This is a genomic window from Desulfoluna sp. HI9BLuna, assembly GCF_056829775.1.
The window spans coordinates 2,191,152-2,306,494 of the sequence record NZ_CP186555.1; the positions used below are offsets into that span (position 1 = coordinate 2,191,152).

The 115,343-nt window shown below is 60.0% G+C and carries 91 protein-coding genes (2 of these 91 cut by a window edge); 44 read left to right on the forward strand and 47 right to left on the reverse strand.

The annotated features are described in order from the left end of the window. On the forward strand, window positions 1-347 hold the 3' portion of the coding sequence (locus ACOYW0_RS08805) for an MBL fold metallo-hydrolase RNA specificity domain-containing protein (RefSeq protein ID WP_482418150.1). The gene continues 1,228 nt to the left of window position 1, outside the view; 347 of the gene's 1,575 nt are visible here — the last part of the coding sequence; its start codon lies off the left edge, out of view; it ends in the stop codon at window positions 345-347. A 473-nt stretch (window positions 348-820) separates the two neighbouring features. Here ACOYW0_RS08805 and ACOYW0_RS08810 read toward each other — a convergent pair whose 3' ends face one another. The 3 genes from ACOYW0_RS08810 to gcvT all read right to left on the reverse strand — a co-directional run bounded on the left by ACOYW0_RS08810 (window position 821) and on the right by gcvT (window position 8,783). Continuing rightward, complete coding sequence (locus tag ACOYW0_RS08810; protein ID WP_482418151.1) at window positions 821-4,438, reverse strand: proline dehydrogenase family protein; 3,618 nt, start codon at window positions 4,436-4,438, stop codon at window positions 821-823. A gap of 232 nt (window positions 4,439-4,670) precedes the next feature. Further along, entirely contained in the window at window positions 4,671-5,405 is a 735-nt protein-coding gene (locus tag ACOYW0_RS08815; RefSeq protein WP_482418152.1) for a FadR/GntR family transcriptional regulator, read from the reverse strand. Between the two features lie 729 nt (window positions 5,406-6,134). Beyond that, entirely contained in the window at window positions 6,135-8,783 is a 2,649-nt protein-coding gene (gene gcvT / locus ACOYW0_RS08820) for a glycine cleavage system aminomethyltransferase GcvT (RefSeq protein ID WP_482418153.1), read from the reverse strand. 552 nt (window positions 8,784-9,335) lie between these two features. Between gcvT and tpx the strand changes: the two genes are divergently transcribed. The 3 genes from tpx (at window position 9,336) to ACOYW0_RS08835 (ending at window position 11,759) form a co-directional block, all read left to right on the forward strand. Beyond that, window positions 9,336-9,836: a thiol peroxidase gene (tpx, locus tag ACOYW0_RS08825; protein ID WP_482418154.1), complete on the forward strand. Its 501-nt coding sequence runs from the start codon at window positions 9,336-9,338 to the stop codon at window positions 9,834-9,836. Window positions 9,837-9,899: 63 nt separating this feature from the next. Continuing rightward, window positions 9,900-10,691, forward strand: coding sequence for an exodeoxyribonuclease III (locus ACOYW0_RS08830; protein ID WP_482418155.1), 792 nt, complete (start codon window positions 9,900-9,902; stop codon window positions 10,689-10,691). Between the two features lie 153 nt (window positions 10,692-10,844). Next, complete coding sequence (locus ACOYW0_RS08835) at window positions 10,845-11,759, forward strand: HD-GYP domain-containing protein (RefSeq protein WP_180142526.1); 915 nt, start codon at window positions 10,845-10,847, stop codon at window positions 11,757-11,759. Between the two features lie 9 nt (window positions 11,760-11,768). On the opposite strand, the gene ACOYW0_RS08840 is transcribed toward ACOYW0_RS08835, so the two are convergent. Both ACOYW0_RS08840 and ACOYW0_RS08845 read right to left on the reverse strand, forming a co-directional pair. Beyond that, window positions 11,769-12,617: a mechanosensitive ion channel family protein gene (locus ACOYW0_RS08840; protein ID WP_482418156.1), complete on the reverse strand. Its 849-nt coding sequence runs from the start codon at window positions 12,615-12,617 to the stop codon at window positions 11,769-11,771. A gap of 283 nt (window positions 12,618-12,900) precedes the next feature. Next, the gene (locus ACOYW0_RS08845; protein WP_482418157.1) at window positions 12,901-13,914 is read right to left on the reverse strand and encodes a YhdH/YhfP family quinone oxidoreductase; all 1,014 of its coding nucleotides are present in this window, start codon (window positions 13,912-13,914) and stop codon (window positions 12,901-12,903) included. 490 nt (window positions 13,915-14,404) lie between these two features. Between ACOYW0_RS08845 and ACOYW0_RS08850 the strand changes: the two genes are divergently transcribed. The 3 genes from ACOYW0_RS08850 to ACOYW0_RS08860 all read left to right on the forward strand — a co-directional run bounded on the left by ACOYW0_RS08850 (window position 14,405) and on the right by ACOYW0_RS08860 (window position 17,899). Next, the gene (locus ACOYW0_RS08850; protein ID WP_482418158.1) at window positions 14,405-15,328 is read left to right on the forward strand and encodes an MBL fold metallo-hydrolase; all 924 of its coding nucleotides are present in this window, start codon (window positions 14,405-14,407) and stop codon (window positions 15,326-15,328) included. 39 nt (window positions 15,329-15,367) lie between these two features. Further along, window positions 15,368-15,973 carry a hypothetical protein gene (locus tag ACOYW0_RS08855; protein ID WP_482418159.1) on the forward strand — a complete coding sequence of 202 codons (606 nt, stop codon included), beginning with the start codon at window positions 15,368-15,370 and terminating at the stop codon, window positions 15,971-15,973. An 84-nt stretch (window positions 15,974-16,057) separates the two neighbouring features. Continuing rightward, window positions 16,058-17,899 (forward strand): methyl-accepting chemotaxis protein, encoded by a 1,842-nt coding sequence (locus ACOYW0_RS08860; protein WP_482418160.1) that lies wholly within the window; start codon window positions 16,058-16,060, stop codon window positions 17,897-17,899. A gap of 328 nt (window positions 17,900-18,227) precedes the next feature. On the opposite strand, the gene ACOYW0_RS08865 is transcribed toward ACOYW0_RS08860, so the two are convergent. From ACOYW0_RS08865 to ACOYW0_RS08895, 7 genes are all read right to left on the reverse strand, one after another. Continuing rightward, complete coding sequence (locus tag ACOYW0_RS08865) at window positions 18,228-19,085, reverse strand: YitT family protein (RefSeq protein WP_482418161.1); 858 nt, start codon at window positions 19,083-19,085, stop codon at window positions 18,228-18,230. Window positions 19,086-19,701: 616 nt separating this feature from the next. Then, entirely contained in the window at window positions 19,702-21,090 is a 1,389-nt protein-coding gene (gene pntB / locus ACOYW0_RS08870; RefSeq protein WP_482418162.1) for a Re/Si-specific NAD(P)(+) transhydrogenase subunit beta, read from the reverse strand. Next, entirely contained in the window at window positions 21,083-22,657 is a 1,575-nt protein-coding gene (locus ACOYW0_RS08875) for a Re/Si-specific NAD(P)(+) transhydrogenase subunit alpha (RefSeq protein WP_482418163.1), read from the reverse strand. The genes pntB and ACOYW0_RS08875 overlap by 8 nt, the downstream gene beginning before the upstream one ends. 329 nt (window positions 22,658-22,986) lie before the next feature. Beyond that, window positions 22,987-24,027, reverse strand: coding sequence for an ABC transporter ATP-binding protein (locus ACOYW0_RS08880; protein ID WP_482418164.1), 1,041 nt, complete (start codon window positions 24,025-24,027; stop codon window positions 22,987-22,989). Continuing rightward, window positions 24,024-25,697 carry an ABC transporter permease gene (locus ACOYW0_RS08885; protein WP_482418165.1) on the reverse strand — a complete coding sequence of 558 codons (1,674 nt, stop codon included), beginning with the start codon at window positions 25,695-25,697 and terminating at the stop codon, window positions 24,024-24,026. Before ACOYW0_RS08885 ends, ACOYW0_RS08880 begins: the two co-directional genes overlap by 4 nt. A gap of 254 nt (window positions 25,698-25,951) precedes the next feature. After that, entirely contained in the window at window positions 25,952-26,953 is a 1,002-nt protein-coding gene (locus tag ACOYW0_RS08890) for a Fe(3+) ABC transporter substrate-binding protein (protein WP_482418166.1), read from the reverse strand. 337 nt (window positions 26,954-27,290) lie between these two features. Continuing rightward, window positions 27,291-28,289: an adenosine deaminase gene (locus ACOYW0_RS08895; RefSeq protein WP_482418167.1), complete on the reverse strand. Its 999-nt coding sequence runs from the start codon at window positions 28,287-28,289 to the stop codon at window positions 27,291-27,293. A 639-nt stretch (window positions 28,290-28,928) separates the two neighbouring features. On the opposite strand from ACOYW0_RS08895, the gene ACOYW0_RS08900 reads away from it, so the two are divergent. From ACOYW0_RS08900 to ACOYW0_RS08910, 3 genes are all read left to right on the forward strand, one after another. Continuing rightward, entirely contained in the window at window positions 28,929-29,588 is a 660-nt protein-coding gene (locus tag ACOYW0_RS08900) for a CsgG/HfaB family protein (protein WP_482418168.1), read from the forward strand. A 214-nt stretch (window positions 29,589-29,802) separates the two neighbouring features. Next, complete coding sequence (locus ACOYW0_RS08905) at window positions 29,803-30,306, forward strand: TIGR03546 family protein (RefSeq protein WP_482418169.1); 504 nt, start codon at window positions 29,803-29,805, stop codon at window positions 30,304-30,306. 17 nt (window positions 30,307-30,323) lie between these two features. Next, window positions 30,324-32,048 carry a TIGR03545 family protein gene (locus ACOYW0_RS08910; RefSeq protein ID WP_482418170.1) on the forward strand — a complete coding sequence of 575 codons (1,725 nt, stop codon included), beginning with the start codon at window positions 30,324-30,326 and terminating at the stop codon, window positions 32,046-32,048. Window positions 32,049-32,373: 325 nt separating this feature from the next. Here the strand turns inward: ACOYW0_RS08910 and ACOYW0_RS08915 are convergent, their stop codons facing one another. Continuing rightward, window positions 32,374-33,102 carry a sulfite exporter TauE/SafE family protein gene (locus ACOYW0_RS08915; RefSeq protein WP_482418171.1) on the reverse strand — a complete coding sequence of 243 codons (729 nt, stop codon included), beginning with the start codon at window positions 33,100-33,102 and terminating at the stop codon, window positions 32,374-32,376. 393 nt (window positions 33,103-33,495) lie between these two features. Here ACOYW0_RS08915 and ACOYW0_RS08920 point away from each other — a divergent pair, with 393 nt between their 5' ends. The 3 genes from ACOYW0_RS08920 (at window position 33,496) to ACOYW0_RS08930 (ending at window position 36,170) form a co-directional block, all read left to right on the forward strand. Then, window positions 33,496-34,617, forward strand: coding sequence for a DUF362 domain-containing protein (locus tag ACOYW0_RS08920; protein WP_482418172.1), 1,122 nt, complete (start codon window positions 33,496-33,498; stop codon window positions 34,615-34,617). A gap of 345 nt (window positions 34,618-34,962) precedes the next feature. After that, window positions 34,963-35,277, forward strand: coding sequence for a hypothetical protein (locus ACOYW0_RS08925; protein WP_482418173.1), 315 nt, complete (start codon window positions 34,963-34,965; stop codon window positions 35,275-35,277). Then, window positions 35,274-36,170: a hypothetical protein gene (locus ACOYW0_RS08930; protein ID WP_482418174.1), complete on the forward strand. Its 897-nt coding sequence runs from the start codon at window positions 35,274-35,276 to the stop codon at window positions 36,168-36,170. The genes ACOYW0_RS08925 and ACOYW0_RS08930 overlap by 4 nt, the downstream gene beginning before the upstream one ends. 35 nt (window positions 36,171-36,205) lie before the next feature. On the opposite strand, the gene ACOYW0_RS08935 is transcribed toward ACOYW0_RS08930, so the two are convergent. The 3 genes from ACOYW0_RS08935 to ACOYW0_RS08945 all read right to left on the reverse strand — a co-directional run bounded on the left by ACOYW0_RS08935 (window position 36,206) and on the right by ACOYW0_RS08945 (window position 38,413). After that, window positions 36,206-36,784, reverse strand: coding sequence for a gamma carbonic anhydrase family protein (locus ACOYW0_RS08935; protein ID WP_482418175.1), 579 nt, complete (start codon window positions 36,782-36,784; stop codon window positions 36,206-36,208). A gap of 184 nt (window positions 36,785-36,968) precedes the next feature. Continuing rightward, window positions 36,969-37,796 (reverse strand): class I SAM-dependent methyltransferase, encoded by an 828-nt coding sequence (locus tag ACOYW0_RS08940; RefSeq protein ID WP_482418176.1) that lies wholly within the window; start codon window positions 37,794-37,796, stop codon window positions 36,969-36,971. A gap of 68 nt (window positions 37,797-37,864) precedes the next feature. Then, window positions 37,865-38,413, reverse strand: a complete 549-nt coding sequence (locus ACOYW0_RS08945; protein ID WP_482418177.1) for a flavodoxin family protein — start codon at window positions 38,411-38,413, stop codon at window positions 37,865-37,867. A 542-nt stretch (window positions 38,414-38,955) separates the two neighbouring features. On the opposite strand from ACOYW0_RS08945, the gene ACOYW0_RS08950 reads away from it, so the two are divergent. Beyond that, the gene (locus tag ACOYW0_RS08950) at window positions 38,956-40,356 is read left to right on the forward strand and encodes a sigma-54 interaction domain-containing protein (protein ID WP_482418178.1); all 1,401 of its coding nucleotides are present in this window, start codon (window positions 38,956-38,958) and stop codon (window positions 40,354-40,356) included. A gap of 102 nt (window positions 40,357-40,458) precedes the next feature. Here ACOYW0_RS08950 and ACOYW0_RS08955 read toward each other — a convergent pair whose 3' ends face one another. Then, window positions 40,459-41,331, reverse strand: coding sequence for a transposase (locus ACOYW0_RS08955; protein WP_482418179.1), 873 nt, complete (start codon window positions 41,329-41,331; stop codon window positions 40,459-40,461). A 293-nt stretch (window positions 41,332-41,624) separates the two neighbouring features. Here ACOYW0_RS08955 and ACOYW0_RS08960 point away from each other — a divergent pair, with 293 nt between their 5' ends. Then, the gene (locus ACOYW0_RS08960) at window positions 41,625-43,469 is read left to right on the forward strand and encodes an AMP-dependent synthetase/ligase (protein WP_482418180.1); all 1,845 of its coding nucleotides are present in this window, start codon (window positions 41,625-41,627) and stop codon (window positions 43,467-43,469) included. Between the two features lie 460 nt (window positions 43,470-43,929). Here ACOYW0_RS08960 and ACOYW0_RS08965 read toward each other — a convergent pair whose 3' ends face one another. From ACOYW0_RS08965 to ACOYW0_RS08975, 3 genes are all read right to left on the reverse strand, one after another. Next, window positions 43,930-44,601, reverse strand: a complete 672-nt coding sequence (locus ACOYW0_RS08965; RefSeq protein ID WP_482418181.1) for an NAD(P)/FAD-dependent oxidoreductase — start codon at window positions 44,599-44,601, stop codon at window positions 43,930-43,932. A gap of 433 nt (window positions 44,602-45,034) precedes the next feature. Beyond that, complete coding sequence (locus ACOYW0_RS08970; protein WP_482418182.1) at window positions 45,035-45,208, reverse strand: hypothetical protein; 174 nt, start codon at window positions 45,206-45,208, stop codon at window positions 45,035-45,037. A gap of 266 nt (window positions 45,209-45,474) precedes the next feature. Beyond that, window positions 45,475-46,674, reverse strand: a complete 1,200-nt coding sequence (locus ACOYW0_RS08975; RefSeq protein WP_482418183.1) for a multidrug effflux MFS transporter — start codon at window positions 46,672-46,674, stop codon at window positions 45,475-45,477. A gap of 819 nt (window positions 46,675-47,493) precedes the next feature. Here ACOYW0_RS08975 and ACOYW0_RS08980 point away from each other — a divergent pair. The 3 genes from ACOYW0_RS08980 to amrA all read left to right on the forward strand — a co-directional run bounded on the left by ACOYW0_RS08980 (window position 47,494) and on the right by amrA (window position 50,619). Next, the gene (locus tag ACOYW0_RS08980; protein ID WP_482418184.1) at window positions 47,494-49,488 is read left to right on the forward strand and encodes a peptidase U32 family protein; all 1,995 of its coding nucleotides are present in this window, start codon (window positions 47,494-47,496) and stop codon (window positions 49,486-49,488) included. Between the two features lie 287 nt (window positions 49,489-49,775). Next, on the forward strand, window positions 49,776-49,976 hold the full coding sequence (locus tag ACOYW0_RS08985; RefSeq protein ID WP_180142473.1) for a DUF6485 family protein: 201 nt from the start codon (window positions 49,776-49,778) through the stop codon (window positions 49,974-49,976). Between the two features lie 58 nt (window positions 49,977-50,034). Beyond that, a complete protein-coding gene (gene amrA, locus ACOYW0_RS08990; RefSeq protein ID WP_482418185.1) occupies window positions 50,035-50,619 on the forward strand; it encodes an AmmeMemoRadiSam system protein A in 585 nt (194 codons plus the stop codon). Here the strand turns inward: amrA and ACOYW0_RS08995 are convergent. Further along, complete coding sequence (locus tag ACOYW0_RS08995; protein WP_482418186.1) at window positions 50,588-51,490, reverse strand: alpha/beta fold hydrolase; 903 nt, start codon at window positions 51,488-51,490, stop codon at window positions 50,588-50,590. The two genes, amrA and ACOYW0_RS08995, sit on opposite strands and share 32 nt — an antisense overlap. A 98-nt stretch (window positions 51,491-51,588) precedes the next feature. Between ACOYW0_RS08995 and ACOYW0_RS09000 the strand changes: the two genes are divergently transcribed. From ACOYW0_RS09000 to ACOYW0_RS09015, 4 genes are all read left to right on the forward strand, one after another. Next, window positions 51,589-52,485 carry a glycyl-radical enzyme activating protein gene (locus ACOYW0_RS09000; RefSeq protein WP_482418187.1) on the forward strand — a complete coding sequence of 299 codons (897 nt, stop codon included), beginning with the start codon at window positions 51,589-51,591 and terminating at the stop codon, window positions 52,483-52,485. A gap of 441 nt (window positions 52,486-52,926) precedes the next feature. Further along, window positions 52,927-55,287 (forward strand): trans-4-hydroxy-L-proline dehydratase, encoded by a 2,361-nt coding sequence (hypD, locus tag ACOYW0_RS09005; protein ID WP_482418188.1) that lies wholly within the window; start codon window positions 52,927-52,929, stop codon window positions 55,285-55,287. Between the two features lie 477 nt (window positions 55,288-55,764). Further along, window positions 55,765-59,424, forward strand: coding sequence for a PAS domain-containing hybrid sensor histidine kinase/response regulator (locus ACOYW0_RS09010; protein WP_482418189.1), 3,660 nt, complete (start codon window positions 55,765-55,767; stop codon window positions 59,422-59,424). After that, a complete protein-coding gene (locus tag ACOYW0_RS09015; RefSeq protein ID WP_482418190.1) occupies window positions 59,399-60,301 on the forward strand; it encodes a diguanylate cyclase in 903 nt (300 codons plus the stop codon). The genes ACOYW0_RS09010 and ACOYW0_RS09015 overlap by 26 nt, the downstream gene beginning before the upstream one ends. Window positions 60,302-60,310: 9 nt before the next feature. Here ACOYW0_RS09015 and ACOYW0_RS09020 read toward each other — a convergent pair whose 3' ends face one another. The 7 genes from ACOYW0_RS09020 to ACOYW0_RS09050 form a co-directional block, all read right to left on the reverse strand. Next, window positions 60,311-61,675, reverse strand: coding sequence for a sigma-54-dependent transcriptional regulator (locus ACOYW0_RS09020; RefSeq protein WP_482418191.1), 1,365 nt, complete (start codon window positions 61,673-61,675; stop codon window positions 60,311-60,313). Between the two features lie 87 nt (window positions 61,676-61,762). Next, window positions 61,763-62,857 carry a sensor histidine kinase gene (locus tag ACOYW0_RS09025; protein ID WP_482418192.1) on the reverse strand — a complete coding sequence of 365 codons (1,095 nt, stop codon included), beginning with the start codon at window positions 62,855-62,857 and terminating at the stop codon, window positions 61,763-61,765. 18 nt (window positions 62,858-62,875) lie between these two features. After that, complete coding sequence (locus tag ACOYW0_RS09030; RefSeq protein ID WP_482418193.1) at window positions 62,876-63,334, reverse strand: MOSC domain-containing protein; 459 nt, start codon at window positions 63,332-63,334, stop codon at window positions 62,876-62,878. 32 nt (window positions 63,335-63,366) lie between these two features. Further along, window positions 63,367-63,984 (reverse strand): methionine biosynthesis protein MetW, encoded by a 618-nt coding sequence (gene metW / locus ACOYW0_RS09035; protein WP_482418194.1) that lies wholly within the window; start codon window positions 63,982-63,984, stop codon window positions 63,367-63,369. After that, a complete protein-coding gene (metX, locus tag ACOYW0_RS09040) occupies window positions 63,977-65,086 on the reverse strand; it encodes a homoserine O-acetyltransferase MetX (protein ID WP_482418195.1) in 1,110 nt (369 codons plus the stop codon). The genes metW and metX overlap by 8 nt, the downstream gene beginning before the upstream one ends. Window positions 65,087-65,650: 564 nt before the next feature. Further along, window positions 65,651-66,910 carry an O-acetylhomoserine aminocarboxypropyltransferase/cysteine synthase family protein gene (locus ACOYW0_RS09045; protein ID WP_482418196.1) on the reverse strand — a complete coding sequence of 420 codons (1,260 nt, stop codon included), beginning with the start codon at window positions 66,908-66,910 and terminating at the stop codon, window positions 65,651-65,653. Continuing rightward, the gene (locus tag ACOYW0_RS09050) at window positions 66,864-67,298 is read right to left on the reverse strand and encodes a helix-turn-helix domain-containing protein (RefSeq protein ID WP_482418197.1); all 435 of its coding nucleotides are present in this window, start codon (window positions 67,296-67,298) and stop codon (window positions 66,864-66,866) included. Before ACOYW0_RS09050 ends, ACOYW0_RS09045 begins: the two co-directional genes overlap by 47 nt. Window positions 67,299-67,442: 144 nt before the next feature. Here ACOYW0_RS09050 and epsC point away from each other — a divergent pair, with 144 nt between their 5' ends. Then, window positions 67,443-68,417 (forward strand): serine O-acetyltransferase EpsC, encoded by a 975-nt coding sequence (gene epsC, locus ACOYW0_RS09055; protein ID WP_482418198.1) that lies wholly within the window; start codon window positions 67,443-67,445, stop codon window positions 68,415-68,417. Window positions 68,418-68,561: 144 nt separating this feature from the next. Beyond that, the gene (cysK, locus tag ACOYW0_RS09060) at window positions 68,562-69,488 is read left to right on the forward strand and encodes a cysteine synthase A (protein ID WP_482418199.1); all 927 of its coding nucleotides are present in this window, start codon (window positions 68,562-68,564) and stop codon (window positions 69,486-69,488) included. Between the two features lie 53 nt (window positions 69,489-69,541). Here the strand turns inward: cysK and ACOYW0_RS09065 are convergent, their stop codons facing one another. The 4 genes from ACOYW0_RS09065 to ACOYW0_RS09080 all read right to left on the reverse strand — a co-directional run bounded on the left by ACOYW0_RS09065 (window position 69,542) and on the right by ACOYW0_RS09080 (window position 77,906). After that, complete coding sequence (locus ACOYW0_RS09065) at window positions 69,542-70,630, reverse strand: HD domain-containing phosphohydrolase (RefSeq protein WP_482418200.1); 1,089 nt, start codon at window positions 70,628-70,630, stop codon at window positions 69,542-69,544. Continuing rightward, window positions 70,627-74,103, reverse strand: a complete 3,477-nt coding sequence (locus tag ACOYW0_RS09070) for a response regulator (RefSeq protein ID WP_482418201.1) — start codon at window positions 74,101-74,103, stop codon at window positions 70,627-70,629. Before ACOYW0_RS09070 ends, ACOYW0_RS09065 begins: the two co-directional genes overlap by 4 nt. 344 nt (window positions 74,104-74,447) lie before the next feature. Further along, on the reverse strand, window positions 74,448-77,312 hold the full coding sequence (locus tag ACOYW0_RS09075; RefSeq protein ID WP_482418202.1) for a DEAD/DEAH box helicase: 2,865 nt from the start codon (window positions 77,310-77,312) through the stop codon (window positions 74,448-74,450). After that, a complete protein-coding gene (locus tag ACOYW0_RS09080) occupies window positions 77,313-77,906 on the reverse strand; it encodes an IMPACT family protein (RefSeq protein WP_482418203.1) in 594 nt (197 codons plus the stop codon). Between the two features lie 451 nt (window positions 77,907-78,357). On the opposite strand from ACOYW0_RS09080, the gene ACOYW0_RS09085 reads away from it, so the two are divergent. Next, a complete protein-coding gene (locus ACOYW0_RS09085; protein WP_482418204.1) occupies window positions 78,358-78,945 on the forward strand; it encodes an alpha/beta fold hydrolase in 588 nt (195 codons plus the stop codon). 300 nt (window positions 78,946-79,245) lie between these two features. Here the strand turns inward: ACOYW0_RS09085 and ACOYW0_RS09090 are convergent, their stop codons facing one another. The 4 genes from ACOYW0_RS09090 to ACOYW0_RS09105 form a co-directional block, all read right to left on the reverse strand. After that, a complete protein-coding gene (locus ACOYW0_RS09090; protein WP_482418205.1) occupies window positions 79,246-79,989 on the reverse strand; it encodes a tRNA threonylcarbamoyladenosine dehydratase in 744 nt (247 codons plus the stop codon). A gap of 410 nt (window positions 79,990-80,399) precedes the next feature. Further along, window positions 80,400-81,173: a TatD family hydrolase gene (locus ACOYW0_RS09095; RefSeq protein ID WP_482418206.1), complete on the reverse strand. Its 774-nt coding sequence runs from the start codon at window positions 81,171-81,173 to the stop codon at window positions 80,400-80,402. Between the two features lie 465 nt (window positions 81,174-81,638). After that, window positions 81,639-83,801 carry a ferrous iron transport protein B gene (feoB, locus tag ACOYW0_RS09100; RefSeq protein ID WP_482418207.1) on the reverse strand — a complete coding sequence of 721 codons (2,163 nt, stop codon included), beginning with the start codon at window positions 83,799-83,801 and terminating at the stop codon, window positions 81,639-81,641. 96 nt (window positions 83,802-83,897) lie between these two features. Beyond that, entirely contained in the window at window positions 83,898-84,140 is a 243-nt protein-coding gene (locus tag ACOYW0_RS09105; protein ID WP_180142426.1) for a FeoA family protein, read from the reverse strand. A gap of 534 nt (window positions 84,141-84,674) precedes the next feature. On the opposite strand from ACOYW0_RS09105, the gene ACOYW0_RS09110 reads away from it, so the two are divergent. Beyond that, entirely contained in the window at window positions 84,675-84,842 is a 168-nt protein-coding gene (locus tag ACOYW0_RS09110) for a FeoB-associated Cys-rich membrane protein (RefSeq protein ID WP_180142424.1), read from the forward strand. 157 nt (window positions 84,843-84,999) lie between these two features. Here the strand turns inward: ACOYW0_RS09110 and ACOYW0_RS09115 are convergent, their stop codons facing one another. After that, a complete protein-coding gene (locus tag ACOYW0_RS09115) occupies window positions 85,000-86,937 on the reverse strand; it encodes an aldehyde ferredoxin oxidoreductase family protein (RefSeq protein WP_482418208.1) in 1,938 nt (645 codons plus the stop codon). Between the two features lie 720 nt (window positions 86,938-87,657). Here ACOYW0_RS09115 and ACOYW0_RS09120 point away from each other — a divergent pair. The 4 genes from ACOYW0_RS09120 (at window position 87,658) to ACOYW0_RS09135 (ending at window position 90,944) form a co-directional block, all read left to right on the forward strand. Further along, a complete protein-coding gene (locus ACOYW0_RS09120; RefSeq protein WP_482418209.1) occupies window positions 87,658-88,311 on the forward strand; it encodes a class II aldolase/adducin family protein in 654 nt (217 codons plus the stop codon). A gap of 165 nt (window positions 88,312-88,476) precedes the next feature. Then, window positions 88,477-89,682: a tRNA 2-selenouridine(34) synthase MnmH gene (gene mnmH, locus ACOYW0_RS09125; protein ID WP_482418210.1), complete on the forward strand. Its 1,206-nt coding sequence runs from the start codon at window positions 88,477-88,479 to the stop codon at window positions 89,680-89,682. 201 nt (window positions 89,683-89,883) lie between these two features. Further along, a complete protein-coding gene (gene arfB, locus ACOYW0_RS09130; RefSeq protein ID WP_482418826.1) occupies window positions 89,884-90,294 on the forward strand; it encodes an alternative ribosome rescue aminoacyl-tRNA hydrolase ArfB in 411 nt (136 codons plus the stop codon). Between the two features lie 32 nt (window positions 90,295-90,326). After that, entirely contained in the window at window positions 90,327-90,944 is a 618-nt protein-coding gene (locus ACOYW0_RS09135; protein WP_482418211.1) for a trimeric intracellular cation channel family protein, read from the forward strand. A 10-nt stretch (window positions 90,945-90,954) separates the two neighbouring features. On the opposite strand, the gene ACOYW0_RS09140 is transcribed toward ACOYW0_RS09135, so the two are convergent. Beyond that, window positions 90,955-91,218 (reverse strand): 4Fe-4S dicluster domain-containing protein, encoded by a 264-nt coding sequence (locus tag ACOYW0_RS09140; protein WP_482418212.1) that lies wholly within the window; start codon window positions 91,216-91,218, stop codon window positions 90,955-90,957. Between the two features lie 621 nt (window positions 91,219-91,839). Between ACOYW0_RS09140 and ACOYW0_RS09145 the strand changes: the two genes are divergently transcribed. The 5 genes from ACOYW0_RS09145 (at window position 91,840) to ACOYW0_RS09165 (ending at window position 96,648) form a co-directional block, all read left to right on the forward strand. Further along, a complete protein-coding gene (locus tag ACOYW0_RS09145) occupies window positions 91,840-92,955 on the forward strand; it encodes a branched-chain amino acid ABC transporter substrate-binding protein (protein ID WP_482418213.1) in 1,116 nt (371 codons plus the stop codon). A gap of 181 nt (window positions 92,956-93,136) precedes the next feature. Next, window positions 93,137-94,042 carry a branched-chain amino acid ABC transporter permease gene (locus tag ACOYW0_RS09150; RefSeq protein ID WP_180142405.1) on the forward strand — a complete coding sequence of 302 codons (906 nt, stop codon included), beginning with the start codon at window positions 93,137-93,139 and terminating at the stop codon, window positions 94,040-94,042. 91 nt (window positions 94,043-94,133) lie between these two features. Beyond that, window positions 94,134-95,156, forward strand: a complete 1,023-nt coding sequence (locus ACOYW0_RS09155) for a branched-chain amino acid ABC transporter permease (RefSeq protein ID WP_180142402.1) — start codon at window positions 94,134-94,136, stop codon at window positions 95,154-95,156. Then, the gene (locus tag ACOYW0_RS09160; RefSeq protein WP_482418214.1) at window positions 95,153-95,941 is read left to right on the forward strand and encodes an ABC transporter ATP-binding protein; all 789 of its coding nucleotides are present in this window, start codon (window positions 95,153-95,155) and stop codon (window positions 95,939-95,941) included. Before ACOYW0_RS09155 ends, ACOYW0_RS09160 begins: the two co-directional genes overlap by 4 nt. Continuing rightward, on the forward strand, window positions 95,932-96,648 hold the full coding sequence (locus ACOYW0_RS09165) for an ABC transporter ATP-binding protein (protein ID WP_180142397.1): 717 nt from the start codon (window positions 95,932-95,934) through the stop codon (window positions 96,646-96,648). Before ACOYW0_RS09160 ends, ACOYW0_RS09165 begins: the two co-directional genes overlap by 10 nt. A gap of 422 nt (window positions 96,649-97,070) precedes the next feature. Here ACOYW0_RS09165 and ACOYW0_RS09170 read toward each other — a convergent pair whose 3' ends face one another. From ACOYW0_RS09170 to ACOYW0_RS09185, 4 genes are all read right to left on the reverse strand, one after another. Further along, window positions 97,071-97,595, reverse strand: a complete 525-nt coding sequence (locus ACOYW0_RS09170; RefSeq protein ID WP_482418215.1) for a permease — start codon at window positions 97,593-97,595, stop codon at window positions 97,071-97,073. Continuing rightward, the gene (locus tag ACOYW0_RS09175; RefSeq protein WP_482418216.1) at window positions 97,592-98,071 is read right to left on the reverse strand and encodes a hypothetical protein; all 480 of its coding nucleotides are present in this window, start codon (window positions 98,069-98,071) and stop codon (window positions 97,592-97,594) included. Before ACOYW0_RS09175 ends, ACOYW0_RS09170 begins: the two co-directional genes overlap by 4 nt. Before the next feature lie 59 nt (window positions 98,072-98,130). Further along, window positions 98,131-98,568, reverse strand: coding sequence for a MarR family winged helix-turn-helix transcriptional regulator (locus ACOYW0_RS09180; RefSeq protein WP_482418217.1), 438 nt, complete (start codon window positions 98,566-98,568; stop codon window positions 98,131-98,133). A gap of 772 nt (window positions 98,569-99,340) precedes the next feature. Then, complete coding sequence (locus ACOYW0_RS09185) at window positions 99,341-100,141, reverse strand: MerR family transcriptional regulator (protein WP_482418218.1); 801 nt, start codon at window positions 100,139-100,141, stop codon at window positions 99,341-99,343. Between the two features lie 244 nt (window positions 100,142-100,385). On the opposite strand from ACOYW0_RS09185, the gene ACOYW0_RS09190 reads away from it, so the two are divergent. Continuing rightward, entirely contained in the window at window positions 100,386-102,140 is a 1,755-nt protein-coding gene (locus tag ACOYW0_RS09190) for an ATP-binding protein (protein ID WP_482418219.1), read from the forward strand. A gap of 9 nt (window positions 102,141-102,149) precedes the next feature. Here ACOYW0_RS09190 and ACOYW0_RS09195 read toward each other — a convergent pair whose 3' ends face one another. Next, window positions 102,150-103,565, reverse strand: coding sequence for an ABC transporter substrate-binding protein (locus ACOYW0_RS09195; RefSeq protein WP_482418220.1), 1,416 nt, complete (start codon window positions 103,563-103,565; stop codon window positions 102,150-102,152). Between the two features lie 347 nt (window positions 103,566-103,912). Then, window positions 103,913-104,260: a RidA family protein gene (locus ACOYW0_RS09200; protein WP_482418221.1), complete on the reverse strand. Its 348-nt coding sequence runs from the start codon at window positions 104,258-104,260 to the stop codon at window positions 103,913-103,915. A 315-nt stretch (window positions 104,261-104,575) separates the two neighbouring features. Here ACOYW0_RS09200 and ACOYW0_RS09205 point away from each other — a divergent pair, with 315 nt between their 5' ends. The 4 genes from ACOYW0_RS09205 to ACOYW0_RS09220 all read left to right on the forward strand — a co-directional run bounded on the left by ACOYW0_RS09205 (window position 104,576) and on the right by ACOYW0_RS09220 (window position 106,926). Then, window positions 104,576-104,881, forward strand: a complete 306-nt coding sequence (locus ACOYW0_RS09205) for a hypothetical protein (RefSeq protein ID WP_180142373.1) — start codon at window positions 104,576-104,578, stop codon at window positions 104,879-104,881. A 55-nt stretch (window positions 104,882-104,936) separates the two neighbouring features. Continuing rightward, window positions 104,937-105,398 carry an SRPBCC family protein gene (locus ACOYW0_RS09210; protein ID WP_482418222.1) on the forward strand — a complete coding sequence of 154 codons (462 nt, stop codon included), beginning with the start codon at window positions 104,937-104,939 and terminating at the stop codon, window positions 105,396-105,398. Between the two features lie 312 nt (window positions 105,399-105,710). Next, window positions 105,711-106,250 (forward strand): outer membrane beta-barrel protein, encoded by a 540-nt coding sequence (locus ACOYW0_RS09215; RefSeq protein ID WP_482418223.1) that lies wholly within the window; start codon window positions 105,711-105,713, stop codon window positions 106,248-106,250. A gap of 370 nt (window positions 106,251-106,620) precedes the next feature. Then, window positions 106,621-106,926, forward strand: coding sequence for a 4a-hydroxytetrahydrobiopterin dehydratase (locus ACOYW0_RS09220; RefSeq protein ID WP_482418224.1), 306 nt, complete (start codon window positions 106,621-106,623; stop codon window positions 106,924-106,926). Window positions 106,927-106,929: 3 nt separating this feature from the next. Here the strand turns inward: ACOYW0_RS09220 and ACOYW0_RS09225 are convergent, their stop codons facing one another. After that, the gene (locus tag ACOYW0_RS09225) at window positions 106,930-109,875 is read right to left on the reverse strand and encodes a PAS domain S-box protein (protein ID WP_482418225.1); all 2,946 of its coding nucleotides are present in this window, start codon (window positions 109,873-109,875) and stop codon (window positions 106,930-106,932) included. Between the two features lie 290 nt (window positions 109,876-110,165). Further along, window positions 110,166-111,122, reverse strand: coding sequence for a YbgA family protein (locus ACOYW0_RS09230; RefSeq protein ID WP_482418226.1), 957 nt, complete (start codon window positions 111,120-111,122; stop codon window positions 110,166-110,168). A gap of 202 nt (window positions 111,123-111,324) precedes the next feature. On the opposite strand from ACOYW0_RS09230, the gene ACOYW0_RS09235 reads away from it, so the two are divergent. The 3 genes from ACOYW0_RS09235 (at window position 111,325) to ACOYW0_RS09245 (ending at window position 113,870) form a co-directional block, all read left to right on the forward strand. Next, window positions 111,325-112,350, forward strand: a complete 1,026-nt coding sequence (locus ACOYW0_RS09235) for an enoyl-CoA hydratase/isomerase family protein (RefSeq protein WP_482418227.1) — start codon at window positions 111,325-111,327, stop codon at window positions 112,348-112,350. A gap of 125 nt (window positions 112,351-112,475) precedes the next feature. Then, window positions 112,476-113,063, forward strand: a complete 588-nt coding sequence (locus ACOYW0_RS09240; protein WP_482418228.1) for an HD domain-containing protein — start codon at window positions 112,476-112,478, stop codon at window positions 113,061-113,063. 390 nt (window positions 113,064-113,453) lie between these two features. Continuing rightward, on the forward strand, window positions 113,454-113,870 hold the full coding sequence (locus tag ACOYW0_RS09245) for a hypothetical protein (protein WP_482418229.1): 417 nt from the start codon (window positions 113,454-113,456) through the stop codon (window positions 113,868-113,870). A gap of 6 nt (window positions 113,871-113,876) precedes the next feature. On the opposite strand, the gene ACOYW0_RS09250 is transcribed toward ACOYW0_RS09245, so the two are convergent. After that, complete coding sequence (locus ACOYW0_RS09250; protein ID WP_482418230.1) at window positions 113,877-114,815, reverse strand: D-2-hydroxyacid dehydrogenase; 939 nt, start codon at window positions 114,813-114,815, stop codon at window positions 113,877-113,879. A gap of 153 nt (window positions 114,816-114,968) precedes the next feature. Between ACOYW0_RS09250 and ACOYW0_RS09255 the strand changes: the two genes are divergently transcribed. After that, window positions 114,969-115,343, forward strand: partial view of a calcium/sodium antiporter gene (locus tag ACOYW0_RS09255; RefSeq protein WP_482418231.1) — the 5' end (the start) only. It continues 606 nt past the right edge of the window; the window shows 375 of its 981 coding nt (coding positions 1-375); its start codon is at window positions 114,969-114,971; its stop codon lies off the right edge, out of view.

Genomic DNA, 115,343 nt, shown 5'->3' on the forward strand with positions numbered 1-115,343 from the left:
ACACCATCGTCATCGTGGGGTACATGGCCCAGCACACCCTGGGACGCCGCATCATGGAACTGGGCTGGGACTACAAACAAAACGGCCGAAAAGGAAAGCCCCCCATGGTCAAAATCCTGGGCAAGGAGTACCCCCTCAAAGCCGACGTGGTGAAAATCGGCGGGTTCTCCGCCCACGCCGACCGCGAAGAGATGCACACCTTCCTCAAAAAATCGAACCTCCAGGTGAAAAACATCGCCGTGGTCCACGGGGAAGAAGAGCAATCCAAAGCCTTTGCCGCCTTCCTCAAAGAAAAAGGCCTCAACGCCTTTGTGCCCAAACGGGGACAGACCATCACCATGGAATAGCCTTCGGCGGCCAGGGGATACATCCCCTGGACCCCAGATTCGCAAATGCTCCGGGGCTTCGCACCTTCACATTTGCTGACGGGCTCCGCCCGTGCTGAGTTCATAGTCAAGAGGCAATACATCGCACCTGGGTATCTTTCGCTCCCAGGCTCTGCCTGGGGGTGTTTAAAGCAAGGCTCTGCCTTGCCGGTATATAAAATTCGATGACTGGCGCTTGGCGCAGGCTTTCTCGACATCAAATATAGAGGCAGAGCCTCCGAAGAGCATTCCCAGGCAGAGCCTGGGAACGAGCCCATACACACAACACAAAAGCCCCACCTGCATGCAGGCGGGGCTTTTGTATAGAACCGTTCATCACGGGCGCAGCCCGTCAGGGAATGTGATGAGCCTGAGGAACGAAGGCGAAAGAGCATTCCCGAACCTGGGGTCAAGGGGCTTTAGCCCCTTGCCGCCGGAGGCACATTTTTTCTCCGTTACAACAGCCCCCGCTCTCCGAGGTTGCCGTAGCGGTGGTAGTTGTCGCAGATGCTCTGTTCACGGACGTACTGGAGCAGTTCCAGGCGGCCTTCGGCCAGGACCTTGGTCCTGGCGATGTAGAAGCCGGTCTCAGCGGCTTTGGCCAGGAGGGCGTCGGGCACGCGGTCCGGGGCGGCAAAACGGATGCGGTCCGCGGTTTTGAGGTAAGCGACCAAAGCGGTTTCCCCCTCTTTGGCCACGGTGACCCCGGCAAGGAGTCGCTCTCCGTCTGCGCTCTGCACAAAGGCGAAAACCTCTTCGGGGACTTCGGGGGACAGGCTCAGGGTTACCTTATTCCGGGTGACAAGAGCTGCCGTGCACATGGCAAGGATGTCTGCAAAGGTATCGTCCCCGGTGGCACGCACCACCACGCGCCCCACGGGCAGGTAGCGCACGATGTTGTCCTGGCCCCGCAGGCGGAAGTGGTCGGTCTCTTTTTCAAACTCGGTCTCGTACCATCCCATGTAGCTGAAGGCCGAGCGGACGAACCGGGTGATCTCCGTGCCCATGGCGCCGAAGCCTCCCCAGGCGGCCTTGGACTCCAGGTCCTGACAGCAGCGGTAGAGCGCTGTCTCCTTCTGCACCGGGGGAAAGACCGGGGTCGGGGTCTCTTCCACGGCCATGAACTGGCTGACGTAGTTGGGACTGCCCGCCTTGATACCGGATCCGATGGCAGACTTGCCCATGCCGCCGAAGGGTTGGCGCAGGACGATGGCCCCGGTGGTGCCTCGGTTGATATAGAGGTTTCCGGCTTTGATGCTGTTTTTCCACAGGGCCTGTTCCCGATCGTCCAGGCTCTCGATGCCCGAGGTAAGGCCGTAGCCGGTCTGGTTCACCAGACTGATGGCGTGCTCCAGGTTGTCGGCCTTCATCACCCCCAGCACGGGGCCGAAGAACTCGGTCATGTGGGTGTAGCTGCCGGGCTTGACGTTGTACTTGATGCCCGGGCTCCAGAGGTAGGGGTTGTCTCCTATCTGGGCGGGTTTCAGGGCCCACTCTTCTCCGGGCTCCAGCTCGGTGAGGCCCCGCTTCAGGTCCCCTGAGGGCGGGTTCACCAGGGTTCCCATGCTGTTTTTGTACTCCCAGGCAGAGCCCACGTACCAGCTCTTGGCCGCGTCCACCAGCTGCTGGCGGAACTGGGCGTCTTCGTAAACGTCCTTTTCCAGGATCAGCAGGGAGGTGGCCGAGCACTTCTGGCCGGTGTTTCCGAAAGCCGAGTGGATGATGTTCTTGATGGCCTGGTCCCGGTCGGACATGGAGGTGACGATGGTGGCATTCTTGCCCCCGGTCTCGGCGGAGAGGGCCAGGGTGGGTTTTGCCTTTAAAAGGGCCAGCCCGGTGTCGGTGCCGCCGGTGAGGATTACGTAATCCACCCGATCGTCGGTGGCCAGTTTCTGGCCGGTGGTGGCCCCGGAGCAGGGCATGAACTGGAGAACCTTTTTGGAGACCCCGGCGCGCCAGAAGCAGTTGCAGAGGATCCAGGCAGGCAGCACCGCGTCTGACGCGGGCTTGAAGATCACGGTGTTGCCCGCGGCAAGGGAGGCGGAGATGCCGCCGCAGGGAATGGCGATGGGAAAGTTCCAGGGAGAGATCACAAGGCCTACGCCCTTGCCCGTTGCGGTGACGCCCTTAAGGCCGGCTAGCTTGCGGGCGCTCAAGGGGTAGAACTCCACAAAATCGATGGCCTCGGAGACCTCCACGTCGGCCTCGGTGAGGAGCTTACCCGTGGACGCGGCGGCCGCGCCCATGAGGTCTGCCCTTGCCTTGCGGATCTCCACGGCCACCCGGGAGAGGACCTCGTGACGGCCTTCCCAGCCCAGGGCTCGCCATCCGTCGGGATCGGCCAGGGCTGTTTCCAGGGCCTCTTCGGCGTCGGCGTCGTCTGCCATGGCGTAGCGGGCGCTGACGATATTCTCCTTTTTCTTTTCGCTGAACTGGCAGGGGTCGATGCCTTCCCGGATCTTTTTGCCTTCAAAGCGCTCGTCGCCTGCCACCACCACGGGAATGTCGTGGGGGGCTTTGTCCGCTGCGGGCATCCAGGCATCCCGGATCCCTTCGGCCCAGGCCCGGTTTCCGGAGAGGGCCCAGTCCGTGTCGGCCTCGTTAACAAAGCGCCCGGTGTAATGACTGCCGCCCTCAAAATCGTCCCAGGTTTCTATCTGGCGATCCTGGACGCGATTAGATATTTTGGGCGCTTTTTCCCGCAGCTCCAGGGAGGCCCTGAACCCCTTTTCAAGGAAGGTCCACTCTTTGGACCCCGGTTTCAGGTCGTTGGCGTACCGGAGAAAGTTCTCCGGGGCCGTGTTCTCGTCCAGGCGGCGAATCAGGTAGGCGATGGCGTTGATGAACTGCTCTTTTCCGGCCACCGGCGCGTAGAGGAGAACATCCCCGGTGGTCTCAAGAATTGCCCGGCGCACATGGTCGGCCATGCCTTCGAGCATCTCAAAGCCGAAGTACTCGGTGACCTTGTTCTCTTTGGCCATGGCATAGGCAAAGGCCAGCTCAAAGAGGTTGTGGGAGGCAATGCCCAGGCGCACGGCCTGGATGTTCTCGGGCTCCATGGCGTACTCGGCCATGCGCTTGTAGTTGGCGTCCACAAAGGGCTTGTTGTCGAAGGGGGCCAGGGGCCAGTTGTGCAGGGCCGACTCCACCTGCTCCATCTCCATGTTGGCGCCCTTGACGATACGCAGCTTAATGGGTGCCCCGCCGTCTGCAACGCGCTCTTTGGCCCACTCGGTGAGCCTGCGCTGCATGGCCCAGGAGTCCGGGAGATAGGCCTGAAGCACGATGCCCGCGGCGTGGCTTTTCAGCTCCTTCTGCTCCAGGGTCTCCATGAAGGCCCGGGCCGTAAGCTCCAAGTCCCTGTACTCCTCCATGTCCAGGTTCACGAACTTTTTCACCGTGGTGCCGTCTTTGCGGGTGTAGGTGTGGTTCTCGGCCGTGGTAAAAAGCACGGTGAGGCGTTTTTTCAACTCGGCCACGGTGTCGTCCATGGCCAGGGAAGAGATCTGGGAGTAGATGGTGGAGATCTTGACGGAGATGTACTCAATGTCCGGGCTGGAGAGGTCCCGCACATAGGCTTCAAGACGGTGCTCCGCCTCCTCTTCCCCCAGCACGGCCTCGCCGATGTGGTTAATGTTCATGCGGACCCCTTCTTCTTTGCGCTTGGCAAGGTGGGCCTTGAAGGGGCCCTCCTCGCCGGGGACCACGGCCCGGCTGCTCTGCTTTCGGATCTGCTCCACCATCTGGGGCACGGACACCCAGGGGATGTGACGCCCCACCCCCATGAAAAGCATCATCAGCGATTTTTCAAGGGGTCCCATGAACTTGGGAATCCCCTTCTCCTTCAGGAGGGTGTAGACCCGATCCGCCACCTTGGGAGTGAGGCTCGACCGAAAACTCTCGTCGATCATCCGCGTGAGGATCACCTTGTCCATGGGGTGAGTGAGAAGCCGACTCATCATCTTCTGAATCTTCTTCTCATCCGGGGTCAACAACTCGTTGGCGCGGGTCTGCCACTGCTCGGCCAGAGCCACCGCCTCCTGAACCAGTCTCGCTTCTGTCTGCTTTTCCATGAGCCTTCCTTCCTATGTCATATAAGTCACAATCTATCTTTTCTGGTTAACGTGCATAAAAACCAGGGGATAAATCCCCTGGACCCCAGGTTCGGGAATGCTCTTTCGCCTTCGTTCCTCAGGCTCATCACATTCCCTGACGGGCTTCGCCCGTGGTGAGTTCCGAGTGCAAGGGCAATCAGCTTTCGAGGTGTTTTCGCTACCGTGGCTTCGCAACCCTCGCCGTCGCGGGCTACGGAGCGACAGGCGAGGTAGGGGTATTCACGAACTTGGTCATATGGCGGTCGAATTTAACCACGTGGCTGCCCATGAGGGCGGCGGCGCGGACGCCGTTGCCGTCTTTGACGGCGTGAAAGAGATCGATGAGGTCCTGGTGGTTCTCGACCAGAATCTCTTTTTTCCGCGCCAGGTAGGCCTCGTAATACTCGTGGATATTTTCGTGGACGGCCTTCTGGACCAGGGAGAAGAGCCGGTTTCGGGCGATGCGGGCCAGCTCCTGGTGGAACCTGCCGTCGGCGGCGATGAAGGCGTCCCAGTCGTAGTGGTCTTCCAGGTGGACCCGGGTCTCTTCCAGGATTTCGGCAAGGGAGACCATGTCCTCGTCGGTGCGGCGCTGGGCGGCCAAAGAGGCGATGTCCGCCTCCACGGAGCTTCGAAACTCCTGCAGGTTTTCAAAGGGAATCTCTTTTCGCCGCACCATAAGAGAGAGGCTCTCCAGCATGGGCTCGGTGGAGGCCTGCTTGACGATGGCCCCGCCATGGACGCCCAGGCGAATCTCGATAAGCCCTTTCTGCTCCAGGACCCGAAGGGCTTCTCTTAAGGTGCCCCGGCTGATGTTGAAGGTCTCTTTGAGTTCCCGCTCGGAGGGCAGCTTCTCGCCGGGTTTGATGCGCCCGTCCAGGATGGCTTCCTGGATCTGGTCCACCACGTCTTGGAAAATGCGACTCTGTTTTGCTTTCTCAAACATATGTTTTTCACGGCTCCCTGGCCGGTAATGGTGCACGGGTCAACGGAACAACGCCCGAATTCTGGCCCTTTCCAGGGCGATGCCAGCCCTCAAAAGGGAAGAAAACAGGCGCAAAGATCTAATGGTTTAACCATTAGATACTTTACACACCCAGCCTTTGTCAAGGGAGACAACATTCTGAAAAAGTTCTTTATACACGGGCAAGCATCTGAGGAGCGGTGAACTGAACGTTTCGATTGCCTTCTTATGCGCAACATAGAAAAAAAGCGCATCCAGCAGGAGCGCCGGCAGTGCGGTTAGATCCACAATGGACAAGTAGCAACAACGTATCCTGTTCCGTCGAAGCTTGTGAACCAGCCCGCATAAACCATGGGCGTTTATGTCGGGCGAAGCCCGAGCCGAAGGCGCGTGCGCATTTGTCTGAGGAACGAAGGAAAATGTGCACGCGCAATCAGCTTTCGAGGTGGCTCCACCTCGCCGCCGGAGGCAGCCAAGTTAAAGATGCCTCCGGCGGCCCTGCCGGGCATAAACTTTGAAAAGTTTGACAAACAGGTTTTGCTCAATATTCACGAAAATCTTCGCGGAAGCTCTTCACCTGAGGAACGAAGGGGGAGGGCTTTCGCAACCTGGGGTCCAGGGGTGGCGAAGCCACTTAGGCCAAAAATCCCCTGGCCGCCGGAGGCACGCTTTTTGAGCCCACTTTAACCATAGAAGGCAGGTACAACTCCCTCATATCCACTGATGCAGCTGTTCCAAAAGGCCGTCGAGTTCTTCGTTCCTGAAGCAGTAGCGCATCTGGGTGAACCGGCCCCTGAAGGCCGCCACCTCGTCCCGAACGGATTTTCCGTTGATGAGGACATCTGCCATGAGCTCGGCCAGGGCGCCGAAATCCTCTTTTTCCATGCCGAAGCGGGTCATCTCCTGGACACCGGTGCGCAGGGCGCCGGAGGCGGTGAAGCCCTCCTCTTCGGGGATGGCCTGGTAGTTCACCAGGATGTTGTTCTCTTCCAGGTGCCGGGCGGCTTCCGGGCCTTTGGCGTAGCCCACCTTGATGATGACCTGGTGGGTCTCGGTGTAGCCCTCGGCCGGGTCACCTGCCACCTCCAGGCCGCAGTCGGCAAGGGCCTGGGCAAAATAGCGGGCGTTTTCCAGCACCTTCTTCTGGTAGGTCTGTTTAAAGGCGTTCATCTCCATGGCCGCGGCGCAGAGCCCCAAAAGGGTCCCTAAGTGATGGTTGCTCACACTGCCGGGAAAGGTGCGACGGGTGATGGCGTCCCACAGGGGAAGCCGGGGATCGTCGTCGGCCATGTCGGCGGTGATCACGCCCCGCTGGGGGCCGAAAAAGGTTTTGTGGGTGGAGCCGGTGACAAGGTCGGCCCCTTCGGCAAAGGGCTCCTGGAACCAGGGACCGGCAAGGCCCAGGACGTGGGCCATGTCGTACATGAGGACGGCATCGAGGCCCAGCTCGTCTACCATGGCGCGGATCTCCCGCACCGGCTCTTTGTGCAAGACCATGCTCTTGCCAAAGATGATCAACTCGGGCTTTTCTGCCTCCAGAAGCCACCTGCAGGCATCCACGTCTACTTTGAACGGGTTGTGGCCAAGAACGGGAAAGTTCACCACCGCGGGTTTTTCGGTGCGCGGGTCCCGGGCGATGAAGTCCCTTAAGGCGCCCATGGGCTGAGCGCTCAGGTGTCCCCCTTTCATGATGTGGTGGTTCATGACGCGACGCATGCGGCGCTGCTCGGTTTTGCGGTCGGCCCGGTTGAGATAATCCACCATGGCGCTGAAGACCGCGGTGTTGGCCATCTGACCGGAGATCACACGAGTTTCGGCCTGGGCGCACCCCAGGAAGGTCCGCATCTCCACTTCAAGCTGCGCCTCCACCCGGGCGATGAAGTCGGTGCCCTGATAATAAAAGACCTCGGCATCTTTTAAGGCCGCCACCTTTTTGTGCTCGGCATAGCGCCCAGCCGGATCCATGACCGAGAGGAGCTTGACCACCGGGGAAACCGACTGTTCGGAGGGGATCAGGTTGATGCAGGCACCTTGACGCCAGGCCGTGTTGTCTGCGGCCTCCTTTATCAAGGCCCGAACCTTGGGCATCACCTCGCCCACGGCGTCCTCATCGTCCTGGTGCGGGGCTGTGTCCGCCAGCACCGGCCGGGCGTACGGCGGGGCATCGCTCCGCATGTGGCAAGGCACGATGACGGCCTCGCTCATCTTTCCCCGGATCTCCACCTCCAGGGCCTGCCCTTCCCTTAAATCGCTGTCCACCATGGCGATGCAGATGGCCCGCCGCCCCTTCTCCCCGGTCAAATGCGTGCGGATGCCCTCCCCGTCCATCACCCAGTAGGGAACCATGGTCCCGCTGCTCACATAGCCCACCGGGGCACCGCGCCTGAAGACACGGCATCCCTGCCGGGCGATGCCTTTTCCCGTAAGAGCCAGGGGCTGTGCCATGCGGGGCAGATCCCCTTTGAGAGAATCATCACCGGCCACAAGGCGGGAAAACGCCCTGTGTTGCCGCGTCAGGGCCTCCCGCCCCACAAAATCGCCTTTCAGGGGGCTCAAGCTCACGGCAAACCGCGCAAGGGGGCATGCAAAAACGGGGATCTCTCCCCCGTCGGGGTCCTGCCCCAGCTCGTGGCCGTACAGGGGCAGGCCCGCTTCCAGGCGCAGGGTATCCCGTGCCCCCAGGCCGATGGGTTCGGCGCCTTCTGCCACGAGCATCTCCCAGAGCGCCTCGGCATGGACCGTGTCGCAGAAGAGCTCGAAGCACAGGGGTTCGCCTGTGTACCCGGTGCGGGCCAGTCGCACGGGCACGCCTTTAAGTTTCACCTCGGAGAGGGCATTGCGCCTGGGCTCGGGCAGGGCCCCCTCCTCCAGCAATCCGCCAAGGAGGGTTTTGGAGGCGGGGCCCTGGAGACTCAGCATGGCCTGATCAAAGGTGGCGTCATGCAGGGAGACATCCTGGAACGCCTCCAGGTGAGCCTGAAAATGGTGCCAGTCCCTGGTCCGGTTGGCGGCGTTGACCACCAGGAGAAAGCCCTCCTGTTGAAACCGATAGAGGTAGGCATCGTCCACGGCCCCTCCCCCTTCGGTGGGGATCATGGTGTACTGGGCCTCCCCCACAGCGAGGGCGGCGGCGTTGTTGGTGAGAACATGCTGAAGAAAGCCGAGGGCATCGTCTCCGGAGACGACAAAACGCCCCATGTGGGAGACGTCAAAGAGCCCGGCCTTTTTTCGGGTGGTGAGGTGCTCGGCCACGATGCCCGTTGGGTACTCCAGGGGCATCTCCCATCCCCCGAAGGGAACGAGTCGGGCTCCGGCCCGAAGGTGGCAGGTGAAAAACGGCGTGCGGTGAAGTTCCGTCATGGTCGTCTCCTCCTCTGGCCTGTGTCATTACCCGGGAATTTTCAGATGGGTACATCCGGTGCGGATGGGCCATTGTACCACCGAGGACCTTCAAAAGGAACCATTGGGATGTCACACCCAGGGTCAACGCATTTAAACATTCAGTTGCCTCCGGCGGGTCGCTTTTTGAAAAAAGAAGAGGGGCTATGCCTTGTAGGGACGCATCCTCAAAAAACAAAACCTGTTTGTCTAACTTTTCAAAAGTTTGACCCCCGGCAGGGCCGCCGGAGGCAAAAATCTAAATCCGTGAACCCTGTGTCACCCCCGCATCACCCACTGACGTGCAAGGGGAGACACCCGATGCACTTTCGTCTCACGGCGGCGGCCCATCCCCCCTTGCCCTGCCCGCCGAAGAGCTGGTATAATCCCACAAACCGTCAAAATACCTTCTTTTTTACATCTTCATGCGTGGGCCCTTCCGCCCCGGCACACATCTTGAATACCCATCTTCATCGACGCTGTTCATCAATGCATGGCGGCACCACAACGCCTTAACCTTCAAGGAGAGAACACATGGCAGTGATCATGATCGGCGGCACACCCGCCAACACCACAGGCAACCTCCCCGATGTCGGGTCCAAAGCCCCCGGGTTCACCCTGACCAAGACCGACCTGACGGATGTGAGCCTTCCTGACCTGGCGGGCAAACGCATCGTCTTGAATATCTTCCCCAGTATCGACACGCCGGTCTGCTCGGCGTCGGTGCGCCGGTTCAACCAGGAGGCCGCCTCCCTTGCCAACACCCAGGTCCTGAGCGTCTCCGCCGACCTGCCCTTTGCCCACAAGCGGTTCTGCGAAACCGAGGGCATCGACGGGGTTATCCCGGTGTCCGAGCTCCGCACCCGCGGGTTCGGGGATGCCTACGGCGTCCGCATTGCCGAAGGGCCCCTGCAGGGGCTCCTGGCCCGGGCCGTTGTGGTCCTTGACGAAGAGGGGACGGTCATCTATTCATCCTTTTCAAAGGACTTGAAGGAAGAGCCCCCCTACGAAGAAATCCTGGCCACCCTGGCCTGATGCGACGCGCCCCCTTATAAGGGGGCCACCGTTAACCGATGATTGCACAGAGAAAGGACAACGATGGAATCGGACAACGTGCGATTGGTATCATGGAATGTCAACGGCCTCCGGGCCGTCTGGAAGAAAGATTTTGAAGGGGCCGCAGAGCGGCTCGGGGCCGATGTGCTCATGGTCCAGGAGACCAAGCTCCAGGAGCCCCAGCTCACCCCGGAAATGACGGCCCTCAACGGGTCCAAGGCTCACTGGTCGTTTTCCACGGTCAAAAAAGGATACAGCGGGGTCGGGGCCTGGACAAAAAACGCCCCCGTGGCCGTGCGACACGGCATCGGGACCCCGGAGTTTGACGATGAAGGGCGAATCCTGGAGCTTGAGTACGAGAAGTTCACCCTCTTCAACGTCTATTTTCCCAACGGCCAGCAGAGCGATGAACGGCTGGACTACAAGCTCCGGTTCTACGATGCGTTCTTTGCCTACACCAACGCCCTCAGGGACAAAGGGCGCCCCGTCATCATCTGCGGGGACGTCAACACCGCCCACAACGAAATCGACTTGCGGCACCCCAAGGCCAACTCCAAGCGCTCGGGTTTCCTTCCCGTTGAGCGGGAGTGGCTGGACCGCATCCTCGCCATGGGCTACGTGGACACCTTCCGCCACCTCTACCCGGAGGAGGAGAAGTACTCCTGGTGGTCCTATCGATTCAACGCCCGCAAGAACAACGCGGGGTGGCGCATTGACTACTTTTACGTCAGCCGGGACATCGCAGAGAACGGCTGGATCAAAGACGCCTGGATCGACAACGATATCTTCGGCTCGGACCACTGTCCCATCGGTCTTGATCTTGTGATCCCTTGAAAAAAGGCCCCGGACCCTGATTTTTTTAGACGGGAACCGTAAAGATTCCTCCACATGCAGCCGATATCAACAATCAGAAATCGTGCGGCCCATTGGGGGAGGCCGCATGACGTTGTTTTGATGTCATTTTTCCAGAGTGTGATGTGTGGGGGTATGGGGGACTTCATTCAAGTCAAGGAGAGCCAGGTTCATTATTACCGTTCGGTTCCTCTCTATTGCAAGGCGGACAGCGGCGACTTCGTGTTGTACAAGCCCAAGGGCAAGCGCATCAACTTCACCGAAGACGCCCGGACCCGCCCTCCCCGGATCTATATCCACAAGCGTGACAGCCAGGCTGCCGTGGACGAGCTGCAGACCAGTTTCAACACCCACCTGCGGCAGAGCCTGACCCCCGGCGGGCTCACCAAGGTCAAGACCATCCTCTGCGACATTGTCTCCGAGGCAATGGCCAAGCCCTCGGAGAATTCCCTGTCCCAGCTCCCCGAAACCATCGACATTGTCTTTGACGGCTACGGAAACAACTCCCTGATCTTAAAACAGCTGGCCGAAAGCTCCACCGTGGATCGGTCCATCATGGACCACTCCATCAACACCATGGCCATCACCATGCTCTACTGCACCCACTGCAAGCTCTCCCCGGACGAGGCAAGGCAGCTGGCCCTGGCCGCCCTTCTCCACGACATCGGAAAAACCCGCCTGGACCCCAACATCGTCATCACCAACCGCAAGCTCACCACCAAAGAGTTTGATGAGTACAAGACCCACGCCGCCATCGGCCACGACATCATCAAGGAGACAGGCTCCTTTGATTTCTCCATCTCGCGGGCCATTCTGGAGCACCACGAGCGCCTGGACGGCAGCGGGTACCCCAGGGGCATCGCCCACATCGGCTTCGAAGCCCAGCTCATCGGGCTCATCGACAGCTACGAGAACCTCACCCACCGGGAAAAAACCTACCGCAAAATCAAAAGCCCCTTTGATACCCTGAACCTCATCAAACACGAGGTGGTCACCAAAGGAGCCTTTGATAAAACCCTTTTTAAAGACCTCTGCACCTGCCTGGCCTGATCCGGATTCTCAGCTTCCGGCGCTGCCCTGGGTCAGGCCGTTGAGCCCGTTTTCGGGAAGATTCAGGTGAAGATCACGCTGGGGAAAGGGAATGGAGATGCCCTTGGCGTCAAAGCTCTTCTTGATGGCCTCCTGAAGGGAAAACCAGGTGCTCCAGTAGTCGGCGGTCTTCACCCAGGGACGTACCACAAAGTTGACACTGCTCTCCCCCAGCTCACTCACCGCGATGGTGGGGGCGGGGCTCTCAAGGACCATGGGCTCATTTTTCAGGATATCCTCCAGGGTCTGTCTCACCTCATCCAGATTATCCCCGTACCCGACACCGGCCACCAGGTCCACCCGGCGAATATCCTCGGCCGTGTGGTTCACGATGATGCCGCCGGTCACCTGGGCGTTGGGGATGATGATCCGCTTGTTGTCCACGCTCTTGATGACGGTGCTGAACATGCCGATCTCCTTCACCGTGCCCTGGGTGCCACCTGCCTCCACAAAGTGCCCCACCTTAAACGGGGTAAAGACCACCAGAAGGACCCCGGAGGCGAAGTTGGCCAAAGAGCCCTGCAGGGCCAGGCCCACGGCAAGGCCTGCGGCACCGAGCACCGCGATGAACGAGGTGGTCTGCATCCCCAGCTTGCCCAGGGCCGCGATGATCACAAAGGCCATGAGGCCCACGTACACCACGCTGCAGACAAAGGAGATGAGGGTCGGTTCCACCTTCCCCTTGACCATGATATTTCGAAGCACGCGTCGAAGAATGCCTGCGGCAATGCGCCCCAGCACGAGAATCACCAGGGCCGCCACCACTTTCAAACCATAAAACGCCAGCCACTCCTGAAGCTTCATCACAATGGATTCCATTGGATCCTCCTTAGGTTGATGGGTCTTAAATGAGATGGCAATGACAAGACAAAAAGATGCGTCAGCGTGCCGGAAAGGATGTCACCGGGACGGAGCGGCACATGACGGGATACATGAAGGGACGATGTAACGGTTCAACATGCCTCCGGCAGGGTCGCCGGAGGCACACTGGTACGGAATGATTACTTCAGGCCTGTTTATCAAACTTTTTAAACGTTTGGCCCCCGGCAGGGCCGCCGGAGGCTTTTTTGATCTGAATGGTTACACCGGGGAAAGAATCACATCAGGGCATATGCACGATGCTGCGCCCGGTGCGGTCCCCCCTGAGCATGCGCTCGATCTGGTCATCGAGTTCCTCCAAGCCGTTGAAACTCTCCACCATGGCATCGAGGTTTTCAGGCTTCCAGGCATCGGCCAGCCGGGCCCAGACCGCCTGGCGCTCGTCCATGGGACAGGTTGCCGAGTCAATGCCGCACAAAGAGACCCCGCGCAGGATAAAGGGATAGATGGAGGAGGTGAGTTCATCGGAACGGACGTTCCCGCAGCAGGTCACCACCCCCCGATGCATGGTGTTCTTGATGGCCGTGGCAAGGACATCCCCGCCCACGGCGTCCACCACGCCGGCCCAGAGTTTTCCTCCTAAGGCCTTGCCGCTCGTGTCCACAGCCTCGGCAAGGGAGAGCACCCGGTCCACGCCGATGGAGGAGAGATAGGCCCCTTTGTCCTCCCTCCCGCTGACACCCGCCACCACAAAGCCGAGTTTCTTGAGGATCCCCACGGCCAGGCTCCCCACGCCCCCGGAGGCCCCGGTAACGAGAACCGTGCCCATCTCAGGGGTCACCCCATGATCGAGGAGGCGCTTGACGGAAAGCCCCGCTGTAAACCCGGCGGTGCCCAGCATCATGGACTCTTTTCGGGTCAACCCCGCAGGAAGCTTCACCACCCAGGATTCAGGTACGCGGATGTATTCGGAAAACCCTCCGGCCGTGTTCATGCCCAGGTCGTACCCGGTCACGATCACCTTGTCCCCTTTGTGGAACCCCTCGGTGGTGCATTCGGCGACAATCCCTGCGGCATCGATGCCCGGCGTATGGGGATAGCGCCGGGTCACCCCGGGATTCCCCATGGCCGACAGGCAATCCTTCCAGTTGAGGGACGAAAACCCCACCCGGATCAGCACGTCCCCGGGGGGCAGGTCTCCAACGGACAGGGTTTCGATGCGTCGTACAAAGGTCCCCTCCTCCTCGGAGACGACCATCGCATGATAGGTCACGTTCTCCCAACTCGCATGTTCCATGGCTCACCTCCGTTTTGTATCCTTATTCAGCGAGATGACACACATATTGTACGACGGAAACCCAAAAATGTCATTGTGGAATCCACCCCGCGTGAGGAACCCTGCCCTGTGAAAATGCAACCCGTGGCCTTGGCTAATATTGCTCCCCCACAAGGCACAAAACCCATTTCCTCTTTTCATCGTGCTCCCTTTCAGGCAACACCACCCCACCCAAAAAAACGATTTCACGCCCTCACGAAACCGCCCCGGTAACCTTTCAAGTTAACACCATATCTTCCCAGCACCCCATTTACATAAAGGCACGTTTTCCCCATGAGGGATCAATACCTCATATTTTCCTCTAAAGAAATCTTAGGTTCATCCGAACTAATTTCTATTCGACTCACACTTAGAATCAACCATGAACCCGGCCCTAACAACAGCACATAGAGCCCTGAAGCCAGTGACCTTCCAGGTAAACATGTGCAACACAGAGTCAAGGAGCAAAGACATGCGGAATAACCTCAGAAACACGATCATCGTTTCTATCCTGACAGTACTCCCCCTCCTGCTAACCTCGGTTACCGGAACCTTTGCCGCCCAGCCGTTGAAGCTCTCCGTCCTCTGCGACGACAAGGCGGCCGCCGACGGCTTTGCCACGGAACACGGCGTTTCCATCTCCATTGAGCTGCCCAACGGCCACCACTGGCTGCTGGACACCGGCACCACCAACATCTACCTTGAAAACGCCGAGCGCATGGGCATCAGCCTGGACGACCTCTCCGGCATCGCCATCAGCCACGGCCACGACGACCACACCGGCGGCCTCACCTTCTACCCCCGCCTCAAAGGGGCCCCCCCGGTCTACGGGCACCCCTACATCTGGCACAAGCAATACGGGGTCAAAAAAGGCGCACCGGTCCGCATCTGCGGAATGCCCTACCTGGCACGCAAATACACCCAGGCCACCTTCAAGCCGGTCAACAACGTCACCGAGCTGGACGAGGGCCTCTACTTTTTCACGGACGTCCCCAGAGAGGCGGGCAGCTACCAGCCCATCCAGGGTAAATTCTTCAACGAAGACGGCACCGGACCCTGCCCCATCATCGACGACGCCACCCTGGCCATCAAGACCCCCAAGGGCATCGTTGCCGTCTTCGGATGCGGCCATGCCGGCTACATCAACATCCTCAAGGCCATCAAGAAAAAATTCCCCAATGAGAAGATCCTCTCGGTGGTGGGGGGACTCCACCTGAAAAAGGCATCCCCTGACGTGCTGGAAAAAGCCGTGGCTTACACCGACGCCGTAAAAGCCAAAGGGTTTACTTTTTACGGAGGTCACTGCACCGGAGAAAACGCCATCGCCCATTTTCGCAAGGTCTATGGAGACAAAGTGGTCAAGCCCCTGGGCGCCGGCCGCGTGATCACCTATTGATAAAATGGAATAAAACCGATTAACGGAGAAGGACCCCCCATGAAAAAATGCATTGCAACCCTTGTCATCGCCCTGTTCCTGGGCCTTCCCGGCCTCTGCACCGCCAACCCCGCCGTTGAAGCGCTGCTGGCCAAAGTCGCCAAGGACATCGACGCCGCCCCCAAAGGCTCGGATGCCTTGAAAGCCTTTACCAAAACCACCCTGCTCCCCTTGTGCGTCACCAAAGAGCTCGTGGATGCGGCCAAGGCAAGCAACGCCAAGGGCGCCACCCTTGCCGAGATCCAGAAAATCGACGAAGAGTGGCAGGAAGCCGAAGAGGAGCTCCCCATCATGGAAGAGCTTCTGTCAAACGACTGCGGCAAGGCGCTCCAGGCCCTGGCCAACCGGACCCCGGCCATGGCCAAGGGGTTTGCCTTCGACAACCAGGGGGCCACCGTGGGCTCCCACAGAACCCCCAACGACTACTGGCAGGGGGATGAAGGCAAGTACAAGCGCACCGTCAAGGAGCAGAGCATCGAGGTCGGCCCCGTGAAGTTCGACAAGGCCGAGAACACGCAGCTCCAGCACGTGGCTCTTCCCCTCATCGACGAAGACGGCACCGTGGTGGGCGGGGTCCTCGTGGGTGTATTTCTCGACAAACTTTAATGCCCAAGGGCCGCCCGGATTGCTTCACAGCACCGGGCGGCCCGCAACCGATTGCACCGGGAGATTTTCCAGGAGAAAAATAACGTGAGCTTAAATCGAAAGTGCATCCTCATCATCGGCGTCCCCGTGTTTTCCCTGTTTCTGCTGATCGGCCTCGGCAGATGGGCCCTGGGGATCTTGTCGGATGACCTCAACGACATCGTAACCAACCAGTTTTCAGGGCTCATCGAGCAGCAGATCCTGCCCTTGATCACCGACGACATGCTGCCCCTTATCAACAGGGACATCCCGCAGCTCCAGGAACTCCAGGCAAGCATCAAGGCCATGATGAAAGCGGACCGGGACATCACCCAGGCCGCCATCGCGGAAAAGATGTCCCTGGTGGCCAGCGAGCCGTCGGAAATCAAGGCAGCCCAGGAGGCCAGCCGTCTCAGCATGGAAGAGACCGAAGCGAGCATGCAGAAGGCCTCGGCCAAATTCGACACCGAGGAAACCCAGGCCCTTTATTCCCGGTTTACGGAGCGCTTTGAGCACTGGCAGAAAAAAAGCCAGCGGGTGTTCGTCCTGGCCAACACCCCGGGGAAACTCCGTTTCGCAAGAAAAGCCAGCGACACCGGCTCCGCCTTCAAGGCCTTCACCGAGGTCCGGGGCATCATCGCCGAACTCCAGGCCATCCAGGAGGGCCGGATCCAGCAGGCCATCGCCGATATCGAAGGCAAAAAGGCCCACATCAACGATCAGGAGCACCTCATCGAGACCAACCGGCGCCAGGTGTTTGCCGCCGGGGCTGCCACCCGGAAAAACGCCTCCCGCATGACCCGCCTCTTTTTCGCCATCGGCCTGCTCTCCGCGGCCGTGGCCCTGGCCGTTGCCTGGTATGTGGCCCGCCTCATCACCCGCCCTGTGAACCGCGTGGTGGACGGCCTCAGAGACATCGCCGAAGGGGACGGGGACCTGACCACCCGCCTTGAGGTCACCAGCCGCGACGAGGTGGGGGAACTCTCCCGGTGGTTCAACACCTTCATCGGCCAGCTCCAGGAGATGATCCGCCAGATCAACGAAAACGCAGGTTCGTTGCTGTCCGCCTCCAGCGGGCTCTCCGACCTGTCCCATGACATGTCCACGGACACCGAGGCCATGTCCGGTAAATCCACCACCGTTGCCGGCGCCGCCGACGAGATGAGCAGCCACTTCACCACCATCGCCGCCACCATGGAGCAGACCGCGGCCAACATCGCCATGATCGCCGCAGCCACCGAAGAGATGACAGGCTCCCTGGGAGAGATCGCCCGCAACTCCGAAGAGGCCAGCCAGGCCACCGGCCTGGCCGTGGGCCAGGCCAACAGCGCCTCCACCCAGGTGGAAGAACTGGGAACCTCCGCCCAGGAGATCGGCAAGGTGGTGGAAACCATCACCGACATCTCCGAGCAGACCAAGCTCCTGGCCCTCAACGCCACCATCGAGGCAGCCCGGGCCGGGGACGCGGGCAAGGGGTTTGCCGTGGTGGCCTCGGAGATCAAGGAGCTTGCCGAGCTCACGGCACGGGCCACCCAGGAGATCCGGGAAAAGATCGAAACCAACCAGCGGTCGGCGGCAGGCACGGTGCGGGACATCAACGAAATCAACAAGTCCATCCACAACGTCAACGAAATGGTGGGGGCCATTGCCGCGGCCGTGGAAGAGCAGTCCGCCACCACCCGTGAGATCGCCGAAAACGTCAACCAGGCGGCCCAGGGGGTTGACGACGTCAACTCCAACATCGCCCAGAACGCCACCGTTGCCGGGGAAATCGCCACGGACATTTCCGAGGTCAACCAGCTCATCGGCGATGTGGCCACCCGCAGCGCCAGCGTCAACACCGGCACCGCCGACCAGGCCCGATCCGCCAAGGAGCTGAAATCCCTGGTGGGAAAATTCAAAGTGTGACGTAACTATTCAGATCAAAAAAGCCTCCGGCGGCCCTGCCGGGGGCCAAACTTTTAAAAAGTTTGATAAACAGGTCTCAAGTAATCATTTATAGGCTCCGCCGAAACAATTCCGACATTTTCGCACCCGTGTTTCGTTTTTTGCGGAGCTTTTTTTCAAAAAAAATGACCCGCCGGAGACAACTGAATAGTTACAGTGTAACAAACCAAAAAGGGCGGCGGGCCAAGGGCCCGCCGCCCATATACAAAACCCTCAAGGGCCGTCGCCGTTTTGCTGGCGGTGGCCCTTTCAGGTATCCCTGCTTGTGCCTTTCCCTCTCTCCCTGCCTTTAGTAGACCTTCCGCTTGGAAAAATTGGCACCGATGACGCTGAAGGTGTTCTCCACGATAAAGAGAGCCTCCTCGTCCTTGGTGAAAACGATCTCCTCCAGGCGCTTGAGCTGGATGTTGTTGATCACCGTCATGAGGATCTTCTTGTCGCGACCGGTGTAGGCGCCCTGGCCGTTTAAAAAGGTGGTGCTGATCTTGAGCTTGTCGATGATCTCCTTAGAGATGCACTCCGGCTTCTCGGTTACCACCAGGACCATCTTCCTCTGGTTGAACATGGACAGGGCATAGTCCATGCTCACGGAGGTGACGAACACCGAAATGATTGAGGCGATGACCAGGTCGGTGTTCATGGTGGCAAAGCTGAAGCTGTAGAGCACCACGTTGAAGATGATGTAAAACTTGCCGAGGCCCACGTTGAACTTCTGATAGAGGGTCACCGCGATGATATCCAGGCCGCCGTTGGACCCCAGGGACCGCAGCACGATGCCGGACCCGATCCCCACAAACACCCCGCAGGTCACCGCCGCATAAAGCTGGTTCACGATGCCCAGGTCCACCTGGATGAAGTTGTAGGTGACCGAGGAGACCACCATGGCCAGAAAGCTGTAGGCCAGAAACCGCCCGCTGATGCACATCCTGCCCACGATGAACATGGGGATGTTCAACAGGGCGAAGATGATCCCCGGGTTCATCCAGTCGGACAGGTAGTAAAGATAGAAGGCGAGGCCAAAAAGGCCGCCGGGCACGAAGCTGTGGGGGTCGGCGATACCTTTGAGCCCGATCACGTAGATCAGGGTTCCGAAAACAATGAGAAAACAGTTCCAGAAAACGGAGTAGGTGAAATCTTTCTTGAGCATGGCTGAACCTCCAGACGCACCGGATCCTGCAGGCCATGCAACGGAAGGCGCGAAACATATCGCGTCAACGCTGCCGGATCCCTAAAAATGGTGAGTCAATTTTCAAAAATCAGATCAACTTATCAAATGGATAATCGGGCGGTTCGAGCTGTGGGACCCACCCTGTCGGATAACGGCGTAACATGCACGGAATAGGCGCTCCGTACGGGCAAAAGGATATCAAGGAAAACACCGTAATCCAAAGGGATATGGACCACGGCACCCACACAACGTGTGGCGCTTTATGGCAGAGCGAAAAAGGCGTGTCAAGAAAATTTATCCCGTCTGTTTCACTTTTTTTTATTCCGAAATACCGGAATTGATTTTTACTGTATTTCTAAATCTTTGCACGCGATGCCGAACGGCATATTTCTTGTTTTGTTCAGGAGAAACAGTCAAAAATGCCAACCACCCCAAAAACAGGTGGAGATTGTGTCGCGTTAAAAAGCGTGGACCAGGGCTCTCCAGCCAGTGAACCGGCCACATAAAAAAAGGGACCGGCCTGATTCGACCGATCCCCTTTTCTAAACCACGGAATGTCCCGGTGCCCCTTTTAAGGAGGCACCTTGTTTTGCTGCTACACCGCTGCCAGCAGGCCGGTGATGCTCTCCTTGGCGTCACCGAAGAGCATGCGGGTGTTCTCCTTGAAGAAGAGAGGGTTTTCCACCCCGGCATAGCCTGTTGCCATGCTGCGCTTCAGCACAACCACGGTGCCGGCGTTCCACACCTCAAGGACGGGCATGCCTGCGATGGGGCTGTTGGGGTCCTCCAGGGCCGAGGGGTTGACGATGTCATTGGCCCCGATGACCAGCACCGCATCGGTGTCGCCTAAGTCATCGTTGATCTCGTCCATCTCCAGGACAATGTCGTAGGGCACGCGGGCTTCGGCCAGAAGCACGTTCATGTGCCCGGGCATGCGCCCTGCCACCGGGTGGATGGCAAAGCGGACGTTCACCCCGTCCTTTTTCAGGCGCTCGGTGAGTTCAAAGACCGGGTGCTGGGCCTGGGCAACGGCCATGCCGTAGCCGGGGACAATCACCACGTTCTTCGCATCTTTCAAAAGCTCGGCGGTCTCCTCCAGGCTGGTGGCAACGGCCTCGCCCTGGTGGTCCCCGTCCACCACAGTGCCCCCGGAGGTTCCGAAGCCCCCTAAGATCACGTTGGCCAGGCTCCGGTTCATGGCCTTGCACATGATGTAAGAGAGGATGGCCCCGCTGGAGCCCACCAGGGCCCCTGCAATGATGAGCAGGTCGTTGCCCAGCATGAACCCTGTGGCGGCCGCTGCCCAGCCCGAGTAGGAGTTGAGCATGGAGATGACCACGGGCATGTCTGCCCCGCCGATGGCCATGACCATGTGCCAGCCCAGGCCAAAGGCAATGAAGGTCATGATAAAGAGCCCGAACAGGGGGTACCCCGTGCCTTCGGCCCCCACGAAGAGGACGCCGATGCCCAACGTCACGAGGAGCCCGGCCAGGTTGATGAGGTGCCGGAAGGGCAGAAGCAGCGGACGGCTGCCGATGGTGCCCCGGAGCTTACCGAAGGCCACCACCGAGCCCGTAAAGGTCACAGCCCCGATAAAGACCCCGAGGAACACCTCCACCTCGTGGATGGTCTTTTCAATGCCCGTGTAATGCATCTCGGGATCCAGGTACCCGGCAATGCCCACCAGCACGGCGGCCATGCCCACAAAGCTGTGGAGGATGGCCACCAACTCGGGCATCTGGGTCATCTGGACCTTGCGGGACACCATGACTCCGATGCCGCCACCAATGCCCATGGTCACGATGATAAGGGCGTAGCCCGTCACCTCATGGCCGAGGATGGTGGCCAGAAGGGCGATGGCCATGCCGAGGATGCCATAGAGGTTGCCCCGCCGGGCCGTCTCCTGGTTGCTCAGGCCCCCCAAGGAGAGAATAAAGAGAACGCCTGCCGCAATGTAGGCTGTGGTGATGAGGCCGCTACTCATTGTCGCCTCCTTTCCTGAACATCTTCAGCATGCGCTGGGTCACGAAAAAACCTCCGAACACGTTGATGGTGGCGATAAGAACGGCAATGGCCGCCAGCCAGGTCTTCAGGCTGAAAAAAGGCCCGGAGATCTGCAGGAGCGCCCCGATGACGATGATGCCGCTGATGGCGTTGGTGACGCTCATGAGGGGCGTATGAAGGGAGGGGGTGACGTTCCAGATCACCATGTACCCCACAAAGCAAGCCAGGACGAACACCGTCATGTGCTGGAGGAAGGCCTGGGGCACCACCGTGCCCATCTCATAAAGAAAAAACCCGCCTGCGGCCAGCAGGACAAAGGGCATCACCTGGGGCCACCAGCGACGCCAGGCCTTCTTCAGGAGGTTCGGCTCCGGCCCCGGAGCCTCCGGCTCAGGCGCGGGGGCCTGAGGAGCAGGATCGGGTACCTTGGGGGCAGGGGGCGGCCAGGTGACCTCCCCGTCTTTGGTGACCATCATGCCGCGCACCACCTCGTCCTCCATGTCGAAGGCTGCCTCCCCGCCTTTGTCCGGGGTGAGGTTGTCCAACAGGTGGGTGAGGTTGGTGGCGTAGAGGCGGCTGGCCTGGTTGGCCAGGCGGCTCACCATGTCCGTGTAGCCGATGAGGGTGACCCCCTCCTTCACCACGGCCGCACCGGGTTCGGTGAGCTCACAGTTGCCCCCCTGTTCGGCGGCCAGGTCCACGATGACGCTGCCCGGCTTCATGGAGGCCACCATCTCTTTGGTGATGAGGACCGGGGCTTTTTTCCCGGGGATCATGGCGGTGGTAACGATGATGTCCACCTCCTTTGCCTGCTCGGCAAACAAAGCCATCTCCGCCTCGATAAAGGCCTTGCTCATCTCCTTGGCGTACCCGCCGGTACCGCTGCCCTCCTCGGCCACGTCCAGCAGGAGAAAGGACGCGCCCATGCTCTCCACCTGCTCTTTGACCTCCGGGCGGGTGTCAAAGGACCGCACCACGGCCCCAAGGCCCCCTGCGGTGCCGATGGCCGAAAGCCCGGCCACCCCGGCCCCGATGACCAGAACCGTTGCCGGGGGCACCTTGCCTGCGGCCGTGACCTGGCCGGTAAAAAAGCGCCCGAAGGCTCCGGCTGCCTCCACCACGGCCCGATACCCGGCGATGTTGGCCATGGAGCTTAGGGCATCAAGCTTCTGGGCACGGGTGATGCGCGGTACCTGGTCCATGGCAAGGGCGGTGATTCGTCTGGTTTTGAGCAGCTCTACAAGCTCGGGGTTTACGGCGGGCTGGACAAAGGCGACCAGGGCGGCCCCCTCTTTCATCTGCTCTGCCTCGGAAAGGGCCGGGGGTCGCACCTTGAGCACCATGTCCGAGGCGGTCCACACCGCCTTCGCGTCAGTCACGGCCGCACCGGCGGCCTCATAGGCGCCGTCCACAAACCCGGCGGCCTCTCCGGCACCGGATTCCACGGACACGTCGTACCCCAGGCGGATCAGGGTCTTCACGCTCTCCGGCGTGGCTGCCACCCGTTTCTCGTCGTCGTGGGTCTCTCTGGGAATACCAATGTTCACAGGTTATCTCCTCTTTTCCAGGTATAGATAGGGCGTTGATGCCCTCTGAGGACATCTGAGGGGATTACAGATCCGGGCCAGCCGACGGGACGGCATCGTGGAAGGGGTCTTCCGGTAACTCACAGGATATACCGGCGATGGGATCGACCATGGGGGCCAGGCAGGGAGCAAACCGCTCAGAGCGAACCCGCCGCCACATCATGGCCCGGGTTCACGGTCACAATATGACAACGGATCTTCATTTTTCAATGGTCAGACATTGAGAGCCGTCATTATACATAATGAGAAAACATGAGGAAAGAGGAACCCGTTAGTAAAGAGGTGCTTCGTCAGGGAAAAACGGAAACCCCGTTTCTGTCCACGCCCAGGCCGTAGGTTTCTCCCTCCAGAAGGGGGCACCGGGGACCGGCCTCAACCTTGACCCGCTCCCCCGAGGGCAATGTGAACAGGCAGCTGCGGCCCGGCCCCCGAAAGCAACTCTTCTCCAGCCGCGCCAACGCCCCGTCACCGGAAGGGGCGATGCGGATCGCCTCGGGCCGCACAAAGACCCGGACCCGCCTGGCAGATTCCGTGCCCGGCGTATCCCCCACGGACAAAGCGCCCAGGCCGCAGTCCAGGGTACCGTCCGGGGAGAGGGTCCCGGTAAGGAGGCTCCCTTCACCGATAAACCGGGCCACGGCAAGATCCTTCGGGGCGTGGTACAGCCCCTCGGGGGTGTCCCACTGGAGAATGGTGCCGCCCATCATCACCCCGATACGATCGGCCATGGCAAAGGCCTCGTGCTGGTTGTGGGTCACCATGAGGGCGGTGATGCCGAAGCGCTTGAGAATCTCCCGCACCTCGGCCGAGAGGCTCTCCCTTAAGGTGACGTCCAGGTTGGAAAAGGGCTCGTCCATGAGCAGGCACCGGGGCTTGGGAGCGATGGCCCGGGCCAGGGCCACCCGCTGCTGCTGGCCGCCGGAGAGTTCGTGGGGGTAGCGGTTCTCCGCCCCGGCAAGGCCGGTCACCTCAAGGAGTTCGCCGATGGTCTCCCGGCGCTCGGCCCGGCCGGTGCCCTGCATGCCAAAGGCGATGTTTTCCCGGACGGTGAGGTGGGGAAACAGGGCATAATCCTGAAACACCATGCCGATCTTCCGATCTTCGGCGGCAAGACCTTTGCCCTCGTCCCACAAGGGTCGGCCGCCCAGGTAGACGGCCCCGTCGTCCGGTTCTTCAAACCCGGCGATCATGCGGAGCAAGGTGGTCTTGCCACAGCCGCTGGGCCCCAGAAGGGCCCCAAGCTCGCCTTGGCCAAGGGAAAACCCCACCTTGCGGGCCACACAGGTCTCCCCGAAGTGTTTTGTGACTGCGCGAACATCCAGATACATCATGTTTTCCCCTTTTCCTTTTGCCACACCAGAAGTCCCACGGGAATCAGCCCGGCCACCACCAGCGCCACGGCGGGAATCGCCGCCCTCTCCCACTCCCCTTCGGAGGTGAGCTCAAAAATCTTCACGGCCATGGTGTCCCAGCCAAAGGGCCGGGTCATCAGGGTCAGGGGCATCTCTTTCATGACATCCACAAACACCAGGATCGCCCCGGTCACCATGCCGCCCCGGATCAGGGGCAGGTGCACCTGCCGCACCAGGGAGATGCCGCTCACCCCCAGGGTCCTGGCCGCCTCGTCCATGGAAGGAGAGACCCTGCCCAGGCTGCCGGACACCGCACTGAACCCCACGGAGAGAAACCGCACCATGTAAGCCACGGGCATCATCCACACCGTCCCCTGGAAAAAAGGGCCGGAGAGCCCTGCCCCAAACATGGCAAAGGCCCCGGCCATCATCTGGTCCATGCCCCCCAGAACCCGCACCATGCCCACGGCAAGGACGGTGCCGGGCAGGGCGTAACCCAACAGGGAGAGCCGGGTAAGGACGGCAGGCAGGCGCCCCCTGGCCCTTCGCCCGGCAAAGGCAATGGCAAGGGCTGCCGCCAGGGTAACCAGAGCCCCGGCCCCGGAGAGTATGAGGGAGTTGGCAAACAGCCTTCCGTACCCCAGGTGCAGTTCCTCCTGCCACGCCTCGCCCACCCAGACGAGCAGCTGGGCCATGGGCACCACAAAGGCCACGGCAAAGAGCCCGCCCAGAAACAAGAGGGCCCCGGCCGCCTGCCTCCCGGTCAGGGGCATGCGCCTGGCGCGACGCCCGTCACGGCCCCGCACATAACGCATGCGCCGCCTGCTCCAGCTTTCGGCGGTGAGTACCAGAAGGGCCAGCATCACGAGAATGGAGGCGAGCTGGGAGGCGGTGTCGATGGAGAAAAAGCCGAACCACGCCTTGTAGATGGCCGTGGTAAAGGTGTCGTAGTTGAACACGGACACCGCCCCGAAATCCGCCAGGGTCTCCATGAGCACCAGGATGAGCCCGGCCAGGATAAAGGGCCGGGCCATGGGAAGCAGCACCCGGAAAAAGAGGCGCCACCGGCCCAGCCCCATGCAGCGCGAGGCCTCCAGCACCCGCTCCCCCTGGGAAGCGAATCCCCCGGCGGCCAGGAGAAACACATACGGATACAGGGCCAGGGACAACACGAGGATGACTCCGCCCGTGGACCGGATGGGCGGCAGAAGCGGCGCCACGGAAGGCAGGTGCTGCCGCAGGAAGGTGGCCACCGGTCCCGAAAAATCAAGGAGGCCGGTGTAGACAAAGGCCATTACATAGGTAGGAACAGCAAGGGGCAACAGCAGGGCCCAGGAGAAAAAGCGCCGCCCCGGAAACTCGCACAGGGCCGTCAGGTACGCTGCCGATACCCCGAAAAAACCGGTCAAGGCCAACACCCCGGCGGAGAGTACCGCGGTGTTGACCAAGAGCCCGGACAACAGGTTCTCCCTGAGGTGCCCCCATATCTCCCGGGTGTCCGCGCTTACCGAGGCCATCACCAGGACAATGGGCAGCAGCACCACCAGGGCCACCACAGCCATGGGCACGAGGGAGGGTTCCGCTTGGCCACGCCATCGGAACGCACCGGCAAACCGCTCAGCTGCCACTTTTGACTCACACCATTCCATAAAACTCCCTGCGCCGCGTTACCCATCACACGACGTCACTGCTCAGCTTGAAAAGCAAGCCTCCGGCGGCCAGGGGCTTTTTAGCCTAAGTGACTTCGCCACCCCTGGCCCCCAGGTTGCGAAAGCCCTCCCCCTTCGTTCCTCAGGGGAAGTGCTTCCGCAAAGATTTTCGTGAAATTGAGCAAAAACCTGTTTGTCAAGCTTTTCAAAAACTTGCCCCCCGGCAGGGCCGCCGGAGGCTTTTTTTACTCGCCTTATTTGTAACCTGCGCGATCCATGAGTTTGATGGCGTCGGCCTGGAGTTCACCTGCTTTTTCAAGGCCGAGATCCGAGCCCTTGAAGTCACCCCAGGCTGCCACGGCCCCATGGGGCTTCACGGCGGGGTTCACGGGGTACTCCATGTTGGCGTCGGCAAAGAGGTTCTGGGCTTCGGGGCCGGAGAGCCACTCCAGAAAAGCCTTGGCTGCCTCGGGGTGGCTGGCGTGCTTGGTCACACCGGCGCCGGAAACGTTGACATGGACGCCCCCTGCCGTCTGGTTGGGCCAGAAAATGGCCAGGGGAAGGCCGGGGTTCTTCTTCTGGAGACGGCCAAAGTAGTAGGTGTTGACCACAGCCACGTCCCCCTGCCCTGCCACGATGGCCTCAAGGGCTTTGGTGTCGCTGGAGAAGGGCGGCGCAGCCAGGTTGCTCACCCACCCTTCCACCAGGGCCTGGGTATCTGCTTCGCCGTGTTCGGCCATGAGCATGGCCACCAGGGACTGGTTGTAGACCTTCTTGGAGGTGCGGAGGATCAGGCGGCCCTTCCAGGCGGGATCAGCCAAGTTCTCATAGGTGGACAGCTCGGAAGGGGTGACCCGCTCGGTGCTGTAGACGATGGTGCGGGCCCGCTTGGAGAGGCCGAACCACCGGTTCTGGGGGTCCCGCAGGTTGGCCGGGACATTGGCCGCCAGCACCTCGGATGAGACGGGCTGCAACACCCCCTCGTTGGCCGCGTGCCAGAGGTTGCCCGCATCCACGGTCATGAGGATGTCGGCAGGAGTCCGGCTCCCTTCGGACTTGAGGCGCTCCAGAAGCACCGGGGCCTTGCCGGTGACGTAGCGGACGGTGACGCCGGTCTTCTTTTCATAGGCGTCGAACAGGGGCTTGATCAGGTGCTCCTTGCGGGCCGAGTAGACCACGAGTTCCTGGGAAAAGGCCTGGGACAGGCCGGTAAACGTCACCATGGCGGCGCACAGGGCGCTGAGTATAATCTTCATCGTTGCTCCATATTTTTTTTGTAACCATTCCGTTGCCTCCGGCGGCCAGCTGTTTGAAAAGCATGGCCCCGACAGGATACCCTCCGGGCCGCTGCACGTTCCGCAGCGAGGAACTATTTACCCCGAAGCATTTTTTGAATCAAGCACATTTTTTGGAACAACAAACTTTCTTTCGACACCAACACACCACAGAGCCCTTGCCCTCCATGGCGTTGACCGCCCTTCAGCACCCCACAAAAAAAAATCCCGCCGGACGCATCATGCATCCGGCGGGATAAACAGCTCCACAGCCGCGGAAAATCTCTCCCGTGGCTTCACTATGTTCGTTGCTTTTTCGTTACCCTTCGCCCAGTGATCTGGCCATCCAGGCTCTCTTCTCGGCCTCGGGCAGGAAGCTCGCCTCAAAGCTGTTGGCGGCCAGGCGGCGGGCCTGGGCCTCGGTCATGCCCAGCTCCCGTGCCAGCCCTTGGAAGTTGGCGTTCATGTAGCCGCCGAAGTAGGCCGGATCGTCGGAGTTCACCGTCACACAGGCCCCCTGGTCCAGCATGGCCAGGATGTTGTGGTCGGCGAGGGTCTCAAAGACCTTGAGCTTCACGTTGGAGAAGGGGCAGACCGTCAAGGGCATGCGTTCGCCGATGAGGCGTGCCATCAGGGATGGGTCCTCTAAAGCCCGCACCCCGTGGTCGATGCGTGCCACCTTCAACAGGTTCAGGGCCTGATAGATGTACGCAGGGGGTCCCTCTTCCCCGGCATGGGCCACGGGGATGAACCCTTCCCTGCGTGCCTTTGCAAAGACCCGTTCAAACATCTCCGGGGGAAATCCCGCCTCCGAGGAGTCGAGGCCCACACCGATGATGCGATCCTTGTGGGGGAGGGCCGCTTCCAGGGTTTCAAAGGCGCTCTCTTCGGGCAGGTGGCGCAGAAACGACATGATCAGGTGGCTGCTAATACCCAGTTTTTCCCGTGCGTCTTCAAGGGCTTTGTCGATGCCCTCAAGCACAGTGTCAAAGGCGATGCCCCGCTCCGTGTGGGTCTGGGGATCAAAAAAGATCTCGGTGTGGACCACGTTGTCCTCTTTGCAGCGCTCGAGGTAGGCCCAGGTAAGGTCGTAAAAGTCCCGGGCGGTCTGGAGCACACCGGCCCCGGCGTAGTAGATATCGAGAAAACTCTGGAGGTTGGTAAACTGATAGGCCTGTCGAATCGCCTCGGTGTCTTTGTAAGGCAGGGCAATGCCGTTTCGCTCGGCAAGGACGACCATCAGCTCCGGCTCCAGGGTGCCTTCTATGTGGAGGTGCAACTCGGCCTTGGGCAGGTTGCGAAAAAATGAGATGTCCATGGGAATCTCCCGGAAGAATTGGTTTGGGTTGTGGCATAACGTCAGGGAAACCGGGCGGGTCGTGGGCCGGGTTCGCGCCTTTGCGTCCGGCGGGACGCGCCTGCCCCTGCCGTCTTTTCTGCCATGGTATCCCGCCTGGCCCGAAAAGGAAATGTTGATCCCGGCCACGGCAAGGGAACATCCGTCCCTTTGCCGCCCCGGCATCCCCATTTTTGCCTCCGGCGGCCCTGCCGGGAGCAAAACTTTTGAAACGTTTGACAAACAGGTTTTGTTTTTTAAGAGTGCGTCCTTGCAAGGCATAGCCCCTCTTCTTTATTTTATTACCTGAAAGTTTTTGCGGAGCTTTTTTCAAAAAGCGACCCGCCGGAGGCAACTGAATTTTTAAATGCGTTGACCCTGCCGGCATCCCCACGGCCCCTTGCCACCGGCTTTCCTATACGATATAAGACGTCAGGAATACAGCTGAATGAAAGCAGCCCGAAACAAACAACGGCAAACGGTACTCAGACCTCAATTTACCGGCGCCCTTACCCGGACATTTCACGAGAAACAATCTGTAATAATGGTTTATTGGTTTAACCTGATCGTTTTCTCATGAACTATTCGGGCTTACGCCCTCATCGCCCACAGGATACAGCCATGAAACGAATCGCCCTCCTCCTTGCCGCCCTCATGTTTTCCACCGGATGTGCCATGCTCCAGCCGGATCAAACCGTGGTCCTGAGCCCCCGGCTCACAGAACTCGACCACGACAGCTTTGCCATCCTCCCCTTTGTGGACGAGCGGTCGGGCCGGAAGGACAACTTCGGGTTTGACGTCTCGGACGTGGTGACCGACGCCTTTGAAACCGCCTTCATGAAATCCGGCTACAAGATCGTCGAACGAAGCAGCGTGGAAAAAGTCCTGGGTGAGATGAAGTTCTCCTACATGGGCCACGTGGACGAGACCCAGCTCAAAGAGATCGGGAAAATGACCAACGCCAACGTTGTCATCCTGGGCATGGTTCGCGATTTCAAAAAGGCGAAATACGAGCGGGAAAAGGGAAAAATGAAGGCGGTCTCCTGCACCACCTTGAGCTATTCGGTCAAAGCCGTTCATATCGAAACAGGGGAGGTTCTCTGGAAAGGGGCCATCACCCGCAGCTCGGGCATGAAGGGCGACATGTTTTCCCCCTGTGACTGCAACGGGGTCCGCTTTGCCGACCGCACCTCCAAAAGCCTGGTAAAAAAGATCCTCTCCCGCACCGATGCTGCCCTGAAGACCACGAGCGAAGAGTACGACATGTTTCCGTCCCTGTAACAGCCCCCCGCCGCGGGGGCCGGTGCCGCCCCCGCCAACCGGCTCGGCACCTCATGGTGTTGCGAGCTGTTGCGCCCTGTGCGACGCGCTTTTCGCCTTGACACCGGGCCGTGCCCCTCCTAATCTAATACATTAAAAACACGCGACAATCACAAAAAAAGAGACCGCGACATCCCGTTGACTTCCATCGCACCCCCCTGCCCAAGGAGGCCCCATGATCCAGCTGGTTGCCAATCTTTTAAAACTGTTGAACTCCGAGGCAGAACCGGCCCAGATCAGCCTGGCCCTCTGCCTCTCCATGGTGCTGGGCTTCACACCGCTCTTTTCCCTGCACAACCTTGTCATCCTCTTTGCCGTGTGCGTCATCCGGGTCAACCTCTCGGCCTTTCTCCTGGGATGGGGGGTCTTTTCCGGCATGGCCTGGATCCTCGATCCCCTCTTCCACGGCCTGGGCAAGCAGGTCCTCACCCTGCCGGCTCTAAACGGCACCTGGACGGCCCTGTACAACATCTCTCTGTTTCGCCTGGCGCGATTCAACAACACCGTGGTCATGGGCAGCCTCATCACCTCCCTGGCCCTTTTTGTGCCCCTTTTTCTCGTGTTGAACCGGCTCATCCTCGCCTACCGGGACCATCTTCTGGCCTGGGTCGATAAGAGCCGCGTCATGCAGTTCTTCAAGGCATCCAAAATTTACGCCGCTTACAAGGCCCTGGCCTGACCCCAAGGAGGTTTCCCATGAAAAAATGGATTCGCATCAAGGGTGTGGCCGCCTTTGCCGTGATCACCGCGGCCCTGGTCCTCTTTTTCGTTCTCTTTGCCGACGCCCTCGTCAAAAAGGCCATCGAAACCACGGGCACCCTCATTGTGGGGGCCCGGGTGGAGCTGGCCGACGCCGACCTCAGCCTTTTCCCTGCGGGGCTTGACCTCAAGGGCCTTGCCGTCACCAACCCCGACGCCCCCATGCGAAACGCGGTGGAAGCGCGGCACATCGTCCTCACGGTTTCCACCGCGCCCCTCTTCTTCCGAAAATGCATTGTCCCCAGCATGGCGGCCACAGGCATCCGTTTTGACACCGAGCGGAGCTACTCCGGGGCCGTGATCAAAAGAAAAAAGGCCGTCCCTGAAAAAGCCGAGGAGAAGATATCCCCCCTCTCCCTGCCCTCCCTGGATATCAAGGACCCGAAAAAAATCCTGGAACAGGAGACCCTGGCCAGTGTGGAGGAGGCCGAAAAAATCCGGGAGGACATCAAAACGCTGAAAGGCGAATTCAAACAGCGCATCGCCGACCTGCCCGATGAAGAGGATTTCAAAGCCTACGAAAAACGCATCGAGGAACTCACCAGCGGAAAATCCGACTGGACGGCCCTCCTCACCAAGGCCGCAGACATTCAAAAAATTGCCGATGAAGTGGAAGCCGATATCCAGGAAATCAAGTCGGTCAAAAAAGATCTGGAAAGTGAAATCGCAAGCCTTGAAAAACGGATAAAAAACCTGCCCACACTGGCCCGTGCGGACTACACCCGCCTCAAAGAGACCTACGGCCCCTCGGCCGTGGGCGCCGGGAACATCACCGGCCTGCTTTTTGGGGATGCGTACAAAGGCAAGGTGGAAACCGCTATCCGATGGTACCAAAAGCTTCAGCCCATGCTGGAAAAGGATCCGTCGGATGAAAAGGGGAAAGCTCAGGAGGAGGGTGCTGCAAAAGAAGAAAAGCCCAAACGCATCCGGGGAAAAGGCGTGGACATCGCGTTTGCGGAGAAGCGCCCCCTGCCGGAATTTCTCATCTCGCGGGGCGCCCTTTCGGTGGAGATCCCGGCCGGAACCCTGTCGGGCACCGTGGAAAACGTCACCGCCCAGCAGCCCCTGGTGGGCAAACCCATGGCCCTGACCTTGGCGGGCCGTGATCTCAAAGGGATCGAGGCCGTTGACCTCACCGCCACCATGGATCGCGTCAGCCCGCAAACCGCCGGGGACCGATTCGTTTTCTCCGGCAGCGGCATCGGAATCCGCCCGGTGGGATCCGCAGACACCATCCGTATGGAAGGGGCCTCGGCCTCGGTCACGGGCCATGCGGACATCACCGGGGGCGAGACCCTGGACGCCGCCGTCTCCGCAAAGATGACCCAGGTGCGCTTTGCCGATCCCACCGACCCCGGTGCCCTCCAGCAGGCCCTGGGTCGGACCCTCAAGGGGGTGACGGAGTTCTCGGTTCAGGGCAGCGCCACCGGTCCCCTGGACAGCTACGACCTGAACGTCACGTCAAATCTGGACACCATCATGAAACAGGCCTTCCAAAACGCCACCAAGGAACTCACCGCGGACTTTAATAAGGAACTCCAGGCCGCCATCAGCGAAAAAACAGGGGGGGCTTTCTCCGCCGCAGACACCGACCTGGGCGGCATTACGGCCCTGGATGACGACCTCGCAAAAAAAATCGAAGAGGGCAAAGGGCTTCTCTAACGAAATGGCGCCCCATGCATTAAAGATCACGAGGTAACCTTCTATGGTTGAAGTGGGGCCCGGTGGCCAGGGGATGATCCTCTGGACCCCGGGTTGCGGCGTTTCTCTGATGGCTGTTTGTTCAACTTTTCAGGTAACGATTCAGATCAAAAAAGCCTCCGGCGGCCCTGCCGGGGGCCAAACTTTTAAAACGTTTGATAAACAGGTCTCAAGTAATCATTCATAGGCTTCGCCGAAACAATTCCGACATTTTCTTAGAAACGCTTTTTGCGGAGCTTTTTTTCAAAAAAGCGACCCGCCGGAGGCATACGCTGAATGGCTGCAATCAGAGAAGGTTTCGCAGGATCAGGGCCAGGCCCCCGAAGCTGACCAGCACCAGAAGGGCCGGGCGCAAAAAGGCGCGATCCAGAAAGCGGGCAAAGGGCCCGGCCAGGAGGCTGCCGGTGAGGATCCCGGGAAGGAGCGAAAAGCCGAGGAGGGCATGGAGCCCGCCGAAGCGCCCCGACAAATAGAGGGCGGTGATGGAGGCAAAACTCCCGCACATGAAGGTGATGCCGAGGTTGGCCCGGATCTGGACACCGACCTCGTTCTGGAGAAGAAGAATCAACGGCGGGCCGGGCACACCGGCCACGGTGGACATCATACCGGCAACAGCACCGCCGCCCACAAGGGTGTTGCGCCCCACGGTCACGCGAACCCCCACGGCACTCATGGCAACGGCAAAAAGAATGGTGAACCCGATGGCCAGCTCCACCCCCGGCCCTTTCAGGTTTTTCAGCACAAAGTAGGCAGCCACGGACCCCATGACGATGCCGGGCAGGATGGCCCCCAGCCAGTCCGGGCGGAGCCCCCGTCGGTTCCTGGCCACCATGACGCTGTTTTGAAACATGCTGGCCAGAAGAAAGGAGCCCGGCGCAAAAACCGGATCAATGAGGGTAAGCAGGGGCACGCACAGAAGCCCCATACCGAAGCCGGTCCCGCTTTGGATAAAGGCCCCGAAGGCCACGGCCACATTGGCGGCCAGGATTTGCCAGAGTTCAGGCTGTTCAAACACGTACCGAGTCTCCTTCATGCGCCCGCCACCGCGCCATGGGCACAAAAAATAAGCGCACAGGCACTGACGGAACAGCGTACACGGGCATGAAGCGGTGTCCCAACGCCTTTCGAAGGCCATCGTCATGGTCCCGGACAAAAAGGAAAAAAATTTACCACCCGGTTCTTCTGGCTGTCAACATTTCATAACCTATTTTATATAATAACGGTGATAAACGGAGGCGTGGTGCAAAGGTGCGGCCCCCAAACGAAACCTTTTTTCCCTTGGACGGTGTCTGTGGTACACAACAACGGCGGGACATGCCCGTGGCATCGGTCTTTTTTGATGCTGCCTTACCGGTATACATGCTCCAAGCCCGTGACCCAACATTGACCACTCACCCCCGGAGGGCCCATGACCACCCCAGAGATTGTCGCATCCGCCTATGACCAGGCCCTGCTCACCCGCCAGGTGGGAGACCTCCTGGACCGGCACATGCCCAAGGCCCCGAGTGCCTGCGAAGAGGTCCTCATCAAGCCCAACCTCCTGCTGGCAGCCCCGCCGGACAAGGCCATCCTCACCCACCCATTGGTGGTGCGGGCCACGGCCGCATGGGTACTGGACCGCGGGGCACGGCCCCTCATCGCCGACAGCCCTGCCGTGGGGAGCGTGGCAAAAATCTGGAGAATGGGGGGATTCGAAGAAGCGCTTAAGGGAATGGCTGTTGAGGTGCGGGGATTCGAGACGGCGGCGCCGGTGGATATCGGGGCGCCCTTCGGTACCATCGGGCTGGCCCAAGAGGCCCTGGAGACCCCCATGGTCATCAACCTGCCCAAGTTCAAGACCCACGCCATGATGACATTAACCCTGGGGGTCAAAAACCTCTTCGGGTGCGTGGTGGGGTTTGAAAAACCCAGATGGCACGCACGGGCCGGGATCCAGAGAGAACAGTTCGCAAAACTCCTGGTGGGCATCGCCGAAACGGTTCGGCCCACGGTCACCCTGGTGGACGCTGTCACGGGCCTGGAAGGCCAGGGCCCCGGCAAGAGCGGAACCCCAAGGCCCATGGGCTTTCTCGTGGCCGGGTCACACGTTCACGAGGTGGACGCCACCTGCGCCCACATGGCAGGTCTTGCCCCCGAGACCCTGCCCACCCTGGCCGCGGCCCTGACTTCAGGGCTCTTAACGGACATGCCGCCTTTGCCTGTGCCCGAGGCCGTCTTCAAGGACTTTAAGCTCCCGACCCAGAGCCCGGTGACCTTCGGCCCCGCGTTTCTCAAGCACCTCATCCGGAAACACATGGTCCAACGCCCCGTGGTGAACCCGGCCGCCTGCCAGAAGTGCAACCACTGCCTCACCTACTGCCCGGTAAACGCCATCTCCGAAACCCCCGAGGCCGTGGCCTTCGACCTTGAAACGTGCATCCGGTGCTACTGCTGCGTGGAGGTCTGCCCCCATGCGGCCCTGGAAGCCGTGGACACCCGCCTCGGGACATGGCTCCAGAAGGGCAAACAGCTTGTGGATCGGGTGCTTTAAAAAACGGAACTATTTCTGAGTCCAAAACAGCCTTCTACGGTTAAAGTGGGTAAAAAAACAAGCCTCCTACGGCGAGGTGAGCCACCTCGAAAGCATATTGCTGATGGTTTATGCGGGCTGGCGTAACAGAAAACGTTGTTGTTACGTGTCCATTTGAGAGCTCACCGCACGGCCTCCGGCGGCAAGGTGGGGGCACCTTGAAACCCTATGGCGAATGCACGGCGGCAGACATCATGCAACCGCTTTCAGCGGCATTCGCGTGGTGTGTGACATGCGGCAGTCGTATTTGCAGGAGAGGCCCATTTCATTTTTCTGGAAACACGATAAAGGGCACTTGGGACGAGCTTGACGTTAACCGAGAGAACTCCGGTGGCCCTGCCGGGGGGGATACGTTTCATCCGCCTTCGCCAAGGGCTGCGGCGGGACAAGAATATTTACCAAACAGGCCTTGCGAAGGCCTCAGAATGGCCGAACATTCTCGGCAAGCCGACTGCTTTTCACCGTATCGGCCATACATCGCCTTCTGCCGCCCAGACCCGTTGGGTCTGGGCGGCAGAAGGCGATGCTACTGGGACGTTTTTGCGGAGCTTTTTTAAAAAAGCGACCTACCCGAAGCAAACTGAATTGCTACAGAAAAACAAACCAAAAGGTTCCCCATGAAAAATATCTTCTCAGCCGCCCTGGCCTTGTCCATTGCCCTTTTGGCGGGATCCCTTGCCTGGCTGGCGTACAGCATCCAAGTCGTCGCCCGGGAAGTGCCCGGGGTGTTGACCCGGGTCGACGACATCGTGGCAACCATTCCTTTGATCACCGAAGAGATCCCCCCCATCGTAACAGAGGTGGGAAAGGTCAGGGAGACCGTGCCCCCCATCCTCACGGAAGTGGGCAAAATCCGGGAAACCATTCCGCCGATTCTCTCCGAGGTGGAGCAACTCCGTGAGGCGTTGCCCTCCATCCTGACCCGGGTCGATGCCATCCAGGCCCAGGTCGCAGAGCTGGAAAAGCAGCTCCCCCTCATCAATGAAACCGTGAACACCGTCACCGATCAGATGGATGAGGTCCTGCCACGGGTCGACAAAGCCCTTGAGGAGGCCGAGGCCATTCGCAAGGACATTCCGGGAATCCTCACCCGGGTAGAAGCCATTGTGGCCGAAGCCCAGACCATCGTGGGCAGGGCCTCCCAGGATGCCGTCACCGGTGTCTTCAAAGGGGTCATCACCTCGCCGTACAGGCTCCTCAAAGATGCGGGCAAAAGCATCTCCGGCTCTCTGTTTTCCTCCAAGGGGATCACCCCGGAGGATGAGGAAAAAGTGGTGGAAGCCGCCACCACCTTGCTTCAAAACCTGGACCTTCAATCCGTTGAGTGGTCCAACCGCAAGTCAAAGAACAGCGGCAAGGTCTCTTTGGTACGGGCCTTTAATGAAGACGGAACCTCCTGTGTCGACCTTCAGTTCGACCTCAAGCCCAGATCCGGTAAAAAGGAGACAAACGTCCGAACGATCTGCTTAGACTCCGACGGGCACTGGCAGGTAAAGGGCGCGGACAAAAAATAATCTAACGAGTCCGTTGCCTCCGGCGGGTCGCTTTTTTAAGCTGAATAATGACAAATAGTGCAGCCCACGGAAGCGGACGGGGTTTCACCTTGCCCCACCGGCTCCATCCCTTCATCCAGGTATTTCTGGGCCAGGTCGATGTAGATCTGTTTGCCGAAGTCCCAAAGGGCCTTGTCATCGGCCGACACCTCGCGGATCACCTTTGCCGGGTTTCCCGCGGCAACCACATGGTCCGGGATGCACTGGTTCGCCTTGACGATGCCCCCTTCGGCGACGATGGCGCCCGTGCCCACGTCCGAGAGAATGCTCAGCACAGCCCCCATGCCGATGACGGCACCGTCCCCGATGGACTTGCCGTGGATCACAGCGTTGTGGCCCAGGGTCACGCGAATTCCGATGCGATTGACCGCACCGGGGGGAGCGTGAATGATCACCCCCTCTTCCACGGCAGTGCCGTCGCCGATCTCAATCCTGCCGTAATCCCCCCTGACAATGGCCCCGTGACCGATGTAGCAATTGTCGCCGATCACCACGTCTCCGATGACGCTGGCCAGCTCGCTGACGTAGGTGTTTTTTCCCACGGAGGGCTGTTTTCCGTCGAATTTGTAGAGCATTGGGACTCCTTACATTATAGAACTCAATGGGTTGCCATCTGCTGACTTCATGCTGCCGCACGCATGGAATCCAGATAGGTGCAAAGGCGTCGCCTTTCCACCTGCAGGACCAAAGAAACATAGTTCTCTCATCAGATCAACAAAAAGCATGCAATGAGAAATGAACCTGTCCCCTGCTGCATACTCACACCGGGCCCTGTTTCTGGCCCACGATCAGGAGCCTGCTCGACACTGCCATGACCCCAGGGTCTTCCGACACGGCCTGAAAAATGTTGGATACCTGATTGAACAGGGTGTCGTCGTCCAGGATCGCCACCTGCTCGGGGGAGGGGGGCACATCGAAAAACGGGGTGATGGCTGCGGTGCGGCAGGCCTCGAACCCCTGGTCGCCAAAGAGCGACACAAGCTCATCCGGGCTGAAGCAATGGTGGGTCTGCCCGGAGTCTGCCACCACACGCCCCGTGTTCAAGGCATTGAACATTTCGGTCATGTTCTTTTTCCGGGCCATGTCCAGGGCCGTACGATAGCGATTCATGGCATCGCACACCACATGCCCCCCGGGCCTGACGATCCTGAACATTTCCCCCGCGGCTTTTACAGGGTCGCTGCACAGGGACAGGGGCATGCCCAAAGCAAGGACCAGATCGTAGCCGTCGTCCGGCAAGGCGCTCATATCACAGAGGTCCCGGACGTGATACCCGAGCACATGCCCCCCCAGCCCCTGGCGGGCAACATGGGTTTCGGCGTGCTGAATCATCTCGGCTGAAAAATCCAGGAGCTCCATTCGGTACCCCATGGGAGCCAGGTGATAGACCCACCGCCCTGTGCCGCACCCTGCCTCCAGAATGAGGCTACCCTCCTTTGGGGGCAACACCGGCTCGATATACCGCCAGCAGCTTGTCTCATAGAGGTCTGTCATGCGCCGATTTTTTTGCCTTCGCTCATCCGAAGCAAAAAAATCGGCCTTATCATCCCAGTACTCCCTGGACGTTTTTGATTTAATGGCTGTCATGGCTGTCCTCCTTCGTTTTTTATGCAGTTATGCAGGGACAGGCTCCGCCGATGCCCCTGCCTGTACGTTCATGCACACCAGGCGCTCAATGAGTCCACGAGGCCTCCCACCTTGTGCTCGACAACGGCCAGGTCGGCGCCATTGGGCCGGTCCTCGATATTTCCCAGACGGCCGTTCCGGTTGATCTCCTTGTTGTGGTGGTGCCTGCCCACCACAAGCCACTGGTCCAGGGCGGCGTAGCCCAGATGCTCAAGAAAGGAGTTAAGCCACATGGTCATGGGCAGGGCCTCCTTCTCACCGATGTGGGGCCCGGCAAAGGTCCCGAAGCTGACGCCGAATTTCCCGGGCAACAGGGGAGACGAGGGCTTGACCGCACCTTGCTTTGCGTGGGCCTTCATTTTCCGTTTCACAAAATCCATCAGGGGTTTGGTGGGCAGCCAGTCGATGACAGGGGACCCGATAAAGATCAGGTCGTAATCAAACATCTCGATATCAAGGTCTTTGTCCACCTTGACCAGGTCAGTGGCCATGGCCCGGGCCCCAAGGGCCTTTTCAATGGTCTCGGCGACGAGGGCGGTGTTGCCCCCCATGGAATCGTAGAGGATAAGGGATTTCATCGGTATCTCCTTTGCAGTGCGCTAAACGACAATCAGAACCAATAACCACACCAGCTCTTTGTTCCCCATGGCACATTGCAACGCATGTGCCACATAAGGGGACAGGTTCTTTATTCTTGAATTCAAAACAGAATAGATTTCGGCGAATCCCGCCTGGAGGCAAGACCTATATACACTGTGATAAAAGCACCTTAAGAGAAAATCGACACAATAACTATCAGGTTATTACTTGAGTGATTCGTTGAGGGACAGGTTTAAAAAACACAGGACAAAGCACTGCAAAAAAAACCGTCTTCTGTGGAAAGGAGTTGAGAAAAGCATAGGTTTACGTTAACTCCCAACAAGACAATCGTTAACCCACCGCCAAAAACCGTTAACTTGATTCTCTCAGAGTAGCCAAAACAATGGGAATTCCTTGCATGAAGCCATGCAAAAGCGTACCATGTGGGTTAACGTTTCGGCCTGCCGGGCACTCTGCGATCCCCACATGAACAGCCCGGTCTCCTTTCCAACTCTTTTCTGCCAGAACCAGGAGCATTGACGTGAAGACTTTACTCCACGAAATGAACGACCACCCGGCCTTGAAACAGATCATCGACACCATCGCCGACGGGGTATTCACCCTGGACATCACCGGACACATCACCTTCTGGAGCAAATCCATGGAGCAGATCACCGGATTTTCCGCGGATGAGGCCATCGGAAAAACCTGCGGGACCCTGAAGATCTCCAATTGCCTCGGTGTCCTGGGAACCGGGGACCCCACCCGCTGCGGCATTCTGGAAGGAAGCATCACCGGTGCCCGGGAGTGTTTTCTCAAGCACAAAGACGGCCACGACATCCCGGCCATCAAAAACGCCACTGCGGTCAAAGATGAAACCGGAAAGGTGATCGGGATCGTGGAGGCCATCACAGATCTCACAAAACTGGAAAAGGCCCGGACGACCTTAGAGGAGGCCACCCGACGACTTGGGGATCGCCACCGGCTGGACCGGATCATCGGAAAGAGCGACTGCATGCAGGCGGTGTTCATGGCCATCAAGGCCACTGCTGCAAGCCAGGCCACCATCCTGATCCAGGGGGAGAGCGGCACCGGTAAAGAGCTGGTGGCAGGGGCGATCCACTACAACTCCGAACGGGCCAGAGGCCCCTTTGTCATCGTCAACTGCTCGGCCCTGTCGGAATCCCTTCTGGAGAGCGAGCTCTTCGGCCACGCCAAAGGTGCCTTTACAGGGGCCTCCGCCGACCGGGTCGGTCGCCTGGAAAAAGCAAACCACGGCACGGTCTTTCTCGACGAAATCGGCGAACTGAGCCCCCTGGTGCAGGTCAAGCTCCTCAGGGTCCTTCAGGAACGCACCATCGAGCGCATCGGGGAATCCCGGCAGCGAAGCCTGGACATCCGGGTCATCACCGCAACCCACCGGAACCTGTATGCCCTTGTGAAAGAGGGAAAATTCAGGGAGGACCTCTACTACCGCCTTAAGGTCTTCCCCATCGGCGTCCCCCCGTTGCGGGAGCGAAAAACCGACATCCCCCTGCTGGTGCGACATTTCTGTCACCGATTGAACGCCGAAACGGACAAAAACATCCAAAAGATATCCCCCACGGCCATGCAGCGGCTCCTGGACCACCACTGGCCGGGCAATGTGCGGGAACTGGAAAATGCCATCGAACATGCCTTTGTGCTGTGCAACGCCCGCACCATCCTCCCGGACCACCTGCCCCTCGAAATCAGAGAAAAAACCGGTGTTTCCAACGGTACAGGCGCTGCCATTGCAGAGCCCCCCACCCTCCCTTCCGGCCCCCTGACCCGAGAGCTGCTGACAGCTCGCCTCCATGAAACCAACTGGAACAAGGCCGAGGCGGCAAGGCGACTCGGTGTCAGCAGAACCGCCGTCTGGAAGCGAATGAAACAATGGGGAATCCCCCTCCACCAACCCTGATTCACTGATTCTAAAAAGAAATTTTAAAGGGGACAGGTCCTTTTTCCACGCCATCAAAATTCGTATTGGGCGTATTGTGTGCGGCCCCCGGGTAGTGGCGACTCAGGAGGTACCCGCAAGCCGTTTCAAAGAGAACAACCCCTCAATGCCTTCGACGGCTTCAGGAATTTTCTCCCGTCTTGTCTGATAACGGCCCTTGAACAGACCGTAGGTTGTTTCCACAAACGCGCGAGAACCGATGATCCCCGAATCCGTAAAGTACCGGGACCGACACATAAGCCGGGCAGCCTGAGGCAACTTAAAGCCCGTGGAGGTCTCTTTATCCAGGATCTTTTGTGAAATTTTAGCCTTACCCCTCTTTTCTATGGTCCCCATGTGATACAGAAACTCGCGGTAGCTTTGAAGTTGCGCTGCAGGGTCAGCACCCCAGAACTCAGGGGTCCCCAGACCTGATGAAAGAAACCCCTCCCGGTTTCCGGTTTGCATCCGGTACCCGATGGAACACCACCTGTATGCCTCCGGTCGCTTCACGATTCCTGCGCGCACGGCGTTCAAATCGATATACGCCAGGCAATTGGTCAACGCATTCCCCTCCTGGACAATGACGCTTTTGAACCGCTCGCCCCACAAGGTTCCTTTTCGCTTCTTCCGTTTGTTGTAAAAGATAGAAAAGGTCTGCTTGATGTCTTTGATGTATGCAGACAGGCTGGTAAACCGTTTCCGGAATTCGCACAATTGCGCTTCCGGGAAACCGGTGCCCTCACCGTAGAGAAGATGATAACGCCGCACCACCTCCTCGTCGGAGACCATCTCACCAGGCTTCACCACCACGAGAAGATGAAAATGCGACCCCATGATGGCGTAACCCACAACATCCACGGCATATACCGCCGAATAACGTTGGATGATTCGCACCAGCTCATCTTTCTCGACTTGTTTGAAGGGAAGCCCGTCCAGGGCGGTTCTGCTGATCACATGATATGCAACCTTTTGACCGGGGTCCGTTACGACCATACGAGGAATCCGAGGCATCGCGTTCTCCTTTCTGGCCATTCACAATGTTTGCACAGCAAGATTAAATAGAAATGAATTAGAGGATGTTACCCGCCCGACAACTTTCGCATGCAACACCTTAGAAAGTCCAGAAAAAATAACCTGTCCCCGGCATTTGGAAGTTATCGGGGCCTTGATCCTTTGCCCTGTTTGATATAATCATGTTCTACCAATAAAACGATGATTACATCACTTATCAAAGAAGAGGCAGCCCCATGACATCGAACCATCCCGCTGAGTTCCAGGCTTTCCTTCAGCAAGAGCAACACATCGCCCGAATGATCCGAAGACGCATCCCCAGATATGGCAGCAAAGTGGCCTTGAAGGACAGGGCCGACGGGCCCTGGGAATCGGTGACCTGGGACGAGATGGGCAAAGTGGCCGACAGCCTGGGCAGGGCGCTCATCTCCTGCGGCGTCAAGGTGGGGGATCGGGTGGGAATCTTTTCACAAAACCGTGCGGCCTGGACCCTGGCCGACCTGGCGATCCTCTCCGTCAGAGGGGTAACAGTGCCTGTCTACCCCACCAACTCGGCGGATGAAACGGCCTACATCGTCAAAGACGCGGGCATCAAAGTCCTCTTTGTCAACGACCAGGAACAATACGACAAGGCCCTTGAAGTGCAGAAACAAAACCAGGGCCTTGAGGTTCTTGTGGCTTTCTCTGCCTCTGTACAGCTCAAAGAGGGCACCCAAAGCTTCTCGTTTGCCGAGTTTATCGCCCTTGACCACCAAGAAGACGCCGAAAAAGAGCACGAAAAACGTCTGGAGGAAGCCGCCGCCTCGGATCTCTACACCCTGATCTACACCTCCGGCACCACGGGCCCGCCCAAAGGAGCCATGCTCACCCACGAGAATATCCTCGCATCCCTGTATGGCACGGGGTACCCCATGCCCGTGGAACCCACCGACGTCTCCTTTGCCTTTCTCCCCCTGAGCCACGTCTTCGAAAGGAGCTGGACCTGGTTCATGCTCTCCCGGGGAGCCGAAAACCACTACTGCCACGACACCCACCAGGTAAAGGAGTTCTTTGCCGAGGTGAGGCCCCACTACATGGTGAGCGTCCCCAGGGTCTGGGAAAAAATCTACGGCACCATTCAGGACGGCGTGCAAAAGGCCCCCAACCTCAGAAAAAACCTCTTCCACTGGGCCATACGGACCGGTGGTGAATACCACAGGATCACCAACGCCAAGGGGCAGCCCGATCGATTCCTCACCCTGAAGTACGCCCTGGCAGACCGCCTGGTCCTCTCGAAAATCCGAGAGGTGGTGGGAGGGCGCGCCAAGTTCTTCCACGCCGGTGGAGCTGCCCTGAACCCGGAGATCAACCAGTTCTTTGTCAACGCAGGCATCCGCCTGGGGGTGGGCTATGGCCTGACGGAGATCTTTCCCATCTGCGTCTGCACCCCGGAAGACATCGGTTTCGGCACCAGTGGCAAGCCCATCCCCCTCATGCAGGTCCGCATTGCCGAAGACGGAGAGCTCCAGGCCAAGAGTCCGTCCCTTATGAAAGGCTACTGGAACAACCCCGAAGCATCAGCGGAGGCCCTCACCCGGGACGAATGGTTCAAGACCGGAGACATCGGCGAAATCACGGATAAAGGATACATCCGGGTCACCGACCGCATCAAAGAGATCCTCATCACCGCCGGGGGCAAAAACATCTCTCCCCAAACCATCGAAACCGCCATCAAAGAGGATCTCTACGTGGAACAGGCCGTGGCCGTAGGTGACGGCAAGCCCTACATCTCGGCCCTTGTGGTCCCCTCCTTCCCCATGCTTGACGCCCTTGCCGATATCCTGGGACTCCAGGGGCTCTCCCGAAAAGAGCTTGTGGCCCACCCGGAGGTCATCGGATTCTACAGGGAGCGCATCGACCACCACACCCGGCACCTTGGACGCGTCGAAAAAATCAAGCGGTTCACCCTCCTTCCCGCCGAGTTGACCCAGGCCGCCGGAGAACTTACACCCACCTCCAAACTCAAGCGAAAAGTCATCCTGCAGCGCTATGCCGACACCATTGAGGCCATGTACGCAGAGCCCCGCCTGAAGGCATCGTAACCAGAAAGCCTCCGGCGGCGAGGTGAGCCACCTCGAAAGCTCATTGCCATTGCGATTTGCCCTTCGTTCCTCAAGGAAAATCGCAATGGCCTTCGACTCGGGCTACGCCCGACATGAACGTTGAGGGCTTGTGCGGGCTGGCTCACAAGCTTTGACGTAACAGGGTACGTTGTCGCCACGTGCCCATTGTCGATTGCCCCCACGGCCTCCGTCAGCAAGATAAGCCTCCGTTAAAACAGGCTGTCCCCGTGATTCACTCCTCGTTCCAAAGGTTGAATCGCGGGGGCATGTTCATTGAAAGAGTCCGGGTATTGGGTATTTGCTCTGACGCACTGACGCAATAAAACCGGCCCCTGTAAAAAGAACCTGTCCCCATAAAAGACCATAAAAAAACCCTTTCCCCGCAAGTGGGGAAAGGGTTTTTTACATCCTGAAAGATGTCCGGAAAGGTGCGGGCAGCTTAGGCGGCTGCCTTTTCACCGGCCACCGCGGCCTTGACAACGTCCAGGCCGATACGGTCGATCATGCGGCCCATGCGCTCGGCCTTCTTGGCGTTCTCTTTGTAGTATTCGATGAGGCGATCGAACATGGCCAGAGCCTCCTCGGTATCGAGGTCCTCGGCGATGATATCAGCCAGGCGCGGGCGGCCCGTGCCTACACCACCGGCCATGAGGGTCCAGCCATCTTTGGTTCCGGCCAGGGAGGCGTCCTTGATGCAGTTTTCCGCACACTGGTTCTTGCAGCCCGACACACTCATCTTGGTTTTGCTGGGCAGCTCCATGCCGTGGTACTTCTCATCCAGGGCCATGCCGATGGTCAACGCATCCTGCTTGGCCATGGCGCAGAAGGTGGTGCCGGGACAGGCCTTGACGCTTCGTACAACCTTGCCCACGGCCTGGCCGGGAACCATGGCCAGGTCGTCCCAGACCTTGGGCACGTCGTCCTCTTTGAGGCCCACTATGGCGATACGGGCGGCGCTGGTGATCTTCAGGGCAGCGGCATCGTACTTTTCTGAGACATCGGCGATCTTCCTGAGGGTGTCGGGGGTAACGACGCCACAGGGTACGTGGGGAACCACGGCATAGGTCTCTTTGTCTCTCTGGCGAACAATGGAATTCTTCTGGTTTGTCATGAAAGGTATCCCTATATTATGGACTTAAATCAGTTGGGGTATGAAATAATATCGGCAGGGCAATCGGATGCCATCCGGCTGCGTCATCGAAGAGCGTCACGGTCCCTGCCCCACCCGGTATCTCTCTCCGGATGAAGCTCCTGCCAGGGAACCCGGGATCTCTCCACGGAAAATCTATCCTGCCTGTTGCAACGGCCTCGCTCAAACTGCGAATGGGTGCCTCGCGGTCCCGCATCACGGGGTGCGCCACTGCCCGGGCATGGGCCTGTGCCCCGCAAAAAGCCCCGATGTCCAGTGGATCAACGAGGCCCGGCGCTTTGATCATGACACGACATCACGGATCAAAGGGGTTTTATATAATTTTGCCTGAAAAATCAAACGTCATGGTTGGATAAACGGCTGGGCCGGGAGGACATTCTCCCGTCCGCCGGCGTCACCTGCCCACGGCCTCGGCACTTGCCTGGCGCAGGATGCGGTTTACCACATGGGCAATGATGGCCTCTTCACCGGGCTCGATGGAGTCGCTTACAGCGGCAACCACAGCTTCCAGGGTCACCTCTTCCAGGGATTCTTCATATCGGGTCGTTCGTGATTCGATGGCGTTCATGCCTCACCTCCGTATATGGGGTTAATGATGCGTTGTACCATCGAGAGATATGCATAATGCGTGCCAATTAAAAACAAAAAGGCAATAGTCCCTGTTTTTAGGGCATTGCGCGCCATTCCCCTGCCCCGTTCTTACCGTCCCATCGGGACATCATGCAGACATGTCTCATAAGATTGCGACACTGTGTAAAGAAAAACCACCACCCACACCGCACCGATACACATTGCCCCACTCTGCCACGCAACCCGTATAAAAAAGACACACCCTCACCCCAGGCGCCCCACCCGCCGTCGCAGCACCCCGAGGGCCCCGAAGGCACACAGGGCGCTCACGCACATCACCCAGGCCAGGGGGCGCAGGCTGCCGTCGTGGAAATGGCTCACGGTGATACCGGCCACCACGCCCCCCAGGCAGTTGACCACCCCCATGAGGGCATGGGCGGTTCCGCTTTTTTCCGGAAAATACTGCAGATTCCCGGACACGGTGTTCCCCATGACAAGGCCCAGGGAGCCGATAAAAAAAAGATTCAGCCCCACCGTCACCCAGAGAACTGGGACAAAAAAGGTGGCCTGGATGGCCAGGGCCGTTCCGCACACCACCTGCAAAAGGATCCCGCAGGTCAGAAGGTCCATGGGATGAACCCGCCGGACCAGGCGCGCGTTGAGACGGGCCAAAAGGATCACCACCCCCACCCCTGAGCTGAAAAGAACAGGGAACAGCTCCTTGGACACATGAAAATACCCCATGTACATGAAGGCTGACTCCGTTAAAAACGCATACAGCCCCCCGCAACCAAAGGTGTGCACCAGCATAAAAAGAGGCGAGACAGGGTGAAGGAGGACACCGGCATACTGACGCGCCACAGCCCTGGGGCTCATGGCCTCGGTATGCGGGGCAGGGCGCCCCTCCCCGGGGTAATGCCGGGTCAATACAGCCATGAGAAACAGGGCGTAGCCGCAGAGAAAAAGGAAAATGGCGTGCCAGGAGAATCCGGCGAGAAGGGCCGTGCCCACGGCCGGGGCCACCAGGGGCGCCCCCATGGTGACGGACTGGACCAGGGACATCATGCGCGCCCCCTCCCTGCCCTCGTAAAGATCCCGCACCGTTGCCCCTGCCACCACCGTGGCAAACCCGCCCCCCACGGCCTGGAGGGTACGAAGGGCCAGGAGCTGCCAGACGCTCTTTGAAAAGATCAGCAAAAAGCTGGCCGCCAGGAAAAACGAAAGCCCCATGAGAGCCACCCGCCTGCGCCCTAGGCGATCGGACAACGGCCCGCCGAACAGCTGCCCCAGGGCATACCCGATAAAAAAAGTGCTGATGGAAAGCTCCACCTTGTGAATGGGGGCCGACAGGGCCCGGGCCATGGTGGGGATGGCAGGGATATAGGTGTCGATGGAAAAAGCGGCAATGGCGGACAGGGCCGCCAGGGTCATCACGGTCCGTGTGGGGGAATGTGTCTGTTGCATCACCCCTCCTTAGTCGTGATCTCCCGTGCAGTCAAGGACCTATGGCGCCCTGCACCATGTTTCCAGGTCACGATTCTGCTCAAACAGGCTCTCCGCCTTCAAGGTGGGGCACCTGGAAACCCTTTGGCCAAGGCACGGAGGCTATAGCTTTACACACGCTTTCGTGGCACTCGCGTGATGTGTGACACATGGCAACCGGTGTTGCAGAAAAGGCCTGTGTCACTCGTCTGGACATGCCATGGCAGGCCGTTGGAATTCGTCTGACTTTAACCGGGAAAACCCCACGAAAACGGGACACCCACCGGGCACAGGGTTAGCGCATTTAGATTTTTGCCTCCGACGGCCAAACTTTTGAAACGTTTGACAAACAGGTTTTGTTTTTTGAAGATGCGTCCCCACAGGGCATAGCCCCTCTTCTTTTTTAATTTATCAAGGCGCTTATCTTCAGCCCCGCAGGGGGCTGAAGATAAGCGCCCTGCTCACCGGAAAATTTTTGCGGAGCTTTTTTCAAAAAGCGACCCGCCGGAGGCAACTGTTTTTTTAAATGCGTTGACCCTGCCACCGGGCATCGAAGCTGTTTACTTTACCTTCAAATTTGATATCTTGGTGACTGTTGTGTTCCCCCATGGTGGTGGCCACAAAAAATTCACGGCACACCCCGGTCTCCCCTGCTGTCATACCGAAACACCCATATTCCGGATGCATGCACCCGCCGGCAGCGCCGCTACGCCTCATCGGCCCTTTTTTCACCGGCCTGGGGCGTTTTCATTGCGGGGACAAAACCGCCGCGAACCATAAGACAACATAAGGAGTCACACCATGCCGGAAAACGGCATTGCCCATACCCCCCCGAAAATCCTGGCCCCCGCCGGCAGCAAGGACGCCTTTCTGGCTGCCCTGGCCGCCGGGGCCGATGCTGTGTACTGCGGCCTGAAGAGCTTCTCCGCCCGCATGGAGGCCGACAACTTCGCCATGGAAGAGCTGGGTGCCCTGACCCGCCTGGCCCACCAGAAAAACGCCGAAGTGTACGTCACCATGAACACCATGCTCAAGGAGCACGAGCTGGAGCGCGCCCTGAGCCAGCTGGAAAAAATGGCCCGCATCGTCAACCCCGATGCCATCATCTTTGCGGACCCGGCCATTCCGGCCCTGGCCGAAGCCGCCGGGTTCAAAGGGGAACTTCACCTCTCCACCCTGGCCAACGTCTCCTTTACCCAGGGTTTTTCAGAGGCCATCGAAGCCACAGGCGCCAACCGCATCGTCCTGCCCCGTGAGCTCAACGTGGAAGAGATCAAAGCCGCTGCCGAGGCCGTGCCCAAAGGCGTGGACCTGGAGGTCTTCATCCACGGCGCCCTGTGCTACGGGGTGTCGGGGCGCTGCTACTGGAGCAGCTACATGGGCGGCAAAAGCGGCCTGAGGGGGCGGTGCGTCCAGCCCTGCAGGCGGGTCTACAAGCAGGGGCACAAAAACGAGCGCTTCTTCTCCTGCCAGGATCTCTCCCTGGACACCCTGGTCAAGGTGCTCCTGGACATCCCCCAGGTCACCACCTGGAAAATCGAGGGCCGTAAAAAAGGCCCCCACTACGTCTACTACACCACCCTGGCCTACAAGATGCTGCGGGACAACGGCAAGGATCCCAAGACCAAGAAAAACGCCCAGGCCCTCCTGGAGCTGGCCCTGGGACGTTCCGGCACCCACTACAACTTTTTGCCCCACCGCCCCTACAACCCCGTGGACGTCAAGGCCCAGACCGGCTCCGGCCTCATGCTCGGCAGGCTCCAGGGTTCCTTTAAAGCCCCCTGGTTCAGCCCCAGGGAGCCCCTGCTCCCCGGCGACCTCCTGCGCATCGGCTACGAAGACGAACGGGGCCACCTCATCCGCCGCGTCAAAGCCAGCGTCCCCAAAAAAGGGAAATTCCACATCGCGCCCCAGAAAGAGCGCATCCCCCCCAAGGGAACCCCGGTCTTTCTCATCGACCGACGGGAAAAAGGGCTCAAAGACGCCATCGCCGAGCTGGCCAAAGAGGCCGAAGCCTTCTCCCCCAAGCCGGTGACCGCCACCACGGCGCGGCTCCCCAAGGTGATGCGCCACAGGCCGAAAAAAGCGCCCCGCGCCACCACCCTCTACCTCTTCCGGGAGGACAGGCACGGCCCCAAAAACACGGAAAAGGCCACCTGGGTCTCGGAAAAAGCCGTGCCCAAAACCCGCAAAGGGGGCGTGGGCAACCGCTGGTGGTGGCTATCCCCCGTCATCTGGCCCGATGAAGAGAAGGAGTACGCGGCCCTGGTCCGGCGCCTCATCAACTTCGGCGCCAAACACTTTGTCCTGGGTGCCCCCTGGCAGATGGCCCTCTTTCCCGAGGCCAAACGAAAAGGGCTCCACCTCTGGGCGGGCCCCTTTTGCAACATCGCCAACGCCCTGGCAGCAGAATCCCTGAAACAGCGCGGGTTCACAGGGGTCATGGCCTCACCGGAGCTCTCACGGGAAGATTTCAGGGACCTGGCCAAGGCCTCTCCCCTGCCCTCGGGCGTGGTGGTGGCCGGTTACTACCCCCTGACCCTCGCCCGGACCCTGACACCGGACCTCAACCCCCACGACGCCTTTGCCAGCCCCAAAGGCGAAGAGTCCTGGGTGGCCAAACACGGGGAGAACCACTGGCTCTACCCCAACTGGCGGGTGGACATCACGGACAAGTCCGCAGAGCTCAAGAAATGGGGCTACTCCGTCTTCGTCCACATGCACGAGCCCATTCCCAAAGGCGTAAAGCTCAAAAAACGCCCCGGAGAGTGGAACTGGAACATCCGGCTGCTTTAGGAAAAAATGCCTCCGGCAGAGCTGCCGGAGGCATATAAACCAACTCGGTATCTGTTCTGCTGTCGTTTGCCTCCGGCGGGTCGCTTTTTTGAAAAAAAGCTCCGCAAAAAACGTTCCTGATGCTTGCGAATGTGCCTGGATTGTTTCGGCGGAGCCTTGAAATGATGGTTTAAAACCTGTTTGTCAAACGTTTCAAAAGTTTGGCCCCCGGCAGGGCCGCCGGAGGCATAAGCTGAATCGTTACCTTATTTTTAGTCATCACCCATGATGCTGAACTGGAGACACCCATGGACTGCACCCTGGAAAAAAACCGCGCCAACTGCCCCTGTACCTACGACTGCGACAAAAAAGGCGCCTGCTGCCAGTGCGTCGCCTACCACCGGGGCAAAAACCAGCTCCCCGCCTGTTTCTTTCCCCCGGAGGCAGAAAAGACCTTTGACCGAAGCTATGCGCACTTTGCACGACTCGTTGCTGAAGGCACCGCCTGAAGCATCGAGGCGCACCCCGTAACCCATTGCCTGTTCCCCCTGCATATGAGGAGGCCCCATGACCCCCGACCCCACCGTCACCATCGACCGACACCAGGGCACGGCCCTGCTCAAGCTGGCCCGCAAGACCCTGGCCGAAGCCCTTCGGATTCCCTGGGACACAGCGGACGAAGAACCAAGCATCGACCACCCGTCCCTTGAGCGCAGGCAGGCCACCTTCGTGACCCTCACCCGCCAGGGGCTTCTCCGGGGATGCATCGGCACCCTTTTGCCCGTCACCACCCTCCGGGAGTCGGTCCGGGAAAACACCTATGCCGCGGCCTTTCGCGATCAGCGCTTCAACCCGGTGGAGGCCGGGGAATTCGATGAGCTCCACATTGAGCTGAGCCTCCTCACCGAGCCGGAGCCCCTGGAGTTCACGACCCCGGAAACCCTGCTCACGTGCCTTCGCACCGGCCTTGACGGGGTCCTCATAAAAAAAGGCGGCGCATCGGCCACCTTTCTTCCCCAGGTATGGGACCAGATTCCCAGCCCCGAGGCTTTTCTTTCCCAGCTTTGCCTCAAGGCCGGCCTCTCCAGGACAGCCTGGCGGGAGCCCGGCCTTGACGTCTTTACGTACCAGGTTCAGCACTTTCACGAGTAGCGGCGTCCTCAAGCACCCGCTCCAGGGAGTCGACAATGGTCTCGGGGCAGTCCTCCTGTAGATAGTGGGAGGCGTTGTCCACCCGCACGGTGAAGATATCCGGGAAATAGGTCCGCCATCGGTAAATATACTTGTTGCTGCCGAAGGCGGGGTCCTTCATGGCCCAGACCATCTCCTTGGGCACCCCCCTCAGGAGCTTCAACCGCTTCTCAATGGAAGCCAGCCAGTCACCGGACTTTCGAATCTGGTGGGGAAACTCGGCGGTGCCCCTTCGGTACTCGTAGGTGGAAAAAGGAGAGAGGTAGGCTGCGATCACGTCGGGGTCGTGCTTGGACGGCCCGGCAATGCCCCAGGGAACCACCTTGCGGGCAAACACATTGTGCTTCTGGTGCATCCACTCCCTGAAGGGCCCCCCCATCACCCAGGAAAACGCCCTGGCGTTCATAGGGGCCGGCCAGCACCAGGTATTCAGCAAGAGCATCCCCGCCACCTTCTCCGGGGCCTCCACCCCGATGGAGAGGCCGATGGGCCCGCCCCAGTCCTGCATCACCAGCACATAACGATCCAGCTTGAGGTGTCCAAGAAGCGCCTTGACCCACCCGGCGTGCTCCCTGGGGGTGTAGCCGTACCCTTTGGGATGGTCCGAGAACCCGAAGCCCGGATAATCCGGGGCAATGCACCGACACCGCCCCCGCAGCTTGCGGATCACCTTTCGGTAGAGAAAGGACCAGGTAGGGTTACCGTGAAGCATCACCACAGGCACCCCCTCTCCCTCGTCCACATAGTGCATGCACGCCCCGTTCCACTCATACCAGTGGGACTCGAACGGATAAAGCACATCATCCACCTCAAAACGGCGTACCCCAGGCATAGGCCCTCCTGATTGTCGGTGAAGAGACATTGACGGTTCCCATTTTCAAATCGTTGTATTAACATACCCTTTTCTTTTCAGAAAAGGAATACCAGGCCATGGGAATCACCGGAACCCTCTTCGATATCAAACCCTTTGCCGTCCACGACGGACCGGGTATTCGCACCACCGTCTTTTTCAAGGGCTGCCCCTTGCGATGCGCCTGGTGCCACAACCCGGAAGGCCTGCTGCCCTCCATCCATCTTCTGGTCCGGCCCGACCGCTGCATCGGTTGCGGGGAGTGCCGCACAGCCTGCCCGGACCAGACGCCCACCCCGGAGACCTCCCTGGCCCCCGCCTGCCGGGTCTGCGGAGCCTGCGTGACGGCCTGCCCGGCCGAAGCCAGGGAGCTTGTGGGCCGCACGGCAACCGTGGCCGAGGTCATGGAGCGCCTCCTCAAAGACCGCCCCTTCTACGAAGAGTCCGGGGGCGGGGTCACCTTTTCCGGGGGCGAGCCCCTGGCCCAGCCCGACTTTCTCCTGGCCCTCCTGTCCGCCTGCGCCAAAGAGAGCCTTCACACAGCCGTGGACACCTCGGGCCACGCCCCGCGGGCCGTGGTGGCCGATGTGGCGGCCAGGGCCGACCTGGTACTCTGCGACCTCAAGCACATGGATCCCGAAACACACCGCCGCCTCACCGGGGTGCCCAACCAGCGCATCCTCTCCAACCTCAGGTACCTGGCAGGCACCGGAACACCCCTTGCCGTGAGGATTCCCCTGGTGCCGGGTATCACCGACGGCGAGGAGAACCTGAACGAGGCGGGCCGGTTTTTAAGCGGTTTGGACAATCCGCCCCCCGTCCACCTGCTGCCCTACCACAGCTACCAGACAAGCAAATACACCCTTCTCACCCTCCCCTATCCCCTGGAAGGGAGAGACATCGCTCCTGCCCGGCCACCTGTGGAAGCCACCGCACGCCTCGAAAGCATGGGGCTCACGGTGAATGTCGGGGGGTAAGGGAGGTGGCACATGCCAATATACCTTCTATGGTTAACGGGAGTGGAAAAGCCAGGCCTCCGGCGGCCAGGTGGGGGCACCTGGAAACCCTATGGCGAATGCATGAAGGCAGCCATAATGCCATCGGTCTCGGGGCATTCGCGTGATGTGTGATATGTGGCAACCGTTTTCGCAGGAGAGGCCCATTAAATTGACAGGGTTAACGCATTTAGATTTTTGCCTCCGGCGACCCTGCCGGGGGCCAAACTTTTGAAACGTTAGACAAACAGATTTTGTTTTTTGAGGATGCGTCCCTACAGGGCATAGCCCCTCTTATTTCTTCATTACCGAAAAGTTTTTGCGGAGCTTTTTTCAAAAAGCGACCCGCCGGAGGCTTTTTGGTTTCATTGTACCAACCAAACGATTGCGGGAAGGAAATCCCCCCATCATGGAGACCATTGTATGACACCGCGCGTCCGGAGACTCAAAGCTGAAAGTGTTGCCGCCACCCCGTCCATCTCCATTGAGCGGGCCCTTCTTGTCACGGAGTTCTACAAGCAGGAGGCGGGCAGGCACAGCACCCCGGTGATGCGGGCGAAAAACTTTGCCCATCTCTGCGAGCATCAGACCCTGTACCTGGGCGACGGGGAGCTCATCGTGGGGGAGCGGGGGCCGGCACCCAAGGCTGTCTCCACATTCCCGGAGCTCACCTGCCACACGACCGAGGACCTGCGCATCTTAAATGACCGGCCCATGGCGCGATACCGGGTGGCCCCCGAGGACATCGTCGCCTATGAACGGGAGGTGATCCCCTACTGGACCGGCCGCAGCCTGCGGGACCGCCTCTTTGCCCACGTGCCCGAGGCGTGGACCAGGGCTTACGAGGCAGGCATCTTCACCGAGTTCATGGAGCAGCGAGCCCCGGGCCACACTGCCCTGGACGGCCTCATTTACGAAAAAGGGCTCCTTGCGATCTGCGCCGACATCCAAGAAGCCATGAAGGCCTTAAACTACCTCACCGACCCGGAGGCTGCAGACAAGGCCGAGGAGCTCAGGGCCATGGCCATTGCCTGCACGGCCTCCATCCGCTTTGCCGAGCGCCACGCCGAGCTGGTAGAGACCCTTGCCGCAGACACCGAAGAGGCAGATCGCCGGGCAGAGCTCCGGGAGATCGCCCGCATCTGCCGCAAGATCCCGGCCCATGCCCCGGAGACCTTCCACGAAGCCCTTCAGATGTACTGGTTCGTCCACCTGGGCACCATCACCGAACTCAACGGCTGGGACGCCATGAGCCCCGGCCACCTGGACCAGCACCTGGCGCCCTTTTACGAGAAAGAACTGCGCCAGGGCTCCCTCACCCGGGAGGAAGCCAAAGAGCTCCTCTGCTGCTTCTGGATCAAGTTCAACAACCAGCCCGCCCCGCCCAAGGTGGGGGTGACGGCCCTGGAGAGCGGTACCTACAACGATTTTACCAACATCAACATCGGCGGCCTGACAAAAGAGGGGCAAGACGGCTCCAGCGAGGTCTCGCACCTGCTTCTGGAGGTGGCCGCCGAGCTTGCCCTGCTCCAGCCCCAGTGCAACGTCCAGGTGAGCCATCGCACCCCCCATCGCCTGCTCAAGGCTGCTGCACGGGTCATCAAAAAGGGACTCGGCTACCCCTCCCTGTTCAACGCCGATGCCGTGGTCATGGAACAGGTGCGGGCCGGAAAATCCGTTGAAGACGCCCGGGAAGGCGGCACCAGCGGCTGCATCGAGACCGGTGCCTTCGGCAAGGAGGCCTACATCCTCACCGGGTACCTGAACGTCCCGAAGATCCTTGAGGTGACCCTGAACAACGGGGTGGACCCTCTCACCGGGATTCAGGTGGGCCCGGCCACCGGCAAGGCCGCCTCACTGACCTCCTTCGATGCCCTCTACCGCGCCTTTGAGACCCAACTCAAGGCCGTGGTGGACATCAAGGTGGCCGTCAACAACACCATCGAGCGCATGGTGTCCCGGTACGCACCGGCCCCTTTTCTCTCCTCGGTGATCCGCGACTGCGTAAAAAACGGCACAGACTATTACAACGGCGGCCCCCGCTACAACACCACCTACATCCAGTGCTGCGGCATCGGCACAGTCACCGACAGCCTCTCGGCCCTGAAGGTCCACGTGTATGGGGGCACCCGCAGCCTGTCCGACCTGGTGGAGGCCCTCAACGCCGACTTCCAGAAAAGCGAGGCCCTGCGCCTCACCCTCAAAAACAAAACCCCCTTCTTCGGAAACGACGACGACCGGGCAGACGACCTCATGAAGCGGGTCTACGCCTCCCTCTTCAACGCCATCGACGGGCGGCCCAACACCAAAGGGGGGCGCTACCACCTCAACATGCTCTCCACCACCTGCCACGTCTACTTCGGCAAGATGCTCGGGGCCACCCCCAACGGACGGCAGGCACACCAGCCCGCCTCGGACGGCACCTCCCCCTCCCACGGCGCGGACAAAAACGGCCCCACGGCCGTCATGAAGTCCCTTGCCAAAATGGACCAGGTCAAGTCCGGGGGGACCCTGCTCAACATGCGCTTCATGCCACGGCTCCTGGAGAGCGACACCGACCTCGAAAACCTCGCCCGACTGGTCCGCACCTACTTCGGGCTGGGGGGGCACCACGTGCAGTTCAACATCGTGGACACGCACACCCTTGAGGAGGCGCGAAAGCACCCGGAAGATCACCGCGACCTCCTGGTGCGGGTGGCAGGCTACAGCGACTACTTCGTGGACCTCGACGACGACCACCAGCGGGAGATCATCGCCCGCACCCCTCACGACGCCTGGGGATAAGTGTCAAAGTGGGTGAAAAAATCGGGCCTCCGGCGGCGAGGTGAGCCACCTCGAAAGCTGATGGCCTTTGCGCTTCGTCCCTCATTCCTCTGGCCAAAGCGCAAAGGCCTTCTACTGAGAGTTTTACGGACTGGGTCAGATAAGCGCCTTGATTACCGGAAAGTTTTTGCGGAGCTTTTTTCAAAAAGCGACCCGCCGGAGGCAACTCGATTTTTAAATGCGTTGGCCCTGCGACCCCGGGCGTCCCCCCTTGACCCGCCCCCCTGATCCAGCTAAAATATTACAAATACAGGCAGGTATTGGGAATCCTCGTCCCACCCACTACCCCTTGCCCCCTTCCCCGTCTCTTCGCCCACAGGGTTTTACCCCCGAGAACCAGGCGCCCCCGTCTTCCATGGCACCGTGCCCATCACGGATGTCAGGTCACCGCCCTTGTCCGGCGCCACACCAAACCTCACCCAAGCCATAGGTGGCCCCATGTCCCTGAAACCCAACCCATTGGAGCTGGAACACCAGATCAGGCTCCTTGCGCAGCAACGGGACACCTACATCCAGATCACCGAAGAGCTGAAGGAAAACGAAAAAAAATACCGGACCATCTTCGAAAATATCGCGGACAGCTACCTCGAAGTGGACCTCAAGGGAAACTTTATCTTCTTCAACCAGGCTTTCTGCAAGCTCCTGGGGTACAGCAGAGAGGAGCTCCAGGGCCGAAACAACCAGGATTTTCTCGACAAGGAAAACGCGAAAATCGTCTTCGAGATCTTCACCGGGGTCTACAAATCCAACGAGTCGGTCATGGGAGCTTCCTGGGAGATGATCCGCAAGGACGGCTCCAAACGGCGGGTGGAGACCTCGGTCTCCCTGGTAAGGGACCCCTCAGGGGAAATCGTGGGGTTTCGGGGCATCGGAAGGGACGTCACGGACCAGAAGGAGACCGAACGGGTCCTGGCCCTCAACGAAGCCCGCTTTCGGGACATCTCCCTGAGCATGGCGGACTGGATCTGGGAGGTGGACACCCGGGGGGTCTACACCTTTACGGCTGGCAACATCGGCAAGGTCCTGGGCTACACCCCGGAGGAGATGCTCGGCAAGACCCCCATGGACTTCATGCCCCGGGACGAGGCCGACAGCGTGGCGAAAAAGATGTCGAAAATCTTCGCCCTGAAGCACCCCATCGTGGACCTGAAAAACTGGTGCATGAAAAAGGACGGCACCCGGGTCTGCATGCTCACCAACGGGGTCCCCATCATGGGGGACAACGGTGAATGGCTTGGCTACCGGGGGGTGGACAAGGACATCACCCGCAACCTGATGGTGGAAGAACAGCTCAAAAAATCCCTGGAGAGCACCGAGACCATCATCAACACCCTGCCCATCGGCGTGATGATCGTAAGCAAGGACCATATCGTGCGCCGCATCAACAACGCGGCCCTTAAAATGACAGGTCACGACTCCGAGGCCGACATCGTCGGCCGCACCTGTCACCGCACCATCTGTCCCGCGGATGAGGGCCACTGCCACCTCAAAAACCTCGGAAACCAGGTCGATCAGTCCGAAAAAGTGATCATCCACAAGGATGGACGACGGATTCCGGTCTTTAAAACAGCCCTGCAGGTGGAACTCGACGGCAGCGATGTCATCCTTGAAGCATTCATGGACATCAGCGCCATCAAAAAAGCCGAGAAAAAGATCCGGGAAAGCGAGGAGAGGATCCGGACGGTCATGGAGACCATCGTGGATCCCGTGGCTGTCTTCAACACCCTGGGTCGGGCCACCTACGTCAACCCCGCCTTTACCCAGGTGTTCGGGTGGACTGCCGAAGAGCTCGGGGACCCTGCCTGCACGTTCATCCCCGATCCCCTGCTCCCGGAAATCCGCCACGCCATCCGAAAGGTGCTGGGGGGAGCTCATATCAAAGGTCTGGAGACAAGACGCACCACCAAGACAGGCCGCACCATTGATGTCCGGCTGGGTGCGGCCCTGCTTCGCAGTGCCTCCGGAGAAGCCAGCGGCATCGTGGCCAACTTTCAGGACATCACCCGGGAAAAACAGGCAAAAAAAGAGCTCAAGCAAATCAACAGGGAGCTTGAAAAGGCAATTGAACACGCCCACACCCTCACCCAGCGGGCCGAAATGGCCAGCGCCGCCAAAAGCGAATTTTTAGCCAACATGAGCCACGAGATCCGCACCCCCATGAACGGCATCATCGGCATGACGGACCTGGTCCTGGGCACCCCCCTCACCGGGGAGCAGCGCGAGTACCTGGAGATGGCACAGATGTCAGCCAACGCCCTCCTCGGCCTGCTCAACGACATTCTGGATGTCTCCAAGATCGAAGCCGGAAAGATGGAGCTTGAAACCATTGAGTTCAACCTGCGGATCACCCTGGAAAACGCCGTGAATACCCTGGCCCTGAAGGCCCACGAAAAGGGCCTGGAGCTTGTCTGCCACATCCGCCCGGATGTGCCCACCGCCCTCATGGGAGACCCGGGCAGGCTTCGCCAGATCATCGTCAACCTGGCAGGCAACGCCATCAAGTTCACGGAAAAAGGGGAGGTGGTGATCCGCGTGGAAAAAGAGAGCCAGACCGACACCACCGTCACCCTGCGCTTTGCCGTTTCCGACACCGGCATCGGCATTCCCGTCGACACCCTGGACACCATCTTCCACAGCTTTAAGCAGGCCGACGGCTCCGCCACCCGAAAATACGGGGGCACGGGCCTGGGGCTCTCCATCTCCCGGCAACTGGTCAAACTCATGGGAGGGGCCATCCGGGCCGAAAGCCCCAACCCCTTTGCAGGGGACGAGCCCGTGCCTGACCTCTACCGGGGCTCCCCCGAAGGGGGCCCGGGAAGCATCTTCCATTTCACGGCCGTCTTTGAATTGAACCGTTCGGAAGAGCCCCCCTCCCTGCGCCTCAACAGGCAGGACCTGGCCGGACTGCCCACCCTCATTGTGGACGACAACGCCACCAACCGCTTTCTTCTCCAGGAGATGCTCACCACCTGGGGACTCTCTCCTTCAAGCGCAGCCGACGGCCGGGAGGCCCTGGGCCTTGCCGCCAAGGCCCTTGAAAACGGGAAACCCTTTCGGCTGGCCCTTCTGGACATGCAGATGCCGGAAATCAACGGATTCGAGCTTGCCCAAAAGATCAAAGAGGCCCCCTTCGGGGAGGGGATGAAGATGATCATGATCTCGTCCATGGGAGAAAAAGAGGACGCCCGGCGCTGCAGAGAGACGGGAATCTCAGGCTACCTGTCCAAACCCGTCAGGCAATCGGAGCTCCTCAACACCATCCTCATCACCATGGGCCTTCAGGAGGGAGAAAACACCACGGTCGTCACCCGCCACACCGTGTGCGACCTGCAGGAACGGCTCAAGATCCTGCTGGCCGAAGACAACCGGGTGAACCAGGTCCTCGCCGTCAATCTCCTCAAATCCAAGGGGCATCAGGTCACCCTGGCGGTCAACGGGAAGGAGGCCGTAGCAGCTTACAAACGCGAAAACTTCGACCTCATCCTCATGGATGTCCAAATGCCGGAAATGGATGGTTTTGAGGCCACCCGAATCATCCGCAGCTTGTCGGAAAAGGGCGCCGCGATTCCCATCATCGCCATGACGGCCCATGCCATGAAGGGCGATCAGGAAAAATGCCTGGAGGCGGGCATGAATGCCTATGTTGCCAAGCCCATCAACCCCGCCACGCTTTTTGAGACCGTGGAATGGGTCCTCGGCGGAGCCGAAAGCCTTGGAAAACCCTTTGTACCCACAACCTTTGACATGGTCTCGGCCATGGAAAATGTCCTGGACGACCCCGAACTGTTCCGGGAAATCACCGATATTTTTTTAAAGGAGCTTCCCGGCAACCTGGCCACCCTCCGTCAGGTCATGTTGACCAAAGACGGGCCGGCCATCGCCCGGTTGGCCCACAGCATCAAGGGGGCTGTGGTCAATTTTGCCGCCACCGAGGCCCACGACACAGCCCAGCGCCTGGAAACCCACGGAACCAACGGACACTTTGATCTGGCAGAAGAAGAGGCCGCAGCCCTGGAAACCACACTCCATGACCTGGCCCATGAACTCACCCTCACCCTCAAGGGAATGGCCCATGAAAATCATGATCGCCGAAGATGACCTGATCTCCAGACGCGTCCTTCAAACCAACCTGATGAAGTGGGGCTACGACATCGACGTGGCTGTCAACGGCCGGGAAGCCTTTGAGATGATCACCCGCCCCAGCCCCCCGAGCCTGCTCATCTCGGACTGGATGATGCCCCTCATGGACGGGCCCGCACTCTGCAGGGCCATTCGTGATCTGGACATTGCACGGTACATCTACATCATCCTGCTCACCACCAAGGGTGAGAAAAAAGACATCATCCACGGCCTGGAAGCAGGCGCCGATGATTTCCTCACCAAACCCTTCAACCAAGAAGAGCTCAAGTACCGCATCCGCATCGGAGAGCGCATCATCAACCTGGAACACCGCATCCTCCAGCTGGCCAACACCGATGCCTTAACCGGCATGATGAACCGGCGGGCCTTTATGGAGCGCCTTGAGCAGGAGATCGAACGGGCCCATCGCGAGCAGACCGCCCTCTCTTTTCTCATCTCCGACATCGACTACTTCAAACGGGTCAACGACACCTACGGGCACCAGGTAGGGGACCTGGTACTCCAGTGCTTCTGCCAGACCCTGAAGGAAATCCTCCGGCCGTATGACTTTCTGGGGCGTTACGGGGGTGAGGAATTTGTGGTGTGCATGCCGGGCACCATGGATGACCAGGCCCGATCTGTTGCGGAACGGCTGCGAAAAGCGGTGGAGGAAAAAGAGATCATCCACCCCGAGACCGGGGAGCTCATCGCCATCACCTCAAGCTTTGGCACCGCCACCTGCAGGCTGGCCTTGCGGGAAAAAACAGACGACCTCATCAAACGAGCCGATGAGGCCCTGTACCGGGCAAAAGAAGAGGGACGAAACCGGGTGGTGAGCGGAGAGTCCACGACCTGAGACGGGGCATCAGGCATCGGCAGAGCCGTTAATCCCGTACTTTTCAAGGCGGTAGATAAGAACATGGCGGGGGATGCCCAGAAGCCGGGCAGCCTGGGACCGGTTTCCCCCGGAGCGGGAAAGGGCCTGACGAATGAGATCCTCTTCCAGGTCCGGCAGGCTCAGCCCGCCCTCCGGCAGGCGGAATGCACCGCCCGGAGCGGTGCCGGAAGAACCGGCCAGGGCAAGGTCGGTGGTATCGATGGCATGGCCGGAGGCCAGGATGGCGCAACGCTCCACCACATTCTTCAGCTCACGGATATTTCCCGGCCAGGGGTGGGCCACCAGAGCACCTGAAGCGCCCTTAGTAAAGGCAAGAGAATGGCCGGAATGGGAACCGAAGGCGGCAAGGAAATGGTTCGCCATGGGCACAATCTCTTCGGGGCGCTCCCGCAAGGGGGGAATGTGCAGGGGCACCACGCCGATGCGGTAGAAGAGATCCTCCCGGAACGCCCCTTCCACAATGGCCTTGGCAAGGTCCCGGTGGGTTGCCGAGATCAGGCGGATATCGCACGAGATCACCTTCTGGCTCCCCACGGGCTCCACCTCCTTTTCCTGAATGGCACGCAGGAGCTTGGCCTGAATGGCCAGGGGCAGGTCCCCGATCTCATCAAGAAACAGGGTGCCCCCGTTTGCCGCCCGAAACTTTCCAGGCTGATCGGAAACCGCCCCGGTAAAGGCTCCCTTCACGTGGCCGAACAGCTCGCTCTCCACCAGATTTTCAGGAATGGCGGCGCAGTTGACCGTAATCAGGGGGCCACTGCGTCTCGGGCTCTCCCGGTGGATCAACCGGGCGATGACCTCTTTGCCGGTCCCCGATTCGCCGGTGATCAGGACAGGGGCATCGCTGTTGGCCACACGGCGTGCCGTGGCCACGAGCTGCTCCATCACCGGAGATGCCACCACAGGCGCTTCCTTGCCCCGGATGGCCTCGATCTCATCGGTGAGCTCTCGGTTCTTTCGCTGGAGGGACCCCATCTCCAGGGCCTTTCGGCAGGAGAGCCGCAAGGCGTCCCGGCTGAATGGCTTGGTGATAAAGGTAAAGGCCCCCTGCTTCATGGCCTCCACCGCCATCTCGATGGTGCCGTGGGCGGTGATGACGATGACCGGGATATCGGGGTTGATCTCCTTGACGGCGGCAAGGACGGAAAGACCGTCCATGCCCGATAGCTTCACGTCCGTCACCACAAGATCCACCCATTTTTTCGCGAACAGGGCCAGGCCTTCCTCTCCGCTGCGCGCCTCAAGCACGGAAAACCCTCCGGTGGACAAATTGTGCGACGTCACTTCCAGAAGGCTTTCGTCGTCGTCAATTAAAAGCAGATGACCGGCCATGTGAATTCTCCTGACATCAAAGGCAATCAAACGTACCCGTTGGTTTTGGTTCGAACGCCCCTGCCACGCGCCCCATTCCGAAGGCCCTCACTCTGTCAGGCAGGGAAAGGAAAAACAAAACTCCGCACCACCTTCATCGCGGTTTCTGGCCTCCAGGCTGCCCCCCAGGCTCTGGGCAATGCGGCGGGAGATGGGAAGCCCCAGCCCTGTACCCTCCTTACTCCCGGAGACAAAGGGCTCAAAAAGCCTCGGGAAAAAATTCGGATCAATGCCGGGGCCGTCGTCGCTGACGGTCACGGAACACACCCCTTCCGAAACCGTGGCCGTCACATCGATGCGTCCCCCCTTGCCCACCACCGCCACCGCGTTCAGCACCAGGTTCACCAGAACCTGGGACACCTTCTCCCCTTCCACCCTCACCCCCCTGGCGTTGTCCCCGCAGGACATGGTAAGGCGCACCTGCCGATCCTTCAATCGGATGGACATGGTGTCGTTGACATGATCCACCACCTCCGAAAGGGTACGCTCCACCTCCTGGGTTCCGCTCTCCCTGGAGGTTGCCATGGCGAGCATCCCGGCAAGGGTCTTGTCCAGACGCTCCGTCTCCTTGATGAGGATTCCGGCAAACTTCCGGGAGAGCCCCTCCTCCGGCGCCTCGTCCAGAATGATCTCCGCAGCCCCCCGAATGGCCCCCAGAGGGTTTTTGATTTCATGGGCTAGGGAAGAGGAGAGCTCCCCTGCCACCGCCCGTTTCTGGCTCACCCGTAATTGATCTTCCAGGCTCAAAAGGGTCCGGGCATCGTCCTTGACCCGCTTAAGGGACGTTTCGAGCTGCTCGGAGACGGCCCGGTACTGTGCGGACACCTGCTTCTCCTTTCCAGAAACAACACCCACAAGGATGCCAGCGGCAAAATAGAGGCCCACCTCGGTGAGTTCGCTGCGATAGGTCACGGGGTTGCGGCCCATGTACAGGAGAAGATGGGGGATAAAGGCGAGAGAGTTGAGCAGGGCCATGATGATCCCGCCCCGGAGGCCGTAATACAAGGCACCCACGGCAATGGGAAAGTAGCTGAGGCGCCGCCAGGTATCGTGGAGGAACATGTCGTGGCCCGGGGTGACAAAATGAAGCACCCCGATCCCCACGGAAACCAGCACAAGAAATATGGGAAGCAGTCGTTTCATGGGACCTCATGTCCTGTGTCAGGCTGTACCCACCAAAACGGCATCCCCCACCCGAAGGAGGCCGCCTTCTATGACTTTTCCGAAAATCCCCTCCCGGGGCATGATGCAGTCTCCGGCCCGGTGAAAAATGGCGCAGGGCTTGTGGCAGGTCTTGCCGATCTGGGTGATCTCAAGGACCACGGCATCCCCCAGGGCCACCCGGGTGCCCACCGGCACCTTCAGCCAGTCGATGCCCGCAGTGGCCACGTTTTCGGCAAAATCGCCGAACCCCACGGTGAGGCCCTTGGCCACCATGGTCTCGATCCCTTCCTGGGCCAGAAGGCTCACCTGACGAAGCCAGGGACCGGCGTGGGCGTCCCCTTCGATGCCGTGGTCTTCCACCACGGTCACCCCGGAGACGCAGGTCTTGGGAATGCCTTTTTTCGTGCTCACGGCAAGGGAAACCACCTTGCCGGTCTGGTGCGGTGCGTGTGCCATGGTGTACCGTCCTTCACATGTCAAATAAGGGCTCAACGCCCGATGAGGTAAATCCCGTAGGTGGCCCGCAGGTTGGGCCACACCCTCACCCGGGTTCCGGTGACCCGGATGTCCCGGGAATTGATGGCCGCCTCCCTTCGAATGGAAAAGCCCACCTCGTCTGCGAACCGGCGAAAATCGTTTAAGGAGAGCACCCGGATGTTGGGGGTGTCGTGCCACTCATAGGGCAGCTCCCGGGTTCGGGGGACGTGCCCCGAGGCAAGCATCTGGAGCCGGATGCGCCAGTGGCAGAAGTTGGGAAAGGAGACCACGGCGTGCTTGCCGATGCGCAGCATCTCCCGGATCAACCCCGACGGGTCGTAGGCCTGCTGGAGGGTCTGGCTGCAGATCACGTAATCAAAAAAATCATCGGGGTAGTCCCTGATCTCCTCGTTCATGTCCCCCTGGACCACGGTAAGACCCCGCTCGATGCACCGGGCCACCTGGGCTTCGTCGATCTCAATGCCGGTCTCCGACACCTTTTTGTGGCGCTTCAGGGCATGGAGCAGCTCGCCGTCCCCGCAGCCCAGCCCCAGGACGCGGGTGCCCGGCCTCACCCAGGAGGCGATGATGGACAGATCAAAACGCAGGTTGTTCAAACTCTCAGGCATGGGCCCCCTTTCCCAAAAAACCGGTGAGAATGGTGGTGAGGCGATCGCTGGGCAGAAGAAAAGCGTCGTGGCCGCAGCTCGCCTCGATCTCGCAAAAGCTCACGTCCACCCCGTGGCGTTTGAAAAGGCTCACGATGGCCCGGTTCTGGTAGGTGGGGTAAAGCCAGTCCGACGTGTAAGACACCACCAGAAAGGGGTGCCTCAGTTCGGCCATGCGATCCAGGGCCCCTCCGTCGCGGAGGCCTTCCTCCACGTCGAAATAGTCGGCGGCCTTGGTGATGTAGAGCAGGGAGTTGGCGTCAAAGCGGTCCACAAACTTGGCGCCCTGGTAGTGAAGATAACTCTCCACCTGGAACTCGGCATCAAAATCAAAGGAAAACTCATCGCGATCCTGGAGCCGCCGCCCGAACTTTCGGTGCATGGCGTCGTCGGACAGATAGGTGATATGGCCGATCATGCGGGCCACGGACAGTCCCAGGGCCGGTCTCTCCCCGCCGTAGTAGTGCCCCTTGTTCCAATTGGGATCCGAAACAATGGACTGGCGGGCCACCTCGTTGAAGGCAATGGACAAGGCCGAGTGACGCATGGTGGTGGCAAGGGCCACACCCGAGCCCACCCGCTCCGGAAACTGACGGCACCAGGAGAGCACCTGCATGCCCCCCACGGAGCCCCCGATGACCGCATGAAGACGCCCGATGCCCAGATGATCCACCAGCCCCGCCTGAACCCTCACCATGTCCCCGATGGTCACCACCGGGAAATCGGTGCCAAAGGGCCGCCCCGTCTCCGGGTTGACGGAAGAAGGGCCGGTGGTACCCATGCAGCCCCCCAACACGTTGGAGCAGATGACGAAATAGCGATCCGTATCAATGGGCCGCCCCGGCCCCACCATGGTCTCCCACCACCCGGGCAGCTCCTCCCCCGGCGCAGATGCCGCGTGGGAATCTCCGGTGAGGGCATGGCAGATCAAAATGGCGTTGCCCTTGTCCGTATCCAGGGTCCCCCAGGTCTCAAAGGCAACCGTCACCTCCGACAGGGCCTCCCCGCTCTCAAGGGTCACCGGCCCCTCCAGGGTATGCACCTGCTTCACCGCGTGTACCATCGTTTTTATCCTTCCCCCACGTAAATCAAAAAACCAAAAGCTTGCCTCCGGCGGCGAGGTGAGCCACCTCGAAAGCTGATTGCCCTTGCGCTTCGTCCCTCGTTCCTCGGGCCAAAGCGCAAGGGCCTTCGGCCCGGGCTTCGCCCGTGAGCAACGCTAAAAGAACTTCAAATGCCTTCATCTATGCCACTATGAAACTTTACCTTTCGTCCCCAGGCTCCGCCTGGGAATAATACACGGAGGCTCTGCCTCCACGGCTGATATCGCTTCGTCCTATGAATTCAGGTGATTGCACCGGCATATTTCACACCAACAAGGCAGAGCCTGGGAGCGAGAAAACGTGTTGGCAGATCAAATCATGACGCAATGAGTAGAAAAAACAGTGACACTCTCCTCTCCTGCAAAGGCAGTTGCCAAACGTTATCCTTCACGCGAATGCCCCGAAAACGCCTGCATCACTATGGTCTCCATGCATTCGCCACAGGGTTTCCAGGTGCCCCCACCTGGCCGCCGGAGGCGCTTTTTTCTCGTATTTTTCACCAGAAGAAACCGCTGTTTTGAACCTTATCCTCTGCCCATCTCAATGGCCTGGTCCAGGTCTTCGATAATGTCTTCCACGGCCTCGATGCCCACGGAGAGGCGCAGCATGTCGGGGCGGATCCCCAGGGCTGTTTTCTCGTCGGGCTCGAAGGAGACGTACTGGGTGGACCAGGGGTGGATCATCAGGCTTTTGCAGTCTCCGATGTTTGCCAGGTGGTAGATCATGGAGAGGCCATTGATGGTTTTGCGGCAGGCGGCTTCGCTTTCAAGGCCGAAGGTGAGCATGGCGCCGAAGCCTTTGCCGCCGAACTGCCTGTGGGCCACATCCCGGTTGGGGTGGCCGGCAAGGCCGGGGAAGTTAACCCAGGCGACTTTGGGGTGAGCCTCTAAAAATCGGGCCACGGCCAGGGCGTTATCCAGGTGCCGCTCCATGCGCAGGGCGAGGGTATCCAGCCCCACCATGGTGAGGTAGCTGTTCATGGGAGCCTGGGTGGTGCCGTGGTTGATGTGGTGTTCCCGCCAGATGCGGTCCAGGAGCGCCAGGTTCCCTTTTTTTTCCACAAAGGGGGCAAAGTCGGCGAATTTCTCGGTGGCCCAGTCAAAGGCGCCCCCGTCCACAACCACCCCGCCCGTGGCGTTGCCGTGGCCGCTGATGTACTTGGTGGTGGAGTGCACCACGGCGTCGGCGCCCAGCTCCAGGGGCCGGACAAGAAAGGGGGTGCCCAGGGTGTTGTCCACCACCAGGGGGAGGCCGTGGGCGTGGGCTAGGGCCGCTGTTTTTTCAATGTCCGGTACGTCCATGGCCGGGTTGCCGATGCTCTCGATATAGAGAAAACGGGTCTTTTCGGTGATGGCGGCTTCCATGGCGCCCAGGTCCGTGGGATCGGCCAAGCGGGCAGTGATGCCGTATTTCTTAAAAATGCGGGTAAAGAGCAGCCAGGTGGACATGAACAGGGAACGACCGGCCACAAACTCGTCGCCGGCCCGCAAGAGGGCCATGCAGGTGTTGCTGACGGCAGCCATGCCCGAGGCCATCACAAGGGAGCCCTTGCCCTGCTCCAGGTCGCTGAGCTTGGCTTCGAGGACGTCGTTGGTGGGGTTGGAGAGGCGGCCGTAGATATGGCCCCCCTGGCCTGAAAAGGCATCGGAGAGGCTCTCGGCCGTGGGGTGCCTGTGGGAGGCACTTTGATAAACGGGGGGCAGGGTAGCCCCCTCCCAGGCGTGGGTCTCCTGGCCGCTATGGATCACGCGGGTGGCAAACTTCCGTTTCAAGGGGTCGGTCATGGTGTTCTCTCAATCCGAGGAGGGTTGTGTAGTTCAAGACGGGGCAGCGCCGACACTGCTTCATCTTCTCTTCCCAGGAGAGGGTCCCCTGGGTATCGCAGGAGGTTCCCGAGAGAAACCAGCACATGTCCCCTGCCTGGAATTCCCAGGCAGGACACCTCCTTTTCCGCGCGGGGTCGCACCCCTTGACTGCCCAGCAGGGAGAAGCGCTCTGCCCCCTTCTCCGGGCAAGCAGAAAGAGGAGCTGCTTCTCCACATGGGCGGGGACAGATCGCCACCCCTGCTCGTAGCTGTGGACCGCCTTGACCGACAGGCCCAACAGTGCCGCCATCTCTTTCTGGGTCTTGGCCAACCGGCCGCGTATGGCCGCGAACTCTTTACTGTCCATGGATTCTCCGATAAAATTTGGTATCGAGCAACGTTGCCCCAAGCTACCACAATGTGGTATGTACGTCAATTAAGGCCGGGCAGGTATGAATGCCGCTTGACCCCACCAACTATTGATCACCTTTTATCGGAGCATACCAGTCCCATGAATCCAATATATCCCCAGGAAGCAGACCGCTGCCGTTCGGAAAACGAGTCCATCGCACGATTTCGCCGGTTGATGCCGGACATCACCCGAGAGATCATCGACAGCTGCAACGAGCCCGAGTGCTTCAAGCACGTGGGCTACGAGCCCATCCCCTCCCGGCACGACGCCAAAAGGATCATCAAGGTGGGCATGCAGGTCCTCTTCCCCGGCTACTTTGCCGGGAAAAAGATCGACCCGTTGAACCTGACGTACCGCATCGGGCAGCTCACCACCACCTTGTATGACCTGCTCACCGAGCAGGTGGTGCTCTCCTTCAGGCACGACTGCTACCGCTACAACAAGTCCTGCACCTCCTGCGCCAGCGAAGGCCACGAGGCGGTCCTCGAATTCTTCCGGGCCATCCCCGACATCAAGCGCACCCTGGCCGAAGACGTCCGGGCCACCCGGGACGGCGACCCCGCCGCCCACAGCGTGGACGAGATCATCTTCAGTTACCCCGGGGTTTACGCCATCAGCGTCTACCGCATGGCCCACAAGCTCTACGAGCTCGGGGTGCCCATCCTGCCGCGCATCATGACCGAGATCGCCCACAGCGCCACGGGCATCGACATCCACCCCGGCGCCCGCATCGGGAAGCGCTTCGCCATCGACCACGGCACCGGTGTGGTCATCGGAGAGACCACCCTCGTGGGCGAAAACGTGCGCATCTACCAGGGCGTGACCTTAGGGGCCCTCTCCCTGCCCCCCGGAGCAGGGGAACACCTCAAGGGGAAAAAGCGCCACCCCACCATCGAAGACAACGCCATCATCTACTCCGGCGCCACGATCCTGGGCGGCAAGACCACCATCGGCAGGAACTGCACCATCGGCGGCAACGTCTGGCTCACCTCATCGGTGCCCGCGGACACCAAGGTCTTCATCGAAACCCCGGAGCTCATCTACATGGACTCCAACGGGTCAAAAACGAAGTGAGCCACCTCGAAAGCTGGTTCGACGGTAGCGGTTAAGTCAGCCTTACCGGCGATATGGGCTTCGCTGCCCCTCATCGCTATGCCCGAACCGCAACGGTGTTAGCCCGTAACGGTCCAAAGCGACACGCACATCAAAGGAGACCTCATGTTTAAATATAAAACCGTAGACCAATCCATCGGCAGGACCCCACTGGTCCGCCTCAACCGCATGGCCGAAGGCTTGCCCGTGGAGATCTACGCCAAGCTGGAGTTTTTCAACCCCGGAGGGAGCGTCAAGGACCGCCTGGGTTTTGCCATGATCGAGGCCGGAATCCGGGACGGGCGCATCAACGACGAGACCCTCATCGTGGAGCCCACCAGCGGCAACACCGGCATCGCCCTGGCCATGCTCTGCGCCCGCCGCGGCCTGCGCCTCTGCCTCACCATGCCGGAGACCATGAGCGTTGAACGGCGCAAGCTCCTCACCCACTTCGGGGCCAAGCTGATCCTCACGCCGGGGGACAAGGGCATGAAAGGCTCCATTGATGCGGCCGTAGACCTCGTGGAAAAAAGCGACAACGCCTTTTTGCCCAACCAGTTCGAAAACCCTGCCAACCAGGAGATCCACCGAAAGACAACGGCCCCCGAAATCCTAAATGCCTTAAACGGTGAGGTGGACATGGTCGTGGCAGGTGTGGGCACCGGGGGGACCATCTCCGGCATCAGCCAGGTGTTGAAACGCGTCAACCCCGACTTCAAGGCCATTGCCGTGGAACCGGCCGAGTCCCCCGTCCTTTCGGGGGGCGCTGCAGCCCCCCACAAGATCCAGGGCATCGGTGCCGGGTTTGTCCCGGGTGCCCTGGACCTGTCCGTGGTGGACGAGGTGGTCACCGTGCCCTCGGAAGAGGCCTTTACCACGGCCCGGCTCCTTGCCAAACAAGAGGGCCTCCTCTGCGGCATCTCTTCCGGAGCCGCCGTTCATGCCGCCCTTGCCGTGGCCCGACGCCCGGAATCCAAGGGAAAACGCATGGTGGTGATCCTCCCCAGCACCGGGGAGCGCTATCTCTCCACCCCCCTTTTTGAACTCGCCTGACCGGCAATGGGGATGCCCGGGCTTCCAAAGCACCGCGGCGTCCCCGCCCCGCCTCACGCCCCCTTCACCGCCGCAGTAATCTGGCGCCACACCAGGGCCTCCTCCACCAGCTCCCGAAAGGCCCGCTCCTGCCATGGCACCACCACGAAACGATAGATCCCGGCCTGCTCCCGATGGGCCACCAGGGCCTCCAGCCGGTTGAAGGGGCAAAGCATGAGCCGGACAGCCCGGGGCGCAAACTCCCTGCTGAGCCACAGGCACTCGGCCCCGGTCATGTCCCTGAGGGACTCCCCAAGCAGAATCATCTCAACAGGCCCGTCCTCCATCTGGTTGAACACCTCCTCGCCGGAGCCCACCACCGTCAGCTGAACAGGGCAGGGTGAAAGGCTTCGCGCCAGGGCATGGCGAAGGGAGGCCGAGGCGTCCCCCGCCACCAGGGAAGGGGTGAACCAGGGACGAAACAAGGTGGTCCGCCCCCGGCTCACAGGCACCATTTTCTCGCGTATCATGGCCAGGAAGGTGTCGGTGAGCTCCGGGTCGAAACGGCTCCCCCGGCCGCTTCGCATGACGCCCAGGGCCGCCTGGACCGGCATCTGTTTCCGGTAGGGGCGATGGGTGGTCAAGGCATCAAACACGTCTACCAGTGTGATGATCCGCGAGCAGATGTGTATCCCCTCCTCCCGCAGCCCGTCGGGGTATCCCTGCCCGTCCCAGCGCTCATGGTGCTGGCGGATAAAAAGCGACGCGCTCTCCAGGGGCCCCACACACCGGGTGATGGCATGGCCCCGCTCGGAGTGCAAGCCCATCAGGCGCATCTGCGCGGGGGTCAGGGGGCCCGGCTTTTGCAGGATGTGGTCCGAGACCCCGCCCTTGCCGCAATCGTGGAGCAGGCTGCCGAACACCAGGTGGGGAAACACGATACGGGGCAGCTTGACCCGCCGGGCCAGGGCCAGAGCATAATCCATCACCCGCAGGCTGTGCCCCCGGGTGACAGGGTCCCTGGGCAAAATGGCCCGGACCAGGTCCAGGGTTGCATCCATCTCCTCCCGGTCCAGGGCCCGGCCCGACCGGAAGGCATCTCCGGCCACATCACCCAACTTTTGCCCGTGTTCATCCACGCCCTCGCCCCTTCCCCCCATCATGGCTGTTCCCGTTCCCCCATGACCCGGACGATCACCTCTTCGAGCTCTTTTTTCTTGATGGGCTTGGTGATGTATTCGTCCATGCCCGCCTCCAGAAACCGTTCCCGGTCCCCGGCCATGGCGTTGGCCGTCACCGCGATGATGGGCACAGGCCCGTGCCCCGGTTCCGGGATTTCCAGGGCCTCCTGCTCCAGCTGCCGAATGGCCAGGGTCGCCTCCAGCCCGTCCATCACCGGCATCTGCCCGTCCATGAGCACCAGGTCAAAGGCTTCACTGCCGAAAGCGTCCACCGCTTCCAGTCCGTTGCTCACCACCTTCACCGTATGCCCCAGCTTCTTCAACATGCTCACGGCCACCCGCTGGTTCATGGGATTGTCTTCGGCCAGCAGCACGTGGATGGCGGGGATCCCGGGCATGGTTTCCACCGACACACCGCGGGCCTTTGTCTCCCGTTCTCGAAGATCCGGGCTCTGGTCCCCTGCCTCACCACGATGCAGGACCTGATTCAACCGCTCATACAGGTCTTTCTTCCTCACCGGCTTGGTCAGGCAGGCAGAAAAGCCCAGTTCCGCCATGTGCGCGGCGTCCCCTTTCTGACCGATGGAGGTGGCCATCAAAAGGGGGATCTGGCGGGTGGTCTCCCCGTCTTTGAAGCACCGCCCCAAGGAGGCCCCGTCCATACCCGGCATCTGCATATCGATGATGGCCGCATCAAAGGGTGTTCCGTCCTTGCGTGCCTGTTCCGCCATCAGCAGGGCGCTCTCCCCGGACTCCGCCTCGGTGACCCGGCTTCCCCATGATCGCGCATACTCCCGAAAGACCCACCGGTTCACGGCGTTATCGTCCACCACGAGGAGGTGGGCGTTCTCAAGGACGTCGCTGGAATGGAACCACTCTTCCCGCGCTTCTGTTTGGATGTTGAACTCTGCGGTGAACCAAAAAGTGGTCCCCTGTCCCGGACGGCTCTCCACCCCGATGTTGCCGTTCATCAGACGGGTTAGTTGCCGGGAGATGGAAAGCCCCAGCCCCGTGCCCCCGTACCGCCTGGTGGTGGAAACGTCCCCCTGGGAAAAGGAGTCGAAGATCCTGGAGCGGGCCTCCTCCTCAATACCGATGCCCGTGTCCGCCACCTCGAAAAAGAGCCTCACGCCCTTGCCCGTCTTCTCTTTCAGGGCCACCCGGATCATCACGCTGCCCTTTTCCACAAACTTAACGGCGTTTCCGGCCAGGTTGGTGAGGATCTGCCGCAATCGCACCGGATCCCCGTTGAGGTGCACCGGGACGTTGTCCTGGATCAGGCAACCAAAGGCGATGCTCTTTTCCCCGGCCTTGATGGCCATGACATCGCTGAGGGGCTCCAACACATGGCGCAGGTTGAAATCGATGGCCTCGATGTCCAGCTTGCCCGCCTCGATCTTTGAAAGGTCGAGGATATCGTTGATGAGAATCAACAGGGCATCGGCACTGGACTTCACCGACTCGGCGTACTCCTTCTGCTCAGGAGTCAGCCCGGTGTCCAAAAGAATATCGATCATGCCGATGACCCCGTTCATGGGAGTGCGGATTTCGTGGCTCATGTTGGCCAGGAAGACACTCTTGGCCCGGGTGGCGGCTTCGGCCTCCTCTTTGGCACGCTTCAGGATCGCCTCGGCGTGCTTCTGGGTACTGATCTCCCGGCAAATCCAGACAATGCCGATGGGGTTGTTTTCATGATCCGCCATTAGGGAAGAGCTCATCCAGGTGGGAAATTCCCGGCCGTTGCGGGCCACGTGGTCGATCTCTCCCTCGCAGCTGCCGTAGCGTCTCACTTTTTTCAGAAAATCCCGTAAGGGGCCTTCGGCCTGATTCCGGGTATGAAACGACTCCAGGTTCACCCCCACCAGCTCCTCGGTACGGTACCCGTGCATCTTGGCCCAGGAGGGGTTCACAAACTCCACCACCCCTTCCAGGTCTGCCACCGCAATGCCGTCCACGGACTGCTCCATGGCCGCTTTGAAACGCAGCAGGGAATTCTCGCTGAGCTTGCGCTCCGTAATGTCCTGCACCGTGCCGATGAGAGAAACCACCTCCCCGGATCGCCGAAACTCCTTCACCTCCGGTACCTCAGCCCGGATCCAGCGGATATCCCCGTTGCCCCGGACAATACGGTATTCCAGGGGCTCCCCCTTACCTGTCTCGGCCATCTTTCGCCCCGCCCGCACCACCATCTCCGAGTCTTCCGGGTGCACCATGCGTTGTATGACCTCCTCAAACCGACCCTCAATCCTGCTACTTTCGCTTTTGTCTTCGCCCCTGTAGATGGCCACCATCACATCGGAGAGAACCACCCTGTCCTCGGTCAGGAACCACTCCCAGCTTCCCAGCCCGGCAATACGGTTGGCGCGCTTGAACGATGTCTCGTTCTCACGGAGCCGCTTTTCCGCAAACCGTTTCTCCTCCAGCTCCCGCACCAGGGTGTCGTTGACCACCTCAAGCTGCAGGGTCCGCCTGTTCACCACGCCCTCCAGGGTCTCCCGGTGTTTGATGAGCACCAGCTCCGCCTGCTGGCGCCTGCGAACCGTGGCCCAAAGGCTGATCACCAGGGTCACCAGCAAGAGCCCCGCCAGGTAACCGACCCGGGTCATCATCAACTGGCCGGGGGGAAATGGCGGGTACGGATCGCCGGAGAACAGCCCCACCAGCGTCCATCGAAAAGCAGGTATGGCCTCGGACACAACCTCATACCGCTCAGCCCCCACCAACACCTCGGGCTGTCCCGGATCCCACCCCAGAAGCTTCAGGGACCGCCCCCCAAACTGCCGCTTCAGGTCCACGCCTGCGCTCTCCGCCTCCGTAGGGGGCTCGGAAACATGAAAGAGCCACTCCGGCGTGTTGCTTGCAAACACCACCCCAAAAGAGTCCATAAGAACCACGGGGGACGAGACCTCCTGAAACAGGGCATCCACCGCTTCCAGCTCCAGTTTGAACACCAGAACGCCCACGGGGTCCATGCCCCTGTCCCAGACAGGAATGGACATGTAAATCCCCCGCCGATGGGTGGTCACCCCCACGGCCGGGTACACCATGCGCCGCCCGGTCATGGCATATTTGAAATAGGGACGGAACCGATAGTTCAACCCCGTAAGCCTCTTCTCCCCACCATAGGCCGAACTGGCCACTGTGAGCCCTTCGCTGTTCATCAGATAGATGATGGCCACGTGCTCGGCATGGGCCAGCATGTCAAACAGGGGTTCCAATTCCGCATGGGGCTCACCGGAGAGCACCCCACGGAGCATGGGCTCGGTGCTCAGGCTCTCAATAACCTCCCAACGGTGGGAAATCATCTCCCCGAGCTCTGCACGAAACCCTCGCAAGGTGGTCACCCGCTCCTTATGACGCATTTCTCCCTTCAGAAAATGCACGCCGAACCAGAGCCCCACGGAAAGGGCGGCCACCAGAAGGGCCCAGAACAAAATGTAACGCCATAACTTCATGGGGTATGAAACTCCGGCGCAGGGGATTTTAGGTCACAGGGAACAGGCTGCACATGGCCAACCGCGTACAAAACGCCGTGTGATGAGTCCTTTTGCAGGCCATACCGCTTTCAGCGGCCTCACACGGGGAACCGTTTTTCGCGGAGGGCACGCAGCCGTCCGATGGGTGTCGACGGGGAAGGAAAAAACAAAGGGCAGGCATCAGCCGCCCTTCACATGTCCATGCCCCGGAAGAGACAACAGGAGGAAAGACGTTGTTCGATCAACAACAATGATGCGTGTTGAACCAGTATACACGCAGCCGCGAGGCAACGTCAATTTGTTTGCAATGTCCGAGAGTTGACTTACCAGACCACAGGAAGGCGCACCAGGGTCCGGGCTTTGTTCTGGAAGAGGAGGTACCCCATATCGCGACCGTAAAGGTACAGATCGCGGGTCAGGGCCACGTCTTTCTGGCAGTAGGATTCGATGAGGTCCAGGCGCCCCTCCTTCCACCAGGCCAGGGCGGCCAGGCCGTCGGCGCTCTTTTCGGCCCCCAGGGTGTGGCTGGAGAGATGGTCCAGGGAGAGGCGATACCCGAGCCGCTTGTGCACCTCGTCGAGCATGTCCAGGGTGGGGAGCCGATGAAAGTCGGCCCCGCACACACCCGAAAGCACATCGTAGTCGAACCGCCGGATGTTGAAGCCCACCACCAGGTCCATCTCTTTTAAAAGCCGGGCCATCTCCGGGATTTGATCCTCGGTCCAGGCGGTGTAGGCATCGGTCTTGGAATCGTAAAGCACGGCCACGCTCACCCCCATGAACCGGGCGCGGCCCCAGCCGCCCACCTCTTCGGCGGACCGCCTTGTCTCCACGTCCAGCACGGCGTAGCGCTTCGGGATCGGGGGTTTGCCCCTTGCGTCCTCGGGTTTGGGTGCGGGGAACCGGGGGACAGGCTCCCCGGAGAGAAGGGCCGGGGCAAGGGGTGTTTGAAGCTTTTCAAGGAGCACCCGGGAGGCCTCCTTGTCGATGGGCCGGTTCCCGGAGCCGCACTTGGGAGAGTGGACGCACGCCGGGCACCCGGTCTCGCAGGGGCAGTCCCGGATCACCGACAGGGTCCTGTCAAAGAGGGCCTCGGCCTGGCCGAACACCCCGGCACAGATGCCGATGCCACCGGGAAAGCCGTCGTAGATAAAGACCGCGCCCTTTCCAAGCTGGGGGTGGTGGGGAATGGAGATCCCCCCGATGTCGTTTCTGTCCGCCATGGCAAACAGGGGCAGGATCCCGATGGCGGCATGCTCAACAGCATGGATGCCCCCCATGAAATGACGCTGCTCTTTCTCCATGTCCACCCGCACGGCCTCGGGCACCTCCAGCCAGAGCCCCTCGGTCTCGAACACCTGGGGGGGCAGATCCAGGGGAATCACGGTGAGGAGCCGCTGGCCCTTCACCAGCCGTTTTTCATACCCGGTGATGGTCTCGGTGACCTTGAGCTTGCCCACCCCCACCCAGGCATTGCCCAGGGGCTTGCGGTTGCTCACCTCAAGGATCTCCGTGGCCTTGTGGCTGCGGATGCGGGTGAAATAGTGGACACGCTGCTTCTGGGCCACGGCCGTTCGCTTATCAAGGTCCAGCTCCGTTACCACGTAGGAGTCCCCCCGGTGGATGTACACCGCCCCGGGGTAGGTCTCCCGAACGGCCCGGTGCCCGTCCACGCTGCCTATGAGCTCACGGCTCTCCGCATCGACGATGTCGAAGGTATCCCCCGTGCCCCGAAGCGCCACGGACCGCTGGGGAAACTTCCGGTGGGAAAAGAGAAGGTCCCCGTCCGCGCTGGCCAAAAGGGACCCGAAGGCCTCCATGCGGGAGAGTTTGTCGGCAACGGCCTCCTGGCGACACAAGGGTTCGCCGCGCCTCAAGGGAAGCTCGGCGGCCGCACAGTCCAGGTGTTTGGCCATGAGCACCTCGTTGGCCGGGTTCACCACCGCCCTTTCCGGGTCCATGGAAAAAAAGAGGTCCGGGTGGGTCATCATGTACTGGTCCAGGGCGTCCTCCTGGGCGATGAGCACCACCAGGGAATCACGGCCGCTTCGCCCCACGCGCCCGGCCCGCTGCCAGGTGGCCATGATGCTCCCGGGATAGCCCACAAGGATACACAGGTCCAGGCCGCCGATGTCGATGCCCAGCTCCAGGGCGCTGGTGGAGACCACCGTCAGGAGTTCCCCTTCGGCCATCTTCCGCTCGATCTCCCGGCGCTCCTCCGGCAGAAAGCCGGAGCGGTAGGCCGTGATCTTCTCCCCGAAATCCGCCTTTTTGGAGGCCGCCCACATGGCAATGAGCTCGGTCATCTTCCGGGACTGGCAGTAGACAATGGTGCGGAGCTCCCGGTGCATGGCCGAATGAATCAGCTTGATGGCCGCCTGGGAGGCCCCTTCCGGGGTGTTGAGAAGGATAAAATGCTTGGTGGAGGCAGGGGACCCGCTTTGGGTGATGGCCGACACCTCCACATCAGCAAGGCTTGAGGCGTGCTCCGCCGGGTTGCCGATGGTGGCCGAAGAGAAAACAAAACAGGGGTCCGAGCCGTAATATCGGCAGATCCGCTTGAGGCGCCGGAACACCCAGGCCATGTGGGAGCCCATCACCCCTTTTAAGGTATGGACCTCGTCCACCACCACAAAGCGCAGGCCACGAAGGAAGGTGGCCCAGGAGGCATGGTAGGGAAGGATGGAGAGATGGAGCATCTCCGGGTTGGTCATGAGGACATGGGGCGGGCGGGTGCGGATCTTCTTGCGGGCATGGGGCGGGGTGTCCCCGTCATAAATGGCCGCCGTCACAGGGTCTGCGGCAAACACCGCCGAGGTGAGGCGCTCAAGGCCCTTGAGCTGGTCCTGGGCCAGGGCTTTAAGCGGAAAAAGATAGAGGGCGTGGGTGTCGGGATTCTCCAGCACGGCCTCCATCACCGGAAGGTTGTAAATGAGGCTCTTGCCGCTGGCCGTGGGCGTGGCCACCACCGTGTGCTCCCCCCGCCTGATGGCTTCAATGGCCGCCACCTGGTGGCTGTACAGGCGCTCCACGCCCATCCCGTTGACCGCTGCCTCAAGGGGGCCGGGCAACGGCGGGTCCAGCTCCCCGAGGGAGGCCTCGCGCCCCGGGATGACCTTGTGGGCCGCAATATGGTGCGAGAACACCTCGTGCCCGGTCATGCCCCGGATGTAATCATCCACCGCCATCTATCCCTCCGTCATGGTTGCCATGCGTGACACACGCTCTAAAAAAACAGCCTTCGCATCCTCGGGAAGCCTCACCGACAGCCCCACCACCGCCGTGAACGACTCGCTGAGGACCTCGCCGCCGTGGGCCTCCACCTCGCGTTTCACCGCCGAAAGGTCTGCGTAGGCCACGGTCAGGGCCACCGGCTCGGAGGTGGCGAAAAAAGTGGTGGGGATCTCCTCCAGGCACTGTTTTACCATGCCGCCGTATGCCCGCACCAGCCCGCCCGTGCCCAGCTTGGTGCCTCCGTAATACCGGGTCACCACCACGGCAATCTCACCGATACCGCAATGGAGCAACACCTGATGCATGGGCGGCCCGGCTGTGCCCCGGGGCTCGCCGTCGTCTCCCATGCCCGAGGCCGAGGAGCCCGGAGGGCCAGCCACAAAGGCGTGGCAGTTGTGGGTGGCGTCCCGAAACTCCCGCTTCATGGCATCCACAAACCCCTTTGCCTCCTCCGCGGACGAGACCCTCTCGGCCGTTGCGATAAACAGGCTCCCCCCGATCTTCTCTTCCACCCGGTGCCTTCCCACCGGAACCCTGTACCCATCCATACCACCGCCTGTGTCACATCGTGGGGTTAAAAAATGAAACGACAAAATCTAAAGCCACCGGAACCTCCCTCCTTTAGCCCTTCGCCCTTTTGCCTTTCGCCTTAGCGTCAGCTCTTAGCCATCTATATCCCCCCCACTAAAAGGATGCAACCGCCCCGCTTTTTGTCCTTGGTTTTTCGCCGATTTCGTGGTTTTCTGAACATTGTGATGATGCTTTGATGAGAACACACGAGATGACAGACACCACATATGCCATCATACAAAAGGGTTCCGCGCGACCACCCCATGAAGTGGGGAAAGGTGAGGCCCCTTCGGCCAGCCCCCCTTGAAAAAAAGTCTGCTTCCACACCGTTCTGATATCTGATATATCAGAATAGCGACATCATCCATGCAGCCGCCTCACAGGCACACCGGCTTATTTAAACATCAGAACCATGAGGAGATGTGACCCATGCCCAACCATCAGACCATTCGTATCCAGGAAACCGATATCTTTCTTCGCAGGAGCGGCGAAGGAAACAAACAAAGCGTGATCTTCCTCCACGGGATGCGCTTTTCATCCCTCAACTGGGAAGAGCTGGGTACCCTTGATCTGCTCGCAGACAAAGGCTTTGACGCCATCGCCGTGGACCTACCCGGCTACGGCCAGTCCCCTGCCGCTGACATCGCAAAAGAGCAGGTCCTCCCCCTGATTATCGAAGCCCTGGGCGTCACCGCCCCCATCATCGTGGCCCCCTCTTTCAGCGGCGAGTACGCCCTGCCCGTCATCTCCGAGCACCCCTCGGATTTCTCCGGTGTCGTGGCTCCCGCGCCCCTGGGCATCCCCGAAAACGCCGGCGCCCTCAAGGGCACTTCCCTGCCCTTCCTCATCATCTGGGGTGACAACGACCCCATCGTCCCCGTGGAAAACGCCCACATCCTGGACAGCGTCCTGGCCGACAGCGAAGTGGTGATCCTCCCCGAAGGCGGCCACCCCACCTACCTCAACCAGACCGAGACCTTCCATCGCCACCTGGTGAGGTTCCTGGAAAAATTGTAGGCATGTAGCCCACTGCCGCATGGATCTGTCATGTTACCCATGCGACCGTATAACAAAAGCCCTCAGCTGATCTTCACAGATCGGCTGAGGGCTTTTTCGTATAAGAAATCGACCCGCCGGAGGCCTGCTAAATAACTTGTTGTGTGGCCCCCGGGCTCACAACGTCATTCACGGGCGTAGCCCGTCAGCACATGTGACGCCCCTGAGGAACGAAGGGACGGAGCATGTGCGAGCTGGGGTCCAGGGAATTCATTCCCTGGCCGCCGGAGGCAAACTGAACCAGGCACATGAGCCCCGAAGTTATGCACCTTGTCCATCCAGAATCACCCCGATGGCTTCTCCGGCGGCTTTGAGGCCAAAAATGGCGGTCAGATAGGAGATGCTGCCGAGGACCGGGGCGATGCGCTGGCCGTCGTCGGTGGGTTCTTCGCCCGTGGTGGACGGGTTCTTGCGGGCGGGTTCGGTGGAGTAGACGCAGCGCACGCCTTCAAACACTCCTTTTTTGTGGAGGCGTCGGCGCACGCTCTTGGCCAGGGGGCAGATGCGGGTCTCGGAGATGTCGCCGGAGGTGATGAGGTTTGCATCGAGCTTTCCTGCGGCCCCCATGCTGGCCACGATGGGGATGTTGCGCTCTTTGGCGTTGATGATGAGAAACACCTTGGAGGAGAGGCTGTCGATGGCATCCACCACCACGTCCATGGGGCGCTCCAGGATGGTGTCCGTGGTCTCTTCGTTGATGAAGCAGTCAAAGACCGTCACCTCGCACTCCGGGTTGATGTCCTTGATGCGCGCCTCGGCCACGGCCGATTTTTTCATGCCCACCGTGGAGGAGAGGGCGTAGAGCTGGCGGTTGATGTTGCTCTCGCTCACCACGTCGTAGTCCACGAGGGTCAGCTTCCCCACCCCGGCCCGGGCCAGGGCCTCGGCCGCAAAGGAGCCCACCGCCCCCAGCCCGCAGATGGTTACGTGGGCTTCCTGCAATCTGTCCAGCCCATCTCGCCCGAGAAGCTGCTCTGTTCGCGCATGGCGCGTTGGTGTCGTCATGTCTGTAGATGCCTCCGGCGGGTCGCTTTTTTAAAAAAAAGCTCCGCAAAAAACGTTCCGCTGACGCAAAGGGTTGAGACCTCGCTTCTCGGTCTCAACCCTTTGCGCAACTCTTTCTTGGATGGTGTCTCGCTGCAAGCTTTCGATCCGTCAAGACTCTACACCGAAAGCAATGCGGTTAAACCTGATAACAAGCAAACTATGGCTGCGTATCCTGTGACTTCGATGCTTGTAAAGCAGCCGGCATAAACCACCAGCGATTATGTCGGGCGAAGCCCGAGCCGAAGGCCCTTGCGCTTTGGCCCGAGGAACGAGGGGCAAAGCGCAAGGGCAATATGCTTCCGAGGTGGCTCCACCTCGCCGCCGGAGGCATGCTTTTGCAAATGGTTTTCACCATAGACGATACGCTTTCAGCCGTCTCCAAACAACCGCACCCCATTCTCCCAGGTGGTTTGAGCGATCTCGTCAGGGGTGGTTTCGCGTACGGCGGCCAGTGTGTTCACGACGTGTATCACATGGGCGGGCTCATTCAAAGGCCCGGGGACCTCGGCCGGGAGCATATCCGGGCTGTCGGTTTCAATCAAAAGCCGATGGTCCGGCACGGCAGCCGCTGCTTTTTTGGCTTTGTGGTTTGCCGGGCGGGTGATGGAGCCGGAAAAAGAGAGAAAGGCACCGAGGCGCAGGCACTCGCGAACCATCTCCACGGAGCCGGAGAAGGCATGGATGGCGCCGCCATGGGGCAGGCCCCCCTCCTGCTTTAATAGCTCCACCAGGCGGCCCCAGGCCTTGCGGCAATGCATGGAGACAGGCCGCTTCAGGGCTTTGGCCAGCCTGAGCTGGGAGAGAAACACCGCCTCCTGCTTGCCCCGGTCCAGGCCGTCCACGGCAAAATCGAGGCCGATCTCTCCCACGGCTGCTGCATCGTCTGTCATGCGCTGCCCTAAAGCATTGACCCAGTCCGGGGAAAGGGTCTCGATGAACCAGGGATGCACCCCGTACGCAGAAAGGATCTCGGGATGACGCCCGGCAAGCCCTGCCAGCGCCCCCCAGTCCTCTTCCCGGGTACCGCAGGAGAGGACGCGGGCAACCCCAACGGAGCGGGCCCGGGCCATCATGGCGTCCATATCCCCTGCCACACGGGGATCCTGAAGATGGGCATGGGTATCAAAGAGTTTCATATTCATGGGGGCATTTTACAGTCGGATGGGCACCTTTTCAAGCGATGCCTCCGGCGGGCAGGGGATAAATCCCCTGCACCCCAGGTTCGCACATGCTCCGCCCCCTCGTTCCTCGGGTTCGTCACATGTGCTGACGGGCTTCGCCCGTAAAAACTAATGAGGAGGAAGGGCGTTACGCCCCCAAAAAAAATGCCGCTGCGATTCACCCCATGGGCACATCGCAACGGCATCTCAATCAATCAAGGAAATTCAGGTATCACAGGCCACGGTTCTCGGGTGCGGCCACCCAGCGTAAGCTGGAACGCTCGCCAGCTCGGGCTGTCGTAAATAAATAATCACACAATGGTTCGCCAGAATACCGCTGGGATTTGACCCGAGGAACGAGGGACAAAGCCCGGCGGTAATTTGCTTTCAAGGTGGCACACCTTGCCGCCGGAGGCTGTTTTTTGTGCTTTTATTTTTTTTGCAGCCTTAGCCGCCCATGATGGCCCGGGTGACCTGGTAGGCCATCACCGAGAGTACAAAGGCAAAGCCTGTGTTGAAGACCACGCTGAAGGTGGCCCATTTCCAGGAGGTCTCCCGTGCGATGACCACCACCGTGACAAAGCAGGGTGCGTAGAGCATCACAAAGACCAGGAGGGCCACCGCGGTTGCCACGCTCCAGGTGGGGTCGGCGGCCAGTCGCGTGGAGAGCCCTTCGGCCTCTTCGGCGTCCACCTCGCCCAGGGAGTAGGCAGTACCCAGGGTGGAGACGATGACCTCTTTGGCGGCAAAGCCTCCCAGCAGGGCGATGTTGGTTCGCCAGTCAAACCCTGCAAGCTGGGTGAGGGACTCCATGCCGGTGCCGATCTTGCCTGCCACGGAGTGCTTGAGGGCGTGCTGGGACTCGCTGTTGTCGATCTCGGCGAGGCGAGCCTCAAGGGCGTCGGCGCTCAGGGTGGATTCTGCCACCGTGCGCTGAGACGCGTACTGAGCTGTCTCGCTTTCAGGCAGTCCGGGGAAGGTCATCATGGCCCAGATGAGGATGGAGATCCCCAGGATCACGGTACCGGCCTTCTTGATGTAGGACCAGGCACGCTCCCAGGTGTGGATGAGAAGCCCTTTCAGGGTGGGCATGCGGTAGGGAGGCAGCTCCATGACAAAGGGAGTGGACTCGCCCTTGATCACCGTGGATCGCAGGATCTTGGCCACCACCAGGGCCGCGGCCCATCCGCCGAGGACCGTCCAGAACATCACCGAAGCGGAGTTCTCGAAAAAGGCGGCTGCCACAAGAATGATGACGGGTACCTTGGCGCCGCAGCTCATAAAGGGAGCTGTGAGCACGGTGGCGAGCTTCTCTTTGGGGCTTCTCAGGGTCCGGGTGGCCATGACGCCGGGCACGGCGCAGCCGCCTGCGATACCGCCGGAGACAATAAAGGGCATGACCGAGGACCCATGCAGGCCGAAGGCACGCATGACGCGGTCCATCATATAGGCCATGCGGGCCATGTAGCCGGAGTCTTCAAGGAAGGCGATCATCATGAACATCACCATGATCAGGGGCACAAAGCCAAGGACGCCCCCCACGCCGCCGATGATGCCGTCCACCACAAGGGACTGAAGCAAACCCTCGGGCAGAACAGCCGTGGCCGCATCCGAGAGCCAGGCGAAAAAGGTCTCCACCCAGCCCATGGGGATCTCGCCCAGGGTGAAGGTGGCATAAAAAATGGCGTAGAGAATGGCCACCATGATGGCCGGCCCCATGAACTGCTGGGTCAGGACCTTGTCCAGCTGGTCGGAAAACTGGAGGCGCGCCTGGGGACGTACCGCACGGACCACGCCCTCTTTCATCAGGGCGGCGATGTAGCCGTACCGGTAGTCGGCAATGAGGGATTCAGGGCTGATCTTTAAGGTGGAGCGGCAGTGCCGGGCCACGGATTCGGACATCTTCGTAAGGACAGCGGCGGTCTCGGGGTCTTTTCTCTCCCCCATCTTGATCACCTGCTCGTCGTTCTCCAGATACTTGATGGCTACCCAGCGGGCCGGTGCGCGCTTGGCTAAAAAGGCGTTCTTTTCCACCACGGCCACCATCTCGTCGATGACAGGGTCGAGGTCCGGTCCGTAGGAGATGGCAAGGGGAGCCCACTGGCCCTGCTTCTCTTCGGCAAAGCGGATGGCCTCTTCCATGAGCTGGTCTTTGCCGTCGCCGGTACGGGCCACGGTCTCCACTACGGGAAGGCCGAGGCGCTGTGAAAGAAGGGCCGTGTCGATCTCTTTGCCCTGCTTTCGCACCGAGTCCATCATGTTGAGGGCCAGGACCACAGGGACCCCGAGTTCCATAAACTGAAGGCTTAAGTAAAGGTTCCGTTCCAGGCTGGTGGCGTCAAGGATGTTCACCACGGCGTGGGGACGACGCTCCACAATGTAGTCCCGGGCCACGAGCTCCTCGGGCGTGTAGGCGGTGAGGGAATAGGTGCCGGGAAGGTCCACGATGGTGAGTTCGTGACCGTTATGGCGGGCATCTCCTTCGCGGTGTTCCACGGTGATGCCCGGATAGTTGCCAACCCTCTGGCGCGCGCCGGTGAGGGAGTTGTACATGGTGGTCTTCCCGGAGTTCGGGTTGCCGGCCAGTGCCAGCGTCAAATGCTTGTCCATGATAATTCTGCTTACCTGCTGTAAGATGTCCATGTCATGCGCCCAGGCCGCCCCTTGATTACATCAGACGGAGCGCCTTGTGCAGGGCTGCCGGTGCTACGCTTCAAGGGCGTCCACAAAAATAAAATCCGCTTCGCTGTTCCGGAGGGTCAGGGTAAAATCCCTGAGCCGGATGGCCACGGGGTCTTTGAGGGGGGCCTTGCCCACCACCGTGAATTCGGTGTTGGGAACGATGCCCATGTCACGGATCCTCCGGCCCAGTTCTCCTTCGCCGGTCACCATGCGGATCACGCCTTTCTGATCCACCTTCATCTTACGCAAACTCATCATTTCTGCCATTGTTGCCTCACTTCATGCCAGTGTCACACTGCCGTTAAGAAAAGATAAAACGGGGCTTCATGCCCCACGCCGTCGCTGCCTGTCTCCGTATCGGGACAGGCGCCCCCGGTCCGCGTGCCTGCCGCATCTCATCTGCGGGGAGGTGCTTTCGGGGAACGATGACCTCACGGTTCCTTCGGGAAGCCTCTTTTTTGGCAAGCCAAAGTTTTTATGGGGTTGATAGCACACCACCTCACCCCATGCAACTCTTTTTTTCAACGATTTCAATCGGTCAACGAGGTCCCTCACACACCACGCCAGGCCAGTCAAACATATCATTTCAAATAGTTAACCGGAAAATCAGTAAAACACTTTGACCCAAAGACCTTCTTTTTTGCTAAAATATTTTTCGGATAGCCAAACTTTTTACATTGACACATCCTCAGACACTCCCTATCTTTCTCATGCACCCGTAGGGGGTGCCAAGCGGCTTACACCGCCCCCGTGCCCATCAACACCATGGGCCGCAACCCCTTTAATAGAGAGGCCGATTTCATGCTTGACACAGCTATCGTCATTCTGGTGGTGGCCGCCGCTTTTTTCTTTACCGCGCGGTCCCTCTACCACACGTTCACCGGTAAAAAGAAAGGGTGCAGCTGCGACTGCTCCCAATGCGGTACCAGCAACACCTGCGACATCCCCGACGACAAGCGGCTGCTGTAACACAGCGTTCCCGTTTATTTCCTTTATTAAACATGAAAAGGCCCGCAGACGGTCCCTTCCGGGAACCGCTTACGGGCCTTTTTTATTTTAAGACCAGGCGTCACTCTCTGCGTCTATGCTCCGGTGTAACGAAGGAACGTCGCATGTGGGAACCCGGTTAGAACCGCTTTCCGCCCCGGGGGTAGGCGTCTGCTTCCATCAGCAGGGGGCCGTCCCACGATGTGTAGGCCTCGTCTCGGGCCAGGGTGTCTCCCACATCCCGGATGCCCAAACGGCCATAGGTCTCGGCCGTGGGCAGCCCGGTGTCCGGGTCGTAACCGTTTTCCCGGTACCAGGACCGCACCAGGGCCATGTGCTCTTCCCGCTCTTCGGCCCCTTCCGGGGAGTGCTTGAAGTCCGGGCGCTGGGGCAGCATGTCGTGGGTGATGGTGATACCCTGGCGTGCGTTGAAGGCGCGCTCCACGGCCCCGATGCGGTCGGAGACCTCTTCCACCATGGCGCCGGTGTAGGTAACGCCCGTGGCCTTGGTGAGCATGTCGGCCAGGCCGTCGAAGAGGGACCCTTTCCAGATAAGGGGCAATGCACAGGTCCAGGTGTTCACCGCGCCTTTGCATCGGCCGATGGTGTCGGCCAGGGTGGTCACCCGCTCCCCATGGATCATGGAGTGGACCGGATCATCGGTGATGATGCCTTTGTCCATAAGGTCCTTGAGCACGTCCTCATCGGAGTTTTCCCCGCAGGACCAGCTTCGGCCGCGCAGGTGGTCGGCCCCCCGTGTGGCGATGGCGTGGGCCAGGGAGAAAAGGCCCGCAGGGTAGACCCCGCGCCCCAGGCCCTTGGTGTGATAGCAATACTCCATGGCCCCGTTGCCCACGATCTTGGCCAGGGAGTACATGCCCTCGGCAATGAGATTGCCGAATCCTTCGCGCATGACGGTCTTGTGGACCAGCTCCACCTGGTCTTCGGCGTTCTCCCAGGAGAGGTCAAGGCCGCCCGTCACCTCATCGTCGATGATGCCCCGGTTGTAGAGGTCCTTGGCCAGGGCGATGGTGTTGCCGATGGCAATGACATCCACCCCGTAAGCATCGCAGAGGTTCTCCATCTCCATGATGGCCACCGGGTCGTCCACCCCGCAGTTGGTCCCCAGGCAGTAGACCGCCTCGTACTCCAGGCCTTCCCCCACCTCGCCTTTGCGCTCTCCCCTGGGAATCTTGTAGAGGTTCTTGCACTTGATGTGGCAACTCTGGCAACCCACGCGATCGATTTCGTACTCTTTCCACGCGTCGTGGCGAATCTGGGCCGGAACCTCCTCGGGAGAAAGCTCCTTTTCAAAGTTGCGGTACCCGGGATACCAGTGGGTGATGCCGTAGTGGGAGCCGTAGACCGCCGCCACCTCCTGCTGCACCCGATCCTTGGCCATGAACTGCTTGTCCTCCTTGGACAGGGCGAGGAACCCGGGCCGGTCAAAGAGTTCGGGACGTCCCGTTCCCCTCAATACAATGGCTTTCAGGTTTTTGGATCCCCACACCGCCCCGCTGCCCCGGGAGGCCGAGGCGTACTTGTCCACCATGGTGGAGGCTAGGCGCACAAGGTTCTCTCCGGCCTGGCCGATGCAGGCCACGCTCACGCCCTTGCCGTGACGCTCCACGAGGATGTCGGTGGTGGCCCAGGTGTCCAGGCCCCAGAGGTCCCCGGCGTCATGGAGGGAGACCTCCCCGTCTTCGATGAGAAGGTAGACGGGCTTATCCGAGGCACCTTTCACCACGAGCTGATCGTAGCCTGCGCGCTTCATCACGTTGCCCATGGTTCCCCCGACGTTTCCGTCCCCCATGATCCCGCTGTAAGGGGACAGGGTGCTGACATGGAGACGGCTGGAGAGGCCCATGGTGGTTGCCGTCAGGGTCCCGGTGGCAAAACAGAGAAGGTTCTCCGGCCCCAGGGGGTCCACTCCGGGCCCCACCTCGTCAAACAGGGTTTTAGCGTTGAGGCCCCGGCCCCCGAGGAAGGCCTTGGCCACCTCACGGTCCAGCTCTTTTTTTTCCAGGGTCCCGTGGGTCAGGTCCACACGAAGCACGGTTCCGCACCATCCGAACATAACGACACTCCCCGGGCGATGGGTCACCGCCCTGTTGCAATCCAATCGATATTTACGAAGAAATTCCCCATTCTTATCGTATCCCGCAGGCAGACACAAGCCCGCACCACAATCTTCTTTACGGTGCCATGCCGGGGGCCTATACTAAAATGTTTGGGCATTACTCAGATTGCGTTCCATGGATAAAGCGGGTTGAACAACCAGGCCTCCGGCGGCCAGGTGGGGGCACCTGGAAACCCTAAGGCGAATGCATGGAGGGCCACATCATGCAGATGTTTTCGAGGCATTCGCGTGGCCTGTGACATATGGCAACCGCTTTTGCAGGAGAGGCCCATTTTATCTTTCTGCAAACCCGATAAAGGGCATTAGGGGCCGCTTGCCTTTAACCGGAATAACTCCTGCGGCGAGGTGTGACACCTCGAAGACAGGGGGCGAATGCGCTTTCCCTCTCGCTTGTCGCGCCGTACCCCTTGGACGTGGGCGAAGGCGGATTAAACGCTTTGCCCCCAGCAGAGCCGCCGGAGGCAAAAATCTAAATGCGTTAACCCTGAGGAGCGGAGCGCAAAGGGTATCAGCTTTCGAGGTGTTTTTGCTATTGTGGCTTCGCCACCCTCGCCGCCGGAGGCATGCTTTTTCCACTCACTTTAACCATAGAAGACATTGAAAAACGAAGGCCTCCCGGTATCGCCCGGGTGGTGCCAGGAAGGATTCTCTATACATATGGACGCAACCATCGACATCAAGCAGGAGGTCCTGGATTCGGCCCTCTGGCTTTCGGAAAACAACTACTTCGGCTCCCACCTCAGCTCCGGGGGCAACGTTTCAGCGCGGGTGCCCGGTGAAAACCTTTTTGCCGTCACCCCGTCGTCCGTGCCTTACAACGAACTCTCCCCAGAGGACATCTGCCTGCTGGACTTCGACCTCAACCGGCTGGAAGGGGACCTGAAGCCCTCCATCGAGGCGGGGATGCACGCCGCTATTTACAAGGCGCGGCCGGACGTGGGGGCCGTGGCCCACACCCACCAGTTCCACGCCAGCATCTTTTCGGTGCTCAACACCCCCATCCCCCCCCTTTTTGACGAGATCACCATGCACATCGGCAACCAGGTGGCGGTGATCCCGTACGCCATCAGCGGCACCGACGCCCTGGCCGCCCAAGTGGGAGATGCCGTCACCAACGGCTGTGCCTGCTTTATCATGCAGAACCACGGCGCCCTGAACTTAGGGGGCTCCCTCAAGCAGGCCCTGAGGAACGCCGAGTTCCTGGAAAAAATCGCCAGGGTTTACCACAGCGCCCTGGCCACGGGTCGTCCCGTCACCACACTGCCGGAGCATGCACTGGCCTTCTGGGACGAAATCCGGCAAACCCTGTGACCCCGGCCCGGGGGTGCTGTTTTTTCCGGTGGCATCCCCCGGCCCCTTTCTGATAAGAAGCGGGCACAACAATGAGATACAGGAAGCCATCGCAACGCACCCTTTGATTCGTTTTGCGGTGACATCCGTCACCCATAGAACCGAAGAATAAGGGATACACCCCCCATGACCCATAGCGACACAGACAACCACGATCACGACCAGAAGGAGGAGCTGGCGGCCCTGCTGAAGCAGGTGCTTCCCTTAGAGCTCCCCCACGTTCACTTCAAGGACATCGCCGCCATCGAGCGGGTGATGCCCCAGGAGAACTTCACGGAAATTCTCACGGACCTGGCCCACGGGAAAAAAGGGCCCTACACCCTCATCGACGTGAGGTCCGAGGCCGAGTTTGAACGGGAGCGCCTCCCCTTTGCCGTGAACATCCCCATCCTCACCAACGAAGAGCGGCACAACGTGGGTCTCATCTACAAGCGCCACGACAAAGACCTGGCCCTCTCCTACGCCTGGCACCTGGCCCGGCAAAAGGAAGAGGCCTATCTCAAAAAGGTCCGGGAGCTGGCCCAGGGCGGGCCCGTGATCCTCTACTGCTGGCGGGGCGGGGGCCGAAGCCGTTACACCACCAGCATGCTCAACCAGAACGGCATCGACGCCGTGCGCCTCAACGGCGGGCAAAAGGCCTTCCGCAAAGAGGTGCACACCATGCTGTACGAAACCACGCTGACCCTCTACCCCTTCTCCGGCCAGACCGGCTGCGGGAAATCCGAGCTGCTGGAGTACATCCAGACACACCACCCGGACCTGCCCGTCCTCCACCTGGAAGCTGCGGCAGGCCACGCCGCCTCGGTCTTCGGGGAGATCCGCTTCAACCTCATGGGGGAGTCCCTGGCCAAGAGCCAGCGAGACTTCGAGACCAACCTCTACGTCAACATCCTGCAGCACCGAAACCCCGACGGCAGCCTGCCTCCCTTTCTCACCGAGATGGAGAGCTCCAAAATCGGCCGGTTCAACCTGCCCCCCTCCGTCTGCAAGGCCCTTGAAAAAGAGACCCACATCGGCCTCACCTGCCCCCTTGAGACCCGACTGGCCCGGCTGGAGAAAGAGTACTTCGGCAAAGGGGGAAAAGAGGTGGAGGAGATGGTCAAAGACGCGGTGCGGTTCCTCACGCGCCGGGTGGGCAAAGAGACGGTGGAGAGATGGTGCGCGGCCATCGACGCCGGGGACTATCGCGGGTTTCTCAATGAGGTGATGGTGGACTACTACGACAAGGTTTACAAGGCCGTGGACGCCCCGCCCCTGTTCACCGTGCCCAACGTCGACCCGGCCGAAGCGGCGGCAGCCATTGCCGCGTGGTACCACAGCGCAAAAGAATAAACAGGGGAATTATGCCTCCGGCGGCCCTGCCGGGGGCCAAGCCTTTGAAAAGTTTAACAAACAGGTCTTTCCTGTAAAAAACGATTGCTTGATGTCAGCCGTCAAGCATTCGCCACAGGGTTTCCAGGTGCCCCCACCTGGCCGCCGGAGGCAACTTTTAACAACCGAATGCTGTTACAAGGAGTCCATGTTTTGCCAATCATGATCACACAGCGACTCTCCCTTGGTGACGACGAGGTGGAGATCTCCGCCGTCAAGGCGTCGGGGCCCGGGGGCCAGCACGTCAACACCTCGGCCACGGCCATTCACCTGAGGTTCGACATCCGGGCATCCTCCCTACCCGAGGTCTACAAGGAGCGGCTCCTGGCCCTGTCCGACCACCGCATCACCGACGAGGGCATGGTGATCATCAAGTCCCGGGAGCACCGCAGCCGGGAGATGAACCGCCAGGCAGCCCTGGAGCGCCTCATCAACCTGATCCGGGGGGTGACCGCGGCGCCCAAAAAAAGGCGCCCCACCCGGCCATCGAAAAATGCCAGGGAGAGACGCCTCAAGGCCAAGACCCGTCGCGGCGACCTGAAAAAATCACGGGGAAAAGTTTCCCACGAATAGACGACCCCAACGCGCAGCTGAGGCTACGACACATGATCATCTATCTTATCGGCATGGTGGGCATTGCCGCATTTTCCGTCACCGGGGTGGTGGCGGCGGGCAAAAAGGACATGGACCTGTTCAGCATCATCCTCCTTGGGGTGGTGACGGCCCTTGGCGGCGGCACCATCCGGGACATCCTCATGGACGCCAACCCCATCTTCTGGATCGGGGACGAGACCTACCTCTGGGTCTCCGTGGCAGCCGCCCTCATCGCCTTTTTCTTTATCCGCTTTGTCAGCAACACCTACACCCTGTTTCTCTATGCCGACTCCTTCGGCATGTGCCTGTTTACCATCACCGCCGCGGAAAAGGCCCTCTCCCTGGGCTTCTCCTACCCGGTGGCCGTGCTCATGGGCCTGACCACCGGCATCGCCGGGGGCATGATCCGAGACATCCTCACCGGCAAGATGCCCCTGCTTTTGGGCCGGGAGTTCTACGCCACCCCGGCCCTCCTCGGCGCCTCCCTCTTCTGCCTACTTCTTCACCTGGCACCGGACCACGCGTTCAACCGCTACTACGGCCTGGCCCTGGCCTTTGGCCTGCGGTGCGCCTCCATCCACTGGGATCTCTATTATCCGCGCTTTCTTTTGTACAAGGGAAATGCGTAGCCACAGGATGTCAAGGCGTCCCCACCTTGCCCCAGCCGGAGAGGATATAGGCGGCACAGCCCACGCCGGGCTTGGCGGAAGCTGAGGCCACCGGGCAATTCTTTGCGCAGCCCCCGCAGGCCAGGCAGTTGTCTTGACGGGCGGCGCGCGTTTCAGGCCCCTCCCTGGCAAGGTCGCCCTGGGGGCAGACCACGACACAAAAATCGCATCCCGCGCAAAGATCGGTATGGAGCTCAAGGGTTGCCATATTTCCGACAGGACGAAGCTCTTTCATGAAAGCACCTCCTTGACCTGTGAACGGCACCGTCACCCGGCTGTGATTCCGGGCCCGATTTCAGTATACCCGGAAAGGGAACTCTTAGGCCACCCTTTGCGAGTTCCCCCACCCATCCCATCATTACCATCCCCACCCTGCGAGCAACCCGCCTTCACAATTTCTAAATCTTCAGAAGAATCAAATATAATATTAGCCCCATATCATCGAAAAGCCGACAAAGAAGGCCTTAATTCAAGGAACATTTAAGCAAGTCAATACAAGGCAATCCATAGAAAAAACTTGATGTTTTATGAAAATAGAAGTTAAATGACCGTTCGTAAGGACAACCCAACCCCAACGCTGTATCCAGCTATCCACGTACCGTTTCCATAAAGCGTTGTGGCAATGTGCCCATGGGTTCATCGGCTTATGCACGGGCCTCGTCATATCTCGTTACTAACGCACAATAGTAATATGAGACAACTTGACGCAAAGAGACCAGTAGGCATGACCGGACAGGGCAAACAGCCGGCCGGCCCCCGGCCGACACCGGTTTGCATGACCCTCGTCGCCTGTCCGTCCGGATCCGGGTGGGACCGGATCCCGTCACACCGAGACCAACAATGAGGAGATGTGTTTATGAAAAGAGTTCTGTTTCTTGCCTTGTGTTTTTCCCTGACGGCATCCATTGCCGCGGCCGCCACCATCAAGATCGGCCTCATGTGTCCCCTCACCGGTTCCTGGGCCAGCGAAGGCCAGGACATGAAACAAATCGTCGAGCTCCTGGCCGATGAGGTCAACGCCAAGGGCGGGCTCCTCGGCAAGCAGGTGGAGATCATCACCGAAGACGATGCCGGCGATCCCCGTACGGCCGCCCTGGCCGCCCAGCGCCTGGCCACCCGCGACATCATCGCCGTCATCGGCACCTACGGTTCCTCCATCACCGAAGCCTCCCAGAACATTTACGACGAAGAGGAGATCATCCAGATCGCCAACGGCTCCACGGCCATCCGCCTTTCGGAAAAGGGACTGGACTACTTCTTCCGCTCCTGCCCCAGGGACGACGAGCAGGGCAAGGTGGCGGTGAAGACCCTCATGACCATGGGCTTCAAAAAAGTAGCCATCCTCCACGACAACACCACCTACGCCAAGGGTCTGGCCGACGAAGCCAAGGCGCTGCTGAAACAAGAGCCTGCGGAAATCGTCTTTTACGAAGCCCTCACCGCCGGAGAGCGTGATTACAGCGCCATCCTCACCAAGATGAAGGCCTCGGCCCCCGACGCCGTCCTCTTCACCGGTTACTACCCCGAAGCGGGCCTTCTCCTTCGCCAGAAGATGGAGATGGGCTGGGATGTGCCCTTCATCGGCGGCGACGCCACCAACAACCCCGACCTGGTCAAGATTGCCGGCAAAAAAGCCGCCGAAGGCTTCTTCTTCCTGAGCCCCCCTGTTCCCCAGGACCTGGACTCCGCCGAAGCCAAGGCCTTCCTTGCCGCCTACACCAAGAAGTACAACGGGGTCCCCGGCTCGGTCTGGGCGGTTCTTTCCGGTGACGGGTTCAACGCCATCGCAGCCGCCATCAAGGCCACCGGCTCCACCGACACCAAGGTCCTGGCCAAGTACCTCCACAACGACCTCAAGGACATGCCCGGCCTCACCGGCAAACTCTCCTTCAACGAAAAAGGGGACCGCGTAGGCGATCTCTACCGTCTCTACAAGGTTGACGGCCAGGGGAGCTTCGTGCTGCAGCCGTAAGGGGCGACAGCCTCGCCCGGACAGACAGAAGACGGCGAGGCGCCTCGCATGCTTATCACCCCGGCGACAACCTTAAATCAAAGGGTGCATGCAATCGCCGGGTTGATAGAAATCCCAACACGCATCAGAGGCATCGGGTTCCCGATGCCTCTGCCGCGTGACGTACCACCGGAGAAGTAAGATGGAACTGTTTTTTCAACAGCTGACCAACGGCCTGGCCGTGGGGGGCATTTACGCCCTCATCGCCCTGGGCTACACCATGGTCTACGGCGTCTTGAAACTGATCAACTTTGCCCACGGCGATCTCTTCACCATCGGGGCGTACCTGGGGCTCACCCTGCTTTCCGCCCTGGGCCTCACCGACCGGCTGGGCCCCTTCGGCGTGGTCCTTGCCCTGGCCATCATGGTCATGGGCCTCGTGGCCGTGGTGGGCATCATCCTGGAACGCATCGCCTACCGCCCCTTGCGCGAATCCCACCGGCTCTCGGCCGTGGTCTCGGCCCTGGGCGCCTCCATCTTCTTCCAGAACGCCGTCATGCTCATCTACGGCGCCCGCTACCAGGTCTACCCCCACGACATCCTGCCCAAGGTGGTGATCCCCATCTTCGGCCTCAACGTGCCGTTGCTGCGCATCCTGATCCTGCTCACCTCCGTGGTGATGATGGCCGCCCTCTACTTCTTCATCCAGAAGACCAAAACGGGCACAGCCATCCGTGCCGTTGCCATCGACCAGGGCGCGGCCAAGCTCATGGGCATCAACGTCAACGCCGTCATCATGATCGTCTTTCTCATCGGCCCGGCCTTAGGGGGCGCGGCCGGTCTCATGGTGGGCCTCTACTACGGGCAGATCAACTTCACCATGGGCTGGATTTACGGCCTCAAGGCCTTTACCGCGGCCATCCTGGGCGGTATCGGCAACATCCCCGGGGCCATGCTCGGCGGCCTGCTCTTAGGGGTCATCGAAGCCCTGGGCGCGGCGTATATCTCCATTGCCTGGAAGGACGCCATCGCCTTTGTCGTGTTGATCCTCATCCTCATCGTTCGTCCCACCGGCCTCCTGGGCGAACGGGTTGCGGAAAAAGTGTGACGGGACCTGTCCCGCACGTGGGCCGTCCACGGCCCGCCACCACGCCTTTATCAACCCTGGACCGAATTTTTTACAGCGAGGCCATGACCGTATGAAACGAAACGCCATTTACATTGCACTTGCATCACTGCTGGCCATCTCACCGGCCTTTCTCAACGCCTACTGGGTGGACGTGCTGAACAGCGTCGGCATGTACGCCCTGCTGGCCCTGAGCCTGAACATCATCCTGGGCCACGCCGGCCTGTTCCACATGGGCCACGCCGCCTTCTACGCGGTGGGGGCCTACACCACCGCCATCTTAAACACCACCTTTGACATCCCCGTGCTCTGGCTCATGCCCGTGGCAGGGCTCATGGCAGGGCTCGTGGCCCTGATCGTGGCACGCCCCATCATCCATCTGCGGGGAGATTACCTCCTCATCGTCACCATCGGCTTTGTGGAGATCGTACGCATCGCCCTCATCAACAACGTCTTCGGCATCACCGGAGGGGCCAACGGCATCTTCGGCATCGACCGGCCGTACATCTTCGGCTTCAAGATCCGAAAACCCCACGAGTTCTTCTACCTCATCTGGGGGTTCATGGCCGTGACGGTCTTTCTCTTCCACCGCCTGGAAAACTCCCGGTTCGGCCGGGCCTTAAACTACCTGAGGGAAGACGACGTGGCCGCCGAAGGCAGCGGCATCAACACCACCTACTACAAGCTCATCGCCTTTGTGCTGGGCGCGGTGTGGGCCGGCATGGTGGGCACCATCTACGCGGCCAAGATGACCATCATCGCCCCGGAGTCCTTTAACTTCTGGGAGTCGGTGGTGATGTTCATGATCGTGATCCTAGGGGGCTCCGGCAGCATCCGGGGGGTCATCCTAGGGGCCTTTCTCGTCATCGGCCTTCCCGAGATCTTCCGAAGCATGAGCGCCGTCAGCGACCTCATCAACAGCCTCTTTGCACACTTCGGTGTCACCCTCTCCCTGGACTTCGGGAACTTCAGCCAGGCCCGCATGCTGATCTTCGGCGCGGCCATGGTGATCATGATGATTTTCAGAAACGAAGGGCTCCTGCCTCCACGGCCCAGGACGTACCCCCTTGACAAGATACGGGAGGAGATGCCGTGAGCCTGTTAACACTGGACAACCTCATCAAGGACTTCGGCGGCTTACGGGCCGTGGACGAGGTCTCCTTCGACGTGGAGGCCGGAGACGTCTTCGGCCTCATCGGCCCCAACGGGGCGGGCAAGACCACGGTCTTCAACCTCATCACCGGCAACTACGTGCCCAACCAGGGCAAGGTGATCTTTAACGGACACGTCTTAAACGGGATGGCCCCCAACAGAATCGTCTCCATGGGCGTGGCCCGGACCTTCCAGACCATCCGGCTCTTCAAGACCCTCTCGGCCCTGGAAAACGTCCTGGCCGGGTGCCACTGCCGCATGACGTCCGGCTCCATCGCCGCCATGCTGAAAACGCCCTTTCAAAAGCGGGAAGAAAAAGAGGCCATCAAGCTGGCCCTGGCCGAGCTGGACTTCGTGGGCCTCTCAGAAGATGTCGAAACCCGGTCCGACAGCCTCTCCTACGGCAACCAGCGCCTCCTGGAAATCGCCCGGGCCCTGGCCACCCAGCCCAAGCTGCTCATCCTGGACGAACCGGCAGGGGGCATGAACGAACAGGAGACCGACGCCTTAATCGACATCATCGCCCGCATCAAGGCCCGCGGCATCACCGTGCTTCTCATCGAGCACGACATGAGCCTGGTGATGCAGGCCTGCGAAAAACTGGTAGTGATTGAGTACGGCAAAAAAATCGCCGAAGGACTGCCCGAAGAGATAAAGACCAACAAGAAGGTCATCGAAGCCTACCTGGGCACCGACGACGATGAGGAGGAGGGCGAAACGTGCTTTTAGACGTAAAAAATCTCCATGTGAAATACGGCACCGTGGAGGCCCTTCACGGCATCAACCTGCACGTGGACGAAGGGGAAATCGTCACCATCCTGGGGGCCAACGGCGCCGGGAAATCCACCACCCTCATGACCATCAGCGGGCTCTTGAAACCCTCGGAAGGCGAGATCTGGTTCGACGGAAAACCCATCCACACCATGCCCGCCCACAAGGTGGTGGAGGAAAAACTCACCCAGTCCCCGGAAGGCCGCCGCGTCTTCTCCACCTTAACCGTCCAGGAGAACCTCAACCTGGGCGCCTTCACCGCCAAAAACCACAAACGGGTGGAAGAGACCCGGCGCTGGATTTTTGACCTGTTCCCCCGCCTCAAGGAGCGGAAAAGCCAGCTGGCAGGCACCCTCTCCGGCGGCGAACAGCAGATGCTCGCCATCGGCAGGGCCCTCATGAACAACCCCCGGATCCTCCTCCTGGACGAGCCGAGCTTAGGCCTTGCCCCCATTCTGGTGAAAGCCATCTTCGAGACCGTGGCCGAGATCAACAAAAGCGGGGTCACCGTGGTCCTGGTGGAACAAAACGCCAAGGCAGCCCTCAAACTCGCCCACCGGGGCTACGTCATGGAGGTGGGTCGCATCGTCCTGGAAGACGACGCCGACGCCCTCCTGGCCAACCCCAGCGTCCGGGAAGCCTACCTGGGCGGGGGGAAAAAATAAGGATAAAAGCCTCCGGCGGCCCTGCCGGGGGCTAAACGTTTAAAAAATTTAACAAACAGGTCATAAAAAAAATATTTGCATGAATGCCGTTTTACTAATGGGGTCATATTACACCCGACATTCGATTGATCCTAAGACACTGAATATAATAGCAACCAAAGCCATGGGTATGTCGACTGAGATTCGGTCTCATTAATAAATGCGGAAATGATTTGCCCCGAGGAACGAGGGTCAAATCACTTCGGCTACCTGCTTTCAAGGTGGCACATCTTGCCTCCGGAGGCTGTTTTTTGGAGCTGAATAGTTACAAAAAGATTTAGGTCATCTCCACATTGGTTGGCACGTCGTATGCTCTCGATCGGCAACCGGAACATATTTGCGGCTTGTTGCGCCATGGTCCTCATGGAAGAGCGCCAGGCGCATCATGAGCCTGCAGGAGACAGGGCCTTGTGCTCCTCGGGCAACAGCGCATCCAGAATGTGGGCAATGGCTATGAGCCCCGTCAGGTTCATCACCAGTCGGCACAGCATGAAATCCCAGCCCATGGATGAGGCTTCAAAGAGAAGCATGGGAACCTTGGTGGTGGACCAGGCCCCGATAAAAATCATGATATTCGAAAAGCGTGCCCCTTTTTTGATCAGCACCCCGGCCACGGGAAACGCTGCGTAGAGGGGTCCTGCAGCAAACGAGCCCAGACAGAGGGCCAAAAGCGTGCCCTTGGCACCGGACTCCCCGCCCATAAGCCTCACGATGGTTTCCCGAGGCACCCACACATCAAAAATGCCCAACAGCACAAAAATGGGTGGAATCACCAGCATCATCTCCACGAGGTAATCCACGGAATGCCCCAGGGAACGTGCGGCAAGGTCTGCGTTAACGTAACCGAGGCCCCCCAAGGCCGCGAGCATCAAAAGAAAAACACGGTAGCGTTTAAGCAAAGGTCTCATGTAAGCACCACCCCCATGATCGCAGCCACTCCAAAGGCCAGCAGCACGTTTAACAGGTTGCGGGCCAGGGAGACCCGCAGCCCGAAAATCCCCATTTCAACGGGAAGCGTCACCACGCCCACCCCCATGAGGGTGGAGACAAAGACGGCCAGCTGCATGAGCCCTCCCCCGTGTTCGTATAAGGCCGCCGTAAGCGGAAAGGCCACAAAGCCGGGAATAAGGGTCACAGACCCGATGAGGGCAGCCATGCCCATCCCCACCCAGCCGGAACTCTGCCCCAAAAGACGGGTGATGGTTTCAGGGCCGACGGCCGCCAGGAGAAACCCGATGACCAGCAGAATAACGAGAAACTGGGGCATCAGGTTCTCAAACGACTTCCAGGCTTTCATCAGAGCCTTCCGTGTCTTTCCTTTGTCTTTGGCATAGGAGACCAGAAGCAGCACAAAAGCTGCCAGGTACAACATGATGTTAAACATAAGCACTTCCCCGCAATGTTAGCACGCTAGGTTTTACAATAAAAAAAGGGGACCGAAGGTTAATGGGAACTGGAGAGATTTTCCCGTACCCTTTCAAGCACCGCGATGACCCTCTCGATCTCTTCGGGGGGCACGCCTTGATAGGCCTGGTCCAGCATCTCCTTTGAAACCACCGAGATGGTTGCCCAGACCTCATGGGCCTTTTCCGTGGGGACAAGCATTTTACGCCTGCTGTCCTCGGGGTCCGGCTCCCGCGTTACCCAGCCATCCCGCTCCATGCGATCCACCAGGCGCACGCCGGTGGGCGTGGCAATGCCCAGCCGCTTCACCAGGTCGGTGAGGGGCAAAGGCCCCAGGGCGATGAGGTGAGCCAGGGCCCGGTGCTGAGACGGCGACACCCCGGTCCCTTTGAGCCTCTCTTCAAGGGAGTTCACAAAGGCTTTCACCGTGAGGTTGCATTGGAAACCGAGGCTTTCGTTGGGGTCTATCCCTTTCATGGTATGTTCCTTGGGTAAAATGAGACGGCAGAATGACCAACCCGCTTTTTGTTAGCATGCTAGCTTATCAGACAAAAAAAATCAATCTGTTTCATAACCATCCCAGTCGATTCTTCCAGGCATCGCAATCATGGGGGAAGCACAAGGGCAATCCGCTTTTTAAACAGGGCCAACGCATGTGACAACTCAGTTGCCTCCGGCGGGTTGCTTTTTTGAAAAAAAGCTCCGCAAAAAACGTTCCCAATGTGAAAATCATAAGATTGTTTCGACGAAGCCTGGAAAAGGCTTCATTATGGCCTGATTGTCCAACTTTTCAGAAACTTGCTCCCCGGCAGGGCCGCCGGGAGCAAAATCTAAATGCGTTAGCCCTGGCCTTTAAATGCCCTTCATCGTATTTCCAGAAGAATAAAATGGGCCTCTCCTGCAAAAACGGTTGCCACATGTCACACACCACGCGAATGCCCCGAAAGCGAATGCATGATGTCTCCCTCCATGCATTCGCCATAGGGTTTCAAGGTGCCCCCACCTTGCCGCCGGAGGCCTGCTTTTTTTAAGCTGGCTGTCACTGTTTAATGACCTCCGGCGGGTCGCTTTTTGAAAAAAGCTCCGCAAAAACATGTCGATACAGACCCCATACGTTTGATACGGTCGCCGTGCTGATAACGTTCAGCGGAGCCGAGACCGTCACAAGACCTGTTTGTCAAACTTTTTAAAAGTTTGGCCCCCGGCAGGGCCGCCGGAGGCTTTTTTGAGCTGAACAGTGGCAACTGGCTTAGATCAGGGGAACCTGGACCTCCGTCAGGTAATTGTCGGGGTCCCCTTCAAGGAGGGGACCGGGGCCTTTGTGGACCACCTGGCGGGTGGGCAGACCGGCTTTGCGGCCTGAGGCGTCGATCCAGTCAAAGACCCGGAGGTAGCTCTCTCCCAGGGTTTCAAAGGGCCCCCGGTGCAGCAGGGTGGCAAACTCGCCCCCTTCGAGGGTGCGGCAGGCCCAGGGACTTTCCACGGGCTGTGCCAGGGGCATGCACACCTCGATGTCGGCGTCGAATTCTTTGTACTCATCGTTGTAGCAGAGGTTTACCACAGGGCCTGAAATCGCCTGTTCCGCTGCGCCGCGCAGTTTGAGCACCACCTCGCCGATCTCCTGCCACGCACCGGTCCAGCGGTGGGCAATCACCAGCCGGGGTTCCACGCGTTTCACTTCCACCTCAAACGTTTTTCCTTGCATCTTAATGACCTCTCTTTCTCGGTTGATGATGCGGTCAATGACAGAAGAGATGTCGTGGAGCCTTGCGATCTCGGCCTGGAGGGCCTCCCTTTTGTTCTGGAGGAATCCCACCAGGTCGGACTCATCGGCGCAGTGGGCCATGACGTGCCGGATCTCCGACAAGGAGCAGTCCATGGCCTTCAAGGCCACCACCACGCGGGCCCTGGCCGCGTCATCCCGGTTGTAGTACCGGTAGCCGCTCTTCTCGTCCACGAAACGGGGCACAAGAATGCCCCGCTCATGGTAGAGCCTGAGGGCTTTGATGGTCAGGCCCGTGATCCGTGAAAATGTGCCGATATTGTACATACTCCGCCTTCTCTTTTCTGTTGTTCCGCGTTCACATAACCGCCACCCTGAAGCCCGCCCCTGGGGGAGAGTCAAAGGAAAAAATCACGGCCCTGCCATGTTCCGGGTGGTGGTCATGCCGGAGAGGTCCTCATCATGGAATACTAAATTTTATAAAATAAATTATTATTGATATTCTATTTGCCTACAAAGTGTGCCATCATACCTCCATACTTACACCATCATCATGGGATATCAGGATATTATGCGCTCACTTATCACTGTCACCAACAGGCTGTGTGCCATGATCTGCACAGTTGCGGGAACCGGTTTGGCGGCAACGCTCCTGCCTGGGACGGCCTTTGCCGAAACACCCCTTTCCCAACCGCCGTCCCTTTTTTCCCCGGCCCTTCCCCTTGCCATTGCCGCATGCGGGCTTGCCATGGCCTGGAACCTCATCCTGCGCAAACGGCTCAGTGCAAAAAACCGGGAGCTCACCCTTGAGCTGGCTCAACGGCAATCCGCGGAAAAAGAGCTGCGGGCCAACAGGCACAGGCTGGCCACCCTGGTAAGCAACCTCCCGGGCATGGCCTTCAGCCACCGCGTGGACAAAGAGAACTGGCCCATGGACTACACCAGCGAGGGGTGCCAGGAGCTCACCGGCTACAAGAGCCTGTGCGCACCGGGCATGGAGCTCTGTTACGCCCAAAAAGTGGTCCACCCCGACGACATCGGTCCCAACCGGGAGACCATCATGGAGGCCCTGGCGGAAAAAAAACCGTATCGGCTGGTCTACCGCATCACCACGGCATCGGGGAAAAAAAAGTGGGTCTGGGAGCAGGGGGTGGGGCTTTACGGCCCCCAGGACGAATTCCTTTCGGTGGACGGCTTTGTCACCGACATCACGGAATTCAAACGGGCGGAAAAGGCCCTGAAGGCAAGCAGAAAGCAGTTCCTTGACCTGGTCGTCAACTCTCCGGTGGGCATCTCCATCATCCAGGGCAACCGCGTGGTCTATCAGAACCCGGAACAGGAGAGGCTCTTCGGCCCCATGCAGGACAACGGAGACGTCTTCAGCCATATTGCCCCCCATGACGACGACAGGGAGAGCATCAAACGGTTTATCGAGGTGGTCCAAAACGGCGAGGTCGCCTGCAACGAGTCCGATTTCTGTTTCCTGCCGTCCACCGAGGGCGACAAAGGTCCCAAAGCAAGATGGGTCCACTGCAGGGCGGCTCGCATCGTCTACCAGGAACAGGAGTCTGTCCTGCTCAACATGATCGACGTCACCCGGGCCAAGGAGCTGGAGCACATGGTGGGCATCAAGGACAAGATGGCCTCCCTGGGACGGGTGACCGCAGGCATCGCCCATGAGATCCGCAACCCCTTGTCCGGCATCAACCTCTACCTGGGTGTCCTGGAAAAAGTCGCCGGGGACCCCGGCCAGGAAGAAAAGACCCAAAAATGCATCCGCCAGCTCAAGGAGGCATCCCTGGACATTGAAACGGTCATCAGGCGGGCCATGGACTTTCTCAAGCCGGGCATGCCCCTGTTCAGGGTGATGGATGCAAACGAACCCGTCACCCATGCCCTGGGGCTCACCGAGGCCTCCCTTCGAAAGAGCGACATCCGCGTGGAGACCAGCCTCAGCAAAGAGCCCCTCCCCTGCTACGCAGACAGCAACCTGCTGCTTCGGGTGATGATGAACCTGATCCACAACGCCGCCGAAGCCATGGAAGAGCTGCCCGGCCCCCGGGTCATCCAGGTGAACACAGTCATGGAGTCGGAGCGGGTGCTCATCAGCGTCTCGGACTCCGGTCCCGGCGTGCCCCAGCGAATCCGGGACTGCGTGTTCGACCCCTTTTACACCACCAAAAGCGACGGCACCGGCATCGGACTCAGTCTCAGCCAGCGTATCGTCATGGATCACAACGGCACCATCCGCATCGGCCAGGGGGACCTCGGGGGGGCCAGCTTTGTCATTGACATACCGACCCGGCAGGCCATGGAGAACGAATAGCCCGCACCGTTACGACGACGGGGGCAGGGTGCCGGATTCTTCGTTGTACAGGGCGTCGGCGTCCCCGTCGGCCTCCTCCTCTTCATCAAACAAGTAGGGATAGCGCTGCTTCATGCACTCGGTGCAGATACCGTGGCTGAAGCGGGCCTTGGTGTGGCTTTCGATGTAGCTCTCCAGCTTCTCCCAGTACCCCTTGTCGTTTCTTACCTTAAAGCAGCTGGAACAGATGGGGAGCAGGCCGTTGAGTTCCCGCACCTCTTCCAGGGCCTGGGTCAGCTCTGTAATCAGCTGCTCGCGCTCCTCCTCACTCTGGATACGCCGGCAGATTTCCGCCCGCATTCTCCGATTGTAAAAACAGAGGCAGACCCCCACGGAGACGGCCAGAATCAGCGCCACCCCGCCGCCCCTCACCGCCCAATGGTCCCAGTCAAAGGGAATCGGGGCGGCAGCCTTGTAGAAAAACCCGGACAAATCGTACCCCGGATCTGCCAGGCCGATCTGCACCAGGGTCTCGGCCATGTGATTCCAGCGCCCTTCGTTCATGTGCCCAAGCTCCACCAGGCGCGGAAGAACAAGCTGCTTCATCTCCTCGAATTCATAGACGAGGTGCTCGCGGGAGGGACTGTCCGCCCCTTTGACGTAGGTCCCAAGGATGAGGTCGATGATCTCATCGGGATGCTCAAAGGCGTAGCGCCACCCCTTCATGGACGCCCGCACCATACGGCGCGCCCGATCGGGGTGTTTGCGCACTTCCGCTTCGGTTGTAAACAGGGTATCGCCGTAAAAATCGATGCCGTATTGAAGGGGGCGGATCACGCGGTAGGGAATCTTTTTTTGACGCATCACAAAAGGGTCGGTGGTGTCATAGGTGGAGAGCCCGTCCACCCGTTTTGCGATGAGATCCTCAATTGAAAAATCGTTTTGAACCCGTGTAAACTGGTCCGGATTCAGCCCTTCGGCCCGGATCATGGCCCAGACCTCGGCGTCGTTGGCTTTTTCGCCCATTTCGAGGCGACGCCCTGCAAAATCCTGGGGCGATGAAATGCCCGAATCCCGCCGCACGAGAATCACCGTGGCAGAGTGCTGGAACACAGGAGCAAGGGCCACAACAGGCATCCCGTTGAGACGCCACATGAGCAGCTCTGAACCGGCCACGCCGTACGTGGCCTTTCCCTGGGTCACGGTCCTCACCGGCCCCTGCTTTCGGGAGCCGCCCTCCAGGAGCGTCACCCCCAGGCCCTCATCCTCATAAAAGCCCTTTTCCAGGGCAGCATAGTACCCGGCAAATTGAAAATGATGGGTCCACTTCAGCTGAAGGGACACCGGCTCCAGAGCGCAGGCGCAGATCGGCGACAGAAGGACGCACAGCGCCCCCAGCAGCAACGACGGACCATGCCCGGCCCTCCCATTCCGTAAAAGATGCATTGCCCCCCCAGACCCGGCCCGGAAAGCCCGTACCGGTATTTCCCACCAAAAAGCCGCATGAACCCCGTCCTTGGGGCAAGGACGGCGACGGGCCTTAAAACATACCAAACCGTTCAAGTCATCGGCTTTTCGCCACCGTTTCTGAACCCGAGACAGCCTTTTTTTCATTATTTTATACTGACAAAGACAATGCACCCGGAAAAAACTGGGGCAGGCATGAGGCATTTCGCATTGATTCGAAGGATCGATAAGGGGAGGCAGGCAGCCCAGAGGAAGTGGAGAAAACCATCGGAAAAACACGGCCCCAGGCATCGTGCACCCTGCGGCCGGTTTTTTATCCGGGACATCTACACGGCGGCGACGATGGAGATCTCCACGAGGAGCTCTTCACGTGCCATGGCGGCCTGAACACAGGCGCGGGCAGGTGCCATACCCGGGGTGACCCAGGCATCCCAGACAGCGTTCATGTCCGCAAAGTATGTCATGTCCTTGATGTAGATGGTGGCGGACAGAATCTTGTCCTTGTCGGACCCCACGCTCTCAAGGAGTTCCTCGATCTTTTCGAGGGTGGTGGCGGTCTGCTCGGTAATGCCCTTTGAGGCGTCCTTGGCCACCTGGCCGCAGAGGTATACGGTGTTGTTGTAAACCACGGCGCGGCTCATGCGGGCCTTGGTTTCATAGCGCTTGATCTCCATATGGTGCTCCCTTGCTACACAGCCTGACGGAACAGGCGGTTGGTAATGATGGGGGCAGGTGCCAGGTCCCGAAACGTCTCCGGGCCGTTCTGACAACCACCATGTTCTGAATCTGATGACTATACCCAAACGCCTCTTGACGGATCAAGCCCCTTTTTCTCTGACCTGGTACCCAATCCGCCGCCCAGGCTTGCGATCCGGCCAAATCGCCCGTATACTGGGAAAAATTTCGGTCATGCAGAGGCCCCGCAATCAAGCCGGGGGCGTTTAACTGATCCCACCCGACACACCCATCAAAAAAAGGACTGCTACACCATGAGCAAATGGAAATTCGGATTCGGAGCCGCAGTGGTGCTCATCATCGCCGGATGGATCGCCTGGACCTTCTTTATCCCCAGTGAGGACATCAAAAAAAGCGTCAAGGACTTAAGAGCCGACGCCGTGGGGCTGGACAGGGTCATCACCCATACCCTCTACGACGGCTCGAAGAAAACCTGGGAGGGTCGCTTTAAAGTCTTTCCCTTCCCCTCCGAAGGCGGGGGCGGCGGCGGTTTCTCCTTCATTGACGAAAAAGGCAAAAAAATCATCTGCGGCCCCGGCTGGCGCATCGAAGAGCAATAGCTTCAACTGCGGCCGAAACCGGGCCGACTCATCTGTCAGACAAGGCAGGGCGGCCATGCACACCCTCAGGCAAAGCCAGCTCCTTCCCACCACCCTTGACAAGGCGTGGGCCTTTGTCCAGGCCCCAGCCAACCTCGATACCATCACCCCGCCCTGGCTCCGGTTCGAGATCGTCTCCGACGTTCCGGAGGCCATGGAAGACGGACTGATCATCGAGTACCGCATCGGCCTGCCCGTTCTCGGGCGCAGGCGGTGGGTGACGGAGATCAAGCACATCAAGGCCCCGTTTCGTTTTGTGGACGAACAGCGCCTCGGCCCCTACCGGTTCTGGTACCATCACCATGAACTCCGGGAGGTGCCGGGGGGTGTCCTCATGACGGACACCGTGCGCTACCGCCTTCCCTTCGGCCCTTTGGGCGAGCTGGTCCACGCCCTGGTGGTCCGCAGGCCCCTTGAACGTATTTTTGCCCACCGGCGTCACCGCTTCACCGCCCTTTTTCCCGCCCCATCCCCTTGAAACCATGCCGTGCCAACCCGGGCACGACACCTTGGCAAGCCCACGGACACCCCTGACAACAAAGGGTTCCCCCTGCTGTGCTCCTCCCGCCCGCCCCGTGGCGGATGCCTGAGAATTCCCCGTGCCATCGCACCACCTCCCATCCTCCTGAAATCGAAACAAAACCCACCGCTCAGATCCAAAAGCACCTCCGCACCGTTCCCGCAAAAAGCCAAAGGGCGAGACGTTCGGCACGCTTTGTGTACTTTTCCTCGTGTCAGTAAATGTCCATCACCACACTCATCGCTGCCACGCTAAAAAAGGAGAGACACCATGACACGACGCGTTCTACTGATTGTCGGCCTGCTTGCCCTGCTCACCCAGCCCGCCTTTGCCGCAAACTGCGGCACCTTCATGGGGGTCGGCGCCCACTTTGCGGGCAAGAACTTTGAATTCGACAAGTCCTCGGGGGCCAGCTTTGTGGCCGGGCACCACATACACACCGACTGGGCCCTGCTTCTGGAGACCCTGTTCCTCGACGATTTCGACATCTCCAACCCCCTTACCGACGACGATGTGGACGTCCGGCAGGTCGCCGTCATGCTCCGCTGGTACCCCGTCTCCTCGGACCGCGCACGGGCTTATCTTTCTGCGGGCCTGGGCTACCTGGACATCCATGTCAGCGATGATGGCACGGCCAACCACGGAAAGCTCTCCCGCTCCGATGCCTGCGCACGGGGCAACATGGGCATTGACTGGCCCCTCAACGACACCCTCTCCCTCGAAGTGGAGCTGGCAGGCACCGCCGGCATAGACGACCTCTCCCTGGTAAGTTTCCACGACTGGAACATGAAGCTTCTCTACACCTTCTGAACCTTCGTGCAGCCATCGCCCCAAAAGACAGCATCGGTCGCTCAGCCCTGATGCCACGCCTCCGGCCGACCGGTGCATCTCATCCCGGTCGGCCGGGCCGAAAAAGAGAAAAAAGGTGTATTTCCCCTTGATTCCACTGCACCATTTGATTACTCATGGAAGCACTGACAATCCGGCGAATCACAGGACGGCTTTCGCCTACCCCGGGTATTTCATGAACAAGCGGTCGCTCAAGGGCAATGATGCTTTATTACAGCCTGTTGTGTGGGCGTATTCGACCCGTGGAAGATTCGGACAGAAGGGTATGGCCGTCTCGGCATGGACATGCGTTAGACAGGGCGTCAGACCGCCCGCAGACACTGGAGGTTTCATGAAATCCAATGGTTTGTCCCAAGAGGAGATCAGCATGCGTCTTGAGGAGTTGAACGACGCATGTCAGGTGCCCTGGCACCTGGAAGGAAATACCTTGAAAAAGCGGTTTGGCTTCAAAAACTTCAACGCGGCCTTCGGATTCATGACCCGTGTGGCCATCAAGGCCGAAAAAGAGGATCACCACCCGGAGTGGAGCAATGTATACGGCCGGGTGGACGTCACCCTGACCACCTTCGACACCGAGGGGCTCACGGAAAAAGACTTTGCCATGGCCGCTTTCATGGACCGCATATCCGGTCTCTGAGCCTCACGCGGGGGCGGCGCCTTCAACGGGGAGACAGATAGAGACCGTTGTCCCCTCGCCAAAACGGGAATCCACGGTAAGGGTTCCCCGGTGGCGTGTTACCACCGCGTGGGTCACGGCAAGGCCGAACCCCATCCCTTTGCGGGAGCTTCGCTCCTTGGTGGTGTAATACGGATCAAAGATATGGGGCAGATGCTCCTCGGCGATGCCGCACCCCGAGTCACGTATCGTCACGTCCACACAAGAGGTCCCGCCGGGAGCAGGCAGCCTCCGCGGCCCCTTGTCGGAACAGGCGCAGCTCACCCACACCGTCCCTTTCCCGCCGCAGGCCTCCAGGGCATTTTCCAATACGGCATCGATGGCCTGTCCCATCTGGGCCCCGTCCACGGCCACCAGAGGCGTTTCGGGTGCCAGGTCAAGGTGCACACCGGCTCCCTGTCCCCCGGCCTGTTTCACGCATCGGCGAAGCACCTCCTGAATCGAAACCGTGGCATCCACCCTCTCCCCCCGGGCCGACAGGGTGATCATCTGTTCCACCAGGTCCCGGGCCCGCTGCACGGCCTCATCCATGGTCGCCAGGTGCTTCATGGCCGGCGACTCCTCGTCAAGGCAGAGAGATGCCAGCTCCACACGCCCCACCATGACGGCAAGCAGGTTGTTGAAGTCATGGGCAATGCCCCCTATAAACGAACCGATGAGGTCCAGTTTGCCCTGCTTGAGCAGGGCCTCCTGCATGGAGCGGTACTCCGTCACATCGGCAAGGCTCGCCCGGATACCCACCACAGCGCTGTTTTTGACGATGGGGGCCGAGTGCAGCAACACCCGCCTCTCCTCACCATCCCGGCTGATCATGCGGTACTCGGCGGGCTCCACATCCCCCCCGGCCAGGGTGATCTCCACCCGTCCCATGACCCGCGGCCGGTCGTCCGGGTGAAAGGGATCAAGGGCGATGCCCGGGGTCTCGAAATCTTCCGGCTGAATCTGAAAGGCCTTGAGCGCCAGGCTGTTGACGTAGGTGACACGAAGGGCCAGGTCCACTTCGCAGACAATGCAGGGCAGCAGCTCGGCCATCTCCCGGAACCGCTCCTCGCTCTCGCGAATTGCCTGCTCCGAGGCTTTTCGCTCGGTGATGTCGTCCACCACCCAGAGCACCCCTTTGTTGAGGTCCGGGGGCACATGGGTATCCACGGCCTTTCCCGAAAGGCTGCACCACACCGCAGAGCCGTCACGGCGCTTCAGCCGATAGTCGATCTGCGTCCTGCCCCCGTGGACCAGGGCGTCGTAGTGATGGGCCCCGTACCTTCTGAAGGCATCTTCGCTGAGATGGAGTTCCCTCATGGAGAGCCCCTCCATCTCCCCGGGGGTACCGTACCCGAGGATCTCAGCCATCCTGTCGTTGGCTTTCCAGAGGGTCCGCCCCCCCTTGAGCAGCATGATCCCCACCATGCTGTTTGAAAAAATGGTGGTCAGCTCCGTCACCGCGGTATGAAGCTCACGGGCCTTCCCCTCCGCCTCCCGGGTCCGGGACCGCACCATGGCCTCCAGATGCTCTGTGGTTTGTTCCTGAAAAGCCCGTCCCTCTTTGAGCGAATCGACCATGCTGTTAAAGGAAAACGCCAGGCGAGCCATCTCATCTTTGCCCGACAGGACGACGGTCTTTCCGTCGAGGTTCCCCCGGCTCACCCGCTGAGCCTGCCGCTCCAGCATTCGAAGCGGGCGGACCAGGCGTTCCCTCAGCACAAAATAGAAGAGCCCCAGGGCCAGGGAGGTAAAGATAACGGCACCCATCACGATCTCCCAGCCCATGCGCCGTGTGGCCCGACCGTAGTCGGCCCGGGCCGTTTCCAAACCGGCAAAAAGGGCATCCTCGGGTACGGCACTTCCCAGCACCCACCCAATGCCCGGCAGCACATGGTGGGAGACAATCCAGACCCGGCCGCCAAGCCGGAGGTGCCCCACCCCTTTGTCCAGGCTCATCACCCCGTGGGCATAGCGCCTGACCTCGCTGAACGACGAGGTCAAAAGGCTCCCCATGCCGTTTCCGTCGGATGGATCCGGCACCCCGAACATTGCCAGGGCCCGCTTCGGAAACAGCAGCGGGGTCCCCCCTTCGTCCACAAGGAACCAGAACATCCCCTCCACGTCCTTGGAGCCGGCCTCTTCATGCACCAGCGGGTCAAAAATATCGGACACGGGCAGGTCGATGCCGGCGATGCCTTTGAACTCCCCAGCCTCTGTGACCACAGGGGTGGATGCCGTGGCCACCACCCCGCCCATGGCGTCATCCCTGTACACGGGGGTCCAGACCGTCGCCAGAGACGGGTTCTCCTCCGGGGTGGCCGCCGAAAACCACCGCTGTCTCATAATGCCCTCCATGGTAAGCCCGACAAAGGCCTCCCGGGACACGGTATTCGGGTAGTATTGGGAAAATCCGCTGGTGTAGATGACGTAGGCTGCGGCGGTGGGCATGGAGGTGTGACCGAAAATCTCGAGATAGGGGAGAAGGCAGGCGTGGCGATCGCTTGGCGGGAAGGCCCCTCCGGCATCTCCGCCCGGAAGGCGAAGCAGAAGGGAAGGTGCATCCGAAGGGCCCGCAAGGGTCCCGGTGGAAAGGGGTGATAACGGGGGAAGGGTTCCGCAGGGGAAGAACCCGTCGGGGCCGTCTGCAAAAACGAGGTCCCGGGATTTTTCGGCAAGCAGGGCCGAATTCTGGGCGACCTTTTCAAAGAAATGGTTGTAATGGAGGGCCCGCTGCCGGACCCGCTCCGTGAGGTTCAACTCCACCCGGTGGTGCAGGGTATTCACGGCCCGATCGGCAAAGGTGTCCCCGAACTGCTGGACATGGCGGGTCGTGAACATGGCAAAAAGAACCGCAAAAAGCAAAAGCACCATCGAAAGAGTGACCGTCAGCTGTACACCGATGCTCGACTTGAATCGAATCACACCCATCTTTTTGACACACCCCACCAACCAAAGTGTCTACACACAAACACATCCCCCGCCAAAGCCAATTAAAAACCAGACACCACCCGGCATCGTCAACCATAAAAGCCCCTGGCCGGGGATCGTGCCGCCCAGAGAGCCCAACCGTGGCCCTGTCGCCCGGACAAAAAAAAACATCCCCTTGTTTCACAACGGGAAAATACCCCATGGGACGGCATCCCCCGAAGGTTTGTTCCCTTGAACCGTTCACGGAAACATCCGGGGAAAGCCCGACGACCCGATACCGCGTTCCGATCTCAACGACCCTTGCCGGAATCCGACATCTTCACCAGGGCGTTGGGAAATGGCTCCATGATCACCTGGCTCAGGAGGTACGCCTGCTCAAAGCGAACGGCATACCCCTTGATCAGACGAAGCAGGGCGGCAAGGGGAATTCGCTCATCCCGGTACTCTTCAAGGCTCTGGAGGAAATAGGCCTTCTCTTCCCTGGAAAGGCCATCGGAGACCCAGCCAAAGGCGTGCAACAGGGTGTTGATCATGGAAGGTGCCCGTGGCCGTGCAGCCAGGGCTTTTTTAAGCTCTTCCTCATACAGGGAGAACACCTCGGCCACGGGGCGCTTCTCATGGTTGGCCGTGATCTTGCCGCAGGCACGGAACCGGGTCTGGTTCCAGGCCATGAGCAAGAGCTTGTGGGTGCTGTGAAAGGCCACCAGGTCCCGCATCCGTCCACTCTGTCGGGCCTTCCGAAATCTGGCCAGTGAAAAAATCCGGATCAGGAACTGCTCCCGAATCTCAAAGTTCTTCAGCCGCCCCTCGTCCTCCACGGGAAGGCCGGGGAAGCGATCAAAGACGGCGGTGGCAAAAAACCCGCTGCCTCGCTTTGCCTTGGCAGATTTTGCCAGCCCCTCGTACACCTTGACGTCTGACGGGCCGCAGGAGGGGGACCGGTTTTTCAGGAGAAACCCATCCACTTCGGGAAGTGCGTCGAGGCAGGTTTGGGAAAAGGCCGCCATGGTATCGGTAAGGACCGACTCCGTTGCGGGCTGGTAAAGGTGCAGTTTCTTCTCAATCCTGGCAAGGCGGATGGGAGGACGCGGCACCCCGAGACCGATCTCCACCTCGGGGCAGACAGGGGTAAACGTCACATGGGGTTTCAACTGCGTCACAAAGGAGTCCGAGAGCGCCTGCCCATTGTAACGACACGCTTCAAAGCCCAGGCACTTGCTCACCAAAAGGGTGGGTTTGACAACCATGGAAGGGTATCCTTATGGAAAAAAGGCCATGCGTTGAGAAAAACTCTAAGGAAGGAGGAGTCTTTTAAAAATACGCCCTGGGCCCTTATTTTTCAAGCACTTATACATTTGCCCAAGCCAAAGGGATCTGATAGAGATGGATCAGGGGCGTAAAAGGGGTTTTATGGCCCATGGCTGTCAGGCGACTTTGCAGGGTGTCAGCATGTTTCACCCGTTTACCGCCCATGCACCGACGCCCAAGGGCCGTCTCCTTTGCCGGAGACCGGTGGGTTCCCATGGCATCGCCGCGGTGAAGCGTTGGTTTTCCATGGTTTTCAGCGGTGTGGCGATTCCCCGGGACAAGCCCTTTCACCTCCCCGGGCCCACCAGGCACGGATTTTGCTCTGTTCCTGCCCAAAGCCCCATTGACCCGCCGCTTCCCTTTCCAAGCGGCCACCCCACACGGAGGTACGCCATGATCCACCCTCCCCTGCAACACAACACCGACCTTTTTACCTGCGAACGGATCGAAGAAGTGGAGGTCCTCACCTTTCATAAGCACCTGCTCCACCACCTCACGGACCTCACGGCTAAAAACCGGATTCTGGACTACCTGGAGTCCGTCTCCAGGGACCCCACCATCCGCGTCTTCCTGATCCTGGCCTCCCCCCAGCGCCTGGACAAAGAGAGGTTCCTGGAGTTCTATCGCCAGTACCTCGGCACCACCTCCATCGCCGACCAGACCCTGCTCAAACGTCTCTACAACGGCCTCAACCAGTTCATCATGAAGCTTTACAAACTCAACCCCTTTGTGGTGCATGCCGGGGGCGGGGACACCGCCTTTCTCTTCATGAACCTCTCTTTGGCCTGCGACTATCGCATCGCCACCGAAGAGACCCTCTTTCAGAACCCCGGCATGGAGCTGGGCCTGCCCCCCAAGGGCGGGGGAGTCTTTTTTCTCTCCCACCTCCTGGGCCCCGCCAAGTGCGCGGAAATCCTCTACTCGGGCCGGGACATCAACATGGAAGAGGCCCTGGGAATGGGCCTGGTCAACCGCGTCGTCAAAGAGAAGGACCTCCGCACAAGCGCCCTGGAAACCGCCCACGCCTTCGCCCATCGCAGCCCCCAGGCCCTGTTCGGGATCAAAAAACTGCTGAACTACGGCATGAAAGACCTGGAAGAGTTTCTGGAGTATGAAAACAAAGTGCTGGAGACCACCCTGAGGCGCCACCAGCACGAGCAATTGTAAGGCCCCCCTTGCCTTTGGAAACAAAAGGGTTATCTTTATTTTTTTGGGAATAGGGCCCGCCCCCAATGTGATGGAGACTGTCCGTGCCCTTCCCCTGACCCGTCACCCAAGCGCAAGGAGCCGTCATGAGCCTTCCCACCCGTAGCGACGCACTGGAACTTTTCAAAACCTACAACACCTCCGAGAGCCTCACCCGCCACGCCCTCTCCGTGGAGGGCGTCATGCGCCATTTTGCCGAAAAATTCGGAGAAGACCCCGACGAGTGGGGGATCATCGGCCTTGTCCACGACATCGACTACGAAATGTATCCGGATGAGCACTGCAAGAAGGCGGAAGAGATCCTCTCGGGCGCCGGATGGCCCCTGGCCTGGGTCCGGGCCGTAATCAGCCACGGATGGGGCATCGTCACCGACGTGAAGCCTGAAACCAAACTGGAGCAGACCCTCTACGCCATTGACGAGCTCACCGGCCTGGTGGCCTCCACTGCCCTGGTACGCCCCTCCCGAAGCGTCATGGACATGAAGGCGAAATCCGTGAAGAAAAAATGGAAGGACAAGAGCTTTGCCGCGGGTGTGGACCGGAGCATCATCGAAAAAGGGGCCGAGATGCTCGGCATGGAGATCTCCGAGCTCATCACCGAGACCATCCTGGGCATGCGAAAGGTGGCAGACGACATCGGCCTCGGCATGACCGAAGCAGACAAAGCCATGTAGGTTGAAAAACAAGCCTGTGTGGCCCAGGGGGCCCCAGGTTGCCTCCGGCGGGTCTGTTTCACGAGTCGAGTGCACCCAGTATTCAAGGCATCAGAGCTGTAGAGGTCGTGTTTACCTCAAGGTTTTGATAGCGCAGAAGATGGGTGCACCCGTGTCGCCCGAAGGGTAAGAAAATCGACCAGAAAACGATAAATTACATGTTACATATTTGGGGCGGTCGTTTTCTCATGAAATATCCGGGTTAGGGGTTGCCACCAGTCACCAGCATGCTATAACCACACGTGATATAAAAAAATTCACCATGCGGACTCCATACTCTTATTTCTCCTCTGTGTGTCTGCTGCAAGCCATCAAACCCCGACGTGCAGCATCACATATGGAGATCCGCCCATGGCAAGCCCCGCCCATGCCTTTGTCCTCTCATTTTACACCCGCTTTCCCGGTCGGGTCGCCCTCAGCGTGGGATACGGCCCCGGCCTCACGGAGATCTTCCCTTTTGTCTTTGAAGCCCTCTGCGGCACCCCCATCGGCATCGTGGCCCTGGCCGTGATGACCCAGCAGGACCGTGAAGTGGTGCACCTCTACCATGTGGGGGCCTTCATCCCCGGCAGCGGCCACGGCACCACCATGCTGGATGAGCTCTGCAGCCAGGCAAACCGCTTCAGCGTGGCCCTCAGCCTCAGCCCCATCCCCTGTCCCACGGACACCCCGCCCCCCTTGGGCAGCGACGCCCTGGATGCCTGGTACCGACGGTTCGGTTTCCAGGGAGACGGCCACCTGGTGAGAGAACCCGTTGACGGCCCGTAAAGGCCATCAGTACCCCTGCTCAAAATCCACGGGATAGGATAGCGCCGAGCCCTTTTGCCAGGCCTCAACATTTCGGATAAAAATCCCGGCCACCTCTTCGGGAAAACTGCAGGCGGCGATATGTGGGGTCACCACCACCTGGTCTGACGTCCACAACGGGCTCTCCGGGCTCAGGGGCTCCTCCTCGAAGACATCCAGTACAGCCCCTGCGATCTGCCGTTCCGCAAGGGCATTGAAAAGGTCCGCTTCGCAGACCGTGCTTCCGCGCCCCACGTTCATGAACACCGAAGAGGGCTTCATGGCGGAAAAAGCATTTCTGTCAAACAGGTGACGGGTGGCAGGAGTGGCGGGAAGAACGGACACCACGTAGTCGCACCGGGCCAGGAACCCGTGGAATGCGTCCCCGGAATAGAGATGGTCAACACCGGAAAACGATTTGGGGCTACGGCGGTAGCCCACCACCTTCATGCCGAAATGACGGGCGGTCTCCGCCACATGAGCGCCGATGGACCCCAGCCCGCACACCCCCAGGGTCATCCCCCGAAGGCTCCGGTACGGAAGGGGACGCCAGGCCTTCTGAAGCTGATGGGCCCGTACGTCGAACACCTTGCGCTCCCGGGCCAGGATGTACCCGAAGACATATTCGCTCATCAAGGGCCCGAAAATCCCCTTGACCCCGGTCAGGAGATAGTTCCTGCGAAGCCCGGGGGCGCACAGGGCATCCACCCCGGCAAAGGTCGACTGCACCCACACCAGCTTGCGTGCTTCGGGAAGCACCCGGGCCACCATGTCCGGCTGGCCCAGGATCACCTCGCAGCCCCCCACGATCTCCATGGCCTCGGCCACCGTCTCGCAGGCATGCAAAACCACGTCGGACAGCCCTGCGGCCGCCACCAGCGGCCGATAAACCAGGGCGTCCCTTGCCAGAATCATGATGTGTGTCATCCCACACCCTCCTTTTCCAGATGAATTTGTTTGCACCTCTGTTTATGCTACGGTACACATGGTTGATAAAAGTCTCCAGGGCATCGTGTCATCCGGGCACATGCCATCTGCGTCACCGCATTTAACCAGCTGACCTTACAAGGCTTACACATTTTGATACCCCTCACACCCCTCGCTTTACTTGCTGTCATTTCCGGTCTGGCCCTCCTTGTCTGGAGCGCAGACCGTTTTGTGGACGGAGCCGCCGCCACCGCACGGCACCTGGGCATGCCTCCCCTTCTCATCGGCATGGTGATCCTTGGCTTCGGTACCTCGGCGCCGGAGATGGTGGTCTCGGCCCTTGCCGCCACCCAGGGCAACCCCGGCCTGGCCCTGGGCAACGCCTACGGATCCAACATCACCAACATCGCCTTGATCCTGGGCGTCACGGCCCTCATCGCCCCCATCACCGTCCAGTCCCAGGTCCTGAAAAAAGAGCTGCCCCTTCTCACAGCCATCACCGCCCTGTCCGCCTTCCAGATCGCCGAC

Excerpts from the sequence above, each read along its gene's own strand:
- ACOYW0_RS08810 (WP_482418151.1), bottom strand. The coding sequence starts at position 4,438 with ATGGAAAAGCAGACAGAAGCGAGACTGGTTCAGGAGGCGGTGGCTCTG.
- ACOYW0_RS08815 (WP_482418152.1), bottom strand. The coding sequence starts at position 5,405 with ATGTTTGAGAAAGCAAAACAGAGTCGCATTTTCCAAGACGTGGTGGAC.
- gcvT (WP_482418153.1), bottom strand. The coding sequence starts at position 8,783 with ATGACGGAACTTCACCGCACGCCGTTTTTCACCTGCCACCTTCGGGCC.
- tpx (WP_482418154.1), top strand. The coding sequence starts at position 9,336 with ATGGCAGTGATCATGATCGGCGGCACACCCGCCAACACCACAGGCAAC.
- ACOYW0_RS08830 (WP_482418155.1), top strand. The coding sequence starts at position 9,900 with ATGGAATCGGACAACGTGCGATTGGTATCATGGAATGTCAACGGCCTC.
- ACOYW0_RS08835 (WP_180142526.1), top strand. The coding sequence starts at position 10,845 with ATGGGGGACTTCATTCAAGTCAAGGAGAGCCAGGTTCATTATTACCGT.
- ACOYW0_RS08840 (WP_482418156.1), bottom strand. The coding sequence starts at position 12,617 with ATGGAATCCATTGTGATGAAGCTTCAGGAGTGGCTGGCGTTTTATGGT.
- ACOYW0_RS08845 (WP_482418157.1), bottom strand. The coding sequence starts at position 13,914 with ATGGAACATGCGAGTTGGGAGAACGTGACCTATCATGCGATGGTCGTC.
- ACOYW0_RS08850 (WP_482418158.1), top strand. The coding sequence starts at position 14,405 with ATGCGGAATAACCTCAGAAACACGATCATCGTTTCTATCCTGACAGTA.
- ACOYW0_RS08855 (WP_482418159.1), top strand. The coding sequence starts at position 15,368 with ATGAAAAAATGCATTGCAACCCTTGTCATCGCCCTGTTCCTGGGCCTT.
- ACOYW0_RS08865 (WP_482418161.1), bottom strand. The coding sequence starts at position 19,085 with ATGCTCAAGAAAGATTTCACCTACTCCGTTTTCTGGAACTGTTTTCTC.
- pntB (WP_482418162.1), bottom strand. The coding sequence starts at position 21,090 with ATGAGTAGCGGCCTCATCACCACAGCCTACATTGCGGCAGGCGTTCTC.
- ACOYW0_RS08880 (WP_482418164.1), bottom strand. The coding sequence starts at position 24,027 with ATGATGTATCTGGATGTTCGCGCAGTCACAAAACACTTCGGGGAGACC.
- ACOYW0_RS08885 (WP_482418165.1), bottom strand. The coding sequence starts at position 25,697 with ATGGAATGGTGTGAGTCAAAAGTGGCAGCTGAGCGGTTTGCCGGTGCG.
- ACOYW0_RS08890 (WP_482418166.1), bottom strand. The coding sequence starts at position 26,953 with ATGAAGATTATACTCAGCGCCCTGTGCGCCGCCATGGTGACGTTTACC.
- ACOYW0_RS08895 (WP_482418167.1), bottom strand. The coding sequence starts at position 28,289 with ATGGACATCTCATTTTTTCGCAACCTGCCCAAGGCCGAGTTGCACCTC.
- ACOYW0_RS08900 (WP_482418168.1), top strand. The coding sequence starts at position 28,929 with ATGAAACGAATCGCCCTCCTCCTTGCCGCCCTCATGTTTTCCACCGGA.
- ACOYW0_RS08905 (WP_482418169.1), top strand. The coding sequence starts at position 29,803 with ATGATCCAGCTGGTTGCCAATCTTTTAAAACTGTTGAACTCCGAGGCA.
- ACOYW0_RS08910 (WP_482418170.1), top strand. The coding sequence starts at position 30,324 with ATGAAAAAATGGATTCGCATCAAGGGTGTGGCCGCCTTTGCCGTGATC.
- ACOYW0_RS08920 (WP_482418172.1), top strand. The coding sequence starts at position 33,496 with ATGACCACCCCAGAGATTGTCGCATCCGCCTATGACCAGGCCCTGCTC.
- ACOYW0_RS08930 (WP_482418174.1), top strand. The coding sequence starts at position 35,274 with ATGAAAAATATCTTCTCAGCCGCCCTGGCCTTGTCCATTGCCCTTTTG.
- ACOYW0_RS08935 (WP_482418175.1), bottom strand. The coding sequence starts at position 36,784 with ATGCTCTACAAATTCGACGGAAAACAGCCCTCCGTGGGAAAAAACACC.
- ACOYW0_RS08940 (WP_482418176.1), bottom strand. The coding sequence starts at position 37,796 with ATGACAGCCATTAAATCAAAAACGTCCAGGGAGTACTGGGATGATAAG.
- ACOYW0_RS08945 (WP_482418177.1), bottom strand. The coding sequence starts at position 38,413 with ATGAAATCCCTTATCCTCTACGATTCCATGGGGGGCAACACCGCCCTC.
- ACOYW0_RS08960 (WP_482418180.1), top strand. The coding sequence starts at position 41,625 with ATGACATCGAACCATCCCGCTGAGTTCCAGGCTTTCCTTCAGCAAGAG.
- ACOYW0_RS08965 (WP_482418181.1), bottom strand. The coding sequence starts at position 44,601 with ATGACAAACCAGAAGAATTCCATTGTTCGCCAGAGAGACAAAGAGACC.
- ACOYW0_RS08970 (WP_482418182.1), bottom strand. The coding sequence starts at position 45,208 with ATGAACGCCATCGAATCACGAACGACCCGATATGAAGAATCCCTGGAA.
- ACOYW0_RS08975 (WP_482418183.1), bottom strand. The coding sequence starts at position 46,674 with ATGCAACAGACACATTCCCCCACACGGACCGTGATGACCCTGGCGGCC.
- ACOYW0_RS08980 (WP_482418184.1), top strand. The coding sequence starts at position 47,494 with ATGCCGGAAAACGGCATTGCCCATACCCCCCCGAAAATCCTGGCCCCC.
- ACOYW0_RS08985 (WP_180142473.1), top strand. The coding sequence starts at position 49,776 with ATGGACTGCACCCTGGAAAAAAACCGCGCCAACTGCCCCTGTACCTAC.
- amrA (WP_482418185.1), top strand. The coding sequence starts at position 50,035 with ATGACCCCCGACCCCACCGTCACCATCGACCGACACCAGGGCACGGCC.
- ACOYW0_RS08995 (WP_482418186.1), bottom strand. The coding sequence starts at position 51,490 with ATGCCTGGGGTACGCCGTTTTGAGGTGGATGATGTGCTTTATCCGTTC.
- ACOYW0_RS09000 (WP_482418187.1), top strand. The coding sequence starts at position 51,589 with ATGGGAATCACCGGAACCCTCTTCGATATCAAACCCTTTGCCGTCCAC.
- hypD (WP_482418188.1), top strand. The coding sequence starts at position 52,927 with ATGACACCGCGCGTCCGGAGACTCAAAGCTGAAAGTGTTGCCGCCACC.
- ACOYW0_RS09010 (WP_482418189.1), top strand. The coding sequence starts at position 55,765 with ATGTCCCTGAAACCCAACCCATTGGAGCTGGAACACCAGATCAGGCTC.
- ACOYW0_RS09015 (WP_482418190.1), top strand. The coding sequence starts at position 59,399 with ATGAAAATCATGATCGCCGAAGATGACCTGATCTCCAGACGCGTCCTT.
- ACOYW0_RS09020 (WP_482418191.1), bottom strand. The coding sequence starts at position 61,675 with ATGGCCGGTCATCTGCTTTTAATTGACGACGACGAAAGCCTTCTGGAA.
- ACOYW0_RS09025 (WP_482418192.1), bottom strand. The coding sequence starts at position 62,857 with ATGAAACGACTGCTTCCCATATTTCTTGTGCTGGTTTCCGTGGGGATC.
- ACOYW0_RS09030 (WP_482418193.1), bottom strand. The coding sequence starts at position 63,334 with ATGGCACACGCACCGCACCAGACCGGCAAGGTGGTTTCCCTTGCCGTG.
- metW (WP_482418194.1), bottom strand. The coding sequence starts at position 63,984 with ATGCCTGAGAGTTTGAACAACCTGCGTTTTGATCTGTCCATCATCGCC.
- metX (WP_482418195.1), bottom strand. The coding sequence starts at position 65,086 with ATGGTACACGCGGTGAAGCAGGTGCATACCCTGGAGGGGCCGGTGACC.
- ACOYW0_RS09045 (WP_482418196.1), bottom strand. The coding sequence starts at position 66,910 with ATGACCGACCCCTTGAAACGGAAGTTTGCCACCCGCGTGATCCATAGC.
- ACOYW0_RS09050 (WP_482418197.1), bottom strand. The coding sequence starts at position 67,298 with ATGGACAGTAAAGAGTTCGCGGCCATACGCGGCCGGTTGGCCAAGACC.
- epsC (WP_482418198.1), top strand. The coding sequence starts at position 67,443 with ATGAATCCAATATATCCCCAGGAAGCAGACCGCTGCCGTTCGGAAAAC.
- cysK (WP_482418199.1), top strand. The coding sequence starts at position 68,562 with ATGTTTAAATATAAAACCGTAGACCAATCCATCGGCAGGACCCCACTG.
- ACOYW0_RS09065 (WP_482418200.1), bottom strand. The coding sequence starts at position 70,630 with ATGATGGGGGGAAGGGGCGAGGGCGTGGATGAACACGGGCAAAAGTTG.
- ACOYW0_RS09070 (WP_482418201.1), bottom strand. The coding sequence starts at position 74,103 with ATGAAGTTATGGCGTTACATTTTGTTCTGGGCCCTTCTGGTGGCCGCC.
- ACOYW0_RS09075 (WP_482418202.1), bottom strand. The coding sequence starts at position 77,312 with ATGGCGGTGGATGATTACATCCGGGGCATGACCGGGCACGAGGTGTTC.
- ACOYW0_RS09080 (WP_482418203.1), bottom strand. The coding sequence starts at position 77,906 with ATGGATGGGTACAGGGTTCCGGTGGGAAGGCACCGGGTGGAAGAGAAG.
- ACOYW0_RS09085 (WP_482418204.1), top strand. The coding sequence starts at position 78,358 with ATGCCCAACCATCAGACCATTCGTATCCAGGAAACCGATATCTTTCTT.
- ACOYW0_RS09090 (WP_482418205.1), bottom strand. The coding sequence starts at position 79,989 with ATGACGACACCAACGCGCCATGCGCGAACAGAGCAGCTTCTCGGGCGA.
- ACOYW0_RS09095 (WP_482418206.1), bottom strand. The coding sequence starts at position 81,173 with ATGAATATGAAACTCTTTGATACCCATGCCCATCTTCAGGATCCCCGT.
- feoB (WP_482418207.1), bottom strand. The coding sequence starts at position 83,801 with ATGGACAAGCATTTGACGCTGGCACTGGCCGGCAACCCGAACTCCGGG.
- ACOYW0_RS09105 (WP_180142426.1), bottom strand. The coding sequence starts at position 84,140 with ATGGCAGAAATGATGAGTTTGCGTAAGATGAAGGTGGATCAGAAAGGC.
- ACOYW0_RS09110 (WP_180142424.1), top strand. The coding sequence starts at position 84,675 with ATGCTTGACACAGCTATCGTCATTCTGGTGGTGGCCGCCGCTTTTTTC.
- ACOYW0_RS09115 (WP_482418208.1), bottom strand. The coding sequence starts at position 86,937 with ATGTTCGGATGGTGCGGAACCGTGCTTCGTGTGGACCTGACCCACGGG.
- ACOYW0_RS09120 (WP_482418209.1), top strand. The coding sequence starts at position 87,658 with ATGGACGCAACCATCGACATCAAGCAGGAGGTCCTGGATTCGGCCCTC.
- mnmH (WP_482418210.1), top strand. The coding sequence starts at position 88,477 with ATGACCCATAGCGACACAGACAACCACGATCACGACCAGAAGGAGGAG.
- arfB (WP_482418826.1), top strand. The coding sequence starts at position 89,884 with ATGATCACACAGCGACTCTCCCTTGGTGACGACGAGGTGGAGATCTCC.
- ACOYW0_RS09135 (WP_482418211.1), top strand. The coding sequence starts at position 90,327 with ATGATCATCTATCTTATCGGCATGGTGGGCATTGCCGCATTTTCCGTC.
- ACOYW0_RS09140 (WP_482418212.1), bottom strand. The coding sequence starts at position 91,218 with ATGAAAGAGCTTCGTCCTGTCGGAAATATGGCAACCCTTGAGCTCCAT.
- ACOYW0_RS09145 (WP_482418213.1), top strand. The coding sequence starts at position 91,840 with ATGAAAAGAGTTCTGTTTCTTGCCTTGTGTTTTTCCCTGACGGCATCC.
- ACOYW0_RS09150 (WP_180142405.1), top strand. The coding sequence starts at position 93,137 with ATGGAACTGTTTTTTCAACAGCTGACCAACGGCCTGGCCGTGGGGGGC.
- ACOYW0_RS09155 (WP_180142402.1), top strand. The coding sequence starts at position 94,134 with ATGAAACGAAACGCCATTTACATTGCACTTGCATCACTGCTGGCCATC.
- ACOYW0_RS09170 (WP_482418215.1), bottom strand. The coding sequence starts at position 97,595 with ATGAGACCTTTGCTTAAACGCTACCGTGTTTTTCTTTTGATGCTCGCG.
- ACOYW0_RS09175 (WP_482418216.1), bottom strand. The coding sequence starts at position 98,071 with ATGTTTAACATCATGTTGTACCTGGCAGCTTTTGTGCTGCTTCTGGTC.
- ACOYW0_RS09180 (WP_482418217.1), bottom strand. The coding sequence starts at position 98,568 with ATGAAAGGGATAGACCCCAACGAAAGCCTCGGTTTCCAATGCAACCTC.
- ACOYW0_RS09185 (WP_482418218.1), bottom strand. The coding sequence starts at position 100,141 with ATGTACAATATCGGCACATTTTCACGGATCACGGGCCTGACCATCAAA.
- ACOYW0_RS09190 (WP_482418219.1), top strand. The coding sequence starts at position 100,386 with ATGCGCTCACTTATCACTGTCACCAACAGGCTGTGTGCCATGATCTGC.
- ACOYW0_RS09195 (WP_482418220.1), bottom strand. The coding sequence starts at position 103,565 with ATGCATCTTTTACGGAATGGGAGGGCCGGGCATGGTCCGTCGTTGCTG.
- ACOYW0_RS09200 (WP_482418221.1), bottom strand. The coding sequence starts at position 104,260 with ATGGAGATCAAGCGCTATGAAACCAAGGCCCGCATGAGCCGCGCCGTG.
- ACOYW0_RS09205 (WP_180142373.1), top strand. The coding sequence starts at position 104,576 with ATGAGCAAATGGAAATTCGGATTCGGAGCCGCAGTGGTGCTCATCATC.
- ACOYW0_RS09210 (WP_482418222.1), top strand. The coding sequence starts at position 104,937 with ATGCACACCCTCAGGCAAAGCCAGCTCCTTCCCACCACCCTTGACAAG.
- ACOYW0_RS09215 (WP_482418223.1), top strand. The coding sequence starts at position 105,711 with ATGACACGACGCGTTCTACTGATTGTCGGCCTGCTTGCCCTGCTCACC.
- ACOYW0_RS09220 (WP_482418224.1), top strand. The coding sequence starts at position 106,621 with ATGAAATCCAATGGTTTGTCCCAAGAGGAGATCAGCATGCGTCTTGAG.
- ACOYW0_RS09225 (WP_482418225.1), bottom strand. The coding sequence starts at position 109,875 with ATGGGTGTGATTCGATTCAAGTCGAGCATCGGTGTACAGCTGACGGTC.
- ACOYW0_RS09230 (WP_482418226.1), bottom strand. The coding sequence starts at position 111,122 with ATGGTTGTCAAACCCACCCTTTTGGTGAGCAAGTGCCTGGGCTTTGAA.
- ACOYW0_RS09235 (WP_482418227.1), top strand. The coding sequence starts at position 111,325 with ATGTTTCACCCGTTTACCGCCCATGCACCGACGCCCAAGGGCCGTCTC.
- ACOYW0_RS09240 (WP_482418228.1), top strand. The coding sequence starts at position 112,476 with ATGAGCCTTCCCACCCGTAGCGACGCACTGGAACTTTTCAAAACCTAC.
- ACOYW0_RS09245 (WP_482418229.1), top strand. The coding sequence starts at position 113,454 with ATGGCAAGCCCCGCCCATGCCTTTGTCCTCTCATTTTACACCCGCTTT.
- ACOYW0_RS09250 (WP_482418230.1), bottom strand. The coding sequence starts at position 114,815 with ATGACACACATCATGATTCTGGCAAGGGACGCCCTGGTTTATCGGCCG.